Source organism: Streptomyces sp. NPDC002838, assembly GCF_040295365.1.
GTDB lineage: Bacteria > Actinomycetota > Actinomycetes > Streptomycetales > Streptomycetaceae > Streptomyces.
This window is the reverse complement of sequence record NZ_JBEOVF010000043.1, coordinates 1-89,745: the sequence shown is the minus strand read 5'-3', so window position 1 is coordinate 89,745 and position 89,745 is coordinate 1. Positions and strand designations below refer to the sequence as shown.

Genomic DNA, 89,745 nt, shown 5'->3' with positions numbered 1-89,745 from the left:
ATGGGGTGGATGGGCGGCAGGTAGACCACGTCGAAGCCCATCGCGGCGATGGCGGGCAGGCGGCGGGCGGCGGTGCGGAAGGTGCCGTGCGGCCGTTCGGGGGTGCCCTCGGAGCGGGGGAAGAACTCGTACCAGGAGCCGTACAGGGCCCGTTCCCGTTCCACCAGCAGCGGCAGGGTCTGCGAGGCGGTGACCAGTTCCCGCAGCGGATGCCGGGCCAGCACCGCGTCCACCTCCGGCGTCAACGCGGCGGCGAGACGCGTCGCGATCGGCAGTGCGTCGTCGCGCAACACCTCCACGGCCGCCAGCAGCGCCGCCCGCGCCGGGCCCTGAGGCACCCCGGCCGCCGCCCGCTCGTACAGGTCGGCGCCCTCCTCCAGGACCAGCCCGGTGTCGATGCCGGCCGGGACCTTGATGCGGGCCGTCCGGCGCCAGGTGGACAGCGGGTCGCTCCAGGCCTCGACGCGATACGTCCAGTTGCCCACGACGTCGGGGGTGACCTCGGCACCCCACCGGTCGGTGCCGGGGGCGAGTTCCCGCATCGGCGTCCACGGGCCGTGCCCGCCCTCCGGGTCCGTCAGGACGACGTTGGCGGCGACCGCGTCGTGACCCTCGCGGAACACGGTCGCGGTGACCTCGAACGTCTCGCCCACGACCGCCTTCGCCGGACGTCTGCCGCATTCCACGGCCGGCCGGACGTCCCGTACGGGGATGCGGCCGATGGCCTGGGTCGAGATCATGCATCTCACCTCCGTCGTGCTCGAGGCCGGACCGTGGCCCGGCCGGGGATCCAAGCTGCGCCGGAAGGGTCTACCTCCCCGCGGGGGAACGCCGGTCCGCCGCCGGAGGGCCGCGTCGGCCGCCGGCACGCGTGCGGGGCCGCTCGTCCTCTTCCCGGAGGTAGGCGACCAGACTGGTGCACAGATAGCGTTCGGCGGCGTCCGCGGCCTCGCGCGCGCAGCGCTTGCCCATCAGCACACAGAGGGTGTAGCCCGAGTCCTCGAAGGTGGCCCGGATCCTGCGGTCGTCGGGGGCCGCGAGCATCATGCGCTCCCACGCCCGGTACCGCCGCAGTTGCCGGGCCACTTCGGCTTTGGCCGGTAGCAGCATGGTGCCGTTCACCTTCCAGGGCTCGATGGCACGTCTCCCGACCGTCGGGCGGCTGTGCGCGGACACGCACGGATCCGTTACGGGCATCGAGGGTCTTCACACATGGTGCACGCACGGCGACTCAGCGTCTTGTTGGAGCTTCAATCATCTCGGTGGTGTGCTCGTGTTGCACGGATGGCCTAGGGCCCCCACTCTTGAGATGACTCAGAAGCGATCAGTGCTCACGCTTCGTGTTCGGGGCCTCCGGCCCCGCAGGGGGCGAGGGGAAGCGAGAGCTTCGCCGGTGAGGAGCCAACGACGATGAAGACCGCATCGCCCTGCTACTACCACCTCGACGTGGAGGTCAGCCCGGAACGGGTCGGGCAGGTCAGCCGCATCCTGGCCGCTCACCTCCGGTACTGGGACCTGGAGAACCTCGTCGAGCCCGTCTGCCACGGCGCCGAGCTGCTGCTGAAGGCCATCGACGAGCACGCCACGGACAAGAACACGTCGATCGAGATGTGGTGGAACGGCCAGCACCTCATCACCGCCATCGGTGAGAACGACTGCGACCTGCGTCCGGACCAGGAACTGCGCGGCTGCCTGGAGCACATCGCCGCGATGAGCGACGGCTGGGGCTGCTGCGCCACGGACACCGGCAGCAAGGTCATCTGGTTCTCGCAGCGCGCCCGGGCCGGCGAACGCGTCCCGCTGGTGCCGGTGGCCCCCGCGCCCAGCCTGCGCGAGGGGCTCCAGGTGCCCCGCGAAGTGCCCGTCGCGGCCCTGGCCGGGCCCGTGAGCACACCGGACGGCGTCCTCGAGGACGCGCGGTGACCGCGCGATCGCGCCGGAAAGGGGTGCCCGTCTGGAGCGGGCACCCCTACCCGTTGGGCGCCGCCCACGACGGCAAGGGCACCAACTTCGCGCTGTTCAGCGAGGTCGCCGAACGCGTCGACCTCGTCCTCGTCGACGACGACGGCCACGAACAGCGGGTGCCGATGGCCGAGGTCGACGGGTTCGTGTGGCACTGCTACCTGCCCGGGATCGGACCGGGGCAGCGTTACGGCTACCGGGTGCACGGGCCGTGGCAGCCGGCCCTGGGCCAGCGGTGCAATCCGGCGAAGCTGCTCCTGGACCCGTACGCCCGGGCGGTGGACGGGCAGGTGGACAACCACCCCTCCCTCTTCGAACGCACGCAGGGCGGCCCGTCCCCGGCCGACAGCGCCGGGCACACCATGCTCGGCGTGGTCACCGACCCGGCCTTCGACTGGGACGACGACCGGCCGCCGCGGCGGCCGTACGCCGACAGCGTGATCTACGAGGCGCACGTCCGGGGACTCACCCGCACCCACCCCGACGTCCCGCCCGAGCTGCGCGGCACCTACGCCGGTCTCGCGCACCCCGCGGTCGTCGAGCACCTCACCTCGCTCGGCGTGACCGCCATCGAGCTGATGCCGGTGCACCAGTTCGTGCAGGACGGCGTGCTCAAGGACCGCGGCCTGTCCAACTACTGGGGCTACAACACCATCGGCTTCTTCGCGCCCCACAACGCCTATGCCGCCCACGGCAGCCGCGGCCAGCAGGTCACCGAGTTCAAGTCGATGGTCAAGGCGCTGCACGCGGCCGGGCTCGAAGTGATCCTGGACGTGGTCTACAACCACACCGCCGAGGGCAACGAGAGGGGCCCCACCCTGTCCTTCCGGGGCATCGACAACGCCTCGTACTACCGCCTGGTGGACGGCGACTGGGGGCACTACTACGACACCACCGGCACCGGCAACAGCCTGCTGATGCGGCACCCCTACGTACTCCAGCTGATCATGGACTCGCTGCGGTACTGGGTGACGGAGATGCACGTCGACGGCTTCCGCTTCGACCTGGCAGCCACCCTGGCCCGCCAGTTCCACGAGGTGGACCGGCTGTCGGCGTTCTTCGACCTGATCCAGCAGGACCCGGTGATCAGCCGCGTCAAGCTCATCGCCGAGCCCTGGGACGTGGGCGAGGGCGGCTACCAGGTGGGCAACTTCCCGCCGCTGTGGTCGGAGTGGAACGGCAAGTACCGGGACTGCGTACGGGACTTCTGGCGCGGTCGGCCGCACACGCTCGGCGAGTTCGCCTCCCGGCTGACCGGCTCCGCCGACCTGTACCAGCACAGCCGGCGCCGCCCCCGCGCCAGCGTCAACTTCGTCACCGCGCACGACGGTTTCACCCTGCGCGACCTCGTCTCCTACAACGACAAGCACAATGAGGCCAACGGCGAGGGCAACCGGGACGGCGAGAGCGACAACCGCTCCTGGAACTGCGGCGCCGAGGGCGAGACCAAGGACCGGGCCGTCCGGGATCTGCGCGCCCGCCAGGAACGCAACTTCCTGGCCACGCTCCTGCTGTCGCAGGGCATCCCGATGCTCTGCCACGGCGACGAACTCGGCCGCACCCAGCGCGGCAACAACAACGCCTACTGCCAGGACAACGACCTTGCCTGGATCGACTGGCGGCTCACCGACGAGCAGCGCGCGCTGAGCGACTTCACCCGGCACGTGATCCGGCTGCGCGCCGAGCACCCCGTGCTGCGCAGACGCCGCTTCTTCCGCGGCGAGACCGTCACGCACGCGGGCCAGCCACTGCCCGACCTGGTGTGGCTGCTGCCGGACGCGCGCGAGATGAGCGAGGAGGACTGGCAGCGCTCCGACGCGCACTCGGTCGGCGTCTTCCTCAACGGCGACGCCATCGCCGAACCCGACCCGTGCGGGCGCCCCGTCGTCGACGACTCGTTCCTGCTCCTGCTCAACGGCTACTGGGAGCCGGTGGACTTCCGGCTGCCGGACGTCACCTACGGCGAGCGCTGGACGACCGTGATCGACACCGCCGAGCCGCACGGCGCCGACGAGTCGGAGCACAAGGCCGGTACGGAGATGACCGTCGAGGCGCGCGGCCTGGTCCTGCTGTCGAGGCCGTCCCGTACCGCCCGGTGACGGGGCGCCGCCGATGAGCGGGGTCTGGTGCGTCCGGCTGCAAGGCGGAGGAGGGGTCGACGCGATGGGGGAGTCGGCAACCGACGACAGACCCCGCGTTTGCGGCATGCTCCGCCGGACAAGCCCTAGCGTTCGCGGCGCGAGGTCACCGTGAACTGCGCGCCGTCCGGGTCGCGCAGCACGGCCTCGTCGCTGCCCTTCGACAGGACGCTGCCGCCGTGCACCTCCGCGGCCCGCGCACAGGACGCGACGTCCGTGACCGTGAAGTGGACCTGCCAGTGCGGCCGGATCGTGGGGTCGGGAGCCGACCCCAGCGCCCCCGACTCGATCCGGGCCACGATGTCACCCCGGCTGCGCAGCACGACCTCGCCGCCCTCGTAGTGGACCTCGCAGCAGCCGGCACGATCCGACGCCCAGTCCAGGACCTCGCCGTAGAAGATCGCTGCGTCGAAGGCGTCGCGCGTGTGGAGTCTGATGAACGCCGGCTGTGCCTCGCGCCAGGTCTCCCAGTTCGCGTTGAGCTCGCCCTCCCAGATACCGAAGGTCGCACCGTCCCGGTCGGCGAGCAGCGCCGCCCGCCCGGGCGGGAAGGACAGCGGCCCGACCGCGGTCGTACCACCGCGCTCCTGCACCCGCGCCACGGCCTCGTCCGCGCTGGGCACGGCGAAATACGGCGTCCAGGCCACCGCCATCGACCACATGGTGGCGACCGCGGCGATCCCGGCCACCGGTGTCCCGTCCGCCAGCGCGACCCGGAAACGGTCGCCGAGCTTCGCCTGCTGCCACTGCCAGCCCAGCACGGCCGTGTAGAACTCCTCGGTCGTCTCGAGGTCGCGGCTGGTCAGGCTGACCCAGCAGGGCGCGCCGAACACGGAGTGCGTGGACAGGATGTCCTTGGTGGCGCTGGGGGGTCTCACGTCGTAGTTCATGACAGTCCTGTCCTGCTCTCGCCGGCCGGGGGCCACGGGGTCTCCTCCCAGTGTCCGACCGGAACCGCTCGGGGCGCCTGCCGAGTACCCCGGTGGCAGCACCGAAACTGTGGCCCGTCCGCGTCCCGCCCGGTGGCGCGCGCTCGGACGAGTGACAGGATGGATGCGTGTCACCACTACCGCACGAGCCGGACGAGTCGGACCGCATCTTCGAGCTCCAGGAAGAGATCGACCAGCTCAAGGAAGCCGTCGCCTCGCACGCCGTCGTGGACCAGGCGATCGGCATGGTCGTCGCCCTCGGCAGGGTGACGCCGGACCAGGGCTGGGAGGTACTGAAGGAAGTCTCCCAGCACACGAACATCAAGCTCCGCAATGTGGCGGACCTGATACTCATCTGGGGGCGGACGGGGGACATGCCCCCGGAGATCCGTGCCGAGCTGGAGGACGCCCTCGACCGCTACGGTCCGACACAGATTCCGGGCGTGCCGCCGCCGGAGTGACGGCGGCGGCACGGCTCACCGGGCCTCGGTGAGGATCTCCTCGCGCAACCGGTCGAAGCAGCCGCTGAGCAGCCGGGAGACGTGCATCTGCGAGATGCCGAGCTGCTCCGCGATGTGGCTCTGCGTCATGCCCCGGAAGAAGCGCAGGTAGAGGATGGTCCGCTCGCGCTCGGGCAGCGCCTCCAGGCAGGGCCGGACGGCCACCCGGTCGACGACCACGTCGAAGGCGGGGTCCGGGCCGCCGATCGCGTCCCCGAGGGCGTACCCGTCGGTGCCGGGCATCTCGGCCTCCAGCGACAGCGCCGTGAAACACTCCAGCGCCTCCATGCCGGTGCGCGCCTCGCTCTCGCTCATGCGCGCGTACTGAGCGATCTCGGCCACGGTCGGCGGCCGTCCCGGCGTCGTCTGCGACAGCTCCTTCGCGGCCTGCCGGACCCGGTTGCGCAGGTCCTGCACCCGGCGCGGCACGTGCAGGGTCCACATGTGGTCACGGAAGTGCCGCTTGATCTCACCGGTGACGGTCGGCACGGCGTACGCCTCGAAGGCACAGCCGCGCGCCGGATCGTAGTGGTCGACGGCCTTGACGAGACCGAGGGCGGCCACCTGGTAGAGGTCCTCCAGGGACTCGCCCCGCCCGCGAAAGCGGACGGCGATCCGCTCGGCCATGGGCAGCCACGCCTCGACCAGCTCGTCCCGGAGCGCCTTGCGGGCGGCGCCCGCGGGCATCCGCGCGAGCCGTTCGAAGTCCGAGGCGGTGTCGGGAGCGTCGTCGTGCGGATGCGGCTTCGTCTTGCCGGTGACAGGCATGCCGCGCACCTCCCTCAGCAGGTGCTGGATGGACAGACACCGTGGGAGGCGCGGGCGCGGATCAGCGGAGAACACCCCGGGGCCCCGGCGGGCGGGTCTCCCACGGATGGTGCCTCCTGTCCGAAGCACTGAAGAGGGCATTCCCGGAGGCGGTCAAGATGAAACAATTCCGGCAATACGGGCACATCATGATTTGAACGTTCCTTGGGTTCATTACCTCTGCTACAGAACTAATGTCGGCGACGTGGAACCAGAGGTGGAACCAGAGACCTTCACCGAGGAGCTCGCCGACGCGCTCGTCGGCGTCCAGCGGCTGATCCGGCGCCGGGTACGCCGGGAGATGCCCGATCCGCCGCTTCGGGGCGCCGAGGTGGAGTTGCTGCGCCTGGTCGTGGACCGGCCCGGCATCGGCATCTCGGACGCCGCCAAGGACCTGTACCTGGCGAGCAATTCGGTCTCGACACTGGTCAACCAACTGTCCCGGCAGGGCTATCTGGTCCGCGAGACGGACCCGGCCGACCGGCGCGCCGCACGCCTGCTGCCGATGCCTGCGGCCGAAGCCAGGCTGCGCGAGTGGCGCACGCGGCGCGCCGATCTCGTACGGGACCAGGTGTCGCGTCTCGACGAGGCGGACCGGGAGGCCCTGCGCGCCGCCGTACCGGCCCTGCGCAAGCTGGCCGTCACCCTGCCCGAGGAGGCCGAGGAGTCATGACGCCGGAGGCTGCCGCAGCGCGGGCCCGGACGGCCCGGCCGCCGTCCGAGCGGGCCGAGGCGCGATCCCCACCCCCGGCATCCCCTACATCGACTACCTGGCCCCCGGCATCATCGCCCAGTCCGCGATGTTCATCGCCATCTTCTACGGCATCCAGATCATCTGGGAGCGCGACGCCGGCATCCTCAACAAGCTCCTGGTCACACCGACCCCGCGCTCGGCCCTGATCACCGGCAAGGCGTTCGCGGCCGGGGTGAAGTCGCTGATCCAGGCCGTCGTCGTGATCGTCATCGCCGCACTGCTCGGCGTGGTCCTGACCTGGAACCCGCTCAGGGTCCTCGGCGTCGCGGCGGTCGTGATCCTCGGCTCCGCCTTCTTCTCCTGCCTGTCGATGACCATCGCCGGCATCGTGCTCAGCCGGGACCGGCTGATGGGCTTCGGCCAGGCGATCACCATGCCGCTGTTCTTCGGGTCCAACGCCCTGTACCCCCTGTCCGTGATGCCGGGCTGGCTCCAGGCGGTCAGCAAGGTCAACCCCCTCAGCTACCAGGTGGACGCCCTGCGCGGCCTGCTCCTGGGTACCCCGGCGCACCTGGCACTGGACTTCGCGGTGCTCCTGGTGGCCGCCGCGCTCGGCATCACCGCCGCCTCCCGTCTCCTGGGCCGCCTGGCCCGCTGACCGCGCCCGGGAACGTGATGTGCGGCACGCGCGCGCACCCCGCCCCGGGGTCCGACGGCGGATTCTTCCTGCGCACGGCTTGATCACCGATCAAGAGGACGAATTCGCTGGCCACAGCGCATTCCGCTCATTTGACAGTGCGCTGAGCACACAGATAGGAAGCAGCTCTCTGAGGTCGAGAGGTGGACTGTGTACGAGCCGAACGTGGTCGGGGACTGGCAGGAGTACGACGAGCATGCCGGTCTGCGTGTCCGCGTCCACCGTCTGGAGGCGGCCGAGCCGCCGCGCGGCCGGGACGACGCCGCCGAGGGGATGACGTACTTCAGGGTGCGAGTGACCGTCGAGAACCGCGGCAGCGCGCATTTCGGCATCCACCTCGAGGACGGCCAGATCGACGTACGGATCGGCCCCGACGGGGAGAGCGCCTTCATCGACTGGCGCAACTCGCAGTTCATCGAGGGCTTCGACGTCTACCCGCTGCGCCGGGCGACCGCCGTGCTGTACGCGGCCGGTCCGGAGGCGTCCCTGAGTCAGGTGGACATCCAGATCCAGCTGCGGGTCGACGACGAGTGGGCCGACCGCCGGCTGTGGGCGGGCGGCATCGGTCTGCACGAGGGGGCCGCCTGCGCGCAGCCGGGTGCGGGACGGGAGAGCCTGGCGCACCAGGTGAGCAATTTCCTGCGCGACCAGGCGGAACCGGGTACCGCCTGACACGGGCCTGGCTCAGTGCGGGATGCCGTCGATGATCTCGCGGGCGCCCTGCCGGAGCAGGGCCACGGCGACCGAGGTGCCGAGCGTGGCCGGGTCGAGCCGGCCGGCCCATTCGTGGGCGTTCAGCCGGGTCTTTCCGTCCGGGGTGAAGACACAGGCCCGAAGGGAGAGTTCGCCGCCGCGGTCCACACGCGCGTACCCGGCGATCGGACTGTTGCAGTGGCCCTGCAGGACGTGCAGGAACATGCGCTCGGCGGTGGCTTCCCGGTGCGTGTTCGGGTCCCCGAGTGCGCTGACCACGTCGATCAGCTCGGTGTCGCCCTCGCGGCACTGCAGGGCGAGGATGCCCGCGCCGATCGGCGGCATCATCGTCTCGGGCGAGAGGATCTCGCTGATCACGTCACGCCGGTCGATGCGCTCCAGGCCGGAGACCGCGAGCAGCAGGGCGTCCGCCTCGCCGGCCGCGAGCTTGGCCAGACGCCGGTTGGCGTTGCCGCGGAACGGCACGCACTGAAGGTGCGGGTGGGTGGCGGCCAGCTGGGCGACCCGGCGGACCGAGGAGGTGCCGATGCGGGTTCCGGCCGGAAGTTCGTCCAGCGTGAGCCCGCCCGGGTGGACGAGGGCGTCGCGGATGTCGTCCCGCTCCAGGAAAGCGGCGAACGTCGTGCCCGCGGGCAGCGGCCGGTCGGCGGGCACGTCCTTGACGCAGTGCACCGCGAGATCCGCCTCGCCGGCCAGCAGCGCGGCGTCCACCTCCTTGGTGAACGCCCCCTTGCCCTCGACCTTGGACAGATCGCCCATCCACTTGTCACCGGTCGTCTTCACCGGCACGACCTCGGTGCGCAGCCGGGGGTGAAGGGCCGTCAGCTCGGCGCGTACACGCTCCACTTGGGCGAGCGCCATGGGCGAGTCGCGGGAGACGATACGGATCAGTTGGGGGACCGACATGGAGACACGATAGACCCTCGGGGCGTTGGTCTCGTGCCGTACCCGTGGGGATCGGGCGCGGGACGCCGGCGGTGGATGCCTGGGGTTCCACGGCCCGCGCCCGATCCGTCGGCAGGTCAGGCGTTGGGGTCGAACGCGATCCCGGACGGCTTCGCGGCCGCCAGGTGCGCGTTGAAGTTGCCGTCCTTCAGGCCGAAGTTGGCACTGCCGAAGTTGTACGCGCTCAGCTTGTCGCGCACGCCCGCGGGGTAGCCGTTCCAGCCGACCAGCGGCGGGTACTGCCAGGTGCCCTTGTGGTTCTCCGGCGGCTCGTCGCCCGAGCCCGCCAGGCGGAAGCAGTGGGTGCTGACGCCGTCCTTGTGGTAGACGATCTTCGGGTGCGTGCCGTCGAAGCGGACCGCGGAGGCCGCGCTCACGGTGAACGAGCCGTGGTTGGACGTCGACACGTACTTGACCTGGCTGTCCTGTACCCACACCACTGCGTGCTCGAAGTCGTGCCGGTGCCCGCCGATGCCGCTGCCGGCGACGGCCTGGTCCTTCTCGAAGTAGAGGCCGTACATGTAGGCGCACCAGCCGTTGTTGCACTTGTAGCGCGAGTAGCTGTTGGTGTTGTCGAGGTCCGAGGCGTCGCGGCACTCGCCGTTGAGGGCGCCGGAAGGGTTGAGTCCGCCGTTGATCGTGCCGTCGGGGCCGATCGCGGGAGTCGGGTAGCACCCGTCGGTGTCGTAGTCGAAGGCCGGCTGGTAGATCTTCTCGGCGGCTTCGGCGTTGGCGGGCAAGGCCCGCGGCGGGGCGGCGAAGGCGACGGCGGGGAAGGTGACGACGAGGGTGGCGGCGCCGGCCAGGCCGGTGAGCCATCTCCTGCGGTGAGCCTTGAACGACGGTGACGACACTGCGTCCTCCTCTCGGTCCGGCCGCAGCCCAACGGCTGTGGGGGACAAGGGAGTTCAGCTTCCCGGTTTTTCATGTCCGCGCCAAGAGGGCGCAGGCGTCTCTCCGGTAACGGCCGCCCCAACAGTTGGACCTTGACGGAGGGTCAGACCAGGTCGTCCGGCAGGTCGGCCGCCGACTCCTCGGGCGTGAGGTCCGGCCGCAGCCGCAGCCAGGACGGCTGGCGCAGCATCCCCGCCCGCGTACGGGTGCTGTAGCGGACCTCGCCGACCAGCCGGGGGAGCACCCAGTGCGCGCCCGCCACCGGCGGGACGGGATCGAAGGGGCACACGTCCGTCTCGGCGGCCCGCAGCAGTGCGGCGAGTTCGGTCCGCTCCGCTTCGCTCCAGCCGGTGCCCACACCGCCGACGTAGCGCAGGCGCCCGGCGGCACGCTGTCCGACCAGTACGGCGCCGGGCAGGCCCGTGAGCCGTCCCTTGCCCGGCAGCCAGCCGCCCACGACGACGTCCACGCTGCGCATGTTCCGGATCTTGATCCAGGCCCGGGAGCGCACCCCGGGCTCGTACACCGAGTCCAGCCGTTTGCAGACCAGGCCCTCCAGGCCGTGCTCGCGGGTGGCCCGCAGGGCCTGCTCGCCGTGGCCGACCAGGGCTCCCGGGATCGACCAGTGGGGGCCGGCCAGGCCCAGCTCCTCCAGCAGCGCGCGGCGCCGGACGTAGGGGAGCTCGAGCAGGGGCCGTTGCCCCAGATGCATCACGTCGAACAGCACCAGATGGACGGGGACCTCCGTCGCCCGGCGTGCCGCCCTGCCGGCCGCGTGGACCAGGCCCATACGGGACTGCAGCAACTGGAAGTCGGCACGGCCCTGTTCGTCCAGGGCCAGCACCTCCCCGTCCAGCACCGCCGGCGTGGCGCCGAGGGCACGGCCCAGCGGCCGCAGCTCGGGATACGCGGCGGTGACGATCTCCCCGGACCGGGCGCGCAGCACCACGCTGCCGTCCCCGGCGAGATAGACCACCACCCGCTGGCCGTCCTGTTTGGTCTCGTAGGCCCAGCGCGCGTCCTGCGCGGTGGGCGGCAGGGTGCCGGGCGTGGCGAGCATGGGAGGGATCAGCGGGAGGCTCACGGGTCAGTTCTCGACGGCCCCGCTCACGCGCACGCCCGCTGCCCGCCGGTTTCCCCTGAACGGCGCCGTCCGGGGGGCCCGACCTCAGTTCACCGAGGGTGCGCCGGCCGGCGATTCCGCGGCCAGCGGGGGCGTGGTCGCCGCGACCTCGGTGCGCCGCCCGGGGATGAACGCGGCGATGGCGAAGGCGAGCAGCGCGGCGCCGGCGCCGATGGCCATGACCGTCTTGAAGCCGTCCTCGGACGGCAGGGCGTAGCCGCCGAGGTCGATGGTCATCTGCGCGAGGATGACACCGGCGACGGCGCTGGCCACCGAGGTGCCGATGGACCGCATCAGGGTGTTGAGGCTGTTCGCCGCGGCCGTCTCGCTCGCGGGCACCGCGCCCATGATCAGGGCGGGCATCGAGCCGTATGTGAAACCGATGCCGGCGCCGATCACGCAGGAGACCATCACGAGGTGCCAGACCTCGGACATCAGCGTGATGTTCAGGCCGTAGCCGCAGGCCACGATCAGCGCGCCGATCATCAGCGTCACCTTGGGGCCCTTGGCCTTGGAGACGGCCGCCGAGACGGGGGCCGTGGCCATCATCACCAGGCCGGAGGGGGCCATCACCAGGCCTGCGGTCAGCAGGGACCTGCCGAGGCCGTAGCCGGTCCGGGTGGGCAGCTGGAGCAGCTGCGGCAGCACCAGCGACATGGCGAACATCGAGAAGCCGACCGCCACCGAGGCGAGGTTGGTCACCAGCACCTGTCGGCGGGCGGTGGTGCGCAGGTCCACCAGCGGCGCCTCGGTGCGCAGTTCGTACCAGCCCCACGCCAGCAGGACGAGCACGGCGGCTGCGAACAGGCCGAGGGTGGGGCCGCCGGTCCAGCCCCAGTCGCCGCCCTTGGAGATCGCCAGCAGCAGACAGACCAGGCCCACCGCCATACCGATGCCGCCGACCAGGTCGAAGCGGCCGCCGGTGCGCACCTTCGACTCCGGGACGAAGGCCGGGACGAGCACGAGAGCGATCACGCCCATCGCGGCGGAGGCCCAGAACAGGACGTGCCAGTCGAAGTTGTCGGCGATCAGTGCGGCCGTGGGCAGGCCCAGGGCGCCGCCGACACCGAGGGAGGCGCTCATCAGGGCGGTGCCCCCGGCCAGCCGCTCGGCGGGCAGCTCGTCGCGCATGATGCTGATGCCGAGCGGCACGACACCGGCCGCCAGGCCCTGCAGGGCCCGGCCGACGATCATCGGGACCAGGACGTCGCTCAGCGCGCACACCACCGAGCCCGTCACCAGCATCACGACGCTGATCAGGAGCATGCGGCGCTTGCCGAACATGTCGCCGAGGCGGCCGACGACCGGCGTCGCCACGGCCGCCGCCAGCAGCGTCGCGGTCACCGCCCACGCCGTGTCCGAGGCCGGGGCGTCCAGGAGCCTCGGCAGGTCGGGGACGATCGGGATGACCAGGGTCTGCATCAGCGAGACGACGATTCCGGCGAAGGCCAGCACCGCCACCACGGCTTTAGAGCTCGGCGGGGCGTCATCCCCCGCGTCGGCGGGTCTGGCAACGGCGTCGGACATGGCGGGGCCTTTCGGAGGTGCGGTGAAGGAGTCAGGACTCGACTGAGCATAAGTCAGCTGCTTGACTTACCTTAGTGGCAGGGCCTGCGTGCCCGTGACGTGGTTCAGGGGCAGGCGTCGGCCCACGCGCAGGACCGTCCAGGAGGTGCGGTTGCGTAGGCTTCCGGCACTGGAGAGCGCCGCTGGAGCGGCGGACCCGCGGCGGCACGAGGGGCTGGCCGTCGCCGGGGTGTCCCAAGCCCCGGTGCGGCGGTGATCATGGCGGGCGGGACGGTGCGGGCGGAACAGGTCAGCGCGACACGGGAGCTGATCCTGACCGCGGCGGAGCGGCTGTTCGCCGAGCGCGGCGTGTACGCGGTGTCCAACCGTCAGGTCAGCGAGGCCGCCGGGCAGGGCAACAACGCCGCGGTCGGCTACCACTTCGGCACCAAGGCCGACCTCGTACGGGCCATCATGCGCAAGCACGCGGCTCGGATCGAGGAGATCCGCGCCCGGCTGCTGGCCGCGACCGGCGACTCCACGGACGTACGCGACTGGGTGGACTGCCTGGTGCGCCCGGTGCCGGAACACCTCGCGGCGCTCGGCAGCCCCACCTGGTTCGCCCGGTTCTGCGCCCAGGTGATGACCGACCCGGCGCTCCGGTCGATCATGGTGGAGGAGTCCCTCTCCTCCCCGTCCCTGCGGCAGATCATCGAGGGACTGAACCGGTGTCTGCCCGATCTGCCCGCCGAGGTCCGTGCCGAACGCGGTGAGATGGCGCGCCATCTGATCGTGCACATGGCCGCCGAGCGGGAGCGGGCCCTGGCGGAGAACACCCCCACACCTCGTTCCAGCTGGCACGACGCGAGCACGGGCCTGGTGGACGCGGTCGTCGGCATGTGGCTGGCGCCGGTCACTCCGACCGTTACTTGAGTCAGGCAAGCAGAACGGTAGGGTGAGTCGCATGTACGGCAGCACCCGTGAGAAACCGGCGCTCGCCCGCGGCGCCGGCCAGCACCTCCTGATCATCGTCGAGGAGCCGGACGTCGCCGAGCTGCTCTCCACCACCCTGGAACTCGCGGGATACCGGATCAGTGTGGTCGGCACCGGAGTCGAGGCCCTGGCGCGGCTCGCGGAGCGGCGGATCGATCTGGTGGTCATCGACGCGGCGCTGCCGGACGTGGCGAGCCTCGGCCGGAACCGTCCGGCGGTCGTCCACCGGCCGCCGGTGCTCGTGCTGACGGCGTACGACTCCCTGGACCGGCTCGTGCCCGAAATGGGCCTGGGGGAGCGGGACTACGTCACCAAGCCCTTCCGGGTGGCGGAGGTCCTGGCCCGGGTGGAGGTCCTGCTGCGCGGCAGAGGTGCCGGACGGCCCCGGAACACCGCGCTGGAGTACTGCGATCTGGTTCTGGACGACACCCTGTGCGAGGCGCGGCGCGGGACGCGGGCGCTGGATCTCACGCCCGCCGAGTACCGGCTGCTGCGTCATCTCCTGGTCAACGCGCACAGGGTGCTGACCAAGGAACAGATCGGCCGGTACGTCTGGGGCGACTTCCGCGGCGACAACGCGATCGAGCAGCTCATCTCCCGGTTGCGGCGCAAAGTGGACCGGGACGCGCCCGCGCTGATTCACACTCGCCGAGGCTTCGGCTACTGGCTGGGGCGCGCCGACGCCGAGTCCTGAGGTGCGCCTTTAGGGGCTGCCCTTCTCTTCAACTTCCCTACAAGCGACGTGATTTAGCCACGTCAGACGCGGTGTGATCCGGGTCACGTCAGCCTTCTGTCAGGAAACTGACGGGTAGCCGTCAGCCCCCTCTGTTTGCATGTGCGCATCGAGGCCTCGACGACTTCACCCCGGCGCTCCGCACTTCGAGCGGAGCCCTCCACCCCGAGGAGAACCATGGCCGACACTCTGACCGGTACCACCCCCGAGGCGGCCGAACCGGTCCCCGAGTTCCCGATGGCCAGGGCGGCGGGCTGCCCCTTCGACCCGCCCCCGGCCCTCCGCGCCAAGCAGGACGGGGGGCGGCTGGTCAAGGTCCGTCTCTGGGACGGCAGTACGCCCTGGCTGGTGACCCGCTACACCGACCAGCGCGCCCTGCTCCTCGACCCGAGGGTCAGCGCCGACATCACCAGCCCCGGATATCCGCTCCAGGCACCCAGCAACGGCAAGAACAACATCAGCTTCATCCTGATGGACGACCCGGAGCACGCCCGGCTGCGACGCATGGTGACGGCACCCTTCGCGGTGAAACGGGTCGAGGCACTGCGGCCCGGCGTCCAGGAGATCGTGGACGACCTGATCGACGACATGCTCGCCGTCGGCGGACCCGTCGACCTGGTGGAGGCGTTCGCCCTGCCGGTGCCCTCGCTGGTGATCTGCCAACTGCTCGGAGTGCCGTACGCGGACCACGACTTCTTCCAGGAGAACAGCAAGACCCTCATCAAGCGGGACGCGGCCATGGAGGACCGGATGGCCGCCCACGGGAAACTGATCGGCTACCTCGACGATCTGATGGGTCAGAAGATGACCCACCCCGGCGACGACCTGCTCTCCGGGCTCGTGGAGCGGGTCGAGTCGGGCGAGCTGGCCCGTCAGGAGGCCGCCCAGATGGGCGTCCTGCTGCTCCTCGCCGGCCACGAGACCACCGCCAACATGATCGCCCTCGGTACGCTCGCGCTCCTCCAGCACCCGGACCAGCTAGCCCTGTTGCGCGACACCGACGACCCCAAGCTGGTCGCCTCGGCGGTGGAGGAGCTGCTGCGCTACCTGAACATCGTGCACGGCGGCCGGCGCCGGGCGGTGCTGGAGGACATCGAGATCGCGGGGCAGATGATCCGGGCCGGCGAAGGCCTGATCATCCCCAACGACATCGCCAACCGGGACCCCGAGGCCTTCCCCGACCCGGACCGGCTGGACATCACGCGCGACGCCCGCCGGCACGTGGCCTTCGGCTTCGGTGTGCACCAGTGCCTGGGCCAGCCGCTGGCCCGCATGGAACTCCAGGTCGTCTACAGCACCCTCTACCGCCGCATCCCGGCCCTGCGGCTCGCCGCCGAGGTGGACAGCCTGCCGTTCAAGCACGACGGATCGGTCTACGGCGTCTACGAACTGCCCGTCACCTGGTGAACGCGCCACCGACGGTCACCCCCCACTGACATCGAACGAGGTACGGAACATGCGTGTGGAACTGGACGAGCCGAAGTGCGTCGCGTCGGGGCAGTGCGTGATGGCCGCCCCCGAAGTCTTCGACCAGCGTGACGAGGACGGCATCGCCTTCGTCCTGGACGAGAAACCCTCGGCGGACTCCCTCGACGACGTGCGCGAAGCGGTGGCGATCTGTCCGGCCGCCGCCATCCGACTGGTCGAGCGGTGAACCGGATCGTCGTCGTCGGTGCCTCGGCCGCCGGCCTCGCGGCGGCCGAGACCCTCCGCCGCGAGGGCTACGACGGCACCCTCACCCTCGTCGGCGACGAGGCGATGCCTCCGTACGACCGCCCGCCCCTGTCGAAGCAACTCCTGGCCGCGGAGTGGGAGTCCGACCGGCTCGCACTGCGCACCTCCGCCGACCTGGCCGCCCTCGACCTCGACCTGCGGCTCGGTGTGGCGGCGACCGGCCTCGAACTCACCGACCGCACCGTCGCGTTGGCCGACGGCTGCGAAGTGCCGTACGACGGAGTGATCGTGGCCACCGGCGTGAGGCCGCGCCGGCTCCCCGGAGAGGGCGCGCACGTGCTGCGCACGCTCGACGACGCCCTGAGGCTGCGGGACCGGCTCGCGCCGGGGCGGCGGCTGGTCGTGGTGGGCGCCGGATTCCTCGGCGCGGAGGCCGCCGCCGTGGCCTGGCGCCTCGGCGCCCGGGTCACCCTCCTCGAACCCGCCCCGGTGCCGCTGGCGCACGCGGTCGGCACGGAGGTCGGTGAGGTACTGACCCGGGCCCATCTGGACCGGGGCGTGGACCTGCGCTGCGGGGTCACCGTGACCGAGGTGACCGAGGGCGGGGTGCGGCTCGCGGACGGCGAGCTGGTCGAGGCCGACGAGGTGCTCGTCGCCGCCGGCTCTGTGCCGAACACCGAATGGCTCGACGGCAGCGGACTGCCCCTGGGCGACGGCGTGGTGTGCGACGAGTACTGCGAGGCCGCGCGGAACGTGTACGCGGCCGGTGACGTCGCCCGCTGGTACAACCCGCTGTTCGGCACCTCGATGCGCATCGAACACCGCACCAACGCCGCCGAACAGGGCATGGCCGCCGCCCGCAACCTGCTCCATCCCGAGGCCCGCAGGCCGTTCGCCCCGGTGCCGTACTTCTGGTCCGACCAGTACGACATGAAGATCCAGGCGTACGGCTTCCTGCGCGGCCACGACGAGGTCGCCGTGGTGGACGGTGACCTGGCGGAGCGCCGGTTCGTCGCCGTGTACCGCACCGGCGACCGGGTGAGCGGAGCCCTCGCGGTCGGTATGCCGCCCAAGGCGATCCGGCTGTGGCGGCAGGCGATCGCGGCGGGCGCGATGTGGCACGAGACCGTGCGTGCCGAGGCCTCGGTGAGCGGGGCGTCGTAAACCGTCAGGAGGGACGCCGGCGGCCGGCCCACGGCCACAGTGACCCAGAGCGCGTCGTTCCGCTCGGAGTACGCCGACAGGTACAGGCCTCTGACCAGCGGCGCCGTGGTGACGGTGGAGGCCGTCGACGCGGCGGACTCGGTGCCCGTCAGCGCCAGGGCGCTGCCCGCGGTGAGCTCCACGGCGACGACGGCGCTCACCAGGGTGCGGCGGCGGTTACGGATGCCTGTGACGACACGGCCGCCGCGCTCGGCTGCCGCCCGAGCGCAGCCGACTGCTGCTGCTGTGCGCCACGGGGCTGACGGCCATGGCGGTCGTGGCGGCCGGACCGATCCCGTTCGTGGCCATGGCGCACCGCGGCTGGCACGCCGCGTGACCCGCGCCCCCGGTTCGAACGTCCTGCCGGCCGCGTGGATGGGCGCCCTCCTGGTGGCCGCCGCGGACCTGCTCACCCAGCGCGTGACCGGCTCCGCCCTGCTGCCGGTCGGCGTGGTGACGGGCGTGGCCGGCGGGGCCTGGCCGGCCTGGCTGCTGCGGGCCGAGCGGACGGCGGACCGGGTGTGACACGCGGCCGTGACCTCCGGGAGAGACGCCAAATTACTTGAGTTACGCAACAAGATGCTAAAGTGGCTCGTATGTCCACACCACCGCTCCCCGACGTCCCGTCCCCGGAAGTCATCGAGATCGAGCGGGCGCTCACCCGCATCACCTATCTGAGCACGCGCGCCCGGCAGCACGACCGTCTGATGGCCCTGGCCGACGTACCGCTGGACCGCGCGGCCGTGGCGCTGCTGCGCCAGGTCGCCGACTCCGAGCCGCTGCGCCCCGGGGAGCTGGCCACCCGGCTGGGCGTGGAGGCCTCCCACGTCACACGCACGGTGCAGCAACTGCAGAAGTCCGGCTACGTCACCCGCGTCCCCGACCCCGACGACCGCCGCGCCCAGCGCATCCAGCTCACCGACGCCGGACAGCGGGCCATCGACCGGATCCGCGATGCCGGGGCGCGCGGCATGCAGCTGGCCCTGGCCGAGTGGTCGCCCGAGGAACTGCGTCAGCTCGCCAGGCTCTTCCACCGCATGGTCGACGACTTCCTCTCCCACGCAGTCGACGACGAGGCCGAACAGCAACCCGTGTCCCCGGCGGGCGGCGCCTGACCCCACGGACCCTGGCCGTAAGGGAAGTTCTACGGTCCAGTAACATCGCGCGGCAGGTCATCTGAGGAGGAACCGTGCCCCGGTCCGAACGCTCGCCCCTGCTGCTCGCCGGCCTGCTGGCCGCCGCGGGTGTCGCCCACTTCGCCGCGCCACGCCAGTTCGACGCGACCATCCCGCGCGCCCTGCCGGGCGCGCCCCGGACCTGGACGCACGCGAGCGGCGTCGCCGAACTGGCGCTGGCAGCGGGCGTCGCCCTGCCGCGCACCCGGCGGGCGGCCGCGCTGGCCACGGCCGCGTTCTTCGTCGGGGTGTTCCCCGCCAACGTCAAGATGGCCGTGGACTGGCGCCACCGTCCCGCCCCCTTGAAGGCCGCGGCCATCGGACGGCTGCCGTTGCAGGTGCCCCTCGTGCTGTGGGCGCGCAGCGTCGCCCGGACCGGGGAGGGACGGTCGTGACCGGACGTGTGGAGATCGGCGACACCATCGAGGACTTCACGCTGCCGGACGAGACCGGCGCGCCCCGCAGCCTGTCCGGCCTGCTCGCCGACGGACCCGTGGTGCTGTTCTTCTACCCCGCCGCCCTGACCCCGGGCTGCACCGCGCAGGCGTGCCACTTCCGCGACCTGGCCGCCGAGTTCGCCGCCGTCGGCGCCCGGCCCGTCGGCATCAGCGGCGACCCCGTCGAACGCCAGCAGGAGTTCGCCGGACGCCACACGCTCGGCATGCCGCTGCTGTCCGACACCGACGGAACGGTCCGGGAACGCCTCGGTGTCAAGCGAGGCTTCTCCCTCGCCCCCACCAAGCGCACCACCTTCGTCATAGCCGAGGACCGGACGGTCCTGGACGTCGTCCGCAGCGAACTGCGGATGAACGCGCACGCCGACCGCGCCCTCGAAGCACTGCGCACCCACCGGGCGCGACCCGGGAAGTGACGGGCGTGCCCCGGTTGCCGCAGCACGCTTGATGCGGTGCGGCAAAGGGACCATCCTGGATCATATGGAGCATGCCTCCGCTGCGGCGATCACCGATGCCCGCGGCATCGTGACGGGGTGGAGCGACGGCGCCCGGAGGCTGACGGGATACCCGGCCGAGGAGGTCGTGGGACGGCCGGCGCGGGAGCTGCTCGCCGAGGACCCGCCGGACGGGGCCGTGGCGAGTCTGGCGGGCAGCGTCGTGCTGCGGCACCGTGACGGCACCTCCCTCACGCTCACCCTGCGGGCGTGCCCCGTGCAGGGCCCGGACGGCGCACCGGACGGCTTCGTGGTCACCGCCGACCAGCCCAGAGGGCCCGAGACGACACTCGCCGGGCAGGCCTTCCAACAGGCGTCGGTGTCGATGTCCGTCTTCGACACCCGCCAGCACTACCTGCGCCTCAACGACGTGGCCTGCCGGGTGATGGGAGTGCCCGAGGAAACCCTCCTCGGCCGGTATTTCCTGGACACCGTGGAGGACGCCGTACACAGCCGCGGCTTCCTCAACAAGCTGCGCCAGGTGGCCGAGACGGGCCGGCCGGGCCACTACGAGAGCTTCACGGGCGCCCCCTCCCTCAACAGGGAGCACTCCTGGAACACCGAGATGTGGCCCGTACGGGACGCCTCCGGCGAGCTGACCGGGGTCGCCCTGGCCGCGTTCGACAGCACCGAGCAGTACTGGGCCAGACAGCGGCTGGCCCTCCTCAATGAGGCATCAGCCACGATCGGCACCACCCTGGACGTGGTGCGCACCGCCGAGGAACTCGTGGAACTCCTCGTACCGCGGTACGCCGACTTCGCCAGCGTGGACCTGCTGGAGTGGGTCCTCGGGGCGGAGGAGTCCCCCACGGTGCTGGACGGCGAGATCGTTCTGCGCCGCGTCGCCCACGGCTCCGGCACCGAGGGCACCCCGGAGGCGGCTGTACGCCTGGGCGAGGTGGACGTCTATCCCGGGTACTCGCCGCCCGCGCGGGCGCTGCGGCAGGGGCGGGCGGTCCTCAGCCAGGCGGGCGAGCCGGACTTCATGCGCTGGGTCGCCGAACGCAACGCACGGGCCCCCGCGGGCCGCCGCCACCGCAGGGGCGTCCACTCGATGCTCGCGGTGCCGCTGCGGGCCCGGGGCACCACACTGGGCGTCGCGGTGGCCATCCGCATCGCCCACCCCGACGACTACGGCGCCGACGACGTCGTCCTGGCCGAGGAACTCGCCAGCCGCGCCGCCGTCTGCATCGACAACGCCCGCCGCTTCGCCCGCGAACGCACCACCGCCCTGGCCCTGCAGCACAGCCTGCTGCCCCGGGGTCTGCCCGGACAGGCGGCGGTCGAGGTGGCCCACCGCTATCTGCCGTCGGGCTCGCTGGCCGGCATCGGCGGCGACTGGTTCGACGTGATCCCGCTGTCCGGCAGCCGGGTCGCCCTGGTCGTCGGTGACGTCGTCGGCCACGGCATCGCCTCGTCGGCGACCATGGGACGCCTGTGCACGGCCGTCCGCACCCTCGCCGACGTGGACCTCCCGCCGGACGAACTCCTCACCCACCTCGACGACCTGGTCACCCACCTGGCGGCCGACGACCGCGGCGACGAGGTGGCGGAACTGGGCGCCACCTGCCTCTACTCCGTCTACGATCCCGTCTCCCGCCGCCTCAACCTGGCCGCCGCGGGCCATCCACCCCCGGCCCTGCTGTTGCCCGACGGCACGGCACAGCTCATCCCGCTGGCCGCGGGACCCCCGCTCGGTGTCGGAGGCCTGCCCTTCGAGGCGACCGAATTGGAGCTGCCCGAGGGCGCCGTCGTCGCCCTGTACACGGACGGTCTCATCGAGGACCGGGACCGCGATGTCGACCATGCCACCGACGAGCTGTGCCGGGCCCTGACCGCGCGCGCCGGCACCCTCGACGCCCTGTGCGACACCGTGCTGAAGGCCGTGCTCCCGGAGGAGCCCACCGACGACGTGGCCCTGCTGCTGGCCCGCACCCGGGCGCTGGGCGCGGACCGTGTCGCCACCTGGGACGTGGAGCCCGACCCCGCCCATGTGGCCGCCACCCGGCAGGCCGCCACCGAGCAACTGACGGAGTGGGGACTGGACGAGGCGGCCTTCGTCACCGAACTCGTCGTCAGCGAACTGGTCACCAACGCGATCCGCTACGGCGAGCCCCCCATCCAGCTGCGGCTGATCCGGGACCGCACCCTCATCTGCGAGGTCTCCGACGGCAGTTCCACCTCCCCGCACCTGCGCCGGGCCCACGCCTTCGACGAAGGAGGCCGCGGCCTGCTCCTGGTCGCCCAGCTCACCCAGCGCTGGGGCAGCCGGCAGACCGGCAACGGCAAGACCATCTGGGCCGAGCAGTCGCTGACGCCCTTCTGATCACTCGAAGGGACAGCCCGCTCAGGCCGCTGCCCGCTCCCGTGTCGGCGGCACGGACGTCCAGCGGAACCCACCCACCTCCTGCTCCGGGGGGCAGGACCGCGGTGGTCGTCGAAGGCCGGGCTCGCAGCTCTCCCCAGCGGCGGGTCAGGAGTGGCCGGCCATGGCGGGTGTCGCCTGGGTCCGGGAACTCGGGGCGGCGGATTCATGCCGGGCCAGGCCGCGTGTCTCGGGTGCCCAGACGATGGATACGGCGGGGCCGACCAGGCTGATGGTCGCGGCGGTGAGCATGGCGCCGCCGATACCCCAGCCGGTCAGAGCCAGGGAGCCGGTAGGTGCCGACGGCGGCGCCGATACGGCTGGCTGAGGAGGCCAGGCCGACAGCGGAGCCGCGTACCTCGGTGTTGATCCTCGGCGTGTTCCCGGCGGCGCCGTCCGTGGTGATGACCCTCTTCGCGCTGTACGCCATCATCATCGGCGGCACCCAGATCCTGCAGTGGGACGGACTTCGGCAGACCTTCCTCGTCGATCTCTTCTCTGGCCCGAGCACGGACGGCGGGGTCAGCCGCTATGAGATCACGCAGCAGCGCCTCATCCCGGATGTGCTCCCGCTCGTGCAACACCATGCGCCGGTAGAGCAGCAGCCCGATGTCCTCCGCCGCGGTGGTCGCCCGGTCGATCCCCCACTCTTCCAGCGACTCGTCGATCAGGAACAGGAAAGCGAGCAGCAGCCCGTACACGCGAACAGGCACGCACAATCCACTCCCTGCGCCGGCCCATCAACACCGACCAGAGCCAAAGCCCGGCCAATGCACAGCGCCCGACCCCGTCCTGGCCTCCCTGGACAGCCTCTGAAGCCGAAGAGACAGCGTTGCCGAGCCGGGCGTCACTCCGGGCCGTCGGCGGCGACCTGGGCGAGGGTACGGCCCGAGCGCACGGAACGGGCCCGGCGCGGGTCGGGGGTTCCGTGCCCGTGAGCGCGGCCCTCGGCCTTCTTCACCAGCAGCCAGGACTCGTCCTTCCCGCCGCGGAACCGGGTCAGGGCGTACTCGCCGTGCAGCTTCGACCCGTGCAGCCGGAACGTCGCGTGCCCGTGCTCCAGCGACTCCCCGAAGTCGACGGACCGTCCCTTCCGGTCGTGGCTCAGCGGCTCGTACGTGCCGTGATCCCAGACGATCACCGTGCCGCCGCCGTACTCGCCCTCCGGGATCACACCCTCGAACTCCTCGTACTCCAGCGGGTGATCCTCGGTCGGCACGGCGAGCCGCTTGTCGTGGGGATCGTCGGACGGTCCCTTGGGGACCGACCAGGACTTCAGTACGTCGTCGACCTGGAGCCGGAAGTCGAAGTGCATGGTGCGGGCGTCATGGATCTGCACGACGAACCGGGGTTCCTCGCCCGAGGAAGCCTGCTGCCCCTTCGGCTCACCGGTCCGGCCGAAGTCACGTTTGCCGCGGTAGTCCCGCAGCCGGTCGCGCTCAGCCACGGTCGCCTCCTTCCTCGACCGCCCCGAGTACCCCGGCGAGGGGTCAGAACTCCTCGTGCACCTCCGGATCACCGCCGATACGCCGGTGGGCGCGGTCGGCGATCGCCGTCATCTGGGCCGGGTCCAGTTCGAAGCCGAAGACGTCGAGGTTCTCGCGCTGCCGCTCGGGGTTCCCCGACTTCGGGATGGGGAGCGCGCCGAGCTGGATGTGCCAGCGCAGGACAACCTGGCCGGGCGTCACCCCGTGGGCCTCGGCGATCGTGCCGACGACGGGATCGTCCAGCAGCGATGTGCCCCGGCCCAGCGGGCTCCAGCTCTCGGTGAGGATGCCCTTGCCGGCGTGGAAGGCGCGCAGCTCTTCCTGCGGGAAGAAGGGGTGCAGCTCGATCTGGTTGACGGAGGGAAGGACCCCGGTCTCCTTCTCCAGCCGTTCGATGTGCTCGGCCGTGAAGTTGGAGACGCCGATGGACCGGACGAGGCCCTCCTCGCGCAGCTTGATCATGGCCTTCCACGAGTCGACGTACTTGCCGACGCGGGGGAGCGGCCAGTGGATGAGATACAGATCGACGTACTCCAGGCCCAGGCGCGCGCGGGACTCCTCGAAGGAGGCCAGGGTCTCCTCGTAGCCGTGGTGCCGGCCGGGGAGCTTGGTCGTCACCACGAGCTCCTCGCGAGGGACTCCGCTGCCGGCCACGCCACGGCCGACACCGGTCTCGTTGCGGTAGTTCGTCGCCGTGTCGACCAGGCGGTAACCCGCCTCCAGCGCACTGCGTACCGCCTGCTCGGCTCGCATGTCGTCCATCGGCCAGGTGCCGAGGCCGAGGGCGGGGATCGTCGTGCCGTCGTTGAGCGTGTGCGTCGGGATGCTGCTCACTGTCGGACCTTCCCTTGACTGTGTCGTACGCCCAGCGTCGCGGACAGGGTGAGCGGTGATCAACCGGACCGGCGGTCCGCCGTGCGGCTCGGTTACCGCCCGGCCCCCGTCGCCCGCGCGGCCTGCTCCGCCGCCGTACGGCGATGATCGGCCTGGTCACCGGCGAGATCGCGTCCTCGCCCTTCACGGGCCCGGCTGTGGCGGGTCGCCATGGCTGCCCGCCGTCGTCCCCGCCGAGCGCGCCGAAGGCCGTACGGCCGCACGCCTTCTGCTGGAGCAGAGGCACCGAAGGACGGCGCGCTGTTCGGAGGTCTTAACGACATCGCGGCGGCCGAGCGGCTGCGCGGCTAGGGACGCGCTGCTACAGCGACCGAGTCGCTGCCGGCGTCCTGCACGCCGCCCGGTGATCAGTCCGCGCGTCGGTGGGACCTGTGCCCATCCGGTGACGACGGCCCGGGCTCCCGTCACGACCAGCTCCTGGCGGGGAGAGCGGTGAGCCCGCCGACGAGGGCGGCGGTCGGCGTCTGAGGCAGGCACACCGGAAAACCGTTTGGGACTGCCGGAGCAGCGCGCGCACTCGTTCCGGAGGGAGGATGATATGTCGACAACCGGCATTCCCGACGGCGTCCTCGTCGACGCGCTGGGCAGCGAACCGCGCCGCCCCGACGCCTTTCGCGCACTGCTCCGGCGCGGCCCGTCCGCCGTACCGGCCATCCGCCGAGGGCTGACCCACCCCGACGGGAAGGTGCGCGAGCAGTGCTGCAAGCTGCTCGACGAACTGCTCGTCCCGGAGGCGCTGGACGACCTGACCGCCCGGCTCGACGACCCCGACGCCCGGGTGCGGATCGCCGCCCTGCACGCCCTGTCCTGCGAACGGTGCAAGCCGGACGCCGACTCCTGCCGCCCCGACCGTGCCACGCTGCTGCCGCGCGCCGCCCGTCTCCTGCACGACGATCCGGACCCGCACGTCAGGACCCACGCGGTGGAACTCGTCGCGCTGTGGGCGCATGCCGACCCCGACGCCCTCGCCGCCCTGGTCCGCGCCCGCGACGGCGACCCCTCACCGGTCGTGCGCAAGAAAGCGGGCTGGTACGCGCCCGGCGGGCCCATCCACCGCCGGACCGCGCCCAAGCCCTGGCGCGCGACACGGAGATGACCGTACGACGCCCTGTCGCCCCGCACAGCGAACGCTGTCACGATCTTCAGGGAGCCGGCCCGACCCGAGCCGGTACGGACGGACCATCGGAGCGTGCATGACGACGGACAGGACCAGTGCGGACGGTTCGGAGCAGGCCACGGGGATCGAGGTGCAGCCGGTCGCCGGACACATCGGGGCCGAGATCACCGGCGTTGATCTGGCCGCCGACCTCGACGACGCCGTGGTCGCCGCGATCCGGGCCGCGGTGCTGCGCTGGAAGGTCGTGTTCTTCCATGGGCAGCGGCTCGACCACGCCGGGCACGTGGCGTTCGCGCGCCGCTTCGGCGCACCGGTCGCCCTACGGCGGCGCGGCAGCGCGTCACCGCAGGACTTCCCCGAGATCGAGACGACCGCCGACCGGCTGGAGCTGGGCGGCAGGTTCGGCATGGAGCACGACGAATGGCTGCGACGCCGACGGCACACCCTGCTGCGCGGCTGGCACTGCGACCACGGCGCCCGCATCGATCCGCCGGCCGCGACGATCCTGCGCGCCGAGACAGTTCCTCCCTACGGCGGCGACACCACCTGGTCCAACCTGGCGGCCGCTTACGCCGGGCTCTCCGTCCCGGTACGGGAGTTCGTGGACGGGCTGCGCGCCGAGCACCGGCTGGGCGTCGGCTACCAGCCACGGCCGGGTGACGACACGTACGTCCGGCACCTGCTGGACCACCAGGTCGCCTCGCTGCACCCGCTGGTGCGCGTCCACCCCGAGACAGGGGAGCGCATCCTGTACGTCAACGGCTACTACGTCGAGCAGATCGCCGACCTCTCCCGGCCCGAGAGCCGGGCGATCCTGGACATGCTGCTGGAGCAGGCCACCCGGCCCGAGTACACGGTCCGGTTCCGCTGGGAGCCGGGTAGCGTGGCCTTCTGGGACAACCGCGCCACCATCCACCTGGCGCCCGGCGACAACGCCCACCTCGACTTCCCCCGGATCATGCACCGGGTGATGCTCGCCGGTGACGTCCCGGTCGGCGTGGACGGCAAGCCCTCGGAGCCGGTCGTCGGGACCGCGCCCGGCCGCTGGTGACCTAGGTGTGTTGTCCGGACAGGTTGGTGGCGCGGCTGGCTGGGGTTTGGCCGCGGATGCCGGTGTGGGGTCGGTGGTAGTTGTACCAGTCCAGCCAGTCGGGAAACACTGCCTGCCGCTCGGCTTCCGAGGTGTAGGGCCGCTGGTGGGCCCACTCCTCCAGCAGAGTGCGGTGGAAGCGTACGACGTTCCCGTTGGTCTGGGGCCGCCAGGGACGGGTCCAGCGAGGGCCGGTGCCCAGGTCACGGCAGGTGTCGCGCCAGGTGTTGAACCATGCGGTGGCCCGTTGCGGGAAGGCGGCGCAGGTGGCCGCTTTCTCGTCGGGCAGGTCTTCGGTGCAGGCCAGGCGGGAGTGATCGTCCAGGGCGGTGTGCGGGTAGAGGTAGCCGCGGCCGGTGCGCGCCTGGTTCTTGCGGCCGGCCGCCCGGCCCAGGGCCTTGTGGCCGCCGCCGTCGGGGATGCGGCCGAGCTTCTTGACATCGATGTGGACCAGTTCGCCGGGCCGGGCGCGTTCGTAGCGGCGCACGGGCTCGCCGGTGGCCCGGTCGCAGGCGGCCAGCGCGGGCAGACCATGGCGGGTCAGGATGCGGTGGGCTGTGGAGGCGGCGATGCCGGTGCGGGCTGCCAGCCGCACCGGGCCGATGGGGTGTTCCTGCCGCAGCCGCACGACCTGGGCTTCAACGTCGATGCGGGTCTTGTGCGGGCTGTGGTGGGGGCGGCTGGAGCGGTCGTGCATACCTGGGGCGCCGTGGTGGCGGTAACGGCCGGCCCATCGGGCGGCGGTGGTGTGGCTGACCTGGAAGCGTTCCGCGGCCCGCCGCACGGGCCAGCCGTCATCGACGACACACCGGGCCAGACGCAGCCTGCCGGTCGGGGTCAGTGGGGCGTTACGGTGGGACAACCAGGGCCTCCTGGCTGCCGGTTGTAGATGTCGCAATCCACACCGAACCCGGAGGCCCTCACCTCTTTCAAGGACCACTCAAGGGCGTGTCGCCTGTCACCAACGTGCCGGGACAGCACACCTAGGGCCGCCACCCCAGCGCCGGGCCCAGCTTCGTCGCCATGTCCGTGAGGATCTGCACGTAGTCCTCGTGCTCGAACGTGAACGGCAGCGCGAACGCCACCTCGTCGACCTCGCGGAACGCGGCGTGCGCGGCCAGCCGTTCGGCGATCTCCTCCGACGTGCCGACCAGGTCGGGCGCGAACATCAGGCGCGCCGGGCCCTGCGGTGAGGTGGTGCGAAGGGTGCGCTTCGCTGCGTACTCCTCGTACTTCACGCGCTGTTCGGGCGAGGCGGAGTCGGTGGGGATGACGACGAGGCCCTGGGAGACGCGCGCCTCCTCGCCGTCGGGGTGGGCGGTGCGGAAGGCGCGGATGTGCGACAGCTGGATCTCGGCGAAGTCCGCCGGCCCTTCGGGGTCCTCCGCCTTGACGACGCTGCTGGTCAGGAAGTTCATGCCGTGCTCACCGGCCCACCGCGCCGAGCCGAGGCTGCCCCCGCCGTACCACAGGCGACGGCCAAGTCCGGGGGAGTGCGGCTGCACCTGGTCCGAGAAGACTTCGAACCCCTCGACCCCGCTGAAGTCGGTGGCCGGCTTGCCCCGCACGAAGTCCAGCAGCCGCCGCACCCGCTCGTAACCGAAGTCCTCGGCGTCGGCGGTGTCGGGGTACAGCGCGTCCTTGACCTGCTCGTAGTGCATCGGCGGGCCGACGCTGACGCCCGGGTTGAGGCGGCCACCGGACAGCAGGTCGACGGTCGCCAGGTCCTCGGCCAGCCGCAGCGGGTTCTCCCAGCCCAGCGGGATCACCGCGGTGCCGAGCTCGATGCGGTGGGTGCGCTGCGAGGCCGCCGCCAGGACGGCGACCGGGGACGAGATGCCGTACTGCAGATGACGGTGGCGGACCCACGCGCTGTCGAAGCCCAGCCGCTCGCCCAGCTCGATGATCTCCAGCGTGGACTCGTGTCCCCGGCGCGGATCGGCCTCGTCGAACAGGCCGATGGTGAGGAAACCGAGCTTGCGCAACGGTCGTGAGGTCGGCGGCATGGGCCCCTCCGTCGTTCGTCGTCCATGTCGTACGGCAGTGCCAACCGGAGGGTGATCAGCGGTGTTCCCCAACTCCTGGGTCAGACCAGTGGAATGGTGACCTCGTCCTCGACCGGCGGGTCGACCTCCTGCGCGCGGTTGCCGGTGGCCGCGTAGCAGCGCAGCCGGACCGTCTCGGGGGTGACGTCCAGGCGGAGGAAGCACTTGAAGAACGGCGGGCTGTACGTCGCCGAGCTCGGGGAGAACAACTGCGTGTAGATCTTGCGCACGGGGAGCCGGAACCGCGAGGTGCGGTCGGGGCGGCCCCCGGCCCCCAGGAGGCTCGCCACGAGACGCGTGCGCCAGGTGACCCGCGTGGGCCCGCCCGGAGTGCGGGTCGGGGGGATGCCCAGCCGCTCGGCGATCACGGCCGTGGCCTCGGCCTCGGTGAGGGTGAAGAAGCGGCGCAGGCGCAGTCGGCGGCCGTAGAGCCTGCTGTAGAAGGCGAGGGAGTCGCCGCGCAGCGGGTAGCAGCGGAAGTCCTTCTCGGTGACGTTCCCGACCGAGATGTGGGGGATGGTGTGGGTGGCGTGCATGAACGCCCCGCCGCCGCCCGAGACGACGTACTGGATGGTGCGGCCGTCCACCTGCACGGGGTAGCGCTGGTAGTTGTGGATGTCGCCGCCTATCGCCGCGACGTAGTGGTGGGCGGGGTCGCGCACGATGTCGTCCACCGTGCCGCCGCCCTCGATTGCGCAGGGGTGGTGCTCGCCGTCCACATACAGGGGCGATCCCGTGATGAGGATCTTCGGGCGCGGGCCCTGGGAGACCTCGCGCAGCCAGGCGCCCTGTTCGGCGTCGAGGGTGCCCAGCAGGCCCGTGTCGATGCCGATGATCCGGACCGGCCCTGAGTCGATGGCCCAGTACGGGCCCGGCTGGACGGCCTGTTGAGCCTTCGCGGAACGCAACTTGCTGTCCTGGTCCAGGCGTTGGCCGTCGTTCGCGCGCGGCCGGTGCCACAGGAGGGACCGCAGCCAGGCGCCCGAGAGGGGGCGGGGCGCGGGCTCGGGGGCCAGGGGCGGGGCGTCGTCGCAGAAGACGCGCATGAAGCCGCCGAGGTCCTCGTACCAGTCGTGGTTGCCGGGTATCGCGTAGATCGGCGCCTGGTAGTCCTGGTACGGCCGGAAGAACTTCGTGGCGTAGTCGTCCGCGCTGCCCACCGGGTAGATCACGTCACTGGCGAGGACGGCGAACCGCGTGTCCTGACCGACCTTCAAAAACCCCGGCACGACGGCGTACTGCGGGTCGTCGCCCTCGCCGGTGTCGCCGATGACCAGGAAGGAGAACCGGTCCGGATCGTCGCGCCGGATCACCTTGTCGGCGGGGGCGCCGGCCGCCGCCCGCTGCGCCACCCACCTGGTGCGGGTACGGCCCGTGGGGTCCCCGAACCAGGACGCCACCACGCCGTTGCGGGAGACCCACAGCGTCTTCGGGTTGAGCCACGAGAGCTTCTCGGCCTTGTGCGGCATCAGCCGCTTGTACGCACCGTGTTCCGCGGTGCCCCAGCCGGCGCCTTCGGCGGTATCGCGTGAAGAGTCAGACACCGGTGCACCGTAACAATGATCTAGACCGGCCGAAGCCCCGCCCGGCGAACCGGGGTTCACCAACGGTGGGCGTGCGACGGCGCCGTCGACTGATCTCGCTGAGCCCGTGCGGCGCCCGCCGCGGTCTCGAAGGGGGAGCCGGGCTCCGGCGCGGGAGGCTCGGCAGGTGCGGTCCGGGTGGCACGCCGTGAGGAGGCGGGAGGTTTCCGGTCGCCGTCGCTCAGGACCAGCAGCGGGTCGAACATCACCACCACGCCGGCCAGAAGAAGGAAGATGACGGGCCCCAGCAGCATGGGCAGCAGCAGCGAGATGGGCGAGTCGCCGGCCCAGGTGCCGCCCGTCGTGTCGTGCACATGGACGCTGACGGAGGCCATTCCCGTGTAGTGCATCCCGGACACGGCCACGCCCATGATGAGACTGGCCCCTAAGCTCGTCACGAAGCCGCGGATCGAGACGGCCGCCCACAGGGCCGCGGTGGCGGCGATGATCGCGATCACCACGGAGAGCGCGACGACGGACGGGGTGTAGCGGATGTCGCCGTTGAGGTGCATCGCCGCCATGCCCAGGTAGTGCATCGCGGCGACACCTAACCCGGTGATGACGCCCGCGATGGCCAGCGTGGAGGTGCGGGCGCCGCGATAGCCCACGGTGAACACGCCGATGCCGACCACGACGATCGCCACGGCGAGACTGAGCACCGTCAGGCCCACGTCGTAACGGATCCGGGTCTCCTCGACCTGGAAACCGATCATGGCGATGAAGTGCATCGTCCAGATGCCGCAGCCGATCGAGGCGGCGCCGAGCGCCAGCCAGCCGGCTTTCCACGACTGCCCGCCGAGCAGCGTCCGGACGATGCAGCGCAGGCCCAGAGCCCCGCCCAAACACGCCATCAGATAGGCCGCCACAGGGGTTACCGCTCCGTAGCGGAACCCGTCAACTGTGCCTTCCATAGCCAACTCCCCCCGAGTTCGTGGCTGGTTGTCGGGGAAGGGTTACGGGTCATGGACGGGCAAAGCAAGGGCTTACCGGGGGTAGGTGGCGAACTCCTGCTCACCAGCTGCACACCAGGGATCGACTCCGGTCACACAGCGATGAGTTCCAGCCAGCCACGCCCTTCGGCGCGTTCGATGTGGCACGCTCCTCGGCACGGCGTGCCTCGGCGCGCCGTGCCTCGACACGCCCTGCCGCCGGGTCAGAACGTGCGCTTCAGGAGATCGAGCAGGGCGTCCCAGTGCCGCTCGTCCGCCGCACGGTCGTACGAGGCGGTGTCGGCCTGTGTGAAACCGTGGTGCGCGCCGGGATAGGCCTCGCAGCGGTGCCGGACGCCGGCCTTGGTCAGGGCCTCCTCCAGGCGCTCGATCTGCTCGACGGGCAGCGACGGGTCCTCGTCGGCGTGGCCGAAGTACAGCTCGGCGGTGATGTTGTCGGCCACCAGATGCGGGCTGTCCGGCGCGTCGGTAGCCAGGCCCCCGCCGTGGAAGCCGGCCGCCGCGGCGACCCGCTCCGGGTAGGTGCCCGCGGTGAGCAGGGAGAGCCGGGCGCCCATGCAGTAGCCGGTGAGGGCGACCGGGCCGGCGGCGGCCTCGGGGCGGTCGGCCAGCCAGCGCAGATAGGCACCGGCGTCCCGCATGGCGAGCTCCGGCGTCAGCGCCCGCATGATCGGGCCGAGGCGCTCGAAGATCTCCGGCCGCGCGCCCGGATCGATGAACTCCGGCAACTCGACGACGGGCGTACGTCCATGCCGGTAGAACACGTTGGGCACCAGGACCGTGTATCCGTGCCCGGCCAGCCGGTCCGCCATGGACGTCAGCCGCGGGCGCAGCCCGAAGGCGTCCATGTAGAGCAGGACCGCGGGATGGGGACTGCCGTCGCCGGGGTGGGCCAGATAGGCGTCGGCGGTGCCGTCCTCGGTGGGGATGTCGACAGCGGTTCCCTGTGTGGCGTTCATGTCCGGGGCTGCCTCTCTGCATGGGGGAGTCGGCGAAGAACCTGCCGGGCCACCTGCGGCGGGACAGGTCGAGATCATGGTGACACGCGACATTCCGGACGCCGCAGCCACCCCCACGCCGGGGCCGCGGGCCCGGGGGCTCACTCGAACCGTGCCGTGTCGCCCGCCCCCCGCCGTACGATCTCGGCCTCGCCGCCGGAGAAGTCGATGACCGTCGTCGGCTCGGTGCCGCAGTCCCCGGAGTCGACCACCGCGTCCAGGACGTGGTCCAGCCGGTCCTTGATCTCCCAGCCCTGCGTCATCGGCTCCTCCTCGTCGGGCAGGAGCAGAGTGCTGGACAGCAGCGGCTCGCCGAGCTCGGTGAGCAGGGCCTGGGTGACGACGTGATCGGGGATGCGCACGCCGACCGTCTTCTTCTTGGGGTGCTGGAGCATGCGCGGCACCTCCTTCGTCGCGGGCAGGATGAAGGTGTAGCTGCCAGGCGTCGACGCCTTGATCGTGCGGAACACGTCGTTGTCGACCCGTACGAACTGGCCGAGCTGCGAGAAGTCCTGGCAGACGAGGGTGAAATGGTGCCGGTCGTCCAGCTTGCGGATCGTACGGATCCGGTCGATGCCGTCACGGCTGCCCAGCCGGCAGCCCAGCGCGTAGCAGGAGTCCGTCGGATACGCGATCAGCGCACCCGACCGGACGCTGTCGGCGACCTGGGCGATGGTGCGGGGCTGGGGATTGTCGGGGTGCACGTCGAAGTACTTCGCCATTCGGCGAGCTTATGCCGTACGGGGGCGGTGGGTGGGGAGCGCGGGGGGTGGCGCTGTGTGGGTTCCGTTCCCGGCCGACTCAACGCCGGGCCCAAGGCGCGGACTTGAGTCTCCCCCGGGGGGAGACACGAAGGTGAGGTCATGGACGACGGAGACGGCGTGTACTCGATCGGTGAACTGGCCCGGCGCACCGGCCTGACGGTGAAGACCATCCGGTTCTACTCCGATCACGGCATCGTGCGGCCCGCCGGCCGCACACCCGCCGGCTACCGTCGCTACGGCCCCGACGCCGTCGCCCGCCTGGCCTTCGTACGGACACTGCGGGATCTGGATCTCGGCCTCGACGTGATCCGGCAGATCCTGGACCGGGAACTGACACTCGGTGACGTCGCCGCGCGGCACGCCGCGGCGCTGGACGCGCAGATCGGCGTCCTGCGTCTGCGACGGGCGGTGCTGACGGCCGTGGCAAGACGCCGACCCACCCCGGAGGAGACCCGACGCATGCACGAACTCGCCCGACTCTCCGCGGCGGAACGCCACCGACTGATCGGAGACTTCCTCGACGCCGTCCTCGCGGACCTCGACGGCGGGCCCGCGTACGCGGCGATCCGCCGTTCCATGACACCCGAACTCCCCGACAACCCCACGGAAGAGCAGATCGAGGCATGGGTGGAGCTGGCCGAACTCGCCCTGGACCCGGGCTTCCGCACCGGAGTGAGACGCATGGCCGAGGACTATCTGGCCGACCTGCCCCCGGGCGGCTCCGCACCGCCGCGCCCGGACCTCGTCGCGCTCGCCCGCGACCACGCCGGAGCCGCCGTGGCCCGCGGAATCACACCCGATTCCGCCGAGGCCGCCCCGGTCGTCGCGGCACTCACTGCACACTGCGCCCGCGCCCTCGACCACCCCGACGACCCCGCCCTGCACCGACGTCTGCTGCACCGCCTGGACACCGCCAACGACCCACGCACCGACCGGTACTTCGAGCTCCTGGCCCTGATCAACGGCTGGCCCCCACCGGAGCGCCGCACACCGGCGCTCGACTGGTCGGTGACGGCACTGCGGGCGAGGGCAGCTCGATGAGCCGGCCGTCCCGTCGGTCCGATACGTCGCCCCGGCCATACGCTCCGCTCGGGGACATGACCGCCGTACGACTGGAGGCGGCCGCCACGCCGACGGCTCCCGCGCTCCTCCTGCGGCCATGGTGCCCCTCAGACGCCGCCGACCTCGTCGGCGTGTACCCGGAGGACGCCCGGAGCCACGGGGCTGGTGCGGTCGTCCACGACGACGCGAGCGCCGCGTGGTGGGTTCGGGAGCAGCGGCGGGGATGGGAGGCGGGGGAGCGTTTCGGGTTCGCCGTCGTCGAATTCCGCGGCCGGACGGGCGACGGCCGGCTCGTGGGCCACGTGATTCTCAAGCGCGGTACCGCCGACTCCACGTCGGCCGAGGTCGGTTACTGGACGGCGGCACACGCACGCGGCCGGAGTGTGGCGCCCCGGGCGGTCCGGGCGCTGACCGACTGGGCTTTCGGCGTCTTTTCCGAGGACGAGGTGGCGTACCTGGAACTCCTGCATCAGGTCGACAACACGGCGTCCTGCCGGGTCGCGCGGAAGTGCGGGTACGCCTACACCGGCCTCCTGCCCGCCGCGCCACCCGAGTTCCCGCTCGACGGGCACCGGCACGCATACGCACGACACCAGACCCCACCCGCCACCGGCCCACCGTGAGCCGGAGCGACCCCCAGAGGAGGGTGAGGTAACGTCCCCGAGCGGTACGCGTGGACGATGCGAGGGGCGAGGGGAAGGCCGACGTGGCTGGCCGGGATGACGGGATTCGTCGTACGGAGGTGAAGGACACCGCGGAGATGGCATGGGCGCAGGAGTTGCTCGACCATCTGCGGCCGTCCGGGCGTGACGTGCGCAGGCTCGTCAACTGGCTCGCACACACCGTCCAGGGCACGGCCTCCCTGCAGGACGAAGCCGGCACCCTCCTCGCCGGCCCCCGTATGCCGCTGGACGAAGACCTGGTCGCGGACATCGTCGCCGGCCGGATCGCCACCGCCGCATGGGAAGAACAGGGCCGCCACCTGCGCCTCGTCCGAGTGGAGCTCCCGCAGCCGGCCTCGGCCGGTGTACTCGCCGTGGCGCGCACGGCCCCGTTCGACCGGCGAGCCTTCGACATCGTGACGCACACCGCCCAGGTCGTCGAACTCCTGCTGCGGGCACGCGAGACGACCGCGGCCGGACGCCGCCTGGCGCGGGCGACGTCCGATCTGCGGCTGGCGATCCTGCAACTGCTGATGGTGGAGGACACCGTCGCGGCGCGCCGCGTCGCCGCGGGCCTGTGGCCCGGCCTGCTCGACACCGACACGGCCATCGTCTACGTACTCGAAGGCACCCCCGAGGAGCGCGACCGGCTCGCCGAGCAGTGCCTCGACGCGACGCAGGAGCGAGCGCTGGTCGTGCGCTGCCCCGCGATGGACGAGCACGTGATCGTCGTGATGCCCGGCGAGGTCGCGGGCGAGGCACTGCGGTCGCTGATCGACCGGAACCCCGGCACGTTCCTCGGCGGCAGCGTCCCGCAGAGCCTCGCCCGGACCGCCACCGCCTACGGACAGGCCGTCAGCGCCCTCGCCGTCGCACACTTCCGGCCGGACAAGGCCGCGGTGTACGCCGAACGCACCCACCCCGAACGCCTGATGGACCCAGGCTCGCTCCGCGACTGGACCGCCCGCGTGCTGCGCCCGCTCGACACGCTGCCGCACCACACGCGCGCCGAACTCCTCGCCACCACACGGCTCGGCCTGGAGTTCACCGCAGTCAGCGCGGCGAAGGTCCTCGGCGTGAGCCGCAACACCGTGCGCGCCCGCATGGAGCGCGTCGAAACCCTGCTGCGCACGGACTTCTCCGACCTGACCGTCCGCGCCGTCGCCCACCTGGCGCTGAACACCCAGGTCGGCCTCGTCGAGGCACCGCCCGAGCCCGATGGTGCGCGGCCGGACCGTCCCCGGCTCGCCGATCTGCTCGCCGGGACCGCCGTACGGTCCTGGGCGCACGACCTGCTGGGCCGGCTGGACCCGGACGCCCGGGACCTGCGCCGGACGCTGCGCACCTGGATCGTCGCCGGAGGCAACTCCGAGCGAGCCGCCCAGACGCTTGGCATGCACGCGCAAACCGTGAGGGAGCACGTCCGCAGTGCGGAACCCGTCCTCGAACGCCGGCTCCTCGCCGCCGGCAGCGACCTCTACGAGGTCGTCCTCGCCCATCTGGCCGTCGGGGACCTCGAACCACCCGTCCTCGACCGGACGAAACCGGGCCATCCGGACTCACCTGTGCACGGGTGAGCCCCCGGGGCGGCGCAGCGGGCATCGGTGCGATTCACAAGGGTTCCCGCAGGCACGTAAGTTCTAGGCACCGCGGGGGCACGACCGGAACGGGGGACCGGTCGCGCTCCCGTGACGCGGCGTCTTCACCCGCGCAATCGCACGGGGATCTCCTGCCAGCCGAAGGCGATGAAGGACGGCACCTGCCGCAGCCCGCCCTCGGCGACGGCGAGGCGCAGGCCGGGAAATCGGTCGAACAGCGCGGGCAGTGCGGTGAGGGCCTCCAGCCGGGCCAGCGGCGCCCCGACGCACCGGTGCACGCCGATCCCGAACGCCAGATGGTCCTCGGCACCGCGCGCGGCGTCGAAGGCGTCCGCGTCCGGCCCGTAGTGCGCGGGATCCAGTCCGGCGGCGGCGTACGTCGTGATGATGGCGTCTCCGGCCGGGACGGTGACGCCGCCGACGGCGAGGTCGGTGACGGCGAACCGCAGTGGCAGCGAGGCGATGGAGGGCTGGACCCGCAACGTCTCGTCCACGACGGCGTCCCAGCCGATCTCCCCGGACCGCACGGCCGACAGCTGCGCGGGATGCCGGAGCAGCGCGACGACCGCGTTGCCGATGAGGTTGACGGTGGTCTCGAATCCGGCGCCGATCACCAGCAGCAGGGTGTACAGCAGCTCCTCGTCGCTGAGCCGGTCGCCGTCCTCGTCCCGTACGCGGATCAGCTCGGTGGTCAGGTCGTCGCCGGGATGCCGGCCGCGGTGGGCGATCAGCGCGGGCAGCACCGTGCCGATCTGCCGTTGCACGGACGCGGCGTGCTCCGGGCTCGGGTCGGAGGTGTCCATGATGGCCGCGATCAGCCGGCCGGTGTCCGCCCGCAACTCCTCGGGAACTCCGAAGAGTTCGCACATGATCCGCATCGGCAGGGGATGGGCGAGCCCGGCCCGCAGATCGACCACGTCGGTGTCGGCCGCGTCCAGCGCGTCGAGCAGTTGCGCGGTGATCGCCTCCACCCGCGGCCGCATCGCCTCGGTGCGCCGGTGCGTGAAGCTCGGCGCCACCAGTTTGCGCAGCCGCACGTGGTCGGCGCCGTACGTGGAGAGCATGTTGACCACGCCCACCCAGCCAAGCACCCACCCCCAGGAGGGATGCTGCCCGATCTCCGGCCACAGCTTCCAGTGCTTACGGGGGTCCTTGCTGACCCGCGGATCGAGGATCAGCTCCTTGAGGAGGTCGTAGCCGGTGGGCGCCCAGGCGGGGATGCCGCCGGGCAGCTCCACCGGCACGATCGGGCCGAGGGCGCGCAGCCGGGCACTCTCGCCGGCGATGTCGGCGCCGAACGGATCGAGGGCGACGCGGTCGGTCATGGTCACGACGGATCTCCTGGCTGGTCGGGGGAGCGAGGGCTGAGCCGCGGCCTGCTCGGGGCGGCGCGCGAGAGTGCTCGCCTCATGGTCCGGTCGCAGCGGTCGGAGGCCAAGTCCGCGTCGGCGTACGGCTGTTGTCGCCCCACAGTGTGTCGGTGCCGATGGTGAGACCGCCGGCCGCCAGGTCCGGCCATTCGATCACCGGCGGCACAGTACTGCCAGGCGGTGTGCCCGGCCGGAGGAGGGGTACTCGGGCCGTCCCGGAACGACAACCGCTGGAGGAGGTCCGAATGACCAGCAGCACGGAGACCGGCGGCGTGACCGGTACGCCGGACAAGGACTACAACCTCATCTGGTACGTGGAGGCGTGCCTGAGCAACGCGCTGCGCCTGGAGACCTACATTCAGGACGCGGAGCGCGAGAAGGACACCGAGGTCGTCGACCTGTTCCGCAAGGCTCAGGCGGACAGCCGCAAGGGCGCCGAACTGGGCAAGGGACTCCTGCGCGCGCGGCTCAACGGCAGCTGATACCGGCTCGCGCCGAGGCCGGGTCGCCGGGGAACCTCCGGTGGCCGGGCCTTCGGCATGCGGTCGCCAGAGGTCATCGTGATGGTCGCTGGCGACCCGGTGGACGCCCCGCCCACTCTCCTCGCCGCCGGGGACACCGGCCCGCAGGCGGACGAGGCGGACGCGTCCGCGGTCGGCCGCGGCCGCGCCGGGTGTGGCCCTGCCGAGATGTGCCACCCGGCCCTGCGCCCCGGCCGCACCGCCGCATTCTCCGTCGCCGGATAAGCGGGCGGCACCGAAGGAGAGCAGGTCGTGCTCGTCCCCCGAGACGGCCACGGAAGCCGCGGGGGAGTCCGAGGTGATCATCGACCTGATACGCATTTCTACCTGGGCGGCCTCTCTCCGTGGGCGTCGCACCCGTCGCGAGCCGACCGTCTCGCGCGTACGGACAAGGGATCCGGGACGTTACGGCTTGCGCCCCACTCCGCAGTAGGCATCCACAGAGGCAGCGGGGTCGGCCGGGTGGGCCGAATCACTCGGTTCCGGACGCCACTCCGTGACCTGGACGACGCCGGGGTCCACCAACTCCAGCCCGTCGAAGAACCCGGCGATCTCCCCGATGCTGCGCACGTAATACGGCACCGCACCGCTCGCGTTGTACGCCGCCGACGCGGCGATCATGCCCTCGCTGGTGGCCGTGCTGTCGCTGATCACCAGATGGCTTCCCGACGGGAGGCCCGCCATGAGCCGGCGCACCAGCTCGCGCGCCTGCTCGTAGTCGGCGACGTGACCCAGCGTGTTGAGGATCATCAAGGCGACCGGCCGGGAGAAGTCGAGGGTGCCCGCGGCGGCTTCGAGGACGGCGTCCGGGTCGTGGAGGTCGGCGTCCAGATAGGCGGTCTTTCCCTCGGGCGTGCTCGTGAGCAGGGCGTTGGCGTGGGCCAGCACGATGGGGTCGTTGTCGACGTACACGATCCGGGCGTCCGGGGCCACGCGCTGCGCCACTTCATGGGTGTTGTCGGCGGTCGGCAGGCCCGTGCCGACGTCCAGGAACTGACGGGTGCCCTGTTCGCCGGCCAGGTGGCGGACGGCACGCCCCAGGAAGTGCCGGCTCGTGACCGCCACGTCGACGAGGCCGGGGAAGATCTCCTTGATGTGGTCCCCGATCTCCCGGTCGACCTCGTAGTTGTCCTTGCCGCCGACGAAGTAGTTCCAGAAGCGGGCCGAGTGCGGCCTGGTCGTGTCGATCCGGTCGGGTGTCCCCGCACCGGCGGTGGTCCGGGTGTTGGCGTCCGACACAGCGAGGCCTCCTGCACATGGGCGTTGGTGATCAGGACTCCAACCTAGGCGAACGCGCCCCGTGCTCAGGTGAGTTGGGAATCCCGGCCGACCGCGCCATGGCGTTTCGGCCAGTCTCTTGGGCCGGCCGTTATGGTACGGGGTTTCCTGGATTCGGAAGACCGTGGATTGTTTGGGTGGGGGCGGTTCGGGCCGGGAGCGGGCGGTGCCGGCCGGGACCTCGGCGACCGCGCTCGCCGCCCCGATCCGCTGCCGCGTCCTGCTCGCCCTGCGCAAGGCGCCCGCTCATCCGGCCGACCTGGCCGAGGAGTTGCGGGTCTCCCGCACCCGGCTGCCGAACCACCTCGCCTGCCTGCGCGACTGCGGCGTCGTCGTCGCCCCCGAAGGCCGCCGCACGCGCTACGAGTTGGCGGACGCCCGCCTCGGCCACGCCCTGGACGACCCGCTCGGCCCGTTCCTCGCCGTAGGGGCCGACCACGCCCTCCGCGAAGCCCGCGAGAAGACGGCCCTGCGCATCATCGCGCTGTCCTTCTTAACATTCCACGCCCGGCACCGTGCTGGCGGCCCTGTCCCTGGCGGTCATGCCCTTCTGTGTCGCAGGCGTCGAGGCGGCCGGCGAGGCACGGGGCGGCTGTGGCCGCGGCCCCGGCTGCTCCTGCTGTGCCCCGGCGAAGGGCGTGGCCGCCCGGTGAGCCTGGAACGGCACCTGTCGAATCCCTGTCATCTCTGAGGCACTGTTGCCCCGGCCTGTCACACGTCACTACCGTGCTCGTTGAGATTTCAAAGGGAAATCCGATGGAAGGGCCTGTCATGCCCCTGCCAGAACGTGCGGATGTGCCGTCCTCGGCTGCCACTGCGAACGCTTCCCGAACCTCTCCTCCCGTTCGTGCGGCACGACCGTACCGGCCGGTCGGCTGACCCGTCTCGGCCCACCTCGCCTCCCGGCACGCGTCCCTGGATTCGCGCCGCTCAACGGAGGTGGGCACATGTCACCCACCCCGGTGACCGGACGCGTCCACCCTCGTGTCCGCCTGTGGGGCCCACCGGCAGGCATCACGCCGCGCACGTCGCCCGCCGTTTCCCGCGTTCACGCACCGTGCCCTTCCACGTCTCACCCCCCACCGGCCCGGGCCTGCCCCCCCGCCCGGAGCAGAAGGAGAGATCCGTGAACTCCACGCACAGCGAGCCCCTCGATTACCTCGTGATCGGCGCCGGACCCGCCGGGCTCCAGCTCGGGCAGTTACTCCAGGAGGCCGGGCACGGATACCGGATCCTGGAGAGCGGCCAGGCGCCAGGGACCTTCTTCCGCACCTTTCCCCGCCACCGCAAGCTGATCTCCATCAACAAGGTGTACAACGGCACCGACGATCCCGAGTTGAACCTGCGGATGGACTGGAACTCCCTGCTGTCCCCGGACGACCGGCTGCTGTTCTCCCGTTACAGCAAGCGCTACTTCCCACACGCCGACGACCTGGTGCGTTATCTCGCCGACTTCGCCGAGGCGTTCAAGTTGGACATCGCCTACGACACCCGGGCGGAGCGGATCCGTCGCGATGCCGACGGCGGATTCGTCGTCACCGACCAGCACGGGCAGGAGCATCGCAGCCGCCGGGTGATCATGGCCACCGGGGTGACCCGGCCCAACACCCCGGACATCCCCGGCATCGAGACCGCCGAGGACTACTCCGTCGTATCCGTGGATCCCCAGGAGTTCATCGACCAGCGCGTCCTGATCCTCGGCAAGGGCAACTCGGCACTGGAGACCGCGGACAACCTCGTCGAGACCGCCGCGGTGATCCACGTCGCCGGCCCGCACTCCATACGGATGGCCTGGAACACCCACTTCGTCGGTCATCTGCGCGCGGTCAACAACAACTTCCTCGACACCTACCAGCTCAAGTCGCAGAACGCCCTGCTGGACGGCGACGTGCTGTCGATCGAGAAGGCCGACAAGGACGCCGCCGGGGGCTACCGCGTTCGGTTCAGCTTCTCCCGCGCCGACGAGGTCGTGAAGGAACTGCGCTACGACCGGGTCGTCGTGTGCACCGGCTTCCGCTTCGACGCCTCGGTGTTCGACCCGGAGTGCCGGCCCGAGCTGGTCATCAACGACCGCTTCGCCGCCCTCTCCCCGGCATACGAGTCGGTGAACGTGCCCGGCCTGTACTTCGCGGGCACCCTGATGCAGCAGCGGGACTTCAAGAAGTCCACCGGCGGCTTCATCCACGGATTCCGCTACGCCGTACGCGCTTTGAGCCGCATCCTCGACGAGCGCCACCACGACCGGCCCTGGCCGCGGCAGCCACTGGAAACGTCCCCGTCCGCGCTGGCGGACGCCGTGGTGGCCCGGGTCAACCGCAGCTCGGCGCTGTGGCAGCAGTTCGCCGTGATCGGGGACCTGATCGTCACGGCACCGGGCGAACCGGCCCGCTACCACGAGGAAGTCCCGGTCGCGTACGCCCACGAGAGCGAACTCACCGAGAACGGCGACTATTTCACCGTCACCCTGGAGTACGGGCCCGACCACGACAAGGTCGACCCCTTCGACATCACGGTGCGCCGCACCGCCCAGAATTCGGTCGACGACGCCTTCGACGCGGCCTATCTGCACCCGGTGATCCGCCACTTCCGCGGCGGCGAGCTGCTGGGCACGCATCACATGGCCGAGAACCTCGAGAACGAGTGGGACCACCCGGAGGTCCACCAGGCCCCGCTGGCCGAGTTCTTCGCCCGCGAGCTGGACCGCCGGCCGAGCCCCGCCGGGCGGTGAGCGGCGTGCAGTACACCGTCCACGACTTCGAGACCGCGGCGCGCGCCAAACTCGACCCCGTGTACGCCGACTTCATCGCCGGCGGTGCACGGGACGAGATCACCGTACGGGCCAACGAGGCGGTGTTCGGGCGGCTGCAGCTGCTGCCCCGGGTACTGCGGGGGAGCACCGCACGTGAGCTGGACCTCGACCTGCTCGGCAGCCGCGCGCGACTGCCGGTCCTGCTCTCCCCGACCGCCTTCCACAAACTGGTCGATCCGGAAGGGGAGCTGGCGACCGCGCGGGCCGCGGCCGCCGCCGGCGCGATCATGATCGTGAGCATGGCGTCCACGGTGGCGGTGGGCGAGATAGCCGCCGCGGTCCGCGCGACCGACGACGACGTACCGCTGTGGTTCCAGCTCTACATCCAGCCCGACCTGGAGCTCACCGAGGCGCTGGTACGGCGGGCCACCGACGCCGGATGCGCGGCCCTGGTGGTCACCGTCGACTCCCCGGTGCTGGGTGCCGGCGAACGCAACCGGCGCAACGGCTTCCACGACCTGCCGCCCGGACTGCGCTGCGAGAACCTGGTGGACCTGCGCGACGGCGAGCGCGGGCACGTACGGCAGATCGCCATGTCACCGGAGCTGAACTGGGAGCACATCACCTGGCTGCGTGGCGTCACGAACCTGCCGATCCTGCTCAAGGGCGTGCTGCACCCCGAGGACGCCCGGCTCGCGGTCCGGCACGGTGTCGACGGGCTGCTGCTGTCCAACCACGGCGGCCGCCAACTCGACACCGTCCCCGCCACGCTGGAACTGCTGCCCGAGATCCTCGCCGCCGTCGCGGGCCGCATCCCGGTCGTGCTGGACGGCGGCATCCGGCGCGGCACCGACGCGGTCAAGGCGCTGGCGCTCGGCGCGTCCGCCGTGGGCATCGGCCGGCCCGTGATGTGGGCCCTGGCCGAGGGCGGTGAGAAGGGCGTACGACGGCTGCTGGAACTGCTGCGGGAGGAGCTCGACGACACCATGGCCCTGTGCGGGGCGTCCGGGCTCGCCGACCTGACGCCCGATCTGGTCCGGGTGCCCGCCTGGGGGCCCGCAGCGGGCCCGGCCGTGGTCCCGGGAGCGGACAACCGATTCGGTGGGGTGGTCGCATGAGCCCCACCGGATGGCTGATCACCGGCGCGATCGTGGCCCTGGTGGTCGGTCTGCCGTACTGGCTGCCCCGAGCGGTGATCGCGCTGCGGGTACGCATCTTCGCCTGGGTGGGCGGCGAGGAGGGCATCCGGGCGCCGGGCCGGGAGGTTCCCGCCGAGGAGTTCAAGAAGGTGTACGGGCATCCGGCGGCCAACGGCCGCAGCCGGGGCGCCGCGCTGTCCGACCTGTTCTGGTACTGGCTGTCGCCCGGCCCGGAGGTGCACCAGGAACACCTGGAGCCCGGACCGCGCTACGACGACGTGGCCAGGACCACGCGGCAGATCCTGGCCGGCCTCTCCCGGGAACAGTGGACGGAGCTGGTCGGCCGCTGCACCCGGCGGGTGCTCGACGAACTCCCCGCCGACACGCGGGTGCACCGGGTGAGACTGCGTGACCTGATGATGCCCGTGTGGGCCGAGGTCTACTACGAGGTCGTTTTCCGCGCGCCCTGCCCGCGCTCCGTGCGGGACCTGATCACCGGCAACGCGAACGACGTCGTCAGCGCCCTGAAGTGCACCAGCCTGCGCCACATGGACCGGCGGGCCCGGCTCACCGCCCACCTGCGGGACCGGCTCGCCCACGACCCTCCGCCCGTGCCGCTGCCGTCCTCGCTCTCCCAGCGGGAGCAGGCGTACTACTTGCAGGGCACGTTCTTCAACACAGCCGTGGTGCAGATGTCGGAGGCGATGGCTCATCTGCTGCTGGCCCTCGCCACGCACCGGCCGGTACAGGACCGTCTGTCGTCGGGCGAGGCGGACCCGGACTTCCTGGACGGGGTCATCAACGAGACCTTGCAGCACTTCCCGCTCTTCGGCGTGGCCCACCGGATCACCTCGGGGGACATAGCCCGGGACGGCCGGAAGCCCATCCCGGCCGGGTCGGTCCTGCTGTTCAACTACCCCGAGTACCAAGGGTCCGGCTCAGACCCGTTCGACCCGGAACGGTGGCTGAATCCGGACACCAGGCCGTCCGCCTTCATCCCGTTCGGGGTGACCGCCAACCGCCCCTGCCCCGCCCGCGGCTTCGCCGTCCTCACGATGCGGATCGCGGCCGAGGAGACGCTACGACGGTTCCGGCTGGAGTCCTCGGCGGAGCACACCAGGTCGCTGCCCAGCCGGGGCCCCTGCCTGCTCGTCCCGCGCACCGGTGCGACGGACTGGACCCCGGCCCGTCGGCGGACCCGGCTCGCGGTGATGGGGCTGGCCGACCGCTGGGAGGGAGTCGGGCGCAGCCTCGTCCAACTCGTCCTCGGCAGCTACATGGTGTGGGACGCCCGGCGCCAGGGACTGTGCCGGAACTACTTCGCCGCCTCGTCCGGCGGTTCCGCCCCCTCCGTCGCCGCCGGCCGTTGAGGGGGACGAGACCATGACACCCGTGGAGCTCGCTCCCGCCTTCTTCCTGGCCGTCGTCGTGATTCTGCTGACGTGCCGTCTGGTCGTCCTGGCGGCGGGCCGCTTCGGCCAGCCGCCCGTGGTCGGCGAGATGATCGCCGGCGTGCTGCTCGGCCCCTCGCTGTTCGGGCTCATCGCCCCTGGCGTCTCCGCCGAGGTCTTCCCGCCGGAACTGAAGCCGGTGCTGTACGTGGCCGGGCAGATCGGTCTGGTGACCCTGATGTTCGCCGCCGGATACGAGTTCCGGGCGCACGCCGGACGCGGGCTGGCCGGCACCGCCGTCGCGGTCTCCTCGGCCGGGGTCGCGATCCCGCTGGCGCTGGGCGTCGGCCTGACCCTCGTGGCCCACGGCCACGTCGGCATCTTCGTCGACGGCGTCTCGGTCTGGGTGACGGCGGCCTTCGTCGGCGTGGCCCTGGCCATCACCGCCTTCCCGATGCTGGCCAGGATCATCACCGAACGGGGGCTGGCCGGCTCCCGGTTCGGCTCCCTCGCCCTGGCGTCCGGGGCGACCGACGACGCCGTCGCCTGGATCATGCTCGCCGGGGTGCTGAGCGTGGCCTCCGGCGAGGTGGAGCCCGTCCTCACGGCGGTCGGCGGCTCCATGCTGTTCGTGGCCGTGCTGTTCCTGCTCGGACGCCGCCTGCTGGCGTGGATCGTGAACCGGCCCGGCCTCGGCGACGACACCCGCCTGCTGTTCACCGTCGCCGTGCTGTTCTGCGCCGCCTGGTTCACCGACATCATCGACCTGTACGCCGTGTTCGGGGCGTTCTGCGTCGGGATGGCCATGCCGCGCGGCGAGGCCGCCGAACGCCTGGTGCGGACGACCCAGTCCGTCACCCAGGTCGTGTTCGTCCCGATGTTCTTCACCTACTCCGGCCTCAACACCCGGTTCGACGTGTTCTCCGACCCGTCGGTGATGGCGTTCGGGGCGGCCGCGGTCGTCCTGGCGGTGGCAGGCAAGTTCGGCGGCTGCTGGGCCGCCGCCCGGCTGCGCGGCGAACCGGCCCCGGTGGCCGTCCGGGTCGGCGCCCTGATGAACGCCCGCGGGCTGATGCAGCTGATCGCGCTCAACATCGGGCTGTCGGCCGGCATCGTCAGCGAGGAACTGTTCACCGCGCTGGTCCTCGTCGCCCTGGTCACCACGATCATGACGGTGCCGCTACTGAGCTGGCTGGACCGCCGGGACGCCAGATCGTCGGCGCCCGAGGAACCGACACTCCAAGGTGAGAAGGCGGTGGCGAGGTGACGCCGAGCGGGGCCGAGGCGCTGGTCCGCCAGCTGGAGCGGGAGGGCGTCCGCCATGTCTTCGGCGTGCCGGGCGTCCAGCTCGACCAGGTCCTGGACGCCCTGGCCCGCGCCCGGGCCGCCGGCGGGCCGATCGAGTACATCGCCGCCCGGCACGAACAAGGCGCGGCCCACATGGCGGAGGCGTACGCACGCACCACCGGGCGGCCCGGCGTCTGCCTGGTGGTCCCCGGCCCCGGGGTGCTCAACGCCCTGCCCGCCGTGGCCACCGGGTACGCCTGCTCCTCGCCGATGCTGTGCGTGGCGGCCGACATCCCCTCGCCGCTGGCCGGCCGGGGCCTGGGCATGCTGCACGAACTTCCCGACCAGGACGGCGTCCTGGCCTCGGTCACCAAATGGTCGGCGCGGGCCGGGACACCGGCCGCGATTCCCGGTCTCGTGCACGAGGCGATACGGCAGTCGCGGTCCGGCCGCCCGAGACCGGTGGGCCTGACGATCCCGACGGACGTGCTGACCGCGCGGGCGGAGACGGACCCCGTGCCTGCCGGGCAGGCCCCGGACCGCCTTCCGGTGTCCGGGGCGCCGGAGCGGGACGTCCTGCCGGAGATCGCCGCAGTGTTACGGACCGCCCGCCGCCCCTTGCTCTACGCCGGCGGGGGAGTCCTCGCCTCGCGGGCCGGTGCCGCTCTCACCGCCCTGGCCGAGGAACTGTCCGCCCCGGTCGTCATGAGCCGCAACGCCGGCGGCGCCGTCCCGGCGCACCACGCCCTCGCCTTCCCCAGCCTCGCCGCACCCCGGCTGCTGCCCTCCGCGGACGCGGTACTGGTCGTCGGCAGCCGCTTCCTGACCCCGCGCGGCACGGCCGTCCCGACCGCCCCAGAAGCGGCCGTCGCCCTGGTCAACGCCGACTTTGCCGACCTGGGGCCGCCCCGCAGGGCCGACTTCACCCTGTGCGCCGACGCCCGGACGGCGCTGGAGGACCTCCGGGCCGAACTGCCCGCCGCACCGGAACCCCGGGCGGGGTGGGAGTCCGGATGGCCGCCGGGCGAGCTGGCCGACGTACGCGCCTGGTGCGCGCGAAAGGTCGAGAGCGTCGAACCCCAGTGGTCGTACGTCCGCGCACTGCGCGAGGCGATCCCGGACGACGGCTTCCTGGTCAACGAGCTGACCCAGGTGGGCTATCTGGCCGCCGTCGGCTACCCCGTCCACCACCCCGGGACCTTCCTCACCCCCGGCTACCAGGGCACTCTGGGCTACGGCTACCCGTCGGCGCTGGGCGTCAAAGTGGGCAACCCGGACCGGGCGGTCGTCTCCGTCAACGGCGACGGCGGGTTCTGCTGGAACATGCAGGAACTGGCGACCGCCCGCAAGTACGGCATCGCGGTGACCGCGGTGGTCTTCAACGACAACGCCTACGGCAACGTCCGGCGGATCCAGGCGGACGAGTTCGAGGGCCGGTTCATCGGCAGCGACCTGGCCAGTCCCGACTTCGTACGGCTGGCGGAGTCGTTCTCGGTACCCGCCGTCCGGGCCGAGACCCCTGCCCGGCTGGCGGGCGCCCTCAAGGAATGCCTCGGCGAATCAGGCCCCTCCTTGATCGAGGTACCGGTGACCGAGATGCCCAGCGTGTGGCCGCTGCTGCTCGGCGGCTCACCCGGATCGGTCCGGGACTGATGAGTCATGCCTGGGCTGGGTGGCCGAATCCGTCAGTTCCTGGACATCGGCCGGTGCGGCCGTCGGGACCACCACGGTCAGCGCACGTCATCTGACGCCGGGGTGCCGGTACGGGCCAGGAAGTCCATGATCAGCGCGGCCCACCGGGCCGGTTGCTCGGCGGCGATGGCGTGGCCGCAGTCCAGGGTGGCCAGCTCGGCGCCGGGGATGCCGTCGGCCAGCTCGCGGGAGTGGGCCGGGGTGGTGAGTACGTCCTCCAGCGGCGAGACGACCAGGGTGGGCACCTTGATCGCGGAAAGGTCGGTCGTCACGTCGATGGTGTTGAACAGCGCCAGCTGCCGGTCGGTGCCCGGCGGCAGATCGGCCGCGAAGAGGGCGAGCTGCTCCTCCAACTCCTCCGGGGTGCGTTCGTCCAGCCAGCTGGCGCCCCCGACCACGAGGGACAGGTAAGCCGCCAGCGTGCGGCTGTCGTCCGTGCGGCCGAGCGCCCGCCAGACGTCGATGACCAGGCGCAGCCGGGCGTTGGGCCGGGCGAACCCGGACGACAGGACGAGGGCGGTCACCCGCTCGGGGTGCCGCACCGCCGCCCGTACGGCGACGGTCGTTCCCATGGAGAAGCCCGACACGGCGAAGGTCGCCGCGCCCGCCCGGATCCCGGCCGCCACCACGTGGTCGGCCAGCGCGTCCAGGGACAGCGGTGCGTCCGGCAGCGGGGTGTCGCCGGAGCCCGGGTAGTCCGGGCCGATGACCGTGTGCCGCCGGGCCAGCTCGTCCAGGACGGGGCCGTAGCTGTCCCGTACGTCGCTGCCGGCGCCGTGCGCCAGAACCACGGCCGACCCCGAGCCCACGACGAGGGGGGCGGGCGAACTGTACTGAGAGGTCGTCATCCGAGCACGCTAACCGGGTGCCGGGGGCACCGGGACGGCGTTCCGTCGGCTTCGCGGCGTTATGCCGGTCGCGGCTACTCGAACGAGTAGCCGCGCCTGCCCGGACGTGCGGCCCGCCCGGCGCGGATTCGGCGGCGGACCACACCGGCTCCCGGGCGGGGGCGGCCCGGCCTCAGCGGCGGAAGGCGGACGGGTCGATCGACACCAGCCGCTTGACCGGCCCCGGTACGAACGCTCCCCGGTCCTCTCGGCTCTCCACCGCCCGCAGCGCCGCGAGGGCCACGTGGGAGCCGGTGTACCGGACCGGCTCGCCGGGTATGGCGCCGCCCGGGGTCCGGGCGAAGGCCGACCCGGACCACTCGTCGCGGGTGCCGAGCACGAGCGAGGCCAGCACTTTGGACATCAGCCGGGAGGGGCCCACTCCGTCGCCCGAGTACCCGGTGGCGTAGCAGACGCCCGGCACGGAGCGCAGCCAGCCGGCGAACGGGACCGAGGTGACCGCGTACTCCACCGGTGCCGTCCACATCATGTCCACCGGGACGTCCCGTAGGTCGGGGAAGAGCCGCAGGAACTGGCGCCGCACTTCGCCGGGGCGCAGGGCGCCGCCCCACATGGTGCTCGCGCCCGAGTTGCCAGGGGCCAGCCCGACGCCGCCCTTGCCGAACACTATTCGGCCGTCCGCGGTGGTGCGGTAGTAATTCAGCCGCTTGCGGGCGTCGCATACGGAGGTCGCGTCCCGCCAGCCGATCTCGGCAAGCCGGTCCGGCACCGGCACCGTCAGGACCGTGTCGCTGGCCACCGTGACCATCCGGTCGGCCAGCTCCTCCAACTGGCCCGCCCAGGCGTTGATGGCCAGCACCACCCGGTCGGCGCGGACCGTGGCGCGGGGAGTCACCACCACAGTGGCGCCGGTCTCCCGGCGCAGCCTGGTCAGCGGGGTGTGCTCGTGAATCCGTACGCCCTGGTCCAGCGCCACGCGCCGCATGCCGCGCACCAGCTTGGCGGGCTGCAGCGTGGCGCAGTGGGGATCGGCCACCGCCCCGAAGTGGGACGGGGTGCCGACCGCCCGGCGCGCCTGGTCCGGGCTCAGCTCTCGAAGCGGCTCCACACCAGCCCGGGCCAGGTCCTCCAATGTCGTGTTCCAGGCGCCGCGCTGAGCCTCGGACGAGGCCGCCCACAGCCAGGGGCCGCGCCGGTACTCGGCGTCGATGCCGTGTTCGTCGACGAAGTCCAGGATCTCGTCCACGGCCCGCTCGGACGCCTCGCCCAGTCGGCGTGCCTCCTCATGGTCGCTGATGGCGACCAGGCCGCTGAACCGGGCCCACATGGGCATGAGGTAACCGGCGTTGGCGCCACTGGCGCCGCCCCCGCAGACATCGGCGTCGATCAGCACGATGTCGGTGCCGGGCGCCCGGCGCAGGATCTCCAGGGCGGTCCACAGGCCGGTGTAGCCGCCGCCGACGACGCACACGTCACAGCGGACGTCGCCCTGCAGCGCGGGGGACTTGCCGTCGTCGGGTTCGGTCGCGAAGGCGTCCCGCAGCCAGGCGGTCCGCTGTTCGGGGGCGGGCGCGTGGGCGGGCCAGGAGGACGGAAATGCCAGGGCGTTCATCTGCTGTCTCCAGAAGTGGACGAGCGAGTCACGGGTGGATCGGTAGGCGGCGGACGGGGGACGGCCGCGGGCGGACGGAGAGGACTGACCGGCGGGGGTGGAGGTCAGAGGCGGAAACGCGGGGTGGCAGGGACGGAAGTGGCTGGGCCGGGGTCGGTGGCGGCGGCAGTGGAGGGGATGGAGACGGTGAGGGGGGCCAGCAGGGTGGGGGCGAGCGGGGCGTCGGTGGTCGGGGCGCCCGCAGCGCCCCCCGCGCCGGCGGGGGCGCCGGCTTGCGGGCCATGGTGTTCCGCGACCGCCCTGAGCAGGTCGATCCGCGAGTTCACCCCGTAGCTCTTGAAGAGCCGCCGCAGGTGGTAGTTGACGGTGTGCGGGGAGAGCCCGAGCCGGCTGGCCATCTGCCGGTTGGTCCGGCCCTCGGACACCATCCGGACCACCTCCCGCTGCTGCCGGCTGAGCCGGGGCCCCCGGGCCGGGGCGGCCCCCTCCGCCGGGTGCGCCGCCGGTCCCCCGCAGGCACCGTCGGGACTCTCCGTGCTTGCTCGACTTCCCTGGCCTGCCGGGCAGCCGATGGCGGGCAGGAGCCACCCGTCGCCCGAGCGGTGGGCGCCCCAGGGCCCGGGGCCGCGCTCGGCCACCGCACCGGGCCAAGGGGCGTCCCCGCCACCCGGTCCCCGGGCTCCCGCCGGGTGGTGCGGGCCCGGCCGGACACCACCGGCCGCGCGCAGCAGGGCGACCTCCTGGTGCAGCACCGGCTTGAGCGCGTCCGGCACCGCGTCGTGGACCGCCTGGCGCATGAGGCCGCTGTGGAAGGCGAGACGGTCGGCGGCGTGCCGCACCACGCCGGTGGCGCACGCCTCCTCCATGACCGGCAGCAGCGCCGAGAGTGGACGGCCCAGCATGGCCGTCAGCTCCGTGTACTCCACCTCGGTCCCCAGGACGGCCGCCACGCTCAGGAACTGGCGGCACTCCCGGGAGTACTGGGCGAGCGTCGCGCGCACCCGGGCGCGCACCCGGTCCGGCAGCCGGTCGCCGGTCAGTTCGGCCTCGACGCCGTCGGTGCGGATGGTCCCCTCCTCCCGCATGCCGACCAGCAGTTCGGTGAGGATCCGGGGGTGCCCGCCGGCCCGCCCCACCAGACGGGCCACCGCCGGGCCCGGGGGGACGCCCAGCACGTCCGCCGCCAGTTCCAGCGCAGAGGCAGGGCAGAGCGGGCCCAGGACGAGACGCTCGTAGTGGCGACGCGGGTCCGACAGCAGGGCGCCGCGCCGGTCCTGGCCGGTGTCGGTGCGGCGCGCCGCCAGCCAGACGACCCGGTCTTGGGGGACACCCCACCGGGTGAAGGGGCCGCCCCCGGGCCCGGCACCGAGGTCCAGGTCCTGGAACTCGTCCAGCACGACGAGCACCGGCTCGCCCGGGGTGCGTGGGGCGGTTGGCACCCCGCGGCGGCCGGAAAGCGCGTCGGCCTGCCGGGTCCCGGCGATGCGAGGGACCGGGTGGTGGGCATCGGCCGGTCCGGCCACGGAATAGCCCAGCCGCTCGGCCAGGTCCATGCAAGCGCGCAGTAATCGGGTTTTGCCGTAGCCCGGCGGCGATTCGACGAGGATCAGGGCCGAACCGCCTCTGCGGATCGCCTCGAGGACGGCGCCGACCCGGGCGAGTTCATGCTCGCGGCCGCGCAGCGGGGGGTCGAGCGGAGGGGCGAGTGTCGAGAGCATAGTGGGGTGTACTCCCTGAAGGGTTGGAACATTGCGAACAGAGTGGGACGCGGACGCGCCGGGCGGCCGGACCTGTGCCCGGCTCCCGGAGCGGTGGTACCTGCCCGGCTCGTGGAACGCCGGCGCCGACCCCGGGCTCGGTCCGTGACGCATGCCCGTCCCGGCAAGCGCCGATGTCGCGTGCTCAGCTCGTGGCGCGGTGACGCCGGACTCCCACCGCGTGGAACCGGCCGGTGACGAAGGCGGCGTCGCAGTACACCGCGTCGGCCGCTGGGTTCATTCCCGTACCGTGCAGATCGGAGTAGACGGCGGACTGGGTGATGTACCACTGGCCCATGAGGTTGAACGACAACATCACGCCGGCCTCGGCACAGGCGTCCTCCAGCGCCCACTCGACCTCCGCCGAGGTGGTCCAGGCGCCGGCCGAGAGGGCTCCCCGCTCCCGGGCGGTACGCGCCAGCAGCCCGATGCCGGCGGCGGCCGAGTCGACGGCGACCGCGAAGTGTACGGGGCCCAGCCACTCGGTGGACAGGGTGGCCACATCGCCCGGGCGCGCCGCGTCCAGCGCCACGACGGTGGGGGTGCGCACGACCGCTTCCGGGTGGTCGGGGTGGACAACCGCGCACGGGCTCACGGCCACCTTGCCGAGGGCGCCCGATGCGGCCTTGTCGACCCGTGCCAGCACCTCCGGCGAGAGCAGGGCGCCGAGGACGGAGACGGCGGTGGCGTCGTCCGCGAGCAGCTCCCGCAGCGCGCCGCCGAGGTCCGTCACCACTTGGTCGAACGACCTGTGCCCCTCGTCGGTGGTGATGCCGTCCCGGGGGATCAGCAGGTTCTGCGGGCTGGTGCAGAGCTGGCCGCTGTAGAGGGCGAGCCCGAAGGCCAGGTTGGCGAGCATGCCCCGGTAGTCGTCGGTGGATTCGATGAGCAGGCTGTTGACGGCCGAGGTGCTGGTGAACACCCGTGCCTGAGTGGCGTTTCGACGCAGCCAGTCGCCGAAGGCGGTGGTGCCCGCGTAATCCACGATCCGTACGTCGGGGTGGACGGCGAGGTGGCGGGCCAGACCCTCGTCGGGCCGTTCGGCGGCCAGGCACACCAGATCCGGGTCGAACCCCGTCTCGCGCAGCACCTCCCGGGCCGTCCGCACCGTCAGCGCGAGCGGCAGTACGGCGCTCGGGTGCGGCTTGATCAGAACGGGGTTACCGGTCGCCAGCGAGGCGAAGAGGCCGGGATAGCTGTTCCAGGCGGGGAAGACGCTGTTGCCGATCAGCAACGACACACCGCGCGGCCGGAGCGCGAACGTCTTGTCCAGGACGAAGGGCTCGCCGCCCGGCATCGGCTTGCTCCACACGAAGGAGCCGGGCAGCCGGGTCTGCTCCTCCACCGCCCAGGCGACGGCCTCCAGCCCCCGGTCCTGGGCGTGTACGGCTCCGGCGTGGAACGCCATGACCGGGTTGTGGCCGCTGGTGTGCTCGGCGGCGAGGGCGAAATCGTGTGACCGGGCGTTGATGCGGGCGAGGATCTCCACGCACACGGCTGCCCGGGCCGTCACCCCCGCCTCCCGCCACTGCGGCATGGTGCGCCGCATGGCGGGGAGCAGGATCCCGGGGTCGTGGTGCGGGTAGGAAATGCCCAGTTCGGGCCCGTACGGGGACCGCTCGCCGCCGTCGGCGGGAGCGGGTCCGACGAGGCCGTCCCTTCCCGGCTGGCCGAGGTCGAAGACCTGCCCGCGCAGGGCCGCGAGGGCGGCCCGGGCACCGGCCTCCGCGTCGGAGCCGTACGCCCCGGTGTCCTCCGGATAGGGCGACCAGTGCGCCCGGGTGCGAATGGCCTCCCGGGCCCGGTCGAGGGTCGGCCGGTGCCGGTGCGTCAGCTCCCGCACGAGGGCCGTCGGACGCCGCCGGTCCCCGGCGGCGGTCGGTATGCCGGATGTTCCCACTTCGCTGCTCCTCCCGTTGCGTAAGACGCGAGCGAAGCCCTCCTGGGCGGATCCCGCCGGGCGGCCCGTGGTCGCGTCTCAATGGACTGAACGGTGACCATTCATTCATGACAACGGGTTCATGATGCAAGAGTTTGTTTCAAATGCGCATAAATAGGCCAATTTCTAGCCATGCTTTGGCATCCGCCGAATCACGGGTGACGCATCGTCAGGGCTGGGCAGAGGGGCCACGGCCCATGGAGGGGTTGGCCCGGTGGCCGACGGGGGACAACGGCCACCGGGCCGGATCGGCCCGATCCACCGGGCCGATCAGTCCGCGGACTCGGATCCGGCGGCGTCCGCCGAGGGCACCCGCCCGAGCGCGGTCACCACGAGGGCGCTCAGCGCCAGCGCGCCGCCCAGCCACAGCACCGACCGGGTGCCGAAGCTGTCCACCGCCCGGCCGCCCGCGAAGGCGCCCAGGGCGATGGCTCCGTTGAACACACCCACGAACAGGGAGGTCACGCCCTCCCGGGCCTTCGGGGCGGCAAGGGCCAGCCAGGTCTGGGTGCTCACCGACACACCGCCGTAGGCCAGGCCCCACACCACCAGCAGGATCGCCGCACCCGCCACGGACAGCCCGAGCAACGGCACCAGCAGCACGGAGGCGGCCAGCGCGACGCTGATCACCAGCAGGGTGCCGCGCACGGACCGGCTCACCCGGGCGCCGACCGCGAAGTTGCCCGTGATACCGGCGATTCCGTAGACCAGCAGCAGGGTGCCGATCATCGACGCCCCGACGCCGGAGACCTCCTCCAGGATCGGCCGCACGTACGTGTACGCGGCGAAGTGGCCGGTCACCAGCAGGGCCACCACCGCGAGCCCGGTGGCCACGCGGGTGTTGCCGAACAGCCGCATCACACCGCCCAGCGCGACCGCCTCCTCGGCGGGCAGCGGCGGCAGCAACACGGCCATGGCGACGGTCACGAGCAGCGCCAGCCCGCCGATGGCGAGGAACGCCTCGCGCCAGCCCGCCAGTTCACCGATGTACGCACCGGCCGGCACGCCCACCACCGAGGCGATGGCGATACCGCTGAAGATCATGGAGGTCGCCGGCCCGATGGACTTGGCCGGGACCAGCCGTACCCCCAGACCGCCGGCGAGCGACCAGACGCCGCCCATTCCAATGCCGACCAGCACGCGGGCCGCCATCATGACCGCGAAGTTCGGTGACCAGGCGGACAGCACATTGGCCGCCGCCAAGAGCACCATCAGGGAACAGAGGACCACACGCCGGTCGATCCGGCCCACCGCCGATGTGATCAGCGGCGCGGAGAACGCACCGACCAGGCCGGTGACGGTGAGCGTCAACCCGGCCGTGCCCTCGCTCACGCCCAGCGAACCGCTGATGGGCGTGAGCAGTCCCACCGGCAGCATCTCGGACGTGACCACGGTGAAGGTGCTGGCCGCCACGGTCACCACCGCGGGCCAACCGCCCCTCGGGGCTCTCCCCGGCGCGGGCGCATCTACGGACAGGTCATCAACTTTTGCCATGGCTTCAGCCAACTCCGGTGCAGGGAGCGGAACAAGCGCGAAGTTCTCATGCTTCCATGAGGTGAGCTAATCGAACGACGGCGCGGGCGATGCGTGCACCGCACGCGGAACGCGCCAGGCAGAGGGGCACTGACCATGACAGTCACGGCACCGGGGGTCACCGGCGGGGAGCGGGCACCGACGAGCACGGTGGAGATCCGTGAGCTGGAGTGCTTCCTGATCCTCGCTGAGGAACTGCACTTCGGACGGACCGGCGAACGGCTGTATGTGTCCCAGGGCCGGGTCAGCCAGCTGATCCGCTCCCTGGAGCAGCGCATCGGCGCCCGTCTGGTGGACCGTACCAGTCGGCGGGTGCGGCTCACCCCACTCGGCGAGGACTTCCTCAACGCCCTCCGCCCCGCCTACGCCGCACTGCGCGACACCGTCGACAACGCCCGGGCAGCGGCTCTCGGGGTCAGCGGGCCGCTGCGGATCGGGTTCCAAGGCATCGCGGGATACGGATTCATGGATGTGGTCGGTGAGTTCGAAGACCGGTACCCCGGCTGTGCCACACAGATCACCGAGCTGCCGCTCTCCGACCCCTTCGGGCCGCTGCACCGCGACGAGGTGGACACCGCGGTGGTGTTGTTGCCGGTCGAGGAGCCGACGCTCGTGCTCGGACCGGTCTTCTCCCGCCAGCCGCAGTATCTGGCGGTCTCCCGCAGGCATTTGTTCGCCACCCGTACCGCCCTGGACGCCGAGGACCTGGCCACGACACCGGTCGTGGGCGTGGCCGCCCCGGCGCCGGACTACTGGCGCGAGGTGCAGGCACCCACCCGCACACCGTCCGGCATCCCGGTGCCGCAGGGCCCGGCGGTCGGCACCCTCCAGGAAGGCCTGTCGCTGGTGGCGGCCAACCGGGGCGTGATGCTGCTGTGTCATCCCACCACCGAGTACCACCACCGCCGGGATGTGGCATTCGTCCCGGTGACCGGCCTCCCCGACTCCGCACTCGGCCTCGTCTGGCGCGGCGACCGCGAGAACGCCCGGGTGCGCGCCTTCGCCGAGGCGGTGGCCGACGCTCTGGTCTAGCCTCGGGCTTTCTCGAGGGGCGCCGTCCGGCAGGTGATCGAGAACGCAGAAAGTGCCTTTGAGCTGCAACGATAGGGCTTGCTGAGGGTCCTGTACGTGGCAGCGAACGAGGCACTTCCCAGGTGAAGAAGAGTAGCGGGTCCTACCCGCGTGTCCGTGTCGAGAGTGGCGGTCGCGGGGTGGTTGCCCAGGCCGTCTCGGTGCTGCTGGTCGAGACGGTCCGCAAGTTGGGCCTGGACACCGCGATATCGGCGGCGCTCACGCCGTAGCGCAAGCCGCGGGCCCTGCGGGATGGCCGAAAGCGGAGATCGTGCCACCGACCGGGCCGTTGAAGGCGATCGCCTGGCCGCCCACCACGTCAGTGAGCGTTCGGTCGTGTCGGCACCTGTCGGGTCCGCGGGGCACAGTGCCTCGGCCGCTTCAGACGCTCGTATTCGCCGGAAACCGTGGGTAATTCAGCGGCGACTGTCGTGACCATCGTCACAACTGCCCGTGGCAGGTGACACATTCCGAGCAGGCTGTGTCTTTTCGCCGTCTGTACAACACGCTATTGGCCATCTCGCAACGCAGCACCCACGCTCCCTTAATCTTCGGTGCATTTCTCCAAACGGTCGCTACTTACATGAGTAGTCGGCGCTACCCGCCCCGGTAGTGGCTGGTGGTGACGGCATATGCCTACCGTGTGTGAGCTTTCGCTTCCCCGAAGCCGAATGCCAGCTCGCCGGAAATCGAAGAAAGGAACCATTGTGGCCGCTCGCCGCACCCTCCCGTTAACCTCCTACCAGCGTGATATATGGGCCGCCGAATCCCACTCGCCGAACGACCCCCAATTCAATGTGGTTCTCGGCGAGCGGATCGACGGAAAGGCCGACACCGAGGCTTTGGCCGAGGCGCTCGCGCGCATCCTGCGCCGACACGATGCGTTCCGGCTGCGGTTCGGGGAGCGGGACGGCGTCCCATACCAGTGGGTGGCCGGACCGGACGAGGACGGCACGGCGGTGAAGTTCGTGGACCTGTCCGACGAGCCGGACCCGGCGACGGCCTGGCGGCAGTGGCAGGAGCGTTCCTTCACCCGGCCGTTCCCGTTGTTCGACGCCCCGCTCTATACCGCCGCCCTCGTCCGCGAGAGCCCCGACGTGCTACACGTCCACGTCAACGCCCACCACCTGATCGTGGACGCCTGGACGCTCAACCACCTGAGCCGCGGCATGTGGGAGGAGTACGGGCGGCTGACCGCGGGCCCCGACGGCGTGGATGCCGCTTCCCGCCACGAACCGGCACCCTCATACCGCGCGTTCATCGAGACCGACGCCACCTACCGCACCTCCGCGGAGCGCGAAGAGGACCGCGCCTTCCACCGCGCCGCCCTCACGGGAGTGGCCCCCGCGCTCTTCCAGCGGACTCCCGGCCGGGCCATCCGGGACACACAGCGGCGCGGCCACCACACCTTCACCGTCCCCGGCGACATCGTCCGCCGCGTACGCCAGGCGGGAAGCTCGCCCTTCGCGTACGTCACCGCCGCGTTCGCGGCCTACCTGGCGCGCGTCCACCGCACCGACGAGGTCGTCCTCGGCGTGCCGTTCCTCAACCGGCGCGGCGGCGACGAGCGGGAGACCGCCGGCCAGTTCGCCAACAACCTGCCCTTACGCGTCCCCGTGCCCGACGACGCCGGCCTGCACGACCTGGCCGCCGTGGTCCGCGAGCGCACCCGCGCACTGCGCGAGCACGAGCGGCTCGCCCTCGGCGACATCCTGCGCGACCTGCCCGCCGGCGCATCCGGCTCGCGGCGGCTGTTCGACGTCACGGTGTCGTATCTCCGCTATCCGCGCCCCGAGGCGTTGCCCGACGCCGAGCGGGACACGGTGATCACCGCCCCGGTGCACGAGCAGGACGCGCTGTCCGTGATGATCCGCGCCTTCGACGACGACGCCGACCTGCGCGTGGACCTCGACTACGCCCGGGACGTCTTCGACGAGGACTTCCCCGTCGAGGCGATGGCCGGCCATCTGACCACGCTCCTGCGCGCCGGTGTCGAGGACGGCGGCCGCCCCGCCGCCGCCCAGCCCGTGCTGACCGACCGGGAGCGGGAGGACCTGGCGCGCGTCCAGCGCGGCCCCACGGTCCCGTACCGCGACGACGCGACCCTCCACGGGCTCTTCGAGGAGCGGGCCGCCGGCACCCCGGACCGGGTCGCCGTCACCGCCGCCGACGGAACGCCGCTCAGCTACGCGGAGCTCGACGCCCGCGCCAACCGGATCGCCCGCGCTTTGCGCGATGAGGGCGTCGCGCCGGGCGACCGGGTGGCGGTGCTGCTGGAGCGCGGTCCGCACACGCTGCCCGCGCTGCTCGGTGTGCTGAAGTCCGGTGCCGCGTACGTGCCGGTGGACCCCGGCTACCCGGCCGAACGGATCGCCTTCCTGCTTCAGGACAGCCGCGCCAGGGCCGTGCTCACCGCCCCCGGCTCACCCGACCCGGACGTCCCCGCCGACATGCCCGTGCTCCGCGCCGACCGGCTCGCCACGTCGGGCTCCGCCGAGCCCGTGCCGCCCGCCGCGACCTCCCGCGACCTGGCGTACGTCATCTACACCTCCGGCTCCACCGGGCGGCCCAAGGGCGTCATGGTCGAGCACCATTCGGTGGTCAACCGGCTGGCCTGGATGCAGGACCGGTACGGCATCAGCGCCGGGGACGTGCTGCTGCAGAAGACGCCGGTCTCCTTCGACGTGTCGGTGTGGGAGCTGTTCTGGTGGGCCGTCGAGGGCGCGGAACTCGCCCTGCTGGCGCCCGGCGGCGAGCGGGACCCGCGCACGATCCTGCGGACCGTGGCCGAACGCCGCGTCACCACCCTGCACTTCGTGCCCTCCATGCTGGGCCCGTTCCTCGACCTGCTCGACGGCGATCCCGATCTGCGTGCCGAGGCCGCGACGCTGCGCCGGGTCTTCTGCAGCGGCGAGGCGCTGCCCCCGGCCCGCGTCGAGCAGTTCGCCCGGATCTTCGGCGGTACCTCCGGGGCACCCCTGCTGGTCAACCTGTACGGGCCGACGGAGGCCACCGTCGACGTGTCGTATCACGACTGCCCGACGACCCCGGGACAGCCGGTGCGGCGGGTGCCCATCGGCCGGCCGGTCGCCAACACCTCCCTGTACGTGCTCGATCCCCACGGCCGGCCGCAGCCCGTCGGCGTCCCCGGTGAGCTGTGCATCGGCGGCGTCCAGGTCGCGCGCGGCTATCTGGAGCGGCCGGAACTGACCGCCGAGAAGTTCACCGACGACCCGTTCCAGCCGGGCGGCCGCATGTACCGCACCGGCGACCTCGCGCGGCTCCTCGCCGACGGCTCCATCGAGTACCTCGGCCGCATCGACGGCCAGGTGAAGATCCGCGGCAACCGTGTGGAGCTGGGCGAGGTGCAGAACGCGCTCGCGTCCCTGCCCGGCGTCCGCGACGCGGTCGTCGTGGACCACCGCAGCGACGAGCGCGGCACCTTCCTCACCGGGTACTACGTCGCCGACGAGGTCATCGACCCGCTCCACCTCCGTACCGAACTCGCGCGCCACCTGCCGGAGTTCATGATCCCGGCGCATTTCATCCGGATCGGTGCCGTACCCCTCACCCCGAACGGAAAGGCCGACCGGCGCGCCCTGCCCGAGCCCTCCGCGGCCGGCCCTCTCGGCCCCCGCCCTTACACGGCCCCGCGCGACGCGGTGGAGGAGGCTCTGGCCGCGGTCTGGGCGGAGGTCCTGGACGCCGAGCGGGTCGGCGTCCACGACGACTACTTCGCCCTCGGCGGCGACTCGATCCTGATGCTGCAGGTCCGGGCGCTGGCCGAGAAGCGCGGCTACCACTTCGACCTCAGCGATCTCGTCCGTCACCCCACCATCGCCGAACTCGCGCCGCTCACCAGTGCCGTGGCCGGGACGGACCCGGGGCGCCCCGAGCCGGAGCTCGGGCCCTTCGCGCTGGTCTCCGGCGTGGACCGGGCCCGGCTGGAGGGCCGCGAGGACGCCTACCCCGTCAACCGGCTCCAGCTCGGCCTGCTGTACCACAGTCGCGTGCGGCAGGACTCGGCCGTCTACCGGGACGTGTTCCGCTACAGCTACGCCATGGCCTGGGACGCGGAAAGGTTCACCACCGCCTTCGAGCGGCTCGTGGCCCGCCACCCGGTGCTGCGTTCCTCCTTCGACCTCGGCGGGTTCTCGGAGCCGCTGCAGATCGTGGACCGCGAGGTGGAGAGCGCCCTCGACATCGTGGACCTGCGGGACCTCCCCGCCGAGCGGGCCGAGGCCGCGATCGCCGCCCACGTCGAGGAGCGCCGCCACCACCCGTACGTGTTCGAACAGCCGCCGCTCTACCACCTGCGGGCCCACGTCCTGCCGGAGAGCGTCGAGCTCGTCTTCAGTTTCCACCACGCCATCCTGGACGGCGGCAGCGTCGCCACTCTCGTACGGGAACTCCTCCAGGACTACGCGCACGCCCTCGGCGAGTCCATCGACCCCGTGCCCGGCACCGAGGGGGTCCCGGCCACCGCCCACCATGTGCTCGCCGAACGGCGGGCCCTGGAGTCGGCGGAGACCCGCGCTCACTGGCGCCGCTACCTGGAGGGCGCCCCGCTGCTCCATCTCGACGGCTTCCGGCCCCACGAGACGCCGGGCGGCGAGGAGCAGATCACCCGCCGGGTGGATCTTCCGGACGAACTCGTCGCCGCCGTACGGGACTTCTCGCGCGCCCACACCGTGCCGGTGAAGTCGGTGTTGTTCGCGGCGCACCTGCTCGTCCTGCGGCTGTTCTCCGGCGTGGAGGACGTGGTCACCGGCCTGGTCACTCATGGCCGGCCCGAACGGGCGGGCGCCGAGCGGATGGCCGGGCTCTTCCTCAACACCATGCCGGTGCGGCTGGACACGGGCCGCGAGAGCTGGCTCTCGGTCGTGCGCGAGGCGTTCCGTCAGGAGCAGGAGAGCCACCCCTACCGGCGCTACCCGCTCAGCGCCATCCAGGAGGACCTCGGCGTCACGGTCCTGGACACGGCGTTCAACTACATCCACTTCCGGCAGCTCGCCGAGGTGTACGCGCTGCCCGGGGTCCGCTCGCTGGACTTCCGTACCTGGGAGGAGACCAACTTCGCGCTGCTGGTGAACGCCCTCACCGAACCGGACGGCGAGGGGATCTGGCTGCGGCTCGACTACACGAGCCGCACCTTCACGCCCTCGCAGGCGGACCTCTACAGCCGCGCTTTCATCGAGACCCTGCGCCGGGTCGCCGAATGTCCGCAGGACCCGGTGGACTTCTCCTTCCTCACTGACGGCACACCGGCCGCCGCCCCCCGCACGGAAGCGGAGTCGCCGGTCCCCGATGTGGTACGGGCCTTCGAGGCCCAGGCAGCCCGGACCCCCCGTGCGACCGCCCTCGTCTTCCAGGGCAGCCGCTGGACGTATGGCGACCTCGACGCCGCCTCCGACCGCGTGGCCCGGCGGCTGCGGGCCCTCGGTGCCGCGCCGGGCGACCGAGTGGGTATCGCCATGGAGCGGTCGCCCGACACCATCGCGGTGCTGGTCGGTGTGCTGAAGGCGGGCGCCGCCACGGTGCCGCTGGACACGTCGTACCCGAAGGAGCGCATCGCGGCCATGCTGGGGCAGGCTCGCCCGGTCGCGGTCGTGACCCGGTCGGTGCAGGGCACCGTCCTCCCGGAGGACGCCCCCACCGTCACGGCCGCGCGGCTCCTCGACCCCGAGGGCGCGACCGCGGACGGCGTGGCCCCCACCGGAGAAGTCGGTGCGAGCGGCCGGATGCCGGGCGAGCCGTCCCTGGAGCGGGACCCCGGGTACGCGGAGCCACTGCCCGCGATCGCCCCGGACAGCGTGGCGTACCTGCTGTTCACCTCCGGCTCCACGGGAGCGCCCAAGGGCGTGGAGATACCGCACCGCTCGCTGGCGAACCTCGTCGCCTGGCAGAACAGCGAGCCCAGCGGGGTCGTCGGCGGCGTCACCCTGCAGTACGCGCCGATGAGCTTCGACGTCTCCTTCCAGGAGGTCTTCTCCACGCTCTGCGGCGGAGGAACGCTCCTGCTGGTCTCCGAGAGTGAACGCCGCGACCTGCCCGCGCTGCTGCGGCTGATGGACCGCGAGGGCGTGGAGCGTCTCTACCTGCCGTACGTGGCGCTCCAGCAACTGGCCGAGGCGGCCCATGCGCTCGGCACAGTGCCGCGCTCCCTGAAGGCGGTGCTGTCGTCGGGCGAGCAGCTCAGGATCACCGAGGAGATCCGCGCCCTGTGCGCCGCGCTCCCCGGCGTCATCCTGGAGAACCAGTACGGCCCCACGGAGTCCCATGTCGTCACCCGCTTCACGATGACGGGCGACCCGGCGGCCTTCCCGCCGCTGCCGCCGATCGGCACGCCGATCGACGGGGCGGAGGTGCTGGTCCTCGACGAGCGGATGCGGCCCGTACCGCCCGGTGTGAAGGGCGAGATCCACCTCGGCGGGACATGCCTGGCGCACGGGTACGCGGGCCGTCCGGATCTGACCGACGAGCGGTTCGTGCCCCGTCCGGAGGGACTGCCCGGCGGCGCTCCGGACGACCGGCTGTACCGCACCGGCGACCTGGGCTTCGTCCTGCCCGACGGCTCGATCGTGTGCACCGGACGCTTCGACTCCCAGGTCAAGGTGCGCGGCTTCCGCGTGGAACCGGCGGAGGTGGAGATCGCGCTCACCCGGTTCACCGCCGACGACCCGGGCCTGACCGAGGCGGCGGTGGTCGCCCGGCGGCGCGACGGCAACGACTCGTTCCTCGCCGCGTTCCTGGTGGGCGACCCGGAGCGGGTGGACCTGGACCGCGTGGTCAAGCAACTCCGCTCGGTGCTGCCCGACTACCTGGTGCCCTCGCACTACCAGTGGGTGCCCGCGCTGCCGCTGACACCGAGTGGCAAGCGGGACGACAAGGCGCTGCGCGAGATGCCCCTCGCCATGACGGCGGTCGCCGGGGACGCGACGGCGCCCAGGGACGCGTACGAGAAGGCACTCGTGGAGATCCTCGGCGAACTGCTGGGGCTGCCGTCGATCGGCGTCCACGACAACATCTTCGACCTGGGCGCCACGTCGCTGACCGCGATGCGCCTGGTCGTACTGATCGAGCAGCGGTACGGCGTCGGGGTGCCGCTGTCGGAGTTCGTGTCGGCGCCGACGGTCGCGGACCTCGCGGCCCGGCTGCGGGGAGGCGGCGCGCAGGCGGCGTTCGATCCGCTGGTGCCGATTCGGCCCGGCGGCGACGAGCGACCGCTGTTCTTCGTCCACCCCATGGGCGGCAACGTCCTGTGCTACGTGCGGTTCGCCAAGCACCTGCGGTCGGGGCGGCCGTTCTACGCCCTGCAGGCGGCCGGCGTGGACGCGGGCACCGAGCCGCTGCGCAGCGTGGAAGAGATCGCGGCCGGCTACGTGGAGCGGATCCGGCGGGTCCAGCCGGAGGGGCCGTACCTCATCGGCGGCTGGTCCTTCGGCGGGTTCGTCGCCTTCGAGATGGCCCGGCAGCTGCGGGCGGCGGGCCAGGAGGTGCGGCGGCTGATCCTGCTCGACACGACCGCGCTCAACCCGGGGCGGCGCCTGCGGACGAGCGATGACGCCCTGCTGAGCTGGTTCTTCTGGGAGCTGCTGTGGCTCCAGCGGGGCGGCGACTCGCCCGAAGAGGTCATTCCCGCCGAACTGACCACGCTGGAGGAGAAGTTCGCGTTCATCGCCGATCTGGCGGTGGCCGAGGGCGTCCTCCCGGCGGGCGCCACCGGCGCGGTGGTGCACCGGCTGTTCCAGGTGTACGAGGCGAACTGGCGAGCGGCGTTCGCGTACCGGCCCGACGTGGTGGACCAGGACATGGTGCTGATCCACGCGACGGAGCCGCTGCCGGAGGTCCTCGACACGATGCACACGGCCATCCAGTCGATGCACCGCGATCCCACCAACGGCTGGCGGGAGCGGACCAGCGGCGAGCTGACCATGATCGACGTACCGGGCGACCACCTGTCGATCATGGAGGAGCCCCACATCGAGCATGTCGTCCGCGTCGTCGACGAACTGATCGGAGAGTGACATGAGCAGGCGTAAAGCCCTTGTCGTCGGGGCCGGGATCGGCGGCCTGACCGCCGCCGCGGCCCTCCGTCACGCCGGATGGGACGTCGAGGTCCACGAGCGGGCGACGGAGCTGCGGGCGGCCGGCTCCGGGCTGTCGGTGATGAGCAACGCGATCGCCGCCCTGGAGTCCGTCGGACTGGACCTGCGGCTCGCCGAGCGCGGGGAGGTGCTGAGGTCGTACCACGTGCGGACCGCACGAGGCCGGCTGATACGGGAGTTCCCCTTCCCGTCGATCATCCGCAGGCTCGGGGTGCCGAGCGTGCTGATCACCCGCTCCGCGCTCCAGCAGGCGCTGCTGGAGGCCGCCGACGGGATCCGGCTCCACCTGGGCTCGGCCGCCGAGGACTTCTCGGTGGACGAGGCGAGCGGACGGGTGACCGTCCGGTTCGCCGGCGGTCACGAGGCGCACGGTGACGTGCTCGTCGGGGCGGACGGGTTCAACTCGGCGATCCGCCGCCGGATGGTGGGCCCGGAGGAATCCCGCGACAGCGGCTACCTCGTCTGGCTGGCGCTCACCCCGTTCCGGCATCCGCGGTTCACGCCCGGCTCGGTCACCCATTACTGGGGCAGCGGGCAGCGGTTCGGGCTCGTGGACATGGGCGGCGGGCTCCTGTACTGGTGGGGCACGAAGAACATGCCGACGAGCCGGTCGCACCATTGGAAAGGTGGCAAGGCCGAGGTGGCGCGGGCCTTCGCGGGCTGGGCTGACGAGGTGTGCCAGGCCATCGAGGTCACCCCGGAGGAGGCGATCCTCGCGGTGCCGTCCCGGGACCGGACGTTCCTGGAGCGCTGGGGCCGGGGCCCGGTGACTCTGCTCGGGGACGCCGCGCACCCCATGCTGACCAGCCTCGGGCAGGGCTCGGGCATGGCGATCGAGGACGCGGTGGTGCTGTCCCGGTGGCTGCGCGACGCGCAGGACGTGCCGTCGGCGCTGCGGGCGTACGAGGACGAGAGGCGGGAGCGGACCCGCGGGATGGTCGCGGCCTCCCGCTCCGTCAGCGACTTCGAGCAGTCGGAGAACGTGCGGCGCCCGATCCGGGACGCGTACTTCCGCTTCCTGCCGGCGCGGAAGCTGACCGCGATCCTGGAGGGCTCGCTGACCTTCCCCACCACCACGTCCGGGCAACCGGCCGTGAACTCTGTGAACTCAGCGAAGGAGGGCGACCATGTCTCACAGGTTGGATAGCCGCGGGCTCGCGCCGGACGGCCGCGCGGTACTGGTCACCGGCGCCTCGACGGGCCTGGGCCGGGCCTGCGCGATCCATCTGGAACAGGCCGGTTTCCGGGTGTTCGCGGGCGTGCGGAAGGAGAGCGACGGTGAGGAACTGGCCGCGCGGTCGGCACACGGCCGGATCGACCCCTTACGGATCGACGTCACCGACGGGCCGTCGATCCGGGAGGCGGCGGCGCACGTCTCCGGGCGCCTGGGCGCGGACCGGCCGCTGTGGGCGCTGGTCAACAACGCGGGCGTCTGCGTCTCGGCACCCCTGGAATGCGTGTCGCCCGAGCGGCTGCGCTGGCAGCTCGACACCAACGTCGTGGGCCAGCTCGCCGTCACCCAGGCGTTCCTGCCGGAGCTGCGGCGCTCCCGAGGCCGGATCGTGAACGTCACCTCGGGACTGGGCACCGTGGCGATCCCCTTCCTCGGGGCCTACGCCTCGGCGCAGTTCGCCAAGGAGGCGATGAGCGATGTGCTCCGGCGCGAGCTGCGGGACTTCGGCGTGGCGGTGAGCGTGGTGCAGCCCGGCGCGATCATGACGCCGATATGGCAGAAGGTCTCGGACGTGGCTCAAGAGGCGCTGCGCAGCGCGGACGGCGATGTCGCGGCGCTGTACCGGGCGAGGTTCGAACGCTTCCTGGCGCACAACGGACAGCAGGCCGCCGAGAGCCGCACGACGGCGCAGGACATGGCGAAGGCGGTCCACCGGGCGCTGACGGAGGCCCGTCCGAGGACCCGCTACCGCGTGGGCGCGGACGTCCGCCGCCTGAGCCTGCTGGCCCGGCTCCTCCCGGACCCCTTGCTCGACCGCTACCTCCGCCCGGTCACGGCGGACCCGTCCGGCGTGCCTCAGCCGGCACCGGCCGAGACTCGGCCCGTCGCCCGGACCTGACCGCGTGGAGCCCCCGAAGCCGGCCCGCACCAACGGGTGGCGTCGCTGAGCGTCTGCCGGACACGTGTCAGTTGCAGGCGTGATCCGCGCGTACGGCAGGTCACGAGCGTCGCCAAGGAGTTCGGCCACGTGATCCGCGAGTGTGACGAGGCCACTGCGGCCCAGCGCGATGCGGATCTCGTGGCAGAGCTCGCATCCGGAAGGTCTCCTCGCCCGCGGCGACATCCTGCCGCAGCCGAGAGTGACCGACGGCGGGGCAGGGACCGGGCTGCTCGACGAGTTCACCGGAAGCACCTTCCGGCTGGTGATCGGGTATGACACGAACTCCGCCGCAGCCGAGTCCGCTCTGCGCGCGCACCGGTCGGAGGGGATCCCCGATCCGCGTCGTGCGCCTGGGGACAGCACGTCCTGGACGCGTGGATGCGCAGGCAGTCGTGCGAAGCGGTGCTCGCTCGCCCGGACCACCATGTGTTCGGCGGATCACTCCGCGAGCGACGCCGGCCGGCTGCCCGCATCCGCCCGTCAATGACTGGCGGGCCCCGGTCAGGCCGCCGGCCGCACCAGGCCCGACTCGTAGGCGAAGACCACCGCCTGGACGCGGGCGCGGGCGCCGATCTTGGCGAGGATGTTGCTGACGTGGGACTTGACCGTGGTCGGGGCGATGGACAGCCGCCTCGCGATCTCGGCATTGGACCGACCCGAGGCGACGGCGGTGAGTACGTCGCGTTCGCGCTCGGTGAGGGTGCCGAGCCCGGTTTCCTGTTCGAGCGGGCGGACGGGGCGCTGTTGCCGGACGGTGTCGATGAGCGCGCGGGTCAGGCCGGGCGTGATGACGGCGTCCCCGGCGGCCACGATGCGGACGGCCGCGGTCAGTTCGTCAGGAGTGGTGTCCTGGAGAAGGAATCCACCGGCTCCGGCGCGCAGGGCGGCGTAGGCGTACCGCTCGTGGCTGGTGGGGGTCAGAACCAGGACGCGCGGGGAGCGCCCCGCCGTTCTGACGGGTTCCGGTGCTTGCGGGAGGGTGGGGGGCCGGGTGATGTGGCGGATGGCGTCGATCCCGTCCGCTTCGGAAATACGGCTGTCCATCAGGACGACGTCGGGGCGGAGCGCGGCGCTCATACGAACCGCCTCGATCCCGCTGGTCGCCGCGCCGACGACGGTCAGGTCGGGCTCGGCCGCGAGGAGCATGCGCAGGCCGAGGCGCTGCAGGGACTGGTCATTGACGATGAGTACGGAGGTCATGGTGGGCGTTCTCCATGCTCGCTGAACGAAACTGTTTCGTTCACCTTGGAGTCAGACTAGCTCTTCAGCTAGCGAAACGGCATCGTTTTCCTTGTGGTCTGGGTCACTTCTCGAGGGCCGGATGTCGCATCCGCCGACCCGGAACAAACGGAGATTTCCGCCACAAAGATGCCCGATTCCGGGAAAATCATCTCAGGGACATCACCTGCCGAGCGGCAGCACAGTCAGGAGACACGCATGGAGTACTACGACCTCGGCCCCTACAGCCGCTCGGTGACGACCTCGTCCACCGAGGCCCAACTGTGGTTCGACCGCGGGCTGTCGTGGACGTACGCCTTCCACCACGAGGAAGCCGTCTCCTGCTTCGAGGCGGCGGCCGCTGCCGACCCCGACTGTGCCATGGCCCACTGGGGCATCGCCTACGCACTCGGCCCGAACTACAACAAGCCCTGGGAGTTCTTCGACGACCAGGACCTGGCCAGGACCGTCGACCGCACCCACGCCGCCGTGGAGGTGGCCCATGAGAAGGCGGCCGAGGCCACCCCCGTCGAGCGGGCCCTGATCGGCGCGTTGCGCGCCCGCTACCCGCAGGCGAAGCCGGCCGAGGACTGCTCGGTGTGGAACGCCCCCTACGCCGAGAGCATGCGCGCCGTCCACGAACTCGCCCCCGACGACCTGGACGTGGCCACCCTGTACGCCGACGCCCTGATGAACGTCACGCCCTGGCAGCTGTGGGACCTGCGGACCGGCGAGCCGGCCGAGGGCGCCCGCACACTCGAAACCAAGGCCGTCCTGGATCACGCGCTCGCCACCGAGGCCGCCCGCCGGCACCCGGGCATCCTGCACCTGTACATCCACCTGATGGAGATGTCCCCGACGCCCGAGGCCGCCCTGCCCGTCGCCGACCGGCTGCGTGGCCTGGTGCCGGACGCCGGCCACCTCCACCACATGCCCTCGCACCTGGAGGTGCTCTGCGGCGACTACCGGGGGGTGGTGTCGGACAACAGCATCGCCATCGCGGCCGACGAGAAGTTCCACGCACGAGCCGGGGCGATGAACTTCTACACCCTGTACCGATCGCACAACTACCACTTCAAGATCTACGGCGCGATGTTCCTGGGACAGTCCGAGACCGCCCTGGAGACCGCCGCGCAGCTCGAGGCGTCCATCCCGGAAGAGCTGCTGCGCGTGCAGAGCCCGCCCATGGCCGACTGGCTCGAGAGCTTCCTCGCCATGCGGGTCCACGCGCTGATCCGCTTCGGCCGCTGGGCCGACATCCTGCGACTGCCCCTGCCCGCCGACCCCGAGCTGTACTGCGTGACGACCGCGATGCTCCACTACGCCCGCGGCGTCGCGTTCTCGGCCACCCACCGCATCGCCGAGGCGGAGGCCGAACGCGGGCTGTTCCACGCGGCGGCCGCCCGCGTCCCCGAGACGCGCATGCTGTTCAACAACACCTGCGCCGACATCCTCGCCATCGCCTCGGCGATGCTCGACGGCGAGCTGGAGTACCGCAAGGGCCGGTACGAGGCCGCCTTCGCCGCGCTGGAGCGGTCGATCGAACTGGACGACAACCTGCCCTACGACGAGCCCTGGGGCTGGATGCAGCCCACCCGCCACGCCTACGGCGCCCTGCTCCTCGAACAGGGCCGAGTCACGGAGGCCGAGGCGGTTTACCGCGCCGACCTCGGCCTCGACGACACGCTGCCCCGAGCGTCGCAGCACCCCGGCAACGTCTGGGCCCTGCACGGCCTCCACGAATGCCTGATGCGCCTGGGCAAGACGGGGGAGGCGCAGATCGTGGCCCAGCAACTGCGCATCGCCGCCGCGCTGGCCGACGTACCGATCGAGGCGTCGTGCTTCTGCCGCCTCGAGACGGGCGCCCATACGGCTGCGGGTGGGTGCTGCACGTCGGGCGACTGACAGCTCAGCGACCCATGCCGGTGGTCCACCACGGCCCCGCACCTTCGGGCCGTGGGGATCCGGTGCGGCGCAGTCCCGGCCGGTCAGGGACAGGAGGCCTGCGCGGGACCGCCGACGTTCCATGATCCGTTGTCAGTGGCGGCCAGTAGGTTCAGTCATGTCCCGCCGATCCGGCGTGACTGCCCCTGGACGCAAAGGAGATGGTGCGTTGTCCGACTGGGAGAGGTCGAGCACGGCACGGGTGATCCCACCCGCACGCCCCCGCAAACTCGCCAAGGTGCCGTTCGTCGAACTGGCCGACGGAAGGCTGCAGGGCGTAGTGTCCAGCGGCTCGGACATCGGGCGGGTCTACGTCTCGTCGGTCGCGGCCGGCACCTACGCGTTCGCGTGCAGCACCAACAACAACCGGCCCTGCGGCGGCGCCCGGGGCATGTTCTGCAACCACATCCGCGCCCTGATCAACGAGGCGGTCCTGCAGTACGGCGCCGAGCGCGTCGCCCGCTATCTGCGCGTCGCCCTCTCCGGCGAGGAGTCGAGCGCGCATTCGATCACCTCCGGCATGAGCGACGCCCGGCCGCCGCAGGCGGACAGCAAGGCCGCCGCTGTCGTCTTCAGCCGGTTCCTGCGCCACCTGGCCTACCTCGAACTCGCCCCGACCACCGCCCCGTTGCCGGAGATGCAGTGGTTTCCGCCGACCAGGGCGGTGGCGTGATGCGGGCCGATCTGCTGAGCGAACCCATCGCCGGACTCGACGAAGCCCTCGCGGGCGTCGACGCCTTCGACCGAGCCCTCGTCGCCGGACTGCTGCGCCCCCAGCCCGCCCAGGCCGCGGACCTGACGGAGCTGGCCCACGCCGTCGCGGGCTCGCCCCTGGCCGCCAAGGTCACCGAGGCGGCCGAGAAGACGGCGGCCGGAGCAGCGAGCGAGGACCACTTCGTCGCTCTCGCCGCCGCCCGCACGGCTCTCCTCGGCTCCGTCCACGACGCGCTCCTGGCCCGTGTCGACGAGGCGACCGGCCGCCCCCGCGGCGAGAAGATGCCCGCGGCACCCGCCGAGGAACAGGCCGCGAACCTGCTGCTCGCCGCCCGCTCCTGGCTCTCGGACCTGGCCCGGACCGGCTGGCAGGCTCTCGACCACGACGTGGTCGCCGGATCGGCGCAGGTCGTCTCCGCGATGCTCCCGGACCCGGCCCTGCGCCGCCTCGCGACACTCCTCGACGGCTTCGCCGCCGAACTCGTCGCATCCTGCCCGAGCGCCGCCCTGGACCGGATACCGGCCCGCCGCTGGGCCGACCTCTGGTCGCGTGCGATGCTCCTGACCCTGCCGGGCGCGACCGACGCGTCCGCGCCCGGCACCGCCACCGGCAGGCTGCTGCCGCTCGGCGTCGACCTGCACGAACACGCCACCGCCGCACAGGCCCAGGTGCACGCCGTGTTCGAGCCCGCCGACGGCACCGCGCCCCGTCTGGTGCGCGCCGGCGTCTCGGTCCCGAAGCCGGACACAGTTGTCGGCGCCGGTGTCTGGCAGCTGCTCCGTCCGCACATGTCGCTGCTGGCGGCCGCCGGCGAGGGCCGTTCGATGGACCTCACCGACATGCCGATCACCGTCGAGGGCGACCTGATCTGGAGCGACGAGCACGCGCGCCCGGGCGAACCGGCCGACGCCTTCGCCACCGCCCGGGTCGCCCTGCCCACTGCCACCGCCTCGGCGACGGCACCCCTGGACCGGCACCCGGCCCGCATCGCCGCACCGGTGTTCGTGGAGGGCTACACCACCCAACGGGACGACACGGCACTGACGTTCACCGTCGCCGGACACGCGGTCGCCGTCGACACCGACCGCATCCCGGCCGCAAGCCCGCTCACACCGGAAGCGGTCGCGGCGTCCGGCGCGTGCATCGGCCTGCTCCGCTGGGACGCCGGCGCCTTCTCGGTGCAGCCGCTGGCCGTCGAGACGACCGTACGGAAGAAGGCCGTCGCGCTCCACGCCGGAGGATGGGCCGGCGGCACGACCGACAAGGCGGGCGTCAAGGCCGAGAAGGCGGCCACCGACGCCGTGACGGTGCTGCGCGAGCGCGCCGGAAGGCTGCTGCGGAAATGACCGAGCCGACAACCGATCACCACCCCGTGGCGGACCCGCACGACAATCGCCGTCAGGCCCTGTACTGGCGCCTGCTCGCCCGGCTCTTCGACCCCGAGGAGCAGGCGACCCTGGAATCCGCGAGCCTCGCCGTCGTCGAGGACATCGGCCTGCCACCTGCGCTCCTCGACCCGCAGACCTCCGTCGACTCGATCGTGCAGCGCCATCCGGAACTGGCCGCCGAGTTCGACGGCCTGATGGTGCCCGAACCCGACGACGGCACGCGTGACCGCGCCGCCGAAGTACGCCGCGCCGCGCTCGTGTCCAAGGTGCTGCTCAACGTCTTCGCCACCGGCTCGGGCACGGTCACCGCCGAACAGCTCGCGCGCTGGCAGTCCGACGCGGGCCGGCTGGAGCGCGCGCTCGGCTGCAAGCCCGGCGACCTGCGTGCCGGACGGTCCGGCGGAAGGGCCGCGGGCCCCGGCGTCAGCCCGACCGGCACCGGCGGCGGCCACGGCACGCCCGACCTCAGCCGGCTGATCCCGGAGATCGGTCCGGAACTGGGCGCGCTCGAGGCCGGCCTCGTCAAACGCATGCACCTGCGCGAAGTGCTCGCCGACCCCTGGCTCGCCGCCCAGCTGACCCCGAGCATGTCGCTCATCGAACAGCTGCTGCGCGACAAGAACAACCTCTCGGGCGTAGCCCTGGCCAACGCAAAGGCCCTGATCCGCCGCTTCGTCGACGAGGTCGCCCAAGTGCTGCGCACCCAGGTGGAGAAGACCACGGTCGGCGCCCTGGACCGCTCCGTCCCGCCCAAGCGGGTGTTCCGCAACCTGGACCTCGACCGCACGATCTGGAAGAACCTCACCAACTGGAGCCCGGAGGAGGAGCGACTGTACGTCGACCGCCTCTACTACCGGCACACCGCCCGCAAGACCACGCCCCAGCGGCTGATCGTGGTCGTGGACCAGTCGGGCTCCATGGTCGACTCCATGGTCAACTGCACCATCCTGGCGTCCATCTTCGCCGGGCTGCCGAAAGTCGACGTCCACCTGATCGCGTACGACACCCAGGCGCTCGACCTCACGCCCTGGGTGCACGACCCCTTCGAGACGCTGCTGCGCACCAACCTCGGCGGCGGCACCGACGGCACCGTCGCCATGGCGCTGGCCCAGCCGAAGGTCGCCGAGCCGCGCAACACCGTCGTGGTGTGGATCTCCGACTTCTACGAGTGGCGGAGCGAGCCCCTGTTCCAGAGCATGGCCGCCCTGCACCGCTCCGGAGCCAAGTTCATCCCGGTCGGCTCGGTGACCAGCTCCGGCCGCGGCAGCGTCAACCCGTGGTTCCGGGAGCGCTTCAAGGACCTCGGCACACCGGTGATCTCCGGACACATCCGCAAGCTCGTCCAGGAACTCAAGACGTTCCTCGCCTGACGCCCGTGACTCAGGCTTCCCTCGCTTCCCCGAATTGCTTTTCGAGAAAGGCCTTGTGATGTCCGACCTGCTGCGCGCCCCCGCCGAGCTCAAGTTCGCCGAGGAGCTGGACTGGCTGGAGTCGATCGACGACAACCCCAAGCCGTTCTGCTGGCGCCTGTCCCCGAAGATGGTCCGGCTGTTCATCCTCGGTTCCGAGCGCGCCGACGGCCTCGACCGCGAGATCTCCCAGAAGTGGTTCGGCGACCGCAGCTTCGTGGAGCGTTCCATCGTCACCCTGGCCTCCGACCGCGGCCTGCTGCTGATCGGCGACCCCGGTACCGGCAAGAGCTGGCTGGCCGAACTGCTCTCGGCGGCGATCAGCCGCAACTCCACGCTGGTGGTGCAGGGCACGGCCGGTACCACGGAGGACCACATCAAGTACTCGTGGAACGTGTCCATGGTGATCGCCAAGGGCCAGTCGCGGGAGTCCATGATCCCTTCTCCCATCATGACCGCGATGGAGACCGGCTCGATCGGCCGCTTCGAGGAACTCACCCGCTCCACCAGCGACGTCCAGGACGCGCTGATCTCGATCCTGTCCGAGAAGTACATCTCGGTCCCCGAGCTGGACAGCGACAACATCGTCTTCGCCAAGCCCGGCTTCTCGGTCATCGCCACCGCCAACAGCCGTGACCGGGGCGTCAACGACCTGTCCTCGGCGCTCAAGCGCCGCTTCAACTTCGTTCGCATCCCGGTGGTCACCAACAAGAAGAGCGAGGCGGAAATCGTCCGCTTCCGCACCGAGGAACTGCTGCGCCGTCACCAGATCGAGCTGGACGTACCGCCGACGCTGCTCGACGTGCTGCTGCAGAGCTTCGCCGACCTGCGCGCCTCCGCGGCCGCGGCAGGCAGCGACGACGAGAAACTGGAGTCCGCGCTGTCCACCGCCGAGCAGATCGGCGTCCTGGAGGACGCGATCCTGCACAGCAACTTCTTCGGCGAGCGCGCCCTGACCGCCCACACACTCGCCTCCTCGCTGGTCGGATCGCTGGCCCGGCGCGAGCCGGAGGACCTGGCCATCCTCAACAAGTACCTGCACGGCGTCGTCGAGCCGCGCAGCAAGGAACAGGGCGGATCCTGGCCCGAGTTCCTTCAGGGCGGCCGCGACGCGATCGCCACCCTGTCATGAGCGGCACGCACGAGGAGACGTTCACCGCGCTGCGCACCCAACTCCAGGAAGCCGCCACGGCGTTCGCCGACGGACCCGACGCCCTGGAGGGCATCCTCCTCGGCATCGTCGACGACGTCGACCGCGCGGTGCGCGAACCGCTGGAGATCTTCCCGGTCTGCCACCACTCGCCCGCCTCCGCGCTCGCGATGGCACGCCGACTGCGGGAGAAGCAGCCGAAGGTGGTCTACCTGGAGCTGTGCGAGGACATGGCACCGCTGCTGACCGAACTGCGCAACTGCCGGCTCCCCGTGGCGGTCCAGGCGTTCGCGACCGACATCGACGGCTTCCCCGCCGACTGGTCGCCGCTGTCGGTGGTCGCACCGATCACCGAGGCGTCGGCCGAGTACCAGGCCATCGCCTACGCCCTGGACACACCCGGCGTCGAGCTGGTCCTCGTCGACCGCTCCTCCGACCACGTCTTCCAGTGGGACGCCCGCAGCGGACCCGCCCCCGAACCGGACGACCCGGACGCCCCGGCGGCCGAGGAGGAGGCCGCGCTGCACGGCGACGCCGTCGGCGTGGAGATCGGCGACCTGCGCCCCCGCTTCGCGGAACTGGAGGAGCACCTGCTGCGTCACGGCCGGGTGCGGCACTGGTCGGAGTGGTGGCACCAGTACGTCGAACTGCCGCTGGGCGACAGCGACCACGACACCTACCGGCAGGTCATGCTGCTCATCGGCAGCCTCTTCCGGCGCCTCGCCCCCGGGGATCCGCGGCGGGTGCGCGTGGACGAGGACCGCGAGCGCCACATGTGGACGCGGATGCGCGAGCACCTGGCCGCCACCGGTACCGATCCCGCTGACTGCCTGTACGTCTGCGGGGCCTTCCACGCGGCCAGCCGCGTGCCGGAGTTCGGCGTCCACGGCACCGACACCTTCGAGATCGGCCCGCGCACCGCCACCAAGTGGCAGCACGGACTGATCCCGTCCAGCCACGCGGCCATCGAGGCACAGTTCGGCCTCGCCGCCGGCTCGGTGTCGATCGCGGCGACGGTCTGGGCGAAAAACCTCAAGCGCACACGGGTGCGGCCGTATCGGCTGGCAGGACAAGCGGGCGCGAAGAAGCCGAAGAAGTCAGCGGCCGCTCCCGCGCCCGTGGCGGACGCTCCGCCCGCGGACCGCCTCACCGGCTTCCTGCGGCAACCGCCCGTCATCGACCGCCTGGACGAGGCCGAACTGCTCGGCTGGTCGGTCGATATCGTGCGCGCCGCGCGCCGGGGCGGCTACCTCGCCTCGACCGCCGACGCCATCGCCGTCTTCGAGACGTCGATCCTGCTGGCAGGAATGCGCGACCGGGCCAAGCCCACGCCGTACGACTTCCAGGACGCGGCCGTCACCTGCATCGAGAAGGACTCCGTGCCGGGTCGCCGCGACGTGCGCCGCCTCGTGGAGATCATGATGGGCGGCGACCGGGTCGGCCAGGTCGGGTACGACGCGCTGCCGCCCCTGGCCCGCGACGTGCACGACCGGCTCGCACCGCTGAACCTCAAGCTGCAACAGCGCGGCGTGCAGCGGGCGTTGCTGGACATCGCCGGCCGGCCGGAACTGGAGTCGTGCTCCGACGCGCTGTGGATGCTGCGGTATCTGATGCCGCACGGCGCCGCACGGCCGATCATGGGCGAGCGGCGGCTCGGCGAACGGCCCATCCAGGAGTCGTGGGACCTGGCGCTGGGCACCCACGAGCGCGCCCTCATCGAACTCGGCTACGAGGGCGTCAGCGTCGAACAGGTCCTGGAACAGCGCCTCAGGCGCACCGCGTACGGCCCGCAGGCCACAGCGGCGACTGTCCTCGAGGCCGTCGAGGACGCGACGCTGTACCTGCGCAGCCGCCGCCTCGCCGACGAACTGGGCACCCGTGCGCTGGAGGTCCTGGCCACCGAACGCAGCGTCGACGGCGCGCCCGAAGTGCTGTGCCGGGTACGGCGGTTGCTGGCGTACTACCGGACCAGTGAACCGGCGCTGCCGCCGTGGATCGAGGCCTTCGTCAAGACCGGCTACGCGCACTACTGCACGCTGCTGCCGACGGCGTTCGGCGACGACGACGCGACCGTCGGCCAGGTCGCGGCGATGCTGGGCTTCCTGTTCAGCATGGAGAGCCTGGCGCTGTCGCTCGGCTGCGACCGGACCCAGCTGGAGCTCGCGGTCGCGCAGTGCCATCCGCGGGAACCATCGAAGACGGCGCTGCTGTGGGCGGCACAGGTGCAGCTGGGCCACCTCTCCCGCGCCGAGCTCAGGACGCGGTGCGAGGACCTGCTCGGCAACCCCTTGGTGGTGCCCGCCTACCCGCGCTACCTCAGCGGCTTCCTGCACGCGCTGGAGCCCGTGCCGCAGCTGGCCGACTTCGTCGTGGAGGCGGTGTCGACCGCGTTCGCACGGTTGCCGGACCCGGTACTGCTGCCGTGGCTGCCGACCCTGATCAGCACCCTGCGCTCCGGCGGCGCGGAGTCGGCACCGCTGCTGATCCGAGAGGCCGGGCGGATCTTCCCGGGCCGCCTCGCGGCGCTGGACGAGTGGGTGCCGCCGTGGCGGGCCGAGCCGGCCCCGGCGTATCCGGGGCATCGCGCGGACGGCGGCCGTGGCATCGCGCTGCTCGCCGCCCACCCGGCGACGTGCGACGCGGTGGCCGAGCTGCTCGGGTGCGACGAGCCGTGGCAGCAGGTGGATCCACGCCGGGAAGGTGTCGTACTACTGGACAGCCATCCCGCTACGGCGACGGCACTGGAGGCGCTGCTGGCCGGCCTCTGATCCGGGCCGACCGAGTCCGGATGGGGCGCACCCGGCCCCCGCGGGGTGCGCCCCATCGGCACGCTCGTGGACCTCGGCAGTCCGGGACACCCTCGATCTTCTCCCCGCCCTGGAGGCAGAGGTGGTTGACCCAGGCGATGTCGCTGCCGGCGAACTCCTGGACCGCGGTCCACCAGCTGTTCAGGCCGAGTGCTCGCGCAGCTGGACGTCGCTCGCCCAGATGTAGACGTGGGTGAGGGTCGGGTCGCCGTCGTTCGGCGCGGCCGGGGCGGCCGTCGCCGTGGTGGCGAGGGCGCCTGCCGCGAGCGTGGCCGCGGCCAGGGCGGTCACGGAGCTGGATCAGCTTCTTCATGTGTGGATCCCCCATGAGTCGGTGGAGCGGTTGAAGTTCGACAGCCGCCAGAAGTCCCCGGCGACCTCGATACGTCCGGCGTGCCGCGACACAGCGGGGTCGGGCAGCATGATGGGCAGCGCACTGCTTCGGTCTCCGGTTCGATCTGCTTATGGACCAACCAGCCCGGCCCACTTTGGCTCTGTCGGCCGGACCATGCCCGCGGCAGGGTGGGAGGACAACGAACCATGTGGAGGCCCTCCTTGAGCATCGCGTTCCGGCACGCGGACGCCGTCCGTTCCGACCACCCCCAGCTCGCCGCCGGGGCGCTGTACGCCACCGGCATCGGTCCCACCGCCGACGTCGGCCCGCGCGTCGCCTCGTACACCGCCCGTGCCGCGGCCCGGCTGGCCGGTGCTTCCGAGAGCGAGTTCCCCGAAGTGCTGGCCTGGCGGCGGACGTTCTCCCGGATGGGGCTCAAGCCGACGCAGTACCGATGCGCCTCGGAGTCGCTGCTGCGACGGCTGAGGAAGGAGGGGCAACTCCCGCGCATCCATCCGGTGGTCGACCTGTGCAACGCGCTCTCGGTCGCGTACGCGGTCCCGGTGGCCGCCCTCGACGCCGACCGCATCACCGGTCCTGTGCTCGAGGTCCGCCACGCCAGCGGTGACGAGCTCTACACGACCTTCGGCGGCGACACCGAGCACCCCGCACCCGGCGAGGTCACCTTCGTCGACTCCGCCGGCCGGGCTCACGCCCGCCGCTGGACCAACCGGCAGAGCGGCCACTCAGCGGTCGGCGAGCACACCAGCCGCATCCTCGTGGTGATGGAGGCCATGCACGACGGCGGCGCGGACGTCGTACCGGAGCTGCTCAAAACCCTCGCGGAGGAACTGACCGCCTTCTGGCCGGCCGCCACCGAGGCAGCCGTCCTCACCTCGTCCCAACCGGAGTTCACCTTCGACAGCCCGGTCTCGCCCGATGCGCGGACGCCGTAACGGCGCATGACAGCATGGGCCTGGTGAACGACGGGGAAGGCGCGATGGGCGGATCGGCGTCGGCCGCTGTGCCCACGTCGGCGGACGGCCACTCGCCCTACGGCTCCGACTTCCTGCAGCTCGGCGCCGGTGAGGCGCCCGGGTCCGGCAAGGCGGACTGGCTGGCCCGGCGGCTGCGGCAGGCCATCGCCGACGGGCGGCTTGCGGTGGGCAGCAGGCTGCCGCCCACCCGAGTGCTCGCCGCCGAACTGCGCGTCTCCCGCGGCGTGGTCACCGAGGCCTACCGGCGGCTGACCGAGGACGGCCACGTCGAGGGACGGCGGCGCGGCGGGACGGTGGTGGTCGCGGCCCCCTCCGCGCCACCGACGGCGCCCTCCCGGAACCCGGCCCCCGCCGCCCGTGCCGACCCCGGCAAGCTGTTCCTCGGCGAACCCGGCGCCGACGTCTTCGACACCCTGCGCGCCACCCGCGCCCGCGTCGACTTCACGCCCGGCCAGCCCGATCTCGCCGCGTTCCCCCGCGCGGCCTGGCTGCGCGCGGAACGGGCCGTGCTCACCGAGCTGTCCGCCGAGAGCCTCGGCTACGGCGACCCCCGCGGCACCCCGCAGCTGCGTCGCGCCGTCGCCGGATGGCTGGCGCGCAGCCGTGGCGTCCGGGTGGACCCGGACGACGTGCTGATCGTCGCCGGCACCGCACAGGCGCTCACCCTGCTGCACCCGGTGCTGCGCGCCGACGGCATCGACGGCATCGCCGTGGAGGACCCGGGCTCGCTCGGCACCCGCCAGCACTTGCTGAACGGCGCCCTGGCCACCCCACCGGTACCGGTCGACGACGACGGCGTACGCGTGGACGCACTGCGCGCCACCGGCGCCCGCGCGGTCCTGCTCACACCCGCCCACCAGTTCCCCACCGGCGTGGTGATGAGCGGCGAGCGCCGCCGCGAGCTGCTGTGCTGGGCCGAGGACGGTGGGCTGATCCTCGAGGACGACTACGACGCGGAACACCGCTACGACCGACCGCCGGTCCCCGCGCTGCGCGGGCTGCTCGCCGACCAGGTGTGCTACATGGGCAGCGTGTCCAAGCTGCTGGCACCCGCGCTGCGCACCGGCTGGCTGGTACCGCCGCCCCGCTACCGCGAAGCGCTGACCGACGCCAAACGCTTCACCGACCTGGGCAATGCCGTACTGCCGCAGCTGGTGCTCGCCCGGTTGATGGAATCCGGCGATCTGGAGCGGCACCTGCGCCTCCTGCGCGGACGCCACCGGCGGCGCCGCGACGCGATGATCGACGCCATCGCCGTACACCTGCCGGGCGCGGTGGTCCACGGCGCGGCGGCCGGCCTGCACCTGACCGTCACGTACACGCCGGAGGTCCCCGACACCGAACTGGCCGCCGTCGCGCTCTCCCGCGGCGTGAAGTGCCAGCCCCTGTCGTGGCACCGACAACTCCCGGGCCGTCCCGGCCTCGTCCTCGGCTACGCGGCCGGCCCACCGGGTGTCATCGCCGAAGGTGTGGCCGTACTGGGCGAGGCACTGCGTGAGCTGGGCTGACGTCGCTGGGGCGCTGGGCCGGCACGTGCGGATGGTACCGGCTACGGCGGTCGCTCGTGCGCCGGCCTCCAGGAACGCCACCAGCTCGGCCGGGAGTGCGCGTTCGTCCGGCCTACGTCAGGAGCTCGTGAGGATGACGAGTTGCTGGGTCGCTCGGGTCATCGCGACATAGTGGTCGACCGCTCCTTCGACGCCCTGGCCGAACTCCTCCGGGTCGATGAGCACGACCAGGTCGAACTCGAGCCCCTTCGACAGCTCCGGGGTCAGCGACCGAACGCGGGGCGTCGCCCGGAACGTGGGATCGCCGATGACGCAGGCGATCCCGTCGGCATGCGTGGCGAGCCAGGTGTCGAGGATCGAGTTCAGATCCGCAGCGGATCCGTGTACGACGGGGACGCCGCCGCTGCGGATGGAGGTCGGCACGTTGGCGTCCGGGAGCACGGCCCGGATGACAGGCTCGGCTTCCGCCATGATTTCTTCCGGCGTCCGGTAGTTGATGCTCAGGGAGGCCAGGTTGATCCGGTCGAACCCGATCCGCTCGAGCCGTTCCTGCCACGACTCCGTGAACCCGTGCCTGGCCTGGGCGCGGTCCCCGACGATCGTGAAGCTCCGGGACGGACACCGGAGCAGCAACATCTGCCACTCCGCGTCGGTCAGTTCCTGAGCCTCGTCGACGACGACATGCGCGAACGGGCCGGCGAGCAGATCCGGGTCGGCGGTGGGCAGTTCGGACTCGTCGACCAGGCTGACCTGGGCGTCCTCGCCGCGCAGCATCGTCACCAGGCCTTCGCCGTCGTCACCGTCGGCGCCGGAGTCGGCTACGGCGTCGATCAGGTTGTCGACGACCTGCGCCATGCGCTCGCGCTGGGCGGCCAGGGTGGCCTCGTGCCGGCGCTTCTGCCGGGCCGTCTCCGGGTCGCCGAGCCGCTGCCGTGCAGCGTCCAGGAGCGGCAGGTCGGACACCGTCCAGGCCTGGGCCTCCTCGCGCCGCAGCTTCCGCACGTCATCGGGGCCGAGCCAGGGAGCGCACATCCGCAGGTAGGCGGGTACCGACCACAGGTCTCCCACGAGGTCGGCCGCTTCGAGCAGCGGCCACGCGCGGTTGAAGGCCGTGAGCAGTTCCCTGTTCTGCCGCAGCGACTTGCGGAGCAGGTCGTCCGAGACGTCGCCCTCGTGCTTGTCGACCAGGATCGTGAGCAGCTCCTTCCAGACCTGGTCGCGCGCCTCGTTGTGCGGAGTGCCGGGTTCTGCCGCTTCGAACGCCACGGCCCAGTCGTCGGCGCTCAGCCAGATGTCGGACCAGTGGGTCGTGACCGTCAGCCCCTTGGTGGGCGGCTCCTCGTAGAACCCGACGGCCCTCTCGATCGCCTTCACCAGGTTCGCGGACGATTTCAGGAGGGCCACGTCCGGGTCGGCCTCGACCGCTGCCGCGGCTCCCTCGGCGACGAGGTCCCGCAGGGTGCAGGTCTGCACGCCCTCCTCTCCGAGGCTGGGGAGGACGTCGGCGACGTAGGCCAGGTAGGGCCGGTGCGGACCGACGAACAGCACACCGCCCCGACGGTGACCGAGGCGAGGGTCGGAGTAGAGGAGGTAGGCGGAGCGGTGCAGAGCGACGACGGTCTTCCCCGTACCCGGACCGCCGTCGACGACGAGGGCGCCGCGGGATCCCGCCCGGATGATGGCGTCCTGGTCGGCCTGGATGGTGCCGAGCACATCTCGCATCCGTGGCGACCGGTTGCTGCCCAGGCTGGCGATGAAGGCGGACTGGTCGTCGAGCGCGGCGTGCCCGGCAAACCCGTCCGAGGCGAACACCTCGTCCCAGTAGTCGCTGATCCGACCGCGGGTCCAGCGATACCTGCGGCGGCTTGCCAGACCCATCGGGTTGGCGTGGGTGGCTCCGAAGAACGGCTCAGCCGCCGGGGAGCGCCAGTCGATCAGCAGCCGACGGCCCGCGCTGTCCGTAAGGCCGAGTCGTCCGACGTACAGGGGCTCGGGGTTGTCCGCGCTGACCATGTGTCCGAGGCACAGGTCCAGACCGAAGCGACGCAGTGCGCGCAGGCGCGCGGTCAGCCGGTGCACCTCCATGTCCCGGTCCATCGCCTGCCGGCCCATGCCGCCGGGCGCCCTGCGCTCGGCATCGAGGCGGTCGGACACCTCGGCGATCGACTGCTCGAGGCATTCCGCGATGGCCACGAAGTGCTGTTCGTCGTCGGCGATCAGCGCCGGGTCGGCCTTGTGGGAGAGGCGGTCGGGAAGGTCGAACGCGCTGGTGGTCAGGGGATTCACTTCATCAGCTCCGATATGAGGTCGCTTGCGACCATGGCGCGCGGCAAGGCGTCTGGACCGGCGTGAGGAACCTGGTGCCCATGCCGAGCGACGCTCCGCCTGGCGTGGATTCCGTGGCCGTTGCCGGTTCAGGTCGCCAGGGTTTGCGGGTTCTCGTGTTCTGGGTCCTGGCTCGACGATCCCGCGTGGTTCACGCGGACACTGGCGGCCTGTCTCGGCTGACCATGTCGAGCAGCAGCCTCGCGGCCACCATCGCCCCGTCCGTGCGGATCATGCCAGCTACGGTGGTGGCTCGTGCGCCGGTCTCGGGGGCAAGGGCCACCTTGAGCGCGGCCGACAGGGACTCGAAGGTCGGAGTCGGACCGTCGTGTGCGGTGCCGATGCCCAGGTCGGCCACCCGGCCCGCCCAGTACGGCTGGTCCACCCCCTGTGGCACCACCACCTGGGGCGCCCCGGCCCGAGCGGCCGTCGTCGTGGTTCCCGCGCCGCCGTGGTGCACGACGGCGGCCACCCGGCCGAACAGTGCCTGCTGGTTGACCTCGCCGACGGCCGAACAATCATCCCGGTCGTCGATCAGGGTCAGGTCAGCCCAACCGCGCGCGACGAGCACGCGGAGGCCCTGCGCGCGCACCGCCTCGATGGCCGCACGGGCGGCGTCCCTCGACTCGCGCATGGGCATGCTGCCGAAGCCCACGTACACCGGTGGTGCGCCGGCCTCCAGGAACGCCCCCAACTCGGCCGGCAGCGGGCGTTCGTCCGGCAGGACCCACGCGCCGCTCTGCACGACGTCGAGGTCCGGCGTCTCCTGCCACGGGTCCAGGATCGGGTCCGTCGCCAGCCACGGCCGGTCGCCGATGACGTAGTCGCGGACGTCGTCCACCGGGGGCAGGCCGATCGACGCCCTGTTGGTGTTGAGCGCCTCACCGAACAGTGCGTTGATGCTCTGGGCGTCCAGGTCCCACAGCACGCGGTTGTCGGTCACCTCCGGCGGGAACGGCCGGCCGGGATACGCCAGCGGCGGGTGGTGCGGCGACGGCAGGGTGAGCTGCTGGAAGGTCACGGACACGGAGGGGATGCCCAGCTTCTCGGCCACCGACCGCGCGCCGGCCGCGGCCGGCATCACGCCGGTCGCCACCAGCGCGTCACACCCCTCGGCCGCCGCGGTGACCGCGTCGAACTGGCCGGCTATCAGCTCGGCCGCGCGCCGGGGCAGGTCCGCCGACGACGGCGGCGGACCGGTCGTCAGCGCGCGCGCCGACAGGCCGACCGGCACCAGCGGCACGCCGACACCGGCCAGCCGCTGCGCGAAGTCCTCGTCCGGCGGCGCGCACACCCGCACCTGAGCGCCGAGTGCCCGCAACCGCACCGCGAGTCCCACCAACGGTTCGACGTCCCCGCGTGACCCATACGTCGACAACAGCACACGCACTTCGCGACTCCCATTTCCGCAGGTTCTGGCCTTGGCCAGGTGATTCTGCGGCACGACCGGGGTCTTGCCGCAAGCCCCCCGGTGCGCTATAAGTTAAGAGTGGCGAGGAGTGGGTAAGCTCCTTGCCTTTACCTTTTGCCGTCCTGTGATACTGACGCGGTGACGCCGACATCGAAGCCGCGCTTCCCCCGACGCCCGGAACCCATCACGGCCGACGCACCGGAAGCGATAAGGCGCCCTCTGCTCACCCAGTCCTGGCTGGACCTGACGTTCCTTCACTGGGCCGCGGATCCGGCCGACGTGGTCGGCGTCCTTCCGCCGGGAACGGTCCCCGACACCCTGAACGGCGTCACCTACGTCGGCCTGGTCGCGTTCCGGATGCACCGCGTCGGCTGGCTCCGCCTCCCCGGAGTCCCCTACCTCGGCAGCTTCCCCGAAACCAACGTCCGCCTCTACTCGGTGGACGAGCACGGTCGACGCGGCGTCGTCTTCCGCTCACTCGATGCCTCCCGCCTGCTGCCGGTGGCCGTGGGGCGGCTCGGCTTCCGGATGCCGTACCTGTGGTCCGGTATGGCCATCCGTACCGACGGCGACACGGTCACCTACACCAGCTCGCGGCGGTGGCCGGGCCCACGCGGCGCGCACAGCCGTATCACCGTGCGGGTGGGCGAACAGGTCGAGCGGCCGACCGAGTTGGAGCACTTCCTGACCGCCCGCTGGGGCATGCACAGCGCTTTCTTCGGCCGGCCGATGTACCTGCCGAACGCTCACCCCCGCTGGCCGCTGCGCCGAGCCGAGCTGGTCGAGTGCGATGAGGACCTGGTGGTCGCGGCAGGCCTCCCCGAACCGGTGGGGGAGCCGGTGAGCGTCCTGTACTCGCCCGGAGTCCCGGCCCGCTTCGGCCGCCCGGCCCGCCCGGCCGGCATCCCGACCCCCTGACCCCGTCCGAGCCGGCCGGCTGAGCCCCGCAGCAGCTGACCGCCGTGGTCCGGATCACGGCACATGAGCGGTACGAGATTGCTAACATGAGTATATGAGTTACGTCCTTTACCTCTGACCGGGCCGCAGGCTCCGCTCCTCACACCACCGTTGAGGCGCCGGGAGCCGCGAGGTCGCCCACGGCCCGCCCCACCATCTTCCGGGGCCTGGCCGTTCGTCAGAGATCGAAGGCCCACTGCCACCCCCTGTGACCGGGGTGAAGTGTGCCTCCTTCCGGAGGAACAAAACGTGACTGCCCTTACCCTGCCCGCTCGCGATCGGGCCCAGCTGACCTGCGCCGACATCCATGTCGACCGCGGTGGTCGCACCGTCCTGCGCCAGGTCGACATGAAGGTCTCCCCGGGGTCGCGCTGGGGCATCGTCGGCGAGAACGGCCGCGGCAAGTCGACCCTGCTGCACGTCCTGGCCGGCACCCTGGTCCCGGACCAGGGGACCGTACACCGCGTGGGCACCCTAGCCCTGGCCGAACAGGAGATGCCGACCGAGGACGAGCGTACGGTCGGCGACATCGTCGATGAGTATCTCGCCGACGCACGCGCCGCGCTCGAGCAGCTGGCCGCCGCCGCGGCGGCCCTCGCCGAAGAGCGGCCCGGTGCCGAACAGGCCTACGCCGACTCCCTGGAAGCGGCGCAGGCGCTGGACGCCTGGGACGCCGACCGCCGGGTCGACGTCGCCCTCGCGGGACTCGGCGCGGTCAGCGACCGTACCCGCCCCCTCACCACGCTCTCGGTCGGCCAGCGCTACCGGATCCGCCTGGCCTGCCTGCTGGGCGCCGAGTGCGACTTCCTGCTGCTCGACGAGCCGACCAACCACCTCGACCTGGCGGGGCTGGAGTACCTCACCGCCAGGCTGCGCGCCCACCCCGGCGGTGTCGTCGTGGTCAGCCACGACCGGGCCCTGCTGTCGGACGTGGCCACCACGATCCTCGACCTGGACCCCACCCGCGACGGCCGCCCGCGCGTCCACGGCGGCGGGTACACCGGCTACCGCGAAGGCCGTGAGGCCGAGCGGATCCGCTGGGAGGAGGAGTACGAGCAGCAGCAGACCGAGCACACCCGCCTCAAGCAGGCACTGTCCGAAGCGCAGAACCGTCTGAGCCCCGGATGGCGCCCGCCCAAGGGCACCGGGAAGCACCAACGCGCCACCCGCGCCGGTGCCCTGGTCCGCTCCGTCCACCGGCGCCAGGACGACCTGGAAAGCCACAAGGTCACCGCGCCGGTCCCGCCGCAGCGGTTCACCCTGCCGGAGCTGCCGGCCCGGCCCGGCGTCGAACTGGTGCGGGCACAAGAGGTCACCGTCCACGGCCGACTGCACCAGCCGACCACCCTGTCGATGGAATCCGGCGACCGGCTGGCCGTCACCGGCCCGAACGGGGCGGGCAAATCCACGCTCCTGTCCGTCCTGGCCGGGCAACTCGCCCCCACCACGGGCCGGATGCACCGCCCGCGGAAGGTGCGACTGCACCTCCTCGGACAGGAGTCGCCGCACGCGACACACCTGCGGGCCCACGACCTTTACCACGCGCACACCGCGCAGTTGGTCACCGCCGGTGTCCTCCACGAAAGCGAGGTCGTAGGACTGTCCGCCCTGGGTCTGCTCACCTCCCGCGACGTCAACAAACCGGTGGCAGAACTGTCCATGGGCCAGCAGCGCCGCCTCGACCTCGCCCTGGCCCTCGCCGCCCGTCCGCACATCCTGCTGTTGGACGAGCCCACCAACCACCTGTCCATCGCGCTGGTCGACGAACTCACCGACGCTCTCCACACCACCGACGCGGCGATCGTCCTGGCCACGCACGACCGCCAGATGCAACGCGACATCCGCACCTGGCCCCACCTGGAGCTGACCCCGCCCATTCCACAGCAGGCCGCGCGCACTCCTTGAGGATGACCGGCTGCCGGGAGGGCCCTGCGACCAGGGCCCTCCCGGATCGTCAGTCCAGGCGGCGGACTTGGACGGTCAGTCCCTCCGGGCTGCTCAACCGCACAAGAAAGCGGCCGGCCTCTGCTGACCGGTTGACGAGGCCTCGGCCATGGCCGCGTGCCCGGCCGACGACACTCTCCAGGTCATCGACACCGACCGAGAGCTCCCACTGCGGGGTGGAGACGACGGGTCCGCTCGCGTCCGCGCCGATGAAGTCGGCGCAGATCAGCGGCGAACCCGTCGTGTCCTGGTAGAAGCGCCGGGCCCGATCCGGCTGATCGCAGGCCAGCACCATACGGTGCGGGGCACCCGCCAAGCGCGGTGGGAACCCCCATCCGGCCAACCGGTGCGGCTGCCAGAGGGACGAGGCGGCGCCCACCGGATCGATCAACGTCGCGATACGGCCCTGATCGCCCGCGTCGAACGGAGGAACGACAAGACGCGCACCGTTCGCCGTCGCGGCGTCGGCGCGGCGGTCGACGTCGTCGACCGAGAGGTAGAAGGCGATGTGGGTGGGGGTTCCCGATGGATAGAGCGGACTGGCGAGGTCGCTCACGCCGCCGATCCGGTGACCATCGACGGCAATTGTGGTGGCTCGGCGCCAGTCCTCCTCATCCACCGCGAAACGCCAGCCCAGTGCTGCCGAGAAGAAAGGCGGCGGTGCCGGGCAGATCGCGGGTCTTGAGGTCCATCCGGCAGAACTCGTTCAACGAACCCAGACGGGCGGTCATCCTGTGCTCCCTGTCGTCCCGATGCTGGGTATCGGATCTCCGGACGACCGCGCAAGCACATTTCGACCTGGCGCACATGCCGGGCAAATCGCCGGCGCCACTCGCGTCTCAGGGAATTCTCATCCGCTGCCCATGGTGAAACCAGGGACACGCCACAGTATGGTCAAGGATTCAACGGGAGGGTCAGGTTCCGCACGCCGGGGGGCAAGGAGGCACGGCGATGGTCTTGAGTGGTACGGCAGTGCGCCGCGTGGCCCGTGGAGTGAGGGGGCGGTTGCGCAGACTCGCCGAGCCACCCGTGCCGCAGACGGCCCACCGGCTCGTACGGGACCCGGTGTTCGTCATCTCCTCCGTGCGTTCCGGCTCCACGCTGCTGCGGGTCCTGCTGAACAGTCACCCGCACATCCGCGCCCCGCACGAGATGCACCTGCGCACCCTCTCCGTCGACCTCACCAAGCCGTACACCCAGAAGGCCATGACCCAACTGGACCTCGATCAGCGGGAGTTGGAGTACCTGCTGTGGGACCGCATCCTCCACCGCGAACTGGTGCGCAGCGGCAAACAGATCATCGTGGACAAGACACCCGGCAACGCGGGCGTCTGGGAACGGCTGCACGAGGGCTGGCCCGAGGCCCGCTACATCTTCCTGCTGCGGCACCCGGCGTCGATGGTGAGCTCGCTGATCAACAACCGCCCGGATCGCGAACTGGAGGCGACCGTGCGGGAGGTGCGCGGATACGTCGACGCCGTGCAGGCGGCCCGGAACGGCCTGCCCGGCCTCACCGTCCGGTACGAGGACCTCACGGCACGGCCCGAGGCGGTCACGCAGGACATCTGCGCCTATCTCGGGGTGCCGTGGACGCCGAAGATGCTCGACTACCGAAAAGGCGATCACGGGCCGTTCGTGCCGTTCATCGGTGACTGGAGCGAGAACATCAAGTCCGGGAAGATACAGAAATCGCGACCGCTTCCGGAGCCGGAGGACGTGCCGACGGCGCTGCACGACATCACCCGTGCCTGGGGATACCCGTGTTGAGCGCCCTGATCCGCTGATGCGACCGGCCACATCGCTTCGAGGTCAGCCCGGTGCCGTGCGGCTGAGGGATTCCGAGGCCCGGTACTGCTCGGCACGGGCCCGGTCCATCTCCAGGACGGCATCGAACGATCGGCTGCCGACGATCAGGCGCTGGGGCGGATCCGGTATTCCGGCCAACTCCATGATGACCGGCGCCGCGGTGGCCGGGTCGGGAGTGGTCGCCGTGGTGCCCGCCGGGAACAGCCCCGTGGCGTACCCGCCCACTGGCTGCTCGGCGGCATGCTGCTGGCCGCGACGCGGGGACGTGGGTGCACTTCACGATCGGCTTCCTGTGGCTGGCCGAGAACATCGCCACCTGTCTCGGCGTCTGGGGGTGCCGTCCTTGCCGTTTGCGGCTGACGCGGGTGACCTCGTGGCCCCGCCCGCTCGCCTCGGCGGCGACCAGGAAAGTACCTACTGGGTACTGGTTACGTCAAAGATCCTTGAGAATCCTTCGGCAACTATGACCTCCAAGGATGACCTCGTCCCCTGCTGCCCGGCCCGGTTGGTGCTGGACCGCATCGGCGACAAGTGGTCGGTGCTGATCGTGCTGACCCTGGGCGAGGGACCCAAGCGGTTCAGTGAACTGCGCGAGACGCTCCATCACGTGACGCCCAAGGTCCTCACCCACACGCTGCGGGGGAGGGAACGCGACGGCCTGCTCACTCGGACGGTCTTCGCCGAGGTCCTGTCCTTGCGCAAGGCCCACGACGCCCACTCCGCCGCAACGACCGTGTCCTAGCGTGAAGCGGCCTGCCAGGACGTCCCTGACTCGCGCCAGGCCGGTCGGTGCGGCTCCGTGATGGGCTATGGCAGCAGTACGATCTTGCCGCCGACGTGTCCCGTACGGCTCAGGTCGAGTGCGGCGGCCGCCTCCGCGAGGGGGTAGGTGCGCCAGACCGGGACGTGCGGCGGTCCTTCGTCGATGAGGGCGAGGATGTCGTGCAGGGCCCGGACGCCGTTCCCGCTCGCGCCGGTCGTGTGTACCTGGATGCCCAGGTTGGCGGCGTCGAAGGCCACAAGGGTGAGGACGCGCTCGGGGCCTCCCTCGAGGTCGATCGACAGCGGAATCTCGCCGCGGCCCTAGGGCCCTTCTGATGGATCTCCGCAGCGTCGCGACGCCCGGCACGCACGCTCGCCGCACGGTGCGGAGGGCCAGGTGGCTCCGCCA

General features: G+C 71.7%; 75 protein-coding genes and 4 pseudogenes. 47 read left to right on the top strand and 32 right to left on the bottom strand.

Going from position 1 to position 89,745, the window contains the following annotated elements; translation table 11 throughout:
• A partial coding sequence (locus ABT063_RS38740) for a maltotransferase domain-containing protein (RefSeq protein ID WP_351065274.1) occupies positions 1-740 on the bottom strand: 740 nt, incomplete at its 3' end.
• Between the two features lie 70 nt (positions 741-810).
• Complete coding sequence (locus ABT063_RS38735) at positions 811-1,110, bottom strand: DUF5133 domain-containing protein (RefSeq protein ID WP_351065284.1); 300 nt, start codon at positions 1,108-1,110, stop codon at positions 811-813.
• 300 nt (positions 1,111-1,410) lie between these two features.
• Between ABT063_RS38735 and ABT063_RS38730 the strand changes: the two genes are divergently transcribed.
• Positions 1,411-1,923 carry a pep a2 gene (locus ABT063_RS38730; protein ID WP_351065272.1) on the top strand — a complete coding sequence of 171 codons (513 nt, stop codon included), beginning with the start codon at positions 1,411-1,413 and terminating at the stop codon, positions 1,921-1,923.
• On the top strand, positions 1,920-4,061 hold the full coding sequence (gene glgX, locus ABT063_RS38725) for a glycogen debranching protein GlgX (protein WP_351065270.1): 2,142 nt from the start codon (positions 1,920-1,922) through the stop codon (positions 4,059-4,061). The genes ABT063_RS38730 and glgX overlap by 4 nt, the downstream gene beginning before the upstream one ends.
• A gap of 125 nt (positions 4,062-4,186) precedes the next feature.
• Here the strand turns inward: glgX and ABT063_RS38720 are convergent, their stop codons facing one another.
• Positions 4,187-4,990, bottom strand: a complete 804-nt coding sequence (locus tag ABT063_RS38720) for a VOC family protein (protein WP_351065268.1) — start codon at positions 4,988-4,990, stop codon at positions 4,187-4,189.
• Between the two features lie 167 nt (positions 4,991-5,157).
• On the opposite strand from ABT063_RS38720, the gene ABT063_RS38715 reads away from it, so the two are divergent.
• Entirely contained in the window at positions 5,158-5,490 is a 333-nt protein-coding gene (locus ABT063_RS38715) for an ANTAR domain-containing protein (protein WP_351065266.1), read from the top strand.
• A 15-nt stretch (positions 5,491-5,505) separates the two neighbouring features.
• Here ABT063_RS38715 and ABT063_RS38710 read toward each other — a convergent pair whose 3' ends face one another.
• The gene (locus tag ABT063_RS38710; RefSeq protein WP_351065265.1) at positions 5,506-6,297 is read right to left on the bottom strand and encodes a SigB/SigF/SigG family RNA polymerase sigma factor; all 792 of its coding nucleotides are present in this window, start codon (positions 6,295-6,297) and stop codon (positions 5,506-5,508) included.
• Between the two features lie 256 nt (positions 6,298-6,553).
• Here ABT063_RS38710 and ABT063_RS38705 point away from each other — a divergent pair, with 256 nt between their 5' ends.
• From ABT063_RS38705 to ABT063_RS38695, 3 genes and pseudogenes are all read left to right on the top strand, one after another.
• On the top strand, positions 6,554-7,009 hold the full coding sequence (locus ABT063_RS38705) for a MarR family winged helix-turn-helix transcriptional regulator (protein ID WP_351065263.1): 456 nt from the start codon (positions 6,554-6,556) through the stop codon (positions 7,007-7,009).
• A gap of 61 nt (positions 7,010-7,070) precedes the next feature.
• A pseudogene (locus ABT063_RS38700) lies at positions 7,071-7,688 on the top strand (ABC transporter permease); the annotation flags it as partial.
• A 189-nt stretch (positions 7,689-7,877) separates the two neighbouring features.
• Positions 7,878-8,399 (top strand): hypothetical protein, encoded by a 522-nt coding sequence (locus ABT063_RS38695; RefSeq protein ID WP_351065261.1) that lies wholly within the window; start codon positions 7,878-7,880, stop codon positions 8,397-8,399.
• A 12-nt stretch (positions 8,400-8,411) separates the two neighbouring features.
• On the opposite strand, the gene hemC is transcribed toward ABT063_RS38695, so the two are convergent.
• The 4 genes from hemC to ABT063_RS38675 all read right to left on the bottom strand — a co-directional run bounded on the left by hemC (position 8,412) and on the right by ABT063_RS38675 (position 12,930).
• The gene (gene hemC, locus ABT063_RS38690; RefSeq protein WP_351065259.1) at positions 8,412-9,347 is read right to left on the bottom strand and encodes a hydroxymethylbilane synthase; all 936 of its coding nucleotides are present in this window, start codon (positions 9,345-9,347) and stop codon (positions 8,412-8,414) included.
• A 116-nt stretch (positions 9,348-9,463) separates the two neighbouring features.
• Positions 9,464-10,240, bottom strand: coding sequence for an NPP1 family protein (locus ABT063_RS38685; RefSeq protein ID WP_351065258.1), 777 nt, complete (start codon positions 10,238-10,240; stop codon positions 9,464-9,466).
• Positions 10,241-10,383: 143 nt separating this feature from the next.
• Positions 10,384-11,364: an ATP-dependent DNA ligase gene (locus ABT063_RS38680; RefSeq protein WP_351065256.1), complete on the bottom strand. Its 981-nt coding sequence runs from the start codon at positions 11,362-11,364 to the stop codon at positions 10,384-10,386.
• A gap of 84 nt (positions 11,365-11,448) precedes the next feature.
• Positions 11,449-12,930 carry an MFS transporter gene (locus ABT063_RS38675; protein ID WP_351065254.1) on the bottom strand — a complete coding sequence of 494 codons (1,482 nt, stop codon included), beginning with the start codon at positions 12,928-12,930 and terminating at the stop codon, positions 11,449-11,451.
• 258 nt (positions 12,931-13,188) lie between these two features.
• On the opposite strand from ABT063_RS38675, the gene ABT063_RS38670 reads away from it, so the two are divergent.
• From ABT063_RS38670 to ABT063_RS38625, 10 genes are all read left to right on the top strand, one after another.
• Complete coding sequence (locus ABT063_RS38670; protein ID WP_351065252.1) at positions 13,189-13,842, top strand: TetR/AcrR family transcriptional regulator; 654 nt, start codon at positions 13,189-13,191, stop codon at positions 13,840-13,842.
• 31 nt (positions 13,843-13,873) lie between these two features.
• Positions 13,874-14,596 (top strand): response regulator transcription factor, encoded by a 723-nt coding sequence (locus tag ABT063_RS38665; RefSeq protein ID WP_351065251.1) that lies wholly within the window; start codon positions 13,874-13,876, stop codon positions 14,594-14,596.
• 216 nt (positions 14,597-14,812) lie between these two features.
• The gene (locus ABT063_RS38660; RefSeq protein WP_351065249.1) at positions 14,813-16,042 is read left to right on the top strand and encodes a cytochrome P450; all 1,230 of its coding nucleotides are present in this window, start codon (positions 14,813-14,815) and stop codon (positions 16,040-16,042) included.
• Between the two features lie 49 nt (positions 16,043-16,091).
• Complete coding sequence (locus ABT063_RS38655) at positions 16,092-16,289, top strand: ferredoxin (protein WP_351065247.1); 198 nt, start codon at positions 16,092-16,094, stop codon at positions 16,287-16,289.
• Positions 16,286-17,473, top strand: coding sequence for an NAD(P)/FAD-dependent oxidoreductase (locus tag ABT063_RS38650; protein WP_351065245.1), 1,188 nt, complete (start codon positions 16,286-16,288; stop codon positions 17,471-17,473). Before ABT063_RS38655 ends, ABT063_RS38650 begins: the two co-directional genes overlap by 4 nt.
• Before the next feature lie 372 nt (positions 17,474-17,845).
• Positions 17,846-18,037: a hypothetical protein gene (locus tag ABT063_RS38645; protein WP_351065243.1), complete on the top strand. Its 192-nt coding sequence runs from the start codon at positions 17,846-17,848 to the stop codon at positions 18,035-18,037.
• Positions 18,038-18,108: 71 nt separating this feature from the next.
• On the top strand, positions 18,109-18,627 hold the full coding sequence (locus tag ABT063_RS38640; RefSeq protein ID WP_351065242.1) for a MarR family winged helix-turn-helix transcriptional regulator: 519 nt from the start codon (positions 18,109-18,111) through the stop codon (positions 18,625-18,627).
• 74 nt (positions 18,628-18,701) lie between these two features.
• Positions 18,702-19,082, top strand: coding sequence for a DoxX family protein (locus ABT063_RS38635; protein WP_351065241.1), 381 nt, complete (start codon positions 18,702-18,704; stop codon positions 19,080-19,082).
• A complete protein-coding gene (locus ABT063_RS38630) occupies positions 19,079-19,558 on the top strand; it encodes a peroxiredoxin (protein WP_351065239.1) in 480 nt (159 codons plus the stop codon). Before ABT063_RS38635 ends, ABT063_RS38630 begins: the two co-directional genes overlap by 4 nt.
• Positions 19,559-19,622: 64 nt before the next feature.
• Positions 19,623-21,962 (top strand): SpoIIE family protein phosphatase, encoded by a 2,340-nt coding sequence (locus ABT063_RS38625; protein ID WP_351065237.1) that lies wholly within the window; start codon positions 19,623-19,625, stop codon positions 21,960-21,962.
• 147 nt (positions 21,963-22,109) lie between these two features.
• Here ABT063_RS38625 and ABT063_RS38620 read toward each other — a convergent pair whose 3' ends face one another.
• The 4 genes from ABT063_RS38620 to ABT063_RS38605 form a co-directional block, all read right to left on the bottom strand.
• Positions 22,110-22,253, bottom strand: coding sequence for a hypothetical protein (locus ABT063_RS38620; RefSeq protein ID WP_351065235.1), 144 nt, complete (start codon positions 22,251-22,253; stop codon positions 22,110-22,112).
• 23 nt (positions 22,254-22,276) lie between these two features.
• A complete protein-coding gene (locus tag ABT063_RS38615) occupies positions 22,277-22,702 on the bottom strand; it encodes a hypothetical protein (RefSeq protein WP_351065233.1) in 426 nt (141 codons plus the stop codon).
• Between the two features lie 146 nt (positions 22,703-22,848).
• A complete protein-coding gene (locus ABT063_RS38610; RefSeq protein WP_351065232.1) occupies positions 22,849-23,448 on the bottom strand; it encodes a DNA polymerase ligase N-terminal domain-containing protein in 600 nt (199 codons plus the stop codon).
• A gap of 43 nt (positions 23,449-23,491) precedes the next feature.
• Positions 23,492-24,322 (bottom strand): aldo/keto reductase, encoded by an 831-nt coding sequence (locus ABT063_RS38605; protein ID WP_351065230.1) that lies wholly within the window; start codon positions 24,320-24,322, stop codon positions 23,492-23,494.
• A gap of 69 nt (positions 24,323-24,391) precedes the next feature.
• Between ABT063_RS38605 and ABT063_RS38600 the strand changes: the two are divergent.
• From ABT063_RS38600 to ABT063_RS38590, 3 genes and pseudogenes are all read left to right on the top strand, one after another.
• Positions 24,392-24,670, top strand: a pseudogene (locus tag ABT063_RS38600) (transcriptional regulator); the annotation flags it as partial.
• A 250-nt stretch (positions 24,671-24,920) separates the two neighbouring features.
• Positions 24,921-25,478, top strand: a complete 558-nt coding sequence (locus ABT063_RS38595) for a HEAT repeat domain-containing protein (protein ID WP_351065228.1) — start codon at positions 24,921-24,923, stop codon at positions 25,476-25,478.
• A 97-nt stretch (positions 25,479-25,575) separates the two neighbouring features.
• Positions 25,576-26,550: a TauD/TfdA dioxygenase family protein gene (locus ABT063_RS38590; protein WP_351065226.1), complete on the top strand. Its 975-nt coding sequence runs from the start codon at positions 25,576-25,578 to the stop codon at positions 26,548-26,550.
• A gap of 1 nt (position 26,551) precedes the next feature.
• On the opposite strand, the gene ABT063_RS38585 is transcribed toward ABT063_RS38590, so the two are convergent.
• The 6 genes from ABT063_RS38585 to ABT063_RS38560 all read right to left on the bottom strand — a co-directional run bounded on the left by ABT063_RS38585 (position 26,552) and on the right by ABT063_RS38560 (position 32,887).
• Positions 26,552-27,451 (bottom strand): integrase core domain-containing protein, encoded by a 900-nt coding sequence (locus ABT063_RS38585; protein ID WP_351065225.1) that lies wholly within the window; start codon positions 27,449-27,451, stop codon positions 26,552-26,554.
• 121 nt (positions 27,452-27,572) lie between these two features.
• Complete coding sequence (locus ABT063_RS38580) at positions 27,573-28,595, bottom strand: LLM class flavin-dependent oxidoreductase (RefSeq protein WP_351065222.1); 1,023 nt, start codon at positions 28,593-28,595, stop codon at positions 27,573-27,575.
• 80 nt (positions 28,596-28,675) lie between these two features.
• Complete coding sequence (locus ABT063_RS38575) at positions 28,676-30,178, bottom strand: metallophosphoesterase family protein (protein WP_351065220.1); 1,503 nt, start codon at positions 30,176-30,178, stop codon at positions 28,676-28,678.
• A gap of 56 nt (positions 30,179-30,234) precedes the next feature.
• Positions 30,235-31,128 carry an MHYT domain-containing protein gene (locus tag ABT063_RS38570; RefSeq protein WP_351065218.1) on the bottom strand — a complete coding sequence of 298 codons (894 nt, stop codon included), beginning with the start codon at positions 31,126-31,128 and terminating at the stop codon, positions 30,235-30,237.
• A 242-nt stretch (positions 31,129-31,370) separates the two neighbouring features.
• Positions 31,371-32,126 carry a dienelactone hydrolase family protein gene (locus tag ABT063_RS38565; protein WP_351065216.1) on the bottom strand — a complete coding sequence of 252 codons (756 nt, stop codon included), beginning with the start codon at positions 32,124-32,126 and terminating at the stop codon, positions 31,371-31,373.
• A 140-nt stretch (positions 32,127-32,266) separates the two neighbouring features.
• Positions 32,267-32,887 (bottom strand): L-threonylcarbamoyladenylate synthase, encoded by a 621-nt coding sequence (locus ABT063_RS38560; protein ID WP_351065215.1) that lies wholly within the window; start codon positions 32,885-32,887, stop codon positions 32,267-32,269.
• 141 nt (positions 32,888-33,028) lie between these two features.
• Here ABT063_RS38560 and ABT063_RS38555 point away from each other — a divergent pair, with 141 nt between their 5' ends.
• From ABT063_RS38555 to ABT063_RS38545, 3 genes are all read left to right on the top strand, one after another.
• The gene (locus tag ABT063_RS38555; RefSeq protein WP_351065214.1) at positions 33,029-33,970 is read left to right on the top strand and encodes a MerR family transcriptional regulator; all 942 of its coding nucleotides are present in this window, start codon (positions 33,029-33,031) and stop codon (positions 33,968-33,970) included.
• A 56-nt stretch (positions 33,971-34,026) separates the two neighbouring features.
• A complete protein-coding gene (locus ABT063_RS38550) occupies positions 34,027-34,614 on the top strand; it encodes a GNAT family N-acetyltransferase (protein ID WP_351065212.1) in 588 nt (195 codons plus the stop codon).
• An 83-nt stretch (positions 34,615-34,697) separates the two neighbouring features.
• Positions 34,698-36,230: a helix-turn-helix domain-containing protein gene (locus ABT063_RS38545; protein ID WP_502990967.1), complete on the top strand. Its 1,533-nt coding sequence runs from the start codon at positions 34,698-34,700 to the stop codon at positions 36,228-36,230.
• Between the two features lie 125 nt (positions 36,231-36,355).
• Here ABT063_RS38545 and ABT063_RS38540 read toward each other — a convergent pair whose 3' ends face one another.
• Positions 36,356-37,582, bottom strand: a complete 1,227-nt coding sequence (locus ABT063_RS38540; protein WP_351065210.1) for a cytochrome P450 family protein — start codon at positions 37,580-37,582, stop codon at positions 36,356-36,358.
• Between the two features lie 284 nt (positions 37,583-37,866).
• Here ABT063_RS38540 and ABT063_RS38535 point away from each other — a divergent pair, with 284 nt between their 5' ends.
• Positions 37,867-38,103 carry a hypothetical protein gene (locus ABT063_RS38535; RefSeq protein WP_351065209.1) on the top strand — a complete coding sequence of 79 codons (237 nt, stop codon included), beginning with the start codon at positions 37,867-37,869 and terminating at the stop codon, positions 38,101-38,103.
• A gap of 81 nt (positions 38,104-38,184) precedes the next feature.
• Positions 38,185-38,367: a hypothetical protein gene (locus tag ABT063_RS38530; protein WP_351065207.1), complete on the top strand. Its 183-nt coding sequence runs from the start codon at positions 38,185-38,187 to the stop codon at positions 38,365-38,367.
• A gap of 180 nt (positions 38,368-38,547) precedes the next feature.
• On the opposite strand, the gene ABT063_RS38525 is transcribed toward ABT063_RS38530, so the two are convergent.
• Entirely contained in the window at positions 38,548-39,381 is an 834-nt protein-coding gene (locus ABT063_RS38525; RefSeq protein WP_351065205.1) for an SAM-dependent methyltransferase, read from the bottom strand.
• Between the two features lie 205 nt (positions 39,382-39,586).
• Here ABT063_RS38525 and ABT063_RS38520 point away from each other — a divergent pair.
• The 6 genes and pseudogenes from ABT063_RS38520 to ABT063_RS38490 form a co-directional block, all read left to right on the top strand.
• Positions 39,587-39,883: pseudogene (locus ABT063_RS38520) on the top strand (ArsR family transcriptional regulator); the annotation flags it as partial.
• A 663-nt stretch (positions 39,884-40,546) separates the two neighbouring features.
• Positions 40,547-42,148, top strand: a complete 1,602-nt coding sequence (locus ABT063_RS38510; RefSeq protein ID WP_351065203.1) for an NAD(P)-binding domain-containing protein — start codon at positions 40,547-40,549, stop codon at positions 42,146-42,148.
• Between the two features lie 5 nt (positions 42,149-42,153).
• Entirely contained in the window at positions 42,154-43,287 is a 1,134-nt protein-coding gene (locus tag ABT063_RS38505; protein WP_351065201.1) for an alpha-hydroxy acid oxidase, read from the top strand.
• A complete protein-coding gene (locus ABT063_RS38500) occupies positions 43,284-44,678 on the top strand; it encodes a cytochrome P450 (RefSeq protein WP_351065199.1) in 1,395 nt (464 codons plus the stop codon). Before ABT063_RS38505 ends, ABT063_RS38500 begins: the two co-directional genes overlap by 4 nt.
• A 13-nt stretch (positions 44,679-44,691) precedes the next feature.
• Positions 44,692-45,966, top strand: coding sequence for a cation:proton antiporter (locus ABT063_RS38495; protein WP_351065198.1), 1,275 nt, complete (start codon positions 44,692-44,694; stop codon positions 45,964-45,966).
• Positions 45,963-47,639, top strand: coding sequence for a thiamine pyrophosphate-dependent enzyme (locus tag ABT063_RS38490; RefSeq protein WP_351065196.1), 1,677 nt, complete (start codon positions 45,963-45,965; stop codon positions 47,637-47,639). The genes ABT063_RS38495 and ABT063_RS38490 overlap by 4 nt, the downstream gene beginning before the upstream one ends.
• Positions 47,640-47,716: 77 nt before the next feature.
• Here ABT063_RS38490 and ABT063_RS38485 read toward each other — a convergent pair whose 3' ends face one another.
• The 5 genes from ABT063_RS38485 to ABT063_RS38465 all read right to left on the bottom strand — a co-directional run bounded on the left by ABT063_RS38485 (position 47,717) and on the right by ABT063_RS38465 (position 55,256).
• Positions 47,717-48,526, bottom strand: a complete 810-nt coding sequence (locus ABT063_RS38485; RefSeq protein WP_351065194.1) for an alpha/beta fold hydrolase — start codon at positions 48,524-48,526, stop codon at positions 47,717-47,719.
• Positions 48,527-48,698: 172 nt separating this feature from the next.
• Positions 48,699-50,138: an NAD(P)/FAD-dependent oxidoreductase gene (locus ABT063_RS38480; RefSeq protein ID WP_351065192.1), complete on the bottom strand. Its 1,440-nt coding sequence runs from the start codon at positions 50,136-50,138 to the stop codon at positions 48,699-48,701.
• 104 nt (positions 50,139-50,242) lie between these two features.
• Complete coding sequence (locus ABT063_RS38475; RefSeq protein ID WP_351065190.1) at positions 50,243-51,856, bottom strand: helix-turn-helix transcriptional regulator; 1,614 nt, start codon at positions 51,854-51,856, stop codon at positions 50,243-50,245.
• 184 nt (positions 51,857-52,040) lie between these two features.
• Entirely contained in the window at positions 52,041-53,738 is a 1,698-nt protein-coding gene (gene paaN, locus ABT063_RS38470) for a phenylacetic acid degradation protein PaaN (protein ID WP_502990968.1), read from the bottom strand.
• 366 nt (positions 53,739-54,104) lie between these two features.
• Complete coding sequence (locus tag ABT063_RS38465) at positions 54,105-55,256, bottom strand: MFS transporter (RefSeq protein WP_351065280.1); 1,152 nt, start codon at positions 55,254-55,256, stop codon at positions 54,105-54,107.
• 207 nt (positions 55,257-55,463) lie between these two features.
• On the opposite strand from ABT063_RS38465, the gene ABT063_RS38460 reads away from it, so the two are divergent.
• The 5 genes and pseudogenes from ABT063_RS38460 to ABT063_RS38440 all read left to right on the top strand — a co-directional run bounded on the left by ABT063_RS38460 (position 55,464) and on the right by ABT063_RS38440 (position 66,618).
• Positions 55,464-56,399, top strand: coding sequence for a LysR family transcriptional regulator (locus ABT063_RS38460; protein ID WP_351065186.1), 936 nt, complete (start codon positions 55,464-55,466; stop codon positions 56,397-56,399).
• Positions 56,400-56,521: 122 nt separating this feature from the next.
• Positions 56,522-56,665: pseudogene (locus ABT063_RS38455) on the top strand (IS1380 family transposase); the annotation flags it as partial.
• A 480-nt stretch (positions 56,666-57,145) separates the two neighbouring features.
• Complete coding sequence (locus ABT063_RS38450; RefSeq protein ID WP_351065184.1) at positions 57,146-64,465, top strand: non-ribosomal peptide synthetase; 7,320 nt, start codon at positions 57,146-57,148, stop codon at positions 64,463-64,465.
• Between the two features lies 1 nt (position 64,466).
• Positions 64,467-65,693: an FAD-dependent oxidoreductase gene (locus tag ABT063_RS38445; RefSeq protein WP_351065182.1), complete on the top strand. Its 1,227-nt coding sequence runs from the start codon at positions 64,467-64,469 to the stop codon at positions 65,691-65,693.
• Positions 65,674-66,618, top strand: a complete 945-nt coding sequence (locus ABT063_RS38440) for an SDR family oxidoreductase (RefSeq protein WP_351065180.1) — start codon at positions 65,674-65,676, stop codon at positions 66,616-66,618. The genes ABT063_RS38445 and ABT063_RS38440 overlap by 20 nt, the downstream gene beginning before the upstream one ends.
• A 543-nt stretch (positions 66,619-67,161) precedes the next feature.
• Here the strand turns inward: ABT063_RS38440 and ABT063_RS38435 are convergent.
• Positions 67,162-67,860, bottom strand: coding sequence for a LuxR C-terminal-related transcriptional regulator (locus ABT063_RS38435; protein ID WP_351065178.1), 699 nt, complete (start codon positions 67,858-67,860; stop codon positions 67,162-67,164).
• 237 nt (positions 67,861-68,097) lie between these two features.
• Between ABT063_RS38435 and ABT063_RS38430 the strand changes: the two genes are divergently transcribed.
• The 6 genes from ABT063_RS38430 (at position 68,098) to ABT063_RS38405 (ending at position 77,252) form a co-directional block, all read left to right on the top strand.
• Entirely contained in the window at positions 68,098-69,783 is a 1,686-nt protein-coding gene (locus tag ABT063_RS38430; protein WP_351065176.1) for a tetratricopeptide repeat protein, read from the top strand.
• Positions 69,784-69,940: 157 nt separating this feature from the next.
• Positions 69,941-70,495 (top strand): hypothetical protein, encoded by a 555-nt coding sequence (locus ABT063_RS38425; protein WP_351065174.1) that lies wholly within the window; start codon positions 69,941-69,943, stop codon positions 70,493-70,495.
• Entirely contained in the window at positions 70,495-71,883 is a 1,389-nt protein-coding gene (locus ABT063_RS38420) for a hypothetical protein (RefSeq protein WP_351065278.1), read from the top strand. Before ABT063_RS38425 ends, ABT063_RS38420 begins: the two co-directional genes overlap by 1 nt.
• Entirely contained in the window at positions 71,880-73,295 is a 1,416-nt protein-coding gene (locus ABT063_RS38415) for a vWA domain-containing protein (protein WP_351065172.1), read from the top strand. Before ABT063_RS38420 ends, ABT063_RS38415 begins: the two co-directional genes overlap by 4 nt.
• A gap of 58 nt (positions 73,296-73,353) precedes the next feature.
• Positions 73,354-74,466, top strand: coding sequence for an ATP-binding protein (locus ABT063_RS38410; RefSeq protein WP_351065170.1), 1,113 nt, complete (start codon positions 73,354-73,356; stop codon positions 74,464-74,466).
• Positions 74,463-77,252 (top strand): DUF5682 family protein, encoded by a 2,790-nt coding sequence (locus tag ABT063_RS38405; RefSeq protein WP_351065168.1) that lies wholly within the window; start codon positions 74,463-74,465, stop codon positions 77,250-77,252. The genes ABT063_RS38410 and ABT063_RS38405 overlap by 4 nt, the downstream gene beginning before the upstream one ends.
• Before the next feature lie 180 nt (positions 77,253-77,432).
• Here ABT063_RS38405 and ABT063_RS38400 read toward each other — a convergent pair whose 3' ends face one another.
• Positions 77,433-77,582, bottom strand: a complete 150-nt coding sequence (locus tag ABT063_RS38400) for a hypothetical protein (protein WP_351065166.1) — start codon at positions 77,580-77,582, stop codon at positions 77,433-77,435.
• A gap of 264 nt (positions 77,583-77,846) precedes the next feature.
• On the opposite strand from ABT063_RS38400, the gene ABT063_RS38395 reads away from it, so the two are divergent.
• Both ABT063_RS38395 and pdxR read left to right on the top strand, forming a co-directional pair.
• On the top strand, positions 77,847-78,581 hold the full coding sequence (locus ABT063_RS38395; protein WP_351065165.1) for a B3/B4 domain-containing protein: 735 nt from the start codon (positions 77,847-77,849) through the stop codon (positions 78,579-78,581).
• A gap of 44 nt (positions 78,582-78,625) precedes the next feature.
• The gene (gene pdxR, locus ABT063_RS38390) at positions 78,626-80,131 is read left to right on the top strand and encodes a MocR-like pyridoxine biosynthesis transcription factor PdxR (protein WP_351065276.1); all 1,506 of its coding nucleotides are present in this window, start codon (positions 78,626-78,628) and stop codon (positions 80,129-80,131) included.
• Between the two features lie 117 nt (positions 80,132-80,248).
• Here the strand turns inward: pdxR and helR are convergent, their stop codons facing one another.
• Together helR and ABT063_RS38380 are read right to left on the bottom strand one after the other, a co-directional pair.
• Positions 80,249-82,417 carry an RNA polymerase recycling motor ATPase HelR gene (helR, locus tag ABT063_RS38385; protein WP_351065163.1) on the bottom strand — a complete coding sequence of 723 codons (2,169 nt, stop codon included), beginning with the start codon at positions 82,415-82,417 and terminating at the stop codon, positions 80,249-80,251.
• Positions 82,418-82,607: 190 nt separating this feature from the next.
• On the bottom strand, positions 82,608-83,846 hold the full coding sequence (locus ABT063_RS38380; RefSeq protein WP_351065162.1) for a glycosyltransferase: 1,239 nt from the start codon (positions 83,844-83,846) through the stop codon (positions 82,608-82,610).
• A gap of 159 nt (positions 83,847-84,005) precedes the next feature.
• Here ABT063_RS38380 and ABT063_RS38375 point away from each other — a divergent pair, with 159 nt between their 5' ends.
• Together ABT063_RS38375 and ABT063_RS38370 are read left to right on the top strand one after the other, a co-directional pair.
• Positions 84,006-84,785 (top strand): YqjF family protein, encoded by a 780-nt coding sequence (locus ABT063_RS38375; RefSeq protein ID WP_351065160.1) that lies wholly within the window; start codon positions 84,006-84,008, stop codon positions 84,783-84,785.
• A gap of 288 nt (positions 84,786-85,073) precedes the next feature.
• Entirely contained in the window at positions 85,074-86,729 is a 1,656-nt protein-coding gene (locus tag ABT063_RS38370; RefSeq protein WP_351065159.1) for an ATP-binding cassette domain-containing protein, read from the top strand.
• A gap of 49 nt (positions 86,730-86,778) precedes the next feature.
• Here ABT063_RS38370 and ABT063_RS38365 read toward each other — a convergent pair whose 3' ends face one another.
• Positions 86,779-87,387, bottom strand: coding sequence for a VOC family protein (locus ABT063_RS38365; RefSeq protein WP_351065157.1), 609 nt, complete (start codon positions 87,385-87,387; stop codon positions 86,779-86,781).
• A gap of 332 nt (positions 87,388-87,719) precedes the next feature.
• On the opposite strand from ABT063_RS38365, the gene ABT063_RS38360 reads away from it, so the two are divergent.
• Positions 87,720-88,535, top strand: coding sequence for a sulfotransferase family protein (locus ABT063_RS38360; protein ID WP_351065155.1), 816 nt, complete (start codon positions 87,720-87,722; stop codon positions 88,533-88,535).
• Positions 88,536-88,577: 42 nt separating this feature from the next.
• Here the strand turns inward: ABT063_RS38360 and ABT063_RS38355 are convergent, their stop codons facing one another.
• Positions 88,578-88,799, bottom strand: coding sequence for a hypothetical protein (locus ABT063_RS38355; protein WP_351065154.1), 222 nt, complete (start codon positions 88,797-88,799; stop codon positions 88,578-88,580).
• A 238-nt stretch (positions 88,800-89,037) separates the two neighbouring features.
• On the opposite strand from ABT063_RS38355, the gene ABT063_RS38350 reads away from it, so the two are divergent.
• The gene (locus tag ABT063_RS38350) at positions 89,038-89,316 is read left to right on the top strand and encodes a winged helix-turn-helix transcriptional regulator (protein WP_351065152.1); all 279 of its coding nucleotides are present in this window, start codon (positions 89,038-89,040) and stop codon (positions 89,314-89,316) included.
• A 65-nt stretch (positions 89,317-89,381) separates the two neighbouring features.
• On the opposite strand, the gene ABT063_RS38345 is transcribed toward ABT063_RS38350, so the two are convergent.
• Positions 89,382-89,594, bottom strand: coding sequence for a zinc-binding dehydrogenase (locus ABT063_RS38345; protein ID WP_351065150.1), 213 nt, complete (start codon positions 89,592-89,594; stop codon positions 89,382-89,384).
• Between the last annotated feature and the right edge of the window lie 151 nt (positions 89,595-89,745).

Excerpts from the sequence above, each read along its gene's own strand:
- ABT063_RS38440 (WP_351065180.1), top strand. The coding sequence starts at position 65,674 with ATGTCTCACAGGTTGGATAGCCGCGGGCTCGCGCCGGACGGCCGCGCG.
- ABT063_RS38720 (WP_351065268.1), bottom strand. The coding sequence starts at position 4,990 with ATGAACTACGACGTGAGACCCCCCAGCGCCACCAAGGACATCCTGTCC.
- ABT063_RS38640 (WP_351065242.1), top strand. The coding sequence starts at position 18,109 with ATGTCCACACCACCGCTCCCCGACGTCCCGTCCCCGGAAGTCATCGAG.
- ABT063_RS38445 (WP_351065182.1), top strand. The coding sequence starts at position 64,467 with ATGAGCAGGCGTAAAGCCCTTGTCGTCGGGGCCGGGATCGGCGGCCTG.
- ABT063_RS38670 (WP_351065252.1), top strand. The coding sequence starts at position 13,189 with ATGGCGGGCGGGACGGTGCGGGCGGAACAGGTCAGCGCGACACGGGAG.
- ABT063_RS38480 (WP_351065192.1), bottom strand. The coding sequence starts at position 50,138 with ATGAACGCCCTGGCATTTCCGTCCTCCTGGCCCGCCCACGCGCCCGCC.
- ABT063_RS38500 (WP_351065199.1), top strand. The coding sequence starts at position 43,284 with ATGAGCCCCACCGGATGGCTGATCACCGGCGCGATCGTGGCCCTGGTG.
- ABT063_RS38655 (WP_351065247.1), top strand. The coding sequence starts at position 16,092 with ATGCGTGTGGAACTGGACGAGCCGAAGTGCGTCGCGTCGGGGCAGTGC.
- ABT063_RS38730 (WP_351065272.1), top strand. The coding sequence starts at position 1,411 with ATGAAGACCGCATCGCCCTGCTACTACCACCTCGACGTGGAGGTCAGC.
- ABT063_RS38410 (WP_351065170.1), top strand. The coding sequence starts at position 73,354 with ATGTCCGACCTGCTGCGCGCCCCCGCCGAGCTCAAGTTCGCCGAGGAG.
- ABT063_RS38590 (WP_351065226.1), top strand. The coding sequence starts at position 25,576 with ATGACGACGGACAGGACCAGTGCGGACGGTTCGGAGCAGGCCACGGGG.
- ABT063_RS38435 (WP_351065178.1), bottom strand. The coding sequence starts at position 67,860 with ATGACCTCCGTACTCATCGTCAATGACCAGTCCCTGCAGCGCCTCGGC.
- ABT063_RS38620 (WP_351065235.1), bottom strand. The coding sequence starts at position 22,253 with ATGCTCACCGCCGCGACCATCAGCCTGGTCGGCCCCGCCGTATCCATC.
- ABT063_RS38710 (WP_351065265.1), bottom strand. The coding sequence starts at position 6,297 with ATGCCTGTCACCGGCAAGACGAAGCCGCATCCGCACGACGACGCTCCC.
- ABT063_RS38530 (WP_351065207.1), top strand. The coding sequence starts at position 38,185 with ATGGTCGCTGGCGACCCGGTGGACGCCCCGCCCACTCTCCTCGCCGCC.
- ABT063_RS38660 (WP_351065249.1), top strand. The coding sequence starts at position 14,813 with ATGGCCGACACTCTGACCGGTACCACCCCCGAGGCGGCCGAACCGGTC.
- ABT063_RS38360 (WP_351065155.1), top strand. The coding sequence starts at position 87,720 with ATGGTCTTGAGTGGTACGGCAGTGCGCCGCGTGGCCCGTGGAGTGAGG.
- ABT063_RS38560 (WP_351065215.1), bottom strand. The coding sequence starts at position 32,887 with ATGGCGAAGTACTTCGACGTGCACCCCGACAATCCCCAGCCCCGCACC.
- ABT063_RS38570 (WP_351065218.1), bottom strand. The coding sequence starts at position 31,128 with ATGGAAGGCACAGTTGACGGGTTCCGCTACGGAGCGGTAACCCCTGTG.
- ABT063_RS38665 (WP_351065251.1), top strand. The coding sequence starts at position 13,874 with ATGTACGGCAGCACCCGTGAGAAACCGGCGCTCGCCCGCGGCGCCGGC.
- ABT063_RS38485 (WP_351065194.1), bottom strand. The coding sequence starts at position 48,526 with ATGACGACCTCTCAGTACAGTTCGCCCGCCCCCCTCGTCGTGGGCTCG.
- ABT063_RS38565 (WP_351065216.1), bottom strand. The coding sequence starts at position 32,126 with ATGAACGCCACACAGGGAACCGCTGTCGACATCCCCACCGAGGACGGC.
- ABT063_RS38430 (WP_351065176.1), top strand. The coding sequence starts at position 68,098 with ATGGAGTACTACGACCTCGGCCCCTACAGCCGCTCGGTGACGACCTCG.
- ABT063_RS38675 (WP_351065254.1), bottom strand. The coding sequence starts at position 12,930 with ATGTCCGACGCCGTTGCCAGACCCGCCGACGCGGGGGATGACGCCCCG.
- ABT063_RS38735 (WP_351065284.1), bottom strand. The coding sequence starts at position 1,110 with ATGCTGCTACCGGCCAAAGCCGAAGTGGCCCGGCAACTGCGGCGGTAC.
- ABT063_RS38625 (WP_351065237.1), top strand. The coding sequence starts at position 19,623 with ATGGAGCATGCCTCCGCTGCGGCGATCACCGATGCCCGCGGCATCGTG.
- ABT063_RS38425 (WP_351065174.1), top strand. The coding sequence starts at position 69,941 with ATGTCCCGCCGATCCGGCGTGACTGCCCCTGGACGCAAAGGAGATGGT.
- hemC (WP_351065259.1), bottom strand. The coding sequence starts at position 9,347 with ATGTCGGTCCCCCAACTGATCCGTATCGTCTCCCGCGACTCGCCCATG.
- ABT063_RS38535 (WP_351065209.1), top strand. The coding sequence starts at position 37,867 with ATGACCAGCAGCACGGAGACCGGCGGCGTGACCGGTACGCCGGACAAG.
- ABT063_RS38595 (WP_351065228.1), top strand. The coding sequence starts at position 24,921 with ATGTCGACAACCGGCATTCCCGACGGCGTCCTCGTCGACGCGCTGGGC.
- ABT063_RS38460 (WP_351065186.1), top strand. The coding sequence starts at position 55,464 with ATGACAGTCACGGCACCGGGGGTCACCGGCGGGGAGCGGGCACCGACG.
- ABT063_RS38580 (WP_351065222.1), bottom strand. The coding sequence starts at position 28,595 with ATGCCGCCGACCTCACGACCGTTGCGCAAGCTCGGTTTCCTCACCATC.
- ABT063_RS38555 (WP_351065214.1), top strand. The coding sequence starts at position 33,029 with ATGGACGACGGAGACGGCGTGTACTCGATCGGTGAACTGGCCCGGCGC.
- ABT063_RS38350 (WP_351065152.1), top strand. The coding sequence starts at position 89,038 with ATGACCTCCAAGGATGACCTCGTCCCCTGCTGCCCGGCCCGGTTGGTG.
- ABT063_RS38415 (WP_351065172.1), top strand. The coding sequence starts at position 71,880 with ATGACCGAGCCGACAACCGATCACCACCCCGTGGCGGACCCGCACGAC.
- ABT063_RS38420 (WP_351065278.1), top strand. The coding sequence starts at position 70,495 with ATGCGGGCCGATCTGCTGAGCGAACCCATCGCCGGACTCGACGAAGCC.
- ABT063_RS38405 (WP_351065168.1), top strand. The coding sequence starts at position 74,463 with ATGAGCGGCACGCACGAGGAGACGTTCACCGCGCTGCGCACCCAACTC.
- ABT063_RS38495 (WP_351065198.1), top strand. The coding sequence starts at position 44,692 with ATGACACCCGTGGAGCTCGCTCCCGCCTTCTTCCTGGCCGTCGTCGTG.
- pdxR (WP_351065276.1), top strand. The coding sequence starts at position 78,626 with ATGGGCGGATCGGCGTCGGCCGCTGTGCCCACGTCGGCGGACGGCCAC.
- ABT063_RS38475 (WP_351065190.1), bottom strand. The coding sequence starts at position 51,856 with ATGCTCTCGACACTCGCCCCTCCGCTCGACCCCCCGCTGCGCGGCCGC.
- ABT063_RS38550 (WP_351065212.1), top strand. The coding sequence starts at position 34,027 with ATGACCGCCGTACGACTGGAGGCGGCCGCCACGCCGACGGCTCCCGCG.